Origin of the sequence: Pseudomonas sp. RC10-4-2 (assembly GCF_050433085.1) — a bacterium.
GTDB classification, from domain to species: Bacteria; Pseudomonadota; Gammaproteobacteria; order Pseudomonadales; family Pseudomonadaceae; genus Pseudomonas; species Pseudomonas aeruginosa.
The window spans coordinates 1,061,461-1,172,030 of record NZ_JBNPXX010000001.1; the positions used below are offsets into that span (position 1 = coordinate 1,061,461).

The 110,570-nt window shown below is 66.2% G+C and carries 114 protein-coding genes, 2 tRNA genes and 1 pseudogene (2 of these 117 only partly in view); 68 read left to right on the forward strand and 49 right to left on the reverse strand.

Features of this window, described 5'->3' with window-relative positions:
• The 6 genes and pseudogenes from tssI to FHW81_RS04970 all read left to right on the forward strand — a co-directional run.
• A protein-coding gene (gene tssI, locus FHW81_RS04945) for a type VI secretion system tip protein TssI/VgrG (protein WP_034014603.1) crosses the window boundary here: on the forward strand, positions 1–867 show its end. The gene continues 1,200 nt to the left of window position 1, outside the view; the window shows 867 of its 2,067 coding nt (coding positions 1,201–2,067); the start codon falls outside the window, past its left edge; its stop codon occupies positions 865–867.
• Positions 868–876: 9 nt separating this feature from the next.
• Positions 877–1,692 (forward strand): DUF4123 domain-containing protein, encoded by an 816-nt coding sequence (locus FHW81_RS04950; RefSeq protein ID WP_019371583.1) that lies wholly within the window; start codon positions 877–879, stop codon positions 1,690–1,692.
• Positions 1,689–2,203: pseudogene (locus tag FHW81_RS04955) on the forward strand (DUF3304 domain-containing protein); the annotation flags it as partial. The gene FHW81_RS04950 and the pseudogene FHW81_RS04955, both read left to right, overlap by 4 nt.
• A 185-nt stretch (positions 2,204–2,388) precedes the next feature.
• On the forward strand, positions 2,389–2,544 hold the full coding sequence (locus tag FHW81_RS04960) for a DUF3304 domain-containing protein (protein ID WP_221885892.1): 156 nt from the start codon (positions 2,389–2,391) through the stop codon (positions 2,542–2,544).
• 187 nt (positions 2,545–2,731) lie between these two features.
• Entirely contained in the window at positions 2,732–3,286 is a 555-nt protein-coding gene (locus FHW81_RS04965) for a DUF3304 domain-containing protein (RefSeq protein WP_031628386.1), read from the forward strand.
• 14 nt (positions 3,287–3,300) lie between these two features.
• Positions 3,301–5,949: a T6SS phospholipase effector Tle1-like catalytic domain-containing protein gene (locus tag FHW81_RS04970; protein ID WP_076938885.1), complete on the forward strand. Its 2,649-nt coding sequence runs from the start codon at positions 3,301–3,303 to the stop codon at positions 5,947–5,949.
• A 38-nt stretch (positions 5,950–5,987) separates the two neighbouring features.
• On the opposite strand, the gene FHW81_RS04975 is transcribed toward FHW81_RS04970, so the two are convergent.
• A complete protein-coding gene (locus FHW81_RS04975) occupies positions 5,988–6,401 on the reverse strand; it encodes a hypothetical protein (protein ID WP_003091632.1) in 414 nt (137 codons plus the stop codon).
• 79 nt (positions 6,402–6,480) lie between these two features.
• Between FHW81_RS04975 and FHW81_RS04980 the strand changes: the two genes are divergently transcribed.
• Complete coding sequence (locus tag FHW81_RS04980) at positions 6,481–6,984, forward strand: cysteine hydrolase family protein (protein ID WP_003143462.1); 504 nt, start codon at positions 6,481–6,483, stop codon at positions 6,982–6,984.
• Between the two features lie 3 nt (positions 6,985–6,987).
• On the opposite strand, the gene FHW81_RS04985 is transcribed toward FHW81_RS04980, so the two are convergent.
• On the reverse strand, positions 6,988–7,503 hold the full coding sequence (locus FHW81_RS04985; RefSeq protein ID WP_003091630.1) for an ankyrin repeat domain-containing protein: 516 nt from the start codon (positions 7,501–7,503) through the stop codon (positions 6,988–6,990).
• Positions 7,504–7,993: 490 nt separating this feature from the next.
• On the opposite strand from FHW81_RS04985, the gene FHW81_RS04990 reads away from it, so the two are divergent.
• From FHW81_RS04990 to FHW81_RS05050, 13 genes are all read left to right on the forward strand, one after another.
• Positions 7,994–9,115 (forward strand): beta-ketoacyl-ACP synthase III, encoded by a 1,122-nt coding sequence (locus tag FHW81_RS04990; RefSeq protein ID WP_003104436.1) that lies wholly within the window; start codon positions 7,994–7,996, stop codon positions 9,113–9,115.
• Between the two features lie 2 nt (positions 9,116–9,117).
• A complete protein-coding gene (locus FHW81_RS04995; RefSeq protein WP_004345066.1) occupies positions 9,118–9,729 on the forward strand; it encodes an RNA polymerase sigma factor in 612 nt (203 codons plus the stop codon).
• Positions 9,723–9,962, forward strand: coding sequence for an anti-sigma factor family protein (locus tag FHW81_RS05000; protein WP_003091627.1), 240 nt, complete (start codon positions 9,723–9,725; stop codon positions 9,960–9,962). The genes FHW81_RS04995 and FHW81_RS05000 overlap by 7 nt, the downstream gene beginning before the upstream one ends.
• Before the next feature lie 405 nt (positions 9,963–10,367).
• Positions 10,368–10,682 carry an HvfA family oxazolone/thioamide-modified RiPP metallophore gene (locus FHW81_RS05005; RefSeq protein WP_003091625.1) on the forward strand — a complete coding sequence of 105 codons (315 nt, stop codon included), beginning with the start codon at positions 10,368–10,370 and terminating at the stop codon, positions 10,680–10,682.
• Positions 10,683–10,700: 18 nt separating this feature from the next.
• Complete coding sequence (locus FHW81_RS05010; RefSeq protein ID WP_003114074.1) at positions 10,701–11,555, forward strand: HvfB family MNIO-type RiPP peptide maturase; 855 nt, start codon at positions 10,701–10,703, stop codon at positions 11,553–11,555.
• Positions 11,552–12,286, forward strand: a complete 735-nt coding sequence (locus tag FHW81_RS05015; protein ID WP_023096521.1) for an HvfC family RiPP maturation protein — start codon at positions 11,552–11,554, stop codon at positions 12,284–12,286. Before FHW81_RS05010 ends, FHW81_RS05015 begins: the two co-directional genes overlap by 4 nt.
• Before the next feature lie 2 nt (positions 12,287–12,288).
• Positions 12,289–12,879, forward strand: a complete 591-nt coding sequence (locus tag FHW81_RS05020; protein ID WP_003119673.1) for an HvfX family Cu-binding RiPP maturation protein — start codon at positions 12,289–12,291, stop codon at positions 12,877–12,879.
• 246 nt (positions 12,880–13,125) lie between these two features.
• Positions 13,126–14,442, forward strand: coding sequence for an outer membrane porin OprO (gene oprO, locus FHW81_RS05025; RefSeq protein WP_003104423.1), 1,317 nt, complete (start codon positions 13,126–13,128; stop codon positions 14,440–14,442).
• Positions 14,443–14,900: 458 nt separating this feature from the next.
• On the forward strand, positions 14,901–16,223 hold the full coding sequence (gene oprP / locus FHW81_RS05030) for an outer membrane porin OprP (protein WP_003119678.1): 1,323 nt from the start codon (positions 14,901–14,903) through the stop codon (positions 16,221–16,223).
• A gap of 168 nt (positions 16,224–16,391) precedes the next feature.
• The gene (locus FHW81_RS05035) at positions 16,392–16,691 is read left to right on the forward strand and encodes a hypothetical protein (protein ID WP_003091621.1); all 300 of its coding nucleotides are present in this window, start codon (positions 16,392–16,394) and stop codon (positions 16,689–16,691) included.
• A 125-nt stretch (positions 16,692–16,816) separates the two neighbouring features.
• A complete protein-coding gene (locus FHW81_RS05040; protein WP_003091619.1) occupies positions 16,817–17,629 on the forward strand; it encodes an SDR family oxidoreductase in 813 nt (270 codons plus the stop codon).
• Positions 17,630–17,861: 232 nt separating this feature from the next.
• Positions 17,862–18,284 (forward strand): hypothetical protein, encoded by a 423-nt coding sequence (locus FHW81_RS05045; protein WP_003091617.1) that lies wholly within the window; start codon positions 17,862–17,864, stop codon positions 18,282–18,284.
• Positions 18,281–18,610, forward strand: a complete 330-nt coding sequence (locus FHW81_RS05050; RefSeq protein WP_003111657.1) for a YnfA family protein — start codon at positions 18,281–18,283, stop codon at positions 18,608–18,610. Before FHW81_RS05045 ends, FHW81_RS05050 begins: the two co-directional genes overlap by 4 nt.
• 78 nt (positions 18,611–18,688) lie before the next feature.
• Here the strand turns inward: FHW81_RS05050 and FHW81_RS05055 are convergent, their stop codons facing one another.
• The gene (locus FHW81_RS05055; protein WP_003091615.1) at positions 18,689–18,976 is read right to left on the reverse strand and encodes a hypothetical protein; all 288 of its coding nucleotides are present in this window, start codon (positions 18,974–18,976) and stop codon (positions 18,689–18,691) included.
• 166 nt (positions 18,977–19,142) lie between these two features.
• Between FHW81_RS05055 and FHW81_RS05060 the strand changes: the two genes are divergently transcribed.
• Positions 19,143–19,526 (forward strand): hypothetical protein, encoded by a 384-nt coding sequence (locus FHW81_RS05060; RefSeq protein WP_003091614.1) that lies wholly within the window; start codon positions 19,143–19,145, stop codon positions 19,524–19,526.
• A 68-nt stretch (positions 19,527–19,594) separates the two neighbouring features.
• A complete protein-coding gene (locus FHW81_RS05065) occupies positions 19,595–23,941 on the forward strand; it encodes a DEAD/DEAH box helicase (protein WP_023129597.1) in 4,347 nt (1,448 codons plus the stop codon).
• A gap of 7 nt (positions 23,942–23,948) precedes the next feature.
• On the opposite strand, the gene FHW81_RS05070 is transcribed toward FHW81_RS05065, so the two are convergent.
• Positions 23,949–27,428: a PAS domain-containing hybrid sensor histidine kinase/response regulator gene (locus FHW81_RS05070; RefSeq protein ID WP_411311278.1), complete on the reverse strand. Its 3,480-nt coding sequence runs from the start codon at positions 27,426–27,428 to the stop codon at positions 23,949–23,951.
• Between the two features lie 265 nt (positions 27,429–27,693).
• Between FHW81_RS05070 and FHW81_RS05075 the strand changes: the two genes are divergently transcribed.
• The 4 genes from FHW81_RS05075 to FHW81_RS05090 all read left to right on the forward strand — a co-directional run bounded on the left by FHW81_RS05075 (position 27,694) and on the right by FHW81_RS05090 (position 33,513).
• The gene (locus FHW81_RS05075; RefSeq protein ID WP_003119682.1) at positions 27,694–28,281 is read left to right on the forward strand and encodes a GNAT family N-acetyltransferase; all 588 of its coding nucleotides are present in this window, start codon (positions 27,694–27,696) and stop codon (positions 28,279–28,281) included.
• A 66-nt stretch (positions 28,282–28,347) separates the two neighbouring features.
• Positions 28,348–29,202: an AraC family transcriptional regulator gene (locus tag FHW81_RS05080; protein WP_003115566.1), complete on the forward strand. Its 855-nt coding sequence runs from the start codon at positions 28,348–28,350 to the stop codon at positions 29,200–29,202.
• Positions 29,203–29,298: 96 nt separating this feature from the next.
• Positions 29,299–31,464, forward strand: coding sequence for a TonB-dependent receptor family protein (locus tag FHW81_RS05085; protein WP_003115567.1), 2,166 nt, complete (start codon positions 29,299–29,301; stop codon positions 31,462–31,464).
• 174 nt (positions 31,465–31,638) lie between these two features.
• A complete protein-coding gene (locus tag FHW81_RS05090; protein ID WP_023128709.1) occupies positions 31,639–33,513 on the forward strand; it encodes an MFS transporter in 1,875 nt (624 codons plus the stop codon).
• Between the two features lie 61 nt (positions 33,514–33,574).
• On the opposite strand, the gene FHW81_RS05095 is transcribed toward FHW81_RS05090, so the two are convergent.
• From FHW81_RS05095 to rdgC, 4 genes are all read right to left on the reverse strand, one after another.
• Complete coding sequence (locus FHW81_RS05095; RefSeq protein ID WP_003115568.1) at positions 33,575–33,784, reverse strand: cold-shock protein; 210 nt, start codon at positions 33,782–33,784, stop codon at positions 33,575–33,577.
• Between the two features lie 214 nt (positions 33,785–33,998).
• Complete coding sequence (gene sugE / locus FHW81_RS05100) at positions 33,999–34,313, reverse strand: quaternary ammonium compound efflux SMR transporter SugE (RefSeq protein ID WP_003091603.1); 315 nt, start codon at positions 34,311–34,313, stop codon at positions 33,999–34,001.
• A gap of 139 nt (positions 34,314–34,452) precedes the next feature.
• The gene (locus FHW81_RS05105; protein ID WP_003115569.1) at positions 34,453–35,388 is read right to left on the reverse strand and encodes a bile acid:sodium symporter family protein; all 936 of its coding nucleotides are present in this window, start codon (positions 35,386–35,388) and stop codon (positions 34,453–34,455) included.
• 86 nt (positions 35,389–35,474) lie between these two features.
• Positions 35,475–36,395 (reverse strand): recombination-associated protein RdgC, encoded by a 921-nt coding sequence (gene rdgC / locus FHW81_RS05110; protein ID WP_003091601.1) that lies wholly within the window; start codon positions 36,393–36,395, stop codon positions 35,475–35,477.
• 164 nt (positions 36,396–36,559) lie between these two features.
• Between rdgC and FHW81_RS05115 the strand changes: the two genes are divergently transcribed.
• The 4 genes from FHW81_RS05115 (at position 36,560) to FHW81_RS05130 (ending at position 38,547) form a co-directional block, all read left to right on the forward strand.
• Positions 36,560–36,635, forward strand: a tRNA-Val gene (locus FHW81_RS05115).
• Between the two features lie 16 nt (positions 36,636–36,651).
• Positions 36,652–36,728, forward strand: a tRNA-Asp gene (locus tag FHW81_RS05120).
• Positions 36,729–36,984: 256 nt separating this feature from the next.
• Complete coding sequence (locus FHW81_RS05125; RefSeq protein WP_003091600.1) at positions 36,985–37,746, forward strand: FKBP-type peptidyl-prolyl cis-trans isomerase; 762 nt, start codon at positions 36,985–36,987, stop codon at positions 37,744–37,746.
• A gap of 369 nt (positions 37,747–38,115) precedes the next feature.
• Positions 38,116–38,547 (forward strand): YkvA family protein, encoded by a 432-nt coding sequence (locus FHW81_RS05130; RefSeq protein ID WP_128653853.1) that lies wholly within the window; start codon positions 38,116–38,118, stop codon positions 38,545–38,547.
• Here FHW81_RS05130 and FHW81_RS05135 read toward each other — a convergent pair.
• On the reverse strand, positions 38,535–39,281 hold the full coding sequence (locus FHW81_RS05135; RefSeq protein WP_171893930.1) for a substrate-binding periplasmic protein: 747 nt from the start codon (positions 39,279–39,281) through the stop codon (positions 38,535–38,537). The genes FHW81_RS05130 and FHW81_RS05135 overlap by 13 nt on opposite strands.
• 103 nt (positions 39,282–39,384) lie before the next feature.
• On the opposite strand from FHW81_RS05135, the gene FHW81_RS05140 reads away from it, so the two are divergent.
• Genes FHW81_RS05140 through FHW81_RS05150 form a run of 3 tightly spaced genes read left to right on the forward strand, consistent with a single transcriptional unit; the run spans position 39,385 to position 40,533 of the window.
• A complete protein-coding gene (locus tag FHW81_RS05140) occupies positions 39,385–39,696 on the forward strand; it encodes a helix-turn-helix domain-containing protein (RefSeq protein WP_003114792.1) in 312 nt (103 codons plus the stop codon).
• Between the two features lie 2 nt (positions 39,697–39,698).
• Positions 39,699–40,064, forward strand: a complete 366-nt coding sequence (locus FHW81_RS05145) for a hypothetical protein (protein WP_003114793.1) — start codon at positions 39,699–39,701, stop codon at positions 40,062–40,064.
• Positions 40,054–40,533 carry a sel1 repeat family protein gene (locus FHW81_RS05150; RefSeq protein ID WP_003109166.1) on the forward strand — a complete coding sequence of 160 codons (480 nt, stop codon included), beginning with the start codon at positions 40,054–40,056 and terminating at the stop codon, positions 40,531–40,533. The genes FHW81_RS05145 and FHW81_RS05150 overlap by 11 nt, the downstream gene beginning before the upstream one ends.
• A gap of 13 nt (positions 40,534–40,546) precedes the next feature.
• Here the strand turns inward: FHW81_RS05150 and FHW81_RS05155 are convergent, their stop codons facing one another.
• Positions 40,547–42,295, reverse strand: a complete 1,749-nt coding sequence (locus tag FHW81_RS05155; protein ID WP_216660338.1) for a bifunctional diguanylate cyclase/phosphodiesterase — start codon at positions 42,293–42,295, stop codon at positions 40,547–40,549.
• A gap of 95 nt (positions 42,296–42,390) precedes the next feature.
• Positions 42,391–44,487 carry a carboxy terminal-processing peptidase gene (locus tag FHW81_RS05160; protein WP_003091593.1) on the reverse strand — a complete coding sequence of 699 codons (2,097 nt, stop codon included), beginning with the start codon at positions 44,485–44,487 and terminating at the stop codon, positions 42,391–42,393.
• A gap of 129 nt (positions 44,488–44,616) precedes the next feature.
• On the opposite strand from FHW81_RS05160, the gene FHW81_RS05165 reads away from it, so the two are divergent.
• Positions 44,617–45,579, forward strand: a complete 963-nt coding sequence (locus FHW81_RS05165; RefSeq protein WP_004345021.1) for an NAD(P)H-quinone oxidoreductase — start codon at positions 44,617–44,619, stop codon at positions 45,577–45,579.
• Between the two features lie 60 nt (positions 45,580–45,639).
• On the opposite strand, the gene FHW81_RS05170 is transcribed toward FHW81_RS05165, so the two are convergent.
• Genes FHW81_RS05170 through FHW81_RS05195 form a run of 6 tightly spaced genes read right to left on the reverse strand, consistent with a single transcriptional unit; the run spans position 45,640 to position 50,830 of the window.
• Positions 45,640–46,290, reverse strand: coding sequence for an HAD family hydrolase (locus FHW81_RS05170; protein ID WP_003091591.1), 651 nt, complete (start codon positions 46,288–46,290; stop codon positions 45,640–45,642).
• Entirely contained in the window at positions 46,290–47,285 is a 996-nt protein-coding gene (locus FHW81_RS05175; protein WP_003109170.1) for an ABC transporter ATP-binding protein, read from the reverse strand. Before FHW81_RS05175 ends, FHW81_RS05170 begins: the two co-directional genes overlap by 1 nt.
• Positions 47,286–47,287: 2 nt before the next feature.
• Positions 47,288–48,085, reverse strand: a complete 798-nt coding sequence (locus FHW81_RS05180; protein WP_003091589.1) for an ABC transporter permease — start codon at positions 48,083–48,085, stop codon at positions 47,288–47,290.
• Positions 48,072–48,911 (reverse strand): ABC transporter permease, encoded by an 840-nt coding sequence (locus FHW81_RS05185; protein ID WP_003091588.1) that lies wholly within the window; start codon positions 48,909–48,911, stop codon positions 48,072–48,074. Before FHW81_RS05185 ends, FHW81_RS05180 begins: the two co-directional genes overlap by 14 nt.
• Positions 48,908–49,717, reverse strand: coding sequence for an alkaline phosphatase family protein (locus tag FHW81_RS05190; protein ID WP_003114798.1), 810 nt, complete (start codon positions 49,715–49,717; stop codon positions 48,908–48,910). The genes FHW81_RS05185 and FHW81_RS05190 overlap by 4 nt, the downstream gene beginning before the upstream one ends.
• A gap of 54 nt (positions 49,718–49,771) precedes the next feature.
• Complete coding sequence (locus FHW81_RS05195) at positions 49,772–50,830, reverse strand: ABC transporter substrate-binding protein (RefSeq protein WP_003091586.1); 1,059 nt, start codon at positions 50,828–50,830, stop codon at positions 49,772–49,774.
• 363 nt (positions 50,831–51,193) lie between these two features.
• Between FHW81_RS05195 and FHW81_RS05200 the strand changes: the two genes are divergently transcribed.
• Both FHW81_RS05200 and FHW81_RS05205 read left to right on the forward strand, forming a co-directional pair.
• A complete protein-coding gene (locus FHW81_RS05200) occupies positions 51,194–51,910 on the forward strand; it encodes a UTRA domain-containing protein (protein WP_003091585.1) in 717 nt (238 codons plus the stop codon).
• A gap of 65 nt (positions 51,911–51,975) precedes the next feature.
• Positions 51,976–52,527 carry a GNAT family N-acetyltransferase gene (locus tag FHW81_RS05205; protein ID WP_003114799.1) on the forward strand — a complete coding sequence of 184 codons (552 nt, stop codon included), beginning with the start codon at positions 51,976–51,978 and terminating at the stop codon, positions 52,525–52,527.
• A 42-nt stretch (positions 52,528–52,569) separates the two neighbouring features.
• Here the strand turns inward: FHW81_RS05205 and FHW81_RS05210 are convergent, their stop codons facing one another.
• The 5 genes from FHW81_RS05210 to minC form a co-directional block, all read right to left on the reverse strand.
• Entirely contained in the window at positions 52,570–53,859 is a 1,290-nt protein-coding gene (locus FHW81_RS05210; RefSeq protein ID WP_003119692.1) for a M18 family aminopeptidase, read from the reverse strand.
• A 168-nt stretch (positions 53,860–54,027) separates the two neighbouring features.
• Complete coding sequence (locus FHW81_RS05215; RefSeq protein ID WP_003114801.1) at positions 54,028–54,663, reverse strand: RluA family pseudouridine synthase; 636 nt, start codon at positions 54,661–54,663, stop codon at positions 54,028–54,030.
• A gap of 103 nt (positions 54,664–54,766) precedes the next feature.
• Positions 54,767–55,021 carry a cell division topological specificity factor MinE gene (minE, locus tag FHW81_RS05220; protein ID WP_003091581.1) on the reverse strand — a complete coding sequence of 85 codons (255 nt, stop codon included), beginning with the start codon at positions 55,019–55,021 and terminating at the stop codon, positions 54,767–54,769.
• Complete coding sequence (gene minD, locus FHW81_RS05225) at positions 55,018–55,833, reverse strand: septum site-determining protein MinD (RefSeq protein ID WP_003091579.1); 816 nt, start codon at positions 55,831–55,833, stop codon at positions 55,018–55,020. The genes minE and minD overlap by 4 nt, the downstream gene beginning before the upstream one ends.
• A gap of 61 nt (positions 55,834–55,894) precedes the next feature.
• Positions 55,895–56,686: a septum site-determining protein MinC gene (gene minC / locus FHW81_RS05230; protein WP_003114802.1), complete on the reverse strand. Its 792-nt coding sequence runs from the start codon at positions 56,684–56,686 to the stop codon at positions 55,895–55,897.
• 159 nt (positions 56,687–56,845) lie between these two features.
• On the opposite strand from minC, the gene FHW81_RS05235 reads away from it, so the two are divergent.
• Together FHW81_RS05235 and FHW81_RS05240 are read left to right on the forward strand one after the other, a co-directional pair.
• The gene (locus tag FHW81_RS05235) at positions 56,846–57,784 is read left to right on the forward strand and encodes a lipid A biosynthesis lauroyl acyltransferase (protein ID WP_003114803.1); all 939 of its coding nucleotides are present in this window, start codon (positions 56,846–56,848) and stop codon (positions 57,782–57,784) included.
• A gap of 67 nt (positions 57,785–57,851) precedes the next feature.
• The gene (locus tag FHW81_RS05240) at positions 57,852–59,021 is read left to right on the forward strand and encodes a patatin-like phospholipase family protein (RefSeq protein ID WP_003091575.1); all 1,170 of its coding nucleotides are present in this window, start codon (positions 57,852–57,854) and stop codon (positions 59,019–59,021) included.
• A gap of 63 nt (positions 59,022–59,084) precedes the next feature.
• Here the strand turns inward: FHW81_RS05240 and FHW81_RS05245 are convergent, their stop codons facing one another.
• The 4 genes from FHW81_RS05245 to FHW81_RS05260 all read right to left on the reverse strand — a co-directional run bounded on the left by FHW81_RS05245 (position 59,085) and on the right by FHW81_RS05260 (position 62,615).
• On the reverse strand, positions 59,085–59,942 hold the full coding sequence (locus tag FHW81_RS05245) for a pirin family protein (protein ID WP_023091145.1): 858 nt from the start codon (positions 59,940–59,942) through the stop codon (positions 59,085–59,087).
• Positions 59,943–60,082: 140 nt separating this feature from the next.
• Entirely contained in the window at positions 60,083–60,886 is an 804-nt protein-coding gene (locus tag FHW81_RS05250; protein WP_003114806.1) for an MlaA family lipoprotein, read from the reverse strand.
• 3 nt (positions 60,887–60,889) lie between these two features.
• The gene (locus tag FHW81_RS05255; RefSeq protein ID WP_171893928.1) at positions 60,890–62,251 is read right to left on the reverse strand and encodes an alpha/beta fold hydrolase; all 1,362 of its coding nucleotides are present in this window, start codon (positions 62,249–62,251) and stop codon (positions 60,890–60,892) included.
• Positions 62,252–62,393: 142 nt separating this feature from the next.
• Positions 62,394–62,615 (reverse strand): DUF2061 domain-containing protein, encoded by a 222-nt coding sequence (locus FHW81_RS05260; protein ID WP_003091551.1) that lies wholly within the window; start codon positions 62,613–62,615, stop codon positions 62,394–62,396.
• 293 nt (positions 62,616–62,908) lie between these two features.
• Between FHW81_RS05260 and FHW81_RS05265 the strand changes: the two genes are divergently transcribed.
• The 7 genes from FHW81_RS05265 to FHW81_RS05295 all read left to right on the forward strand — a co-directional run bounded on the left by FHW81_RS05265 (position 62,909) and on the right by FHW81_RS05295 (position 70,125).
• Entirely contained in the window at positions 62,909–63,766 is an 858-nt protein-coding gene (locus tag FHW81_RS05265; protein ID WP_003114808.1) for a glycine betaine ABC transporter substrate-binding protein, read from the forward strand.
• Positions 63,767–63,983: 217 nt separating this feature from the next.
• Positions 63,984–64,295, forward strand: coding sequence for a DUF485 domain-containing protein (locus FHW81_RS05270; protein ID WP_003091547.1), 312 nt, complete (start codon positions 63,984–63,986; stop codon positions 64,293–64,295).
• On the forward strand, positions 64,292–65,947 hold the full coding sequence (locus tag FHW81_RS05275; RefSeq protein WP_003091546.1) for a cation acetate symporter: 1,656 nt from the start codon (positions 64,292–64,294) through the stop codon (positions 65,945–65,947). Before FHW81_RS05270 ends, FHW81_RS05275 begins: the two co-directional genes overlap by 4 nt.
• An 89-nt stretch (positions 65,948–66,036) precedes the next feature.
• Positions 66,037–67,836 carry a CBS domain-containing protein gene (locus tag FHW81_RS05280; RefSeq protein WP_003119696.1) on the forward strand — a complete coding sequence of 600 codons (1,800 nt, stop codon included), beginning with the start codon at positions 66,037–66,039 and terminating at the stop codon, positions 67,834–67,836.
• Positions 67,833–68,459 (forward strand): 3'-5' exonuclease, encoded by a 627-nt coding sequence (locus tag FHW81_RS05285; protein WP_003114810.1) that lies wholly within the window; start codon positions 67,833–67,835, stop codon positions 68,457–68,459. Before FHW81_RS05280 ends, FHW81_RS05285 begins: the two co-directional genes overlap by 4 nt.
• A 108-nt stretch (positions 68,460–68,567) precedes the next feature.
• The gene (locus FHW81_RS05290) at positions 68,568–68,726 is read left to right on the forward strand and encodes a DUF3309 family protein (RefSeq protein ID WP_003109182.1); all 159 of its coding nucleotides are present in this window, start codon (positions 68,568–68,570) and stop codon (positions 68,724–68,726) included.
• 274 nt (positions 68,727–69,000) lie between these two features.
• A complete protein-coding gene (locus FHW81_RS05295; protein WP_003114811.1) occupies positions 69,001–70,125 on the forward strand; it encodes a GNAT family N-acetyltransferase in 1,125 nt (374 codons plus the stop codon).
• Between the two features lie 32 nt (positions 70,126–70,157).
• Here FHW81_RS05295 and FHW81_RS05300 read toward each other — a convergent pair whose 3' ends face one another.
• The 5 genes from FHW81_RS05300 to FHW81_RS05320 form a co-directional block, all read right to left on the reverse strand.
• Complete coding sequence (locus FHW81_RS05300) at positions 70,158–70,424, reverse strand: DUF2790 domain-containing protein (RefSeq protein ID WP_003091540.1); 267 nt, start codon at positions 70,422–70,424, stop codon at positions 70,158–70,160.
• Positions 70,425–70,705: 281 nt separating this feature from the next.
• Positions 70,706–72,538 carry an ABC transporter ATP-binding protein gene (locus tag FHW81_RS05305; RefSeq protein ID WP_003109184.1) on the reverse strand — a complete coding sequence of 611 codons (1,833 nt, stop codon included), beginning with the start codon at positions 72,536–72,538 and terminating at the stop codon, positions 70,706–70,708.
• 62 nt (positions 72,539–72,600) lie between these two features.
• The gene (ppiA, locus tag FHW81_RS05310) at positions 72,601–73,164 is read right to left on the reverse strand and encodes a peptidylprolyl isomerase PpiA (RefSeq protein ID WP_003114812.1); all 564 of its coding nucleotides are present in this window, start codon (positions 73,162–73,164) and stop codon (positions 72,601–72,603) included.
• Complete coding sequence (locus tag FHW81_RS05315) at positions 73,146–73,973, reverse strand: alpha/beta fold hydrolase (RefSeq protein WP_003119699.1); 828 nt, start codon at positions 73,971–73,973, stop codon at positions 73,146–73,148. Before FHW81_RS05315 ends, ppiA begins: the two co-directional genes overlap by 19 nt.
• A gap of 6 nt (positions 73,974–73,979) precedes the next feature.
• Entirely contained in the window at positions 73,980–74,909 is a 930-nt protein-coding gene (locus FHW81_RS05320) for a LysR family transcriptional regulator (protein ID WP_003091534.1), read from the reverse strand.
• 199 nt (positions 74,910–75,108) lie between these two features.
• Here FHW81_RS05320 and FHW81_RS05325 point away from each other — a divergent pair, with 199 nt between their 5' ends.
• Together FHW81_RS05325 and azoR3 are read left to right on the forward strand one after the other, a co-directional pair.
• A complete protein-coding gene (locus FHW81_RS05325) occupies positions 75,109–75,426 on the forward strand; it encodes a hypothetical protein (protein ID WP_003091533.1) in 318 nt (105 codons plus the stop codon).
• 146 nt (positions 75,427–75,572) lie between these two features.
• Positions 75,573–76,214 carry an FMN-dependent NADH-azoreductase AzoR3 gene (azoR3, locus tag FHW81_RS05330; RefSeq protein ID WP_003114814.1) on the forward strand — a complete coding sequence of 214 codons (642 nt, stop codon included), beginning with the start codon at positions 75,573–75,575 and terminating at the stop codon, positions 76,212–76,214.
• A gap of 104 nt (positions 76,215–76,318) precedes the next feature.
• On the opposite strand, the gene FHW81_RS05335 is transcribed toward azoR3, so the two are convergent.
• The 3 genes from FHW81_RS05335 to FHW81_RS05345 all read right to left on the reverse strand — a co-directional run bounded on the left by FHW81_RS05335 (position 76,319) and on the right by FHW81_RS05345 (position 78,392).
• Complete coding sequence (locus FHW81_RS05335) at positions 76,319–77,218, reverse strand: DMT family transporter (protein ID WP_003116401.1); 900 nt, start codon at positions 77,216–77,218, stop codon at positions 76,319–76,321.
• Between the two features lie 9 nt (positions 77,219–77,227).
• Positions 77,228–77,563: a tRNA-binding protein gene (locus FHW81_RS05340; RefSeq protein ID WP_003109191.1), complete on the reverse strand. Its 336-nt coding sequence runs from the start codon at positions 77,561–77,563 to the stop codon at positions 77,228–77,230.
• A 64-nt stretch (positions 77,564–77,627) separates the two neighbouring features.
• Positions 77,628–78,392: a helix-turn-helix domain-containing protein gene (locus FHW81_RS05345; protein ID WP_003114816.1), complete on the reverse strand. Its 765-nt coding sequence runs from the start codon at positions 78,390–78,392 to the stop codon at positions 77,628–77,630.
• Positions 78,393–78,538: 146 nt separating this feature from the next.
• Between FHW81_RS05345 and FHW81_RS05350 the strand changes: the two genes are divergently transcribed.
• Both FHW81_RS05350 and FHW81_RS05355 read left to right on the forward strand, forming a co-directional pair.
• Positions 78,539–79,351 (forward strand): UDP-2,3-diacylglucosamine diphosphatase, encoded by an 813-nt coding sequence (locus FHW81_RS05350; protein WP_003091510.1) that lies wholly within the window; start codon positions 78,539–78,541, stop codon positions 79,349–79,351.
• Complete coding sequence (locus tag FHW81_RS05355) at positions 79,348–80,403, forward strand: glycosyltransferase family 4 protein (protein ID WP_034071541.1); 1,056 nt, start codon at positions 79,348–79,350, stop codon at positions 80,401–80,403. The genes FHW81_RS05350 and FHW81_RS05355 overlap by 4 nt, the downstream gene beginning before the upstream one ends.
• Here the strand turns inward: FHW81_RS05355 and FHW81_RS05360 are convergent.
• Positions 80,393–81,784, reverse strand: coding sequence for a protein CyaB (locus FHW81_RS05360; RefSeq protein ID WP_003124349.1), 1,392 nt, complete (start codon positions 81,782–81,784; stop codon positions 80,393–80,395). The two genes, FHW81_RS05355 and FHW81_RS05360, sit on opposite strands and share 11 nt — an antisense overlap.
• 216 nt (positions 81,785–82,000) lie before the next feature.
• Complete coding sequence (locus FHW81_RS05365) at positions 82,001–82,318, reverse strand: Mpo1-like protein (protein ID WP_003114819.1); 318 nt, start codon at positions 82,316–82,318, stop codon at positions 82,001–82,003.
• A gap of 142 nt (positions 82,319–82,460) precedes the next feature.
• On the opposite strand from FHW81_RS05365, the gene FHW81_RS05370 reads away from it, so the two are divergent.
• Positions 82,461–83,474, forward strand: coding sequence for an AraC family transcriptional regulator (locus FHW81_RS05370; protein WP_003114821.1), 1,014 nt, complete (start codon positions 82,461–82,463; stop codon positions 83,472–83,474).
• A 22-nt stretch (positions 83,475–83,496) separates the two neighbouring features.
• Here the strand turns inward: FHW81_RS05370 and FHW81_RS05375 are convergent, their stop codons facing one another.
• From FHW81_RS05375 to FHW81_RS05395, 5 genes are all read right to left on the reverse strand, one after another.
• Complete coding sequence (locus FHW81_RS05375) at positions 83,497–84,141, reverse strand: ABC-type transport auxiliary lipoprotein family protein (protein WP_003109195.1); 645 nt, start codon at positions 84,139–84,141, stop codon at positions 83,497–83,499.
• Positions 84,138–85,076, reverse strand: a complete 939-nt coding sequence (locus FHW81_RS05380) for an MlaD family protein (RefSeq protein ID WP_060774202.1) — start codon at positions 85,074–85,076, stop codon at positions 84,138–84,140. The genes FHW81_RS05375 and FHW81_RS05380 overlap by 4 nt, the downstream gene beginning before the upstream one ends.
• 1 nt (position 85,077) lies before the next feature.
• Positions 85,078–85,872: an ABC transporter ATP-binding protein gene (locus tag FHW81_RS05385; protein ID WP_003114823.1), complete on the reverse strand. Its 795-nt coding sequence runs from the start codon at positions 85,870–85,872 to the stop codon at positions 85,078–85,080.
• Entirely contained in the window at positions 85,869–87,014 is a 1,146-nt protein-coding gene (locus tag FHW81_RS05390; protein ID WP_023114542.1) for an MlaE family ABC transporter permease, read from the reverse strand. Before FHW81_RS05390 ends, FHW81_RS05385 begins: the two co-directional genes overlap by 4 nt.
• 66 nt (positions 87,015–87,080) lie before the next feature.
• Positions 87,081–88,535 (reverse strand): TrkH family potassium uptake protein, encoded by a 1,455-nt coding sequence (locus FHW81_RS05395; RefSeq protein WP_017149207.1) that lies wholly within the window; start codon positions 88,533–88,535, stop codon positions 87,081–87,083.
• A gap of 157 nt (positions 88,536–88,692) precedes the next feature.
• Here FHW81_RS05395 and FHW81_RS05400 point away from each other — a divergent pair, with 157 nt between their 5' ends.
• Together FHW81_RS05400 and FHW81_RS05405 are read left to right on the forward strand one after the other, a co-directional pair.
• Positions 88,693–89,064, forward strand: a complete 372-nt coding sequence (locus tag FHW81_RS05400) for a YkgJ family cysteine cluster protein (RefSeq protein WP_003114826.1) — start codon at positions 88,693–88,695, stop codon at positions 89,062–89,064.
• 64 nt (positions 89,065–89,128) lie between these two features.
• Complete coding sequence (locus FHW81_RS05405) at positions 89,129–89,689, forward strand: nitroreductase family protein (RefSeq protein ID WP_003114828.1); 561 nt, start codon at positions 89,129–89,131, stop codon at positions 89,687–89,689.
• Here the strand turns inward: FHW81_RS05405 and FHW81_RS05410 are convergent.
• From FHW81_RS05410 to FHW81_RS05440, 7 genes are all read right to left on the reverse strand, one after another.
• Positions 89,670–90,149: a hypothetical protein gene (locus tag FHW81_RS05410; RefSeq protein WP_003114829.1), complete on the reverse strand. Its 480-nt coding sequence runs from the start codon at positions 90,147–90,149 to the stop codon at positions 89,670–89,672. The genes FHW81_RS05405 and FHW81_RS05410 overlap by 20 nt on opposite strands.
• A gap of 39 nt (positions 90,150–90,188) precedes the next feature.
• The gene (locus FHW81_RS05415; protein WP_003114830.1) at positions 90,189–91,526 is read right to left on the reverse strand and encodes a sensor histidine kinase; all 1,338 of its coding nucleotides are present in this window, start codon (positions 91,524–91,526) and stop codon (positions 90,189–90,191) included.
• Between the two features lie 114 nt (positions 91,527–91,640).
• On the reverse strand, positions 91,641–92,081 hold the full coding sequence (locus tag FHW81_RS05420) for a Spy/CpxP family protein refolding chaperone (RefSeq protein ID WP_003114831.1): 441 nt from the start codon (positions 92,079–92,081) through the stop codon (positions 91,641–91,643).
• Positions 92,082–92,209: 128 nt separating this feature from the next.
• Entirely contained in the window at positions 92,210–92,887 is a 678-nt protein-coding gene (locus FHW81_RS05425; RefSeq protein WP_003091491.1) for a response regulator transcription factor, read from the reverse strand.
• 10 nt (positions 92,888–92,897) lie between these two features.
• The gene (locus tag FHW81_RS05430) at positions 92,898–93,260 is read right to left on the reverse strand and encodes a hypothetical protein (protein WP_003114832.1); all 363 of its coding nucleotides are present in this window, start codon (positions 93,258–93,260) and stop codon (positions 92,898–92,900) included.
• Between the two features lie 176 nt (positions 93,261–93,436).
• On the reverse strand, positions 93,437–93,736 hold the full coding sequence (locus FHW81_RS05435) for a YciI family protein (RefSeq protein WP_003091489.1): 300 nt from the start codon (positions 93,734–93,736) through the stop codon (positions 93,437–93,439).
• 1 nt (position 93,737) lies between these two features.
• On the reverse strand, positions 93,738–94,325 hold the full coding sequence (locus FHW81_RS05440) for a septation protein A (RefSeq protein WP_106120626.1): 588 nt from the start codon (positions 94,323–94,325) through the stop codon (positions 93,738–93,740).
• 215 nt (positions 94,326–94,540) lie between these two features.
• On the opposite strand from FHW81_RS05440, the gene FHW81_RS05445 reads away from it, so the two are divergent.
• From FHW81_RS05445 to FHW81_RS05470, 6 genes are all read left to right on the forward strand, one after another.
• Positions 94,541–95,428, forward strand: a complete 888-nt coding sequence (locus tag FHW81_RS05445) for a PHP domain-containing protein (protein WP_003114833.1) — start codon at positions 94,541–94,543, stop codon at positions 95,426–95,428.
• Complete coding sequence (locus FHW81_RS05450) at positions 95,425–96,054, forward strand: L-threonylcarbamoyladenylate synthase (RefSeq protein WP_003091486.1); 630 nt, start codon at positions 95,425–95,427, stop codon at positions 96,052–96,054. The genes FHW81_RS05445 and FHW81_RS05450 overlap by 4 nt, the downstream gene beginning before the upstream one ends.
• A 172-nt stretch (positions 96,055–96,226) precedes the next feature.
• Positions 96,227–96,979: a segregation and condensation protein A gene (locus tag FHW81_RS05455; protein WP_003124353.1), complete on the forward strand. Its 753-nt coding sequence runs from the start codon at positions 96,227–96,229 to the stop codon at positions 96,977–96,979.
• 139 nt (positions 96,980–97,118) lie between these two features.
• Complete coding sequence (scpB, locus tag FHW81_RS05460; protein ID WP_004344948.1) at positions 97,119–98,114, forward strand: SMC-Scp complex subunit ScpB; 996 nt, start codon at positions 97,119–97,121, stop codon at positions 98,112–98,114.
• Between the two features lie 81 nt (positions 98,115–98,195).
• Positions 98,196–98,726 carry a hypothetical protein gene (locus FHW81_RS05465; protein WP_003114836.1) on the forward strand — a complete coding sequence of 177 codons (531 nt, stop codon included), beginning with the start codon at positions 98,196–98,198 and terminating at the stop codon, positions 98,724–98,726.
• Between the two features lie 114 nt (positions 98,727–98,840).
• Positions 98,841–99,023 (forward strand): DUF1289 domain-containing protein, encoded by a 183-nt coding sequence (locus FHW81_RS05470; protein ID WP_003091481.1) that lies wholly within the window; start codon positions 98,841–98,843, stop codon positions 99,021–99,023.
• Positions 99,024–99,029: 6 nt separating this feature from the next.
• Here FHW81_RS05470 and gap read toward each other — a convergent pair whose 3' ends face one another.
• Positions 99,030–100,034, reverse strand: a complete 1,005-nt coding sequence (gene gap, locus FHW81_RS05475; RefSeq protein ID WP_003091480.1) for a type I glyceraldehyde-3-phosphate dehydrogenase — start codon at positions 100,032–100,034, stop codon at positions 99,030–99,032.
• A gap of 129 nt (positions 100,035–100,163) precedes the next feature.
• On the opposite strand from gap, the gene edd reads away from it, so the two are divergent.
• The 10 genes from edd to oprB form a co-directional block, all read left to right on the forward strand.
• Complete coding sequence (edd, locus tag FHW81_RS05480; protein ID WP_003091478.1) at positions 100,164–101,990, forward strand: phosphogluconate dehydratase; 1,827 nt, start codon at positions 100,164–100,166, stop codon at positions 101,988–101,990.
• Positions 101,991–102,092: 102 nt separating this feature from the next.
• Positions 102,093–103,088 (forward strand): glucokinase, encoded by a 996-nt coding sequence (locus FHW81_RS05485; RefSeq protein WP_003114838.1) that lies wholly within the window; start codon positions 102,093–102,095, stop codon positions 103,086–103,088.
• A gap of 34 nt (positions 103,089–103,122) precedes the next feature.
• Positions 103,123–103,851 carry a two-component system response regulator GltR gene (gltR, locus tag FHW81_RS05490; RefSeq protein WP_003091475.1) on the forward strand — a complete coding sequence of 243 codons (729 nt, stop codon included), beginning with the start codon at positions 103,123–103,125 and terminating at the stop codon, positions 103,849–103,851.
• Positions 103,852–103,874: 23 nt separating this feature from the next.
• Positions 103,875–105,296, forward strand: a complete 1,422-nt coding sequence (gtrS, locus tag FHW81_RS05495; protein WP_003158346.1) for a two-component system sensor histidine kinase GtrS — start codon at positions 103,875–103,877, stop codon at positions 105,294–105,296.
• A gap of 57 nt (positions 105,297–105,353) precedes the next feature.
• On the forward strand, positions 105,354–105,707 hold the full coding sequence (locus FHW81_RS05500) for an endonuclease domain-containing protein (RefSeq protein ID WP_305954541.1): 354 nt from the start codon (positions 105,354–105,356) through the stop codon (positions 105,705–105,707).
• 113 nt (positions 105,708–105,820) lie between these two features.
• A complete protein-coding gene (locus tag FHW81_RS05505) occupies positions 105,821–107,083 on the forward strand; it encodes an ABC transporter substrate-binding protein (protein WP_003091472.1) in 1,263 nt (420 codons plus the stop codon).
• Between the two features lie 100 nt (positions 107,084–107,183).
• Positions 107,184–108,116 (forward strand): carbohydrate ABC transporter permease, encoded by a 933-nt coding sequence (locus tag FHW81_RS05510; protein WP_003091471.1) that lies wholly within the window; start codon positions 107,184–107,186, stop codon positions 108,114–108,116.
• Positions 108,109–108,954, forward strand: coding sequence for a carbohydrate ABC transporter permease (locus FHW81_RS05515; protein WP_003091470.1), 846 nt, complete (start codon positions 108,109–108,111; stop codon positions 108,952–108,954). Before FHW81_RS05510 ends, FHW81_RS05515 begins: the two co-directional genes overlap by 8 nt.
• Before the next feature lie 32 nt (positions 108,955–108,986).
• Complete coding sequence (locus tag FHW81_RS05520; protein WP_003114840.1) at positions 108,987–110,147, forward strand: ABC transporter ATP-binding protein; 1,161 nt, start codon at positions 108,987–108,989, stop codon at positions 110,145–110,147.
• 43 nt (positions 110,148–110,190) lie between these two features.
• Positions 110,191–110,570, forward strand: partial view of a carbohydrate porin OprB gene (gene oprB / locus FHW81_RS05525; RefSeq protein ID WP_003116413.1) — the 5' end (the start) only. 985 nt of this gene lie beyond the right edge of the window; 380 of the gene's 1,365 nt are visible here — the first part of the coding sequence; it begins with the start codon at positions 110,191–110,193; its stop codon lies beyond the right edge, outside the window.

Here is a 110,570-nt window from a genome sequence, read left to right on the forward strand (position 1 = left end):
CAGTTCCACTGGGACCGCGAGGGCCAGGGCGACGACAAGAGCAGTTGCTGGCTGCGCGTAGCCAGCGGTTGGGCCGGCAACGGCTATGGCGGCATCGTCATTCCGCGGGTCGGCATGGAAGTGCTGGTGGACTTCCTCGAAGGCGATCCCGACCAGCCGCTGGTCAGCGGCTGCGTCTACCACGCCGCCCACCCGGTGCCCTACGAGTTGCCGGCGAACCAGACCCGCAGCGTCTTCAAGAGTCTCAGCAGCCCTGGCGGCGGTGGCTACAACGAGCTGCGCATCGAGGATCGCAAGGGCCAGGAACAGATCTTCGTCCATGCCCAGCGCGACTGGGACGAGAACATCGAGCATGACCAGAAGATCCGCGTCGGCCACGAACGCCACGACACCGTGGAGGCGAACAGCTACAGCGAGTTCAAGGCCGAGGAGCATCACACCGTGCACGGAGAGCGCAAGGTCGAGCTGAAGGCCGATGACCACCTGACGGTCGGCGACAGCCAGCACGTGAAGCTCGGTCGTGCCTACCTGGCCAGGGCCGGGCGCGAGATCCACCTGAAGGCCGGGCAGAAGATGGTGATCGAGGCTGACAGCGAACTGACGGTGAAGGCCGGCGGCAGCTTCATCCGGCTCGACGCAAGCGGCATCGCCATCAGCGGCCCGCTGGCACGGATCAATGCAGGCGGCGCGCCGGGAAGCGGCTCGGGGATCGCGATCAAGATGCCGCGGGTGCCGGGCATGGCCGACCAGGACAGCTCCGGCGCGCCACCCGAGGCGGTCGCGGCCAACCTGCCGCCGCGGCAACCGGTCTGCGAAGAGTGCCTGCTACAGGCGAAGAAAAGAGGCCAGGCGCTCGCCGAGCGCTGAGGAACCGCGATGACGCCGAACCCCCGCCATTGGGCCCGCGAGCTGTGGCAGCGCTCCCGCGATCGCGGCTTGCAGACCCACATCGATGTATTGGTCGATGCCACCGGGCTGGACGACTATCCCTTGCTCGCCGAGCATGCGCGGCAAAGCGATCCTCCGGCGCTGTTCAAATTGCTGGAGCAAACCCCGGAGGCCGCCCTGGCCGACGAGGGCCCGCTGCTGCTGCGCCTGGAAGACGGCCACGCGGCCTGGCTGGACGAACTGCTCGAACGCATCGACTGCCGCCGCCACCTGATGCTCCTGTTCAGCCCCTGGCCGTTGCCGCGCCTGGGCGAGCACCTGCGCAGCTGCACCCAGGCCGAGTGGAACCAGGGTCGTTCCAGCGGCGTACTGCGTTTCTACGAGCCGGGCCTGTTCATGGCGGTCAGCGACATGCTCGATCCCCGGCAGAGCCGTTATCTGCATGCCCCGGTTTCCAGCTGGCACTGGCTGGACCGCGACGGCCGGCCGAGGGCGCTGGCCGGTCATTACCAGGCCCACGAGACGTCGCCGCTGCAAGCGGCCCTCCGCCTGGAAGCGCACCAGGTCGCTGCCTTGCGCGCCTGGAGCGAGGCCGAAGCCTACCGCCGCGAATACTTCGTGCTGCCCCGCGAGCATGGACTGGGCAGCCAGGAAAGCCTGCTCCAGCATCTGGTCCAGGCGCACCTGGCCGCCGACCGCCAGGGCTTGCAGGACTTCGACCAGCGCGATGCCTTCGTCGCCCAATGGCTACGCGAACAGACCCCCGGCCCCGGCTTTTCCCCGGCGGGAACGAGTCGCGCATGAACGGGCGCGGCATCGGCCTTCCCGCCCTGCTTCCGGGGCCCCTGCTGGCCGCGGGCTGCCAGAGCGGGCGGACATGCTGGCGGCGCCGGTGATGGGTTACAACCATACGTCCGCGGCGATCAATTGGTTTTCGGTGAATGGGGCGGGTGGACCGCGTTTAGACCCTTATCAGGGGGATGGTAGCCAGGTTTGTTGCGGAGTGATTCCAAAGAAGTGGAATCCAAATTTGAAAGCTGTCGTGGAATGGGAGAAAGATGCCAAACCGCACGCCGCTATAAGGCGAGATAAATATGGACGGCTGGATAAAGATGATTACTTGAGACATGCCTCAAGCTACACCCGACATAAGATGATCGTGGATATACCTAGATATAGTGAAAAAATATGCCTGTTGCAGGTGCATTTCCTCCCGTGCGACCAGGTCGTGGTCTCAACAACCTATTACAGCCAGGGGCATCCAGAGTATCCAGATAGAAAGTATTTTCAGAAGAGAGAGCCTTCATGCAAAAGCATCTTGAATGCAAAGGGGTTAAGGACACCTGTTTGGCTGATTGCTTTACTGATAGGTTTTTTGTTTTTACAAGCGTGCCAGGCAGGCCCTGATATGGTGTCTACTCCTATCGGAGGATACAAGCATACTTCGGCGGCTATTAACAGATTCAGTGTAAATGGTGCTGGCGGATTAAACCTTGGTCCATTTCAGGGGGAGCAGGGCAGGTATGTTGTGGTGTCGTTCCTAGAGTTTGGAAGCCGGGCTTGAAGGCAACCGTAGAGTGGGAGGTAGATCCTGAGTCAGGGGCTTATAAAGACTGGCCGGAAAGATATTTTCAGATGGCTGGAGAAAACGTATGAGAGAGCATGGAGTCTTGTATGTTCGTCATAAGGAAACTGTCGATATATCTTCTTGTGATAGTAAGGAGATTTGTTCGCTAAAAATGCACTTTCTTCCATGTGATAAGGTTACTACTTCAGTTGCCTGTTATACGCCGTTTCATCCTGAATATCCGAATAAAGGGTACTTTGATATGAGGGGTATGTCATGCAGAAGTTGATGAACTTGATCTGTGTGGGAAATAAAAATTCCATTGGGCTGGTGGTTTTTCTCAGCACCTTCTTTGGGCTGGTGGCATGCCAGGCTGGGCCTGAAGTGCTGTCTGCACCTATCATGGGTTACAACCATACTCCGGCGGCGATTAACGAATTCACGGTGAATGGTGCTGGCGGACCGAACTTAGGTCCTTATCAGGGAGATGGTAGTCAAGTTTGTTGTGGGGTAATTCCAAAGAGATGGAATCCAAATTTGAAAGTTATTGTGGAATGGGAGAAGGATCCAAATCCCCGTGCCGTTATAAAACGAGATAAATATGGGCGGTTGGATGAGAGTGATTATTTGAGGCATGCCTCAAGTTACACCCGTCACAAGGCGACTGTGAATGTGCCTAGGTATGATGAAAAGGTGTGCTTGCTGCAGGTGCACTTCTTGCCGTGTGACGAGGTGGCTGTTTCTACGACTTGTTATGGGCCAAATCATCCAAAATATCCTGATAAGGCCTATTTCGAGATGAGAAAGTCAACGATATGTCCGGCTAACTGAAGGCAGGTGGGAAGATGCCTAATTTTGGATTTCATATAGCACCCACCCATCCTGTGGCAGGGCGCCTGATTTATGATTCTAAAAAATTATCAGAAAATATATTAAAGCAGCAGAGCGATGAACGGGTTTTTTCAAGGGCGCAAGAGCAAAAAAGGCTTTCTGAAGGTGACGTAGTCGGTGGTGCGCCTTGCTGTAAAGCTATCCATATTACACTTGGTTTTGATGGGACTAATAATAACGATAAGGCTGATGGTTCATCGGTTTCTCCATCTTGCAGTAATGTCGCTAGGCTAATTCATGCAAGTATTGGGAGCGGCGATGATATAAACAGTAGGGGGATTTTTAAGTACTATTGCCCAGGTGTGGGTACGGTGTTTCCGGATATTAAAGAATTTACGCCTTCAAACATGGGATTAATTGGTGCTGAGGGAGGCGAAAATCGAATAAACTGGGGGCTGGTTCAGTTAGTTGATGCTCTTTTCTATACTTTATTAAAAAGTAGGCTTAAACTAAATGAGGTTCAGGACCTAGTAGAAGAAATGTCCACTAACTGGACCGTCAGTACGCTCACTGGTGGTTTATTGGAAAACGGCGAGAAAAAACGCCGAGCTGCCTTGGAGCCAAAACTCAAGGAACTGGAAGAAAAGCTTCGACAGCGTCAGAACTCTGGACAGAAACCGCATATCCTGGCCATGCGCTTGTATGTCTACGGATTCTCCCGTGGGGCGGCAGAAGCACGAGCCTTTGCCAACTGGCTGCAGGAGCTAACCCGGGTCAGCGATGCCGATGGTCGGGTGGAATATCGCTTTGCCGGTCTGCCGATCTCGATCGAGTTCCTCGGCCTTTTCGATACCGTGGCGGCAGTTGGGCTGGCGGATAGTGCGCCGTTCGCTGCCGGGCATATGGATTGGGCCGATGACACCATGCGCCTGCCCGATGAGGCCCTCTCCCAGTGCCTGCCGACCATCCTGCCGGAAGACTGTTCTTTTCTGAAACGTTGCGTGCATCTGGTTTCCTGTCATGAGCAGCGTGCCAGTTTTCCACTCGATTCGATCCGCCGTCGTGACATGGATGCCAACGGACGTCGGACGGGGCCCTCCTGCTACCGGAAGTGGACGGTGGAATATGCTTATCCTGGTGTTCACTCGGATGTTGGTGGCGGTTATGGCGTCGGCAACCAGGGGAAAGCTGTGGGAGGTTCGGAATTTCTACTATCCCAGATAGCGTTGCAGCATATGTATGCGGAGGCTTTCGAGGCAGGTGCTCCTTTGCAAGTTCCAGCACCTGCCGTCCATCCAGACTTTCATGAAGAGTGGCGGGTAATGGTGCCCAAGATTGAAGCGGAGTTCAGCGTCTCCGAAGAACTCGCCACCCGTTTCAACGCCTGGCAGGCCCAGGCCAAGGCCGGCCCCCTGGAAGAGGTGATCCGTCGCGAGACCGCGTTGATCACCGCCTGGCGCATCGACCGCTATGCCGGCGGGCTGCGCAACAAGGCGTTCTTCGCCAATGTCCCGCCGGACATGCCGGAAGCCCAGCAGAAGGCCTGGGAGGCCCTGCACAAGCGGCGTAGCCGGGAGTACGCGGCCGCCCAGCAGGGCAAGCCGCTCCCGCCGATGAGCGCCGCCGAACAGGCGGAGTGGGATCGCAACGTGGCGCTGATCGGCGGCGAGGACAAACTGCGCGACCTGCGGGTGGAGAAGCAGTTCGATCCGCCGCTGGACCAGCGCCAACTACTCGGCGCCGCCGCCGAGTTCGCCCATGACTACAAGGGCGACTGGGGCGTGCTCGACGACGGCATGACGGTGGGCGGAGTGATCGACCTGCTGCTCGGCGGCACCGTATTCCTGATCAACGAGGAAGACGAAGCCGAGGAATACAGCCAGATCCACCGCGACGGCAGCGCGCGCTACCACCAGTTGTTCAGCGCTCCCGACCGGGTGGCGCCGGGCCAGGAAAAGCTGGTGGCGCTGTTCGACGAACAGGTGCACGACTCCCGCGCCTGGTTCATGAACACTTCGGCGATAGGCCCGCGAGAACCCTTCACCGACTACTTCCGCTATCGCCTGGTGCATTTCGACAACGAGTCGAACAAGCGGCTCTCGGTGCTGGCCACCGCCGGGCGGGTGGTGGGCGTCGGGGTGATGCTGGCCAGCGTCGGCCTCAGCGTCAAGCGCCGCGATCCGCGGATGCTGCTCGGGCTGTTCCTGCCATCGCTGGCGCGTCCGCTGCTGAGCGGCAAGGTCGGCCTGCCGGAGATCAGCGCCTTCGACCCGCTGACCGGGATCGCCTTGCCGATGGTCGGCGGGGCGGCGCTGGACAACCTGCGGGCCTTCACCTGCGAGCCTGGCGACAAGGTCGAGCAGATCGGCCAGTTGCCGCCACCGCCGCCGCTGGCGGTCGCGGCGGTGCAATCGCCCGCATTGCAGCAGGTGCTGCTGGCTCAGCAGACCGTGGAGGCGCTCAACGCGCGCGACCTGGGCAGCCTGGCCGGGCTGGTGGCCAAGGCCGAACTCACCCAGGCGCCCGCGGCGGCGACGCCGGCCTGGCTCGCCGAGGCGAAGCAGGCCTTGCAGGACATGGGTACGGAGCAGGCGCAACCGCCGGACCCCGGCTCGGCGCCGGGCTGGCTGCAGCGCGGCAAGGACCTGATGGAATCGCTTTGAACCTCGACCGGCGAACGCGGCCGACCTGTCGCCCCGGATCATTCGGCGCGGATGTCGAACCCGCTGCTGGCCTCGCTGACGATACGGAAGCGCGCGTTGCCGTCCGCGGCGATCCGGGTTCTCAGCTCGCGGTTCAGCAGGCCCTTGCCGCAGAGAGTGTCGTCCTGGGTATCGATGCCGATACCGACCACATGCTCGCCCGCCGGCACCTGGAAGCTGGCTTCCTCGCCGACGCCGATGCGCGCGGCGACCTGGCGGTCGATAAGGAACGCCACGTAGCAGCCGCCGCCCAGGTAGCCATAGTCGCGGTGGACTTCCAGCCGGCCGCCACCGCTCACCGGTTGCTGGTAGCCGAGCAGGCGTTCGGCGGGGATCGCCCGGGTCTTCTCGGCGGGAACCGAGGAACAGCCGGCCAGGAGGAAAAGGATCGCTACGGCGTACATCGGGCGCATGAAGGCTCTCCGTCGAAAGGTTCCCTCAGGCTAGCCCAGTTTCGCTGGAGCGCGGAGCGACGGGGCGGAGTGGGCTAGAATGCCTGGCCTGTTGTTCCGGAGCCGACTACCGATGCGCCAGGCCCTGCTGATCGTCGACGTGCAACCCTGTTTCGCCCCGCCGGACTGGCTGCTGGAAGGCATCGGCCAACTGCTCGGGCGGATGCCCTCGGTGGCCAGCGTCGAGCGCCATGACGAATCCCGTACGCCGTTCCAGCGCCAGCTCGGCTGGCGACCGCCGCTCGACGATGCCTGCCTGGTGGCGGCCGACCGGGTCTTCGTCAAGCATGGCTACCTGCCGACGGCGGAACTCGTCGACCATCTGCGTGCGCTGCGAGCGGAACGGGTGCTGGTATGCGGCATCCAGGCCGACACCTGCGTGCTCGCCGCCGGCTTCGCCCTGTTCGACGCCGGCCTGCAACCGACCCTGATCGGCGACCTGGTGCTCGGCTCCTCGCTGGATCGCTCGGGGGAGCTGGGTGTGCGCCTGTGGAAGCATCATTTCGGCCAGGTCGTCAGCCTGGCCGAGGTGCTGGCGGATTGAGGCTCAGTGGGGCCGGCTGAGCAGCGCGACCGTGGCCTCGGCATTCATCATCCGCGCTGCCGCCAGCGGCGTCAGCCCGGCGGCGTCCTGGGCGTCACGACGGGCGCCGTGGGCCAGCAGGCTGGCGGCGACCTCGGCCTGGTTGAACATGGCCGCCATCATCAGTGCGGTCTTGCCGTCGGCCGAGGCGCCCTCGACGTCGGCGCCGCCGGCGAGGAGCAGTTCGACCATCGCCAGGTCGCCCTTGAACGCAGCGCCGGCCAGCGGTGTCTGCCCGGCCAGGTTGCGCAGGTCCGGGTCGGCCTTGTAGGCCAGCAGCAGGCGTACCGTGTCGGCGTGGCCATGGTAGCTGGCCAGCATCAGCAGGCTGTCGCCCTTGTGGTTGCGCAGGTTTGGCGGCAGGCCCTGTTGCAGCAGTTGCTCGAGGCGCTGGCTGTTGCCCTGGCGGGCCAGGTCGAACAACTGGTGGACGAACTCCTGGGTTTCCATATCCAGTTCTGGACGAGGGCTATCGGTCATGGGGCTGCTTCCTTGTGAATACCGGGTTTGCCGAATGATAGGCGGCCTTGCCGAGGTGGGCTGTTGAGCATTGCCTATTGGGCGGGTTGGCAAATTCAATCGATGGTTGGGGTGGGAAGGTGCCAGCCTGCTGTGACCGGAAGCCGGCCTGGTTGCGTCGTCTTTACAGTTCGATACGGATATCGGTGGCGAAAACGGGGAAAATAAACCGATCGTGCGCCTATCGGCTGTGCCCGGCGCGCACTCTGGAATATCCTTGGCGCCTTCGATACCACTGAGCGGTGCGCGCGCTTGCCGAAGCGAGGCGGTGGCACACTGCGCAATGGCCGACCTTGCCCGGGCCCTGTACGAAAGCGCGTCGCCAACGTCTTTTCGTAGAGCGCCCGGCATCGCCGCGAGCGAACCCGTTTCCGGTGCCGGCCCCAGGCGGGCACCGCTATGCCTAATCGGCCCCGTTCGACGGCGGCCCAGCGAGAGAAGAGGAACAACTGTGCATAAAGCCGTCATCAGCGGAACCGGTCTTTATACTCCGCCCTACAGCATCTCCAACGATGAGCTGGTGGAGAGCTTCAATACCTTCGTGCGCCAGTACAACGACCAGCACGCCGAGGCCATCGCCAAGGGCGAACTGGAGGCGCTGGCCGAGTCCAGCTCGGCGTTCATCGAGAAGGCGTCCGGCATCAAGAGCCGCTTCGTGATGAACAAGGAAGGCATCCTCGACCCGCAGCGCATGGTTCCGTACCTTCCCGAGCGCAGCAACGACGAGTGGTCGATCCTCTGCGAGATGGCCGTGGCCGCCGCCAGGGAGGCGCTGCAGCGTGCCGGCCGCAGCGCCGCCGACATCGACGGGGTGATCGTCGCCTGCTCCAACCTGCAGCGCGCCTACCCGGCGATCGCGGTGGAGGTGCAGGCCGCGCTGGGCATCCAGGGCTACGGCTACGACATGAACGTGGCCTGCTCCTCGGCCACCTTCGGTATCCAGGCCGCCACCACCGCGATCCAGACCGGCCAGGCGCGGGCGATCCTGATGGTCAACCCGGAGATCTGCACCGGCCACCTGAACTTCCGCGACCGCGACAGCCACTTCATCTTCGGCGACGCCTGCACCGCGGTGATCGTCGAGCGCGCCGACCTGGCCGTGTCGAAGCACCAGTTCGACATCGTCAGCACCAGGCTGCTGACCCAGTTCTCCAACAACATCCGCAACAACTTCGGCTTCCTCAACCGCGCCGACGAGAGCGGTATCGGCAAGCGCGACAAGCTGTTCGTCCAGGAAGGCCGCAAGGTGTTCAAGGATGTCTGCCCGATGGTCGCCGAGCTGATCGGCGAGCACCTGGCGGCCAATGAAATCCAGGTCGCCGAGGTCAAGCGCTTCTGGCTGCACCAGGCCAACCTGAACATGAACCTGCTGATCACCCGCAAGCTGCTCGGCCGCGACGCCGAGGCGCACGAGGCGCCGGTGATCCTCGACAGCTACGCGAATACCAGTTCCGCCGGCTCGGTGATCGCCCTGCACAAGCACCAGGACGACCTGCCCAGCGGCGCCATCGGGGTGCTCAGCTCGTTCGGCGCCGGTTACTCGATCGGTAGCGTGATCCTGCGTAAACACTGATCGTGGCGGCGCCTACCGACGCCGAGCTGCTGCCGCGCCTGCTGGCCGGCGAGCAGCGAGCCTTCCGCGAGCTGGTTGGCGCCTACCAGGGCGCCATGCGGGCCGTGGCCTGGGCGATCATCGGCAGATCGCATACCGAGGAAGTGGTGCAGGACGCCTGGCTCGCGGCGGTTCGCGGGCTGGACGGGTTCCAGGGGCGTTCGAGCCTGAAGACCTGGCTGCTGACCATTACCGCCAATACCGCCAAGAGCCGCTTGCGCCAGGTTCGCCGGGAAGTTTTCCTCGACGACCTGCCGGGGCCCCATGGTACGGTGGATGACCAGCGCTTTGCCGCCGACGGTCACTGGAGCCAGCCGCCGCACGCCTGGCACGAGGATTCGCCGGAAGCCCTGCTCGCCGCGGGCGAACTGCGCGATTGCCTGGACAAGACCCTCAACGGTCTGTCCGAGCTGCAGCGCAGCGTGCTGACCCTGCGCGAACGCCAGGGCTTGGAGCTGGAGGAAATCCGTGATCTCCTGGATATCACGCTTTCCAATGTCCGGGTGCTGCTGCATCGCGCCCGCCTGAAGGTCTTCGCCACCCTGGAGCATTTCGAGGAGACCGGCCAATGCTGAGTTGCAAGGAACTGGTCGCCCGGTCCAGCGACTTTCTCGATGGGCAACTGGACTTCCGCGGACAACTGGCGGTGCGCAGCCACCTGCTCATGTGCCGGCATTGCCGGCGCTTCATCCGCCAGATGCGCCTGACCCAGGCGACCGTGCGCCATCTGCCGGAGGGGCAGGGGCCGGAACTCGACCGTCTGGCCGCGCATCTCTCCGAATTGCGCAAGGACGCCGCGCGGCGCTGAGCCGGGGTATCCTCGACACCAAGCCGCCGCCCGCGATTCGTGGGCGGCGGCTTTTTCGTTTCCGCTATCTGGCGTGGGCGAACCGAACCCGGCCTGGCGTGGGCGGCTCTCTCTTCCGCGTGACGAGGTCGAGGAGTGTGGCTGGGCATGGCGGATATCGCTGCGCGATATGCGCCCTACGGAGGGGCGGCAATCCGTTTCGCTGGGCGAGCATCCGAAGTCGAGGAGAACGCCTGGGACCTGGCGAATATCGCCGACCGATATTTCTCCAGCAGGGGCAATCCCTGAGTTCAGGCAAAGGGACGGGAAATTTTTTTCGACTCCGCTGTAACGCCGCCGGGGGTGCTCCGTCCATTGGAGCGAGGACGCCATACCGGCGCCCGCTACCAACTTCAGGAGTTACCCATGAAAAAGATTTCCCTCGCTTCTTCCGTCGTCGGCGCTGCTCTGCTCGGCGTAGCCAGTGTCGGCGCGCATGCCGCGCAGAATCCCTTCGCCGTGCAGGAGCTGAGCAGCGGCTACAGCGTGGCTGCCGCCGAGAAGGCCAAGGAAGGTTCCTGCGGCGAGGCCAAGTGCGGTGCCGACAAGGGCAAGCGCGAAGCCTCCAAGGCAGGTCATGAAGGCAGCTGCGGTGCGGATCGCAAGGCCAAGGAAGGTTCCTGCGGTGGCGAGAAGAAGGCCGGCGAAGGCAACTGCGGCGCCGACAAGAAGAAGTCGTAAGGCCTGAGGAGACGGACCATGCAACGGGAATTCGTCAGCGGCGCCGGGCTAGGCCTGCGTCGCGCGCTGCTGGAGCCGCTCGGCGCCGGCGATGGGGTCCGGGTCGACTTCCTCGAGGTCGCTCCGGAGAACTGGATCGGCATCGGCGGCCGTCTCGGCCGCCAGTTCCGCGAGCTGACCGAGCGCCTGCCGTTCCTCTGCCATGGTCTGTCTCTCAACCTCGGTGGCTACGCCCCGCTGGACATGTCGTTGCTGCGCGCGATCAAGGGTTTCATCGAGCAGCATGACATCCGTGCCTACAGCGAGCACCTGTCGGCCTGCGCCGACGACGGCCAGCTCTACGACCTGATGCCGCTACCGTTCAGCGACGAATCGGTGCGCCGGGTCGCCGAACGGGTCCGGGTCGTACAGGACGTCCTCGAGCGGCCGTTGATCGTCGAGAACGTCTCGGCGTATGCGCGCTTGCCGGGCGAGCTGGAAGAGGTCGATTTCGTCCGCGCGGTACTGGAGGAAGCCGATTGCCAATTGCTGCTGGACGTCAACAACGTCTACGTCAACGCCTGCAACTTCGGTTTCGACGCCCACGCCTACATCGCCGCGATGCCCAGCCGGAGGATCGCCTACCTGCACATGGCCGGGCACGACGAGCAGGGCGCCAGCCTGAAGATCGACACCCATGGCGCGCCGGTCTGCGATCCGGTCTGGGAACTGCTGGCACATGCCTATGCCTGCCATGGCGAACGCCCGACGCTGCTGGAGCGCGATTTCAACCTCCCGCCACTGAGCGAGCTGTATGCCGAAACCGATCGCATCCGCGAGCTGCAGCGGCGCAGCGGTGAAGCGCAACTGCGCAGCCTGGGGTACGGCACATGAACCACACGACCTTGCAACGGCGTTTCGCCGCACGTATCCGCGATCCGCAGCAGGCCTTGCCGCCCGGCATCGCGACGGAGCGCATGGCGATCTACGAGGAACTGTTCTTCAACAACCTGGACGGTTTCATCAGCAGCGGTTTCCCGGTCCTGCGCCAGTTGTTCGACGAGCCGCGCTGGCATCGCCTGGTGCGTGCCTTCATGCGCGAGCATCGCTGCCGCACACCGTACTTCAGGCAATTGGGCGAGGAGTTCATCGGCTGGCTGCAGGACGGCTACCGCGCGGAGGAGGGCGATCCGCCCTTCCTGCTGGAGCTGGCTCACTACGAGTGGGTCGAGCTGGCCCTGTCGCTGGCCGAGGCGCCTGTCGAGACGCTGCCGCAGGCCTGGTCGTGGTCGCCACTGGCCTGGCCGCTGGCCTATCGCTGGCCGGTCCATCGCCTGGGGCCGAGCCATCGGCCGATGGAGCCGCCGGCCGAGCCGACCTGCCTGCTGGTCTGGCGCGATCCGGCGGAGCGGGTGCGCTTCCTGCACCTGTCGCCATTCGCCTATCGCCTCGCGCAGCGCCTGAGCGAGGAGGGCGAGGCGCCGGTGGCGCTGCTGCCGTTGTTGCGCGAGTTGGCCGGAAGCTGCGGCCTGAGCGCCGACGTGGAGTATTTCGAAAATGCCTTCGCCTTGCTGGAGGACTGGCACGCCCAGGGCATCCTCATGGGCGAGGGCGCTCTGGAGTGATGATGAAGACTGTCTTCCTGCGTTTACAGCATGCCCTCGACGTCACCCGTCGAGCGGATTTCCTCGCCCCGCTGGCGCTGCGCCTGTACCTGGCGCCGGTGTTCTGGATGGCCGGCTGCCAGAAGCTGGCGGACATGCCGGCCACCATCGAGTGGTTCGGCAATCCCGACTGGGGACTCGGCCTGCCGTTTCCCGAACTGCTGGCCTGGCTCGCCGCGCTGAGCGAGGCCGGTGGCGCCGTGCTGCTGTTGTGCGGCCTGGCCGTGCGCTGGATCAGCCTGCCGCTGATGGTGACCATGCTGGTAGCGATCTTCGCCGTGCACTGGCCGAACGGCTGGCAGGCGATCGCCGATCCGTCCGCGCCGTTCGCCAACGCCCAGGTGCTGGAGGCTGGCGAGAAGCTGGCGCGAGCCCGGGAAATCCTGCGCGAATACGGCAACTACGACTGGCTGACGTCGAGCGGAAGCTTCGCCATCGTCAACAACGGCATCGAGTTCGCCGCGACCTACCTGGTGATGTTGCTCGCGCTGTTCTTCGGCGGCGCCGGCAAGTGGCTTTCTGCTGACTTCTGGATTGCGCAAAAATTGCGCTGAGATTTCTACCCATATCGAATAACCCGAAAGGCCCGTAGTAGAGGGCTTTTCGCGTTATTCGCATTGGAGATAAAAAGTTCCTCTGTAATGAAACATTTATCTCCATGCAATTTGGCTGCAATCTGCCATCGCCAAGATTCCCCCCAACACAAAGGGGCCGCCTTACGGCCAGCGCGGAACAAGGGGCGCGCTGTAGCCAGGCACTCGCGTGTTGCCAATGCACACACCATTAAGGGGAAATCTTCGATGATCCGTAAGCACTCGCTCGGCTTCGTTGCCAGCGCTCTGGCTCTGGCCGTATCTGCCCAGGCGTTCGCCGGCACCGTGACCACCGACGGCGCCGATATCGTGATCAAGACCAAGGGTGGCCTCGAAGTCGCCACCACCGACAAGGAATTCAGCTTCAAGCTGGGCGGTCGCCTGCAGGCCGACTACAGCCGTTTCGACGGTTTCTATACCAAGAATGGCAACACCGCCGATGCCGCCTACTTCCGCCGCGCCTTCATCGAACTCGGCGGCACCGCGTACAAGGACTGGAAATACCAGATCAACTTCGACCTGTCGCACAACACCGGCAGCTCCGACAACGGCTATTTCGACGAAGCTTCGGTCACCTACACCGGCTTCAACCCGGTCAACCTGAAGTTCGGTCGCTTCGACCCCGACTTCGGCCTGGAAAAGGCCACCAGCTCCAAGTGGGTGACCGCTCCCGAGCGTAACGCCGCCTACGAACTGGCCGACTGGATCAACACCCACCAGGACGGCATGGGCGCCCAGGTCAACTCGACCCTCGCCGACATGGCCTACCTGTCCGCCGGCGTATCCGCCAAGGACGCCGACGACAGCGACGGCGACAGCGTCAAGCAGTTCAACTTCCGCGGCGTGTTCGCGCCGATGCACGAAGCCGGCAATGTTCTCCATGTCGGCGTGAACTATGCCTACCGCGACCTCGACGACACCGCCTTCGACTCGCGCATCCGTCCGCGCCTGGGCATGCGCGGCATCGCCACCAGCGGCGGCAACGACGCCGGCGACAACGGCAACCGCGCGACCTTCGGCGGTGTCTCCAACTCGCCGGCCGGTTCCTACAAGGACGATAGCGTCTGGGGCCTGGAAGGCGCCTGGGCAATGGGCCCGTTCTCGGCCCAGGCCGAATACCTGGCACGCAAGCTGAAGGCCGATGACAACGCCTACAAGGACATCAAGGCCAAGGGTTACTACGCGCAACTGGCCTACACCCTGACCGGCGAGTCCCGCCAGTACAAGCTGGAAGGTGCCAAGTTCGACTCCGTCAAGCCGGAAAACAAGGAAATCGGCGCCTGGGAAGTGTTCTACCGCTACGACAACATCAAGGTGGAAGACGACAACGTGGTCGCCGATACCGCCACTCGCGAAGTCGGCGACACCAAGGCCAAGGCCCACAACCTGGGCGTGAACTGGTACGTCAACGATGCGGTGAAGATCAGCGCGGCCTACGTCAAGGCGAAGACCGACAAGATCACCAACAACAATGGCGACGATGACGGCGACGGCTTCGTGACCCGTTTGCAGTACGTGTTCTAAGAAGCGACAACGATCTGCTCCTGTTTTCGGCCTCGCTCCGGCGAGGTCTTTTTAATCGCTTCCTTACCCGGTTGTGGCGATGTTGGCAGCCTGCAACCGGGTCTTTCTTTCGTTACAGGTCCACCCGCAGGTACTGGCAGGAATATCCGAAAGCCAGACGGTTATCGGCAGAAACTCTTGATTTTCATTGCAGTCATGCAATCTTCGCAAGGTTGCCGCAATATATGAAATAAACTGTTACATCTGTCGCCCGGACCTGATGCCTCTAGGCCTGCGCCCTTATCCGACGGCCTCATCCAGGCGCTATCCGGCTGCCTGTCACAAAAGCTTTCGCGCTTTGCAGTCTCGCTGTCACAACCCATCCAGATGATCCCCCTCCAGCAGCGCCGGCCGGCGACAGAACCGGCCGTTTCCGCGCTGCTCAAGACCATTCGAAATCCGAACAGGGGACTTACCTGATGATTCGCAGACACTCGTGCAAAGGGGTGGGGAGCAGTGTTGCCTGGAGTTTGCTGGGCCTGGCGATTTCCGCGCAGAGCCTGGCCGGGACCGTGACCACCGACGGTGCCGACATCGTGATCAAGACCAAGGGCGGCCTCGAAGTCGCCACCACCGACAAGGAATTCAGCTTCAAGCTCGGCGGCCGCCTGCAGGCCGACTACGGCCGCTTCGACGGCTACTACACGAACAACGGCAATACCGCCGATGCCGCCTACTTCCGCCGCGCCTACCTGGAGTTCGGCGGCACCGCCTACCGGGACTGGAAGTACCAGATCAACTACGACCTGTCGCGCAACGTCGGCAACGACAGCGCCGGCTACTTTGACGAAGCTTCGGTCACCTATACCGGCTTCAACCCGGTCAACCTGAAGTTCGGCCGCTTCTACACCGACTTCGGCCTGGAAAAGGCCACCAGCTCCAAATGGGTCACCGCGCTGGAGCGCAACCTCACCTACGACATCGCCGACTGGGTCAACGACAACGTCGGTACCGGTATCCAGGCCAGCTCGGTGGTGGGCGGCATGGCTTTCCTCTCGGGCAGCGTGTTCAGCGAGAACAACAACGATACCGACGGCGACAGCGTCAAGCGCTACAACCTGCGCGGCGTGTTCGCGCCGCTGCACGAGCCGGGCAACGTGGTGCACCTGGGCCTGCAATACGCCTATCGCGACCTGGAGGACAGCGCGGTGGATACCCGGATCCGCCCGCGCATGGGCATGCGCGGCGTCTCCACCAATGGCGGCAACGATGCCGGCAGCAATGGCAACCGCGGTCTGTTCGGCGGCAGTTCGGCAGTCGAGGGGCTGTGGAAGGACGACTCGGTCTGGGGCCTGGAAGGCGCCTGGGCGCTAGGTGCCTTCTCGGCCCAGGCCGAGTACCTGCGGCGCACGGTCAAGGCCGAGCGCGACCGCGAGGATCTCAAGGCCTCCGGCTATTACGCGCAACTGGCCTACACCCTCACCGGCGAGCCGCGCCTCTACAAGCTGGACGGCGCCAAGTTCGACACCATCAAGCCGGAGAACAAGGAAATCGGCGCCTGGGAGCTGTTCTACCGCTACGACTCGATCAAGGTCGAGGATGACAACATCGTCGTCGACAGCGCCACCCGCGAGGTCGGCGACGCCAAGGGCAAGACCCATACCCTGGGCGTCAACTGGTACGCCAACGAGGCGGTGAAGGTTTCCGCCAACTACGTCAAGGCGAAGACCGACAAGATCAGCAATGCCAACGGCGACGATAGCGGCGATGGCCTGGTGATGCGCCTGCAGTACGTGTTCTGAGGCGGTCGGGCCCCGTCCGGCGGGCGGGGCTCGTTTCCGCAGGATGTTACCCGCGTCATGAAATTGCCTGGTGGATGTCCGGGCGGGCCGCCCAGCTTGACCCAGGGCACAGATCGCATGGCGGCATCTGGCTATGCTGGTCCCTCGGAAACGCTCTGGGAGGGACTGATGATCGGCTGGGGACGTGCCTGTATTGGCGTCGGGGGGCTGCTGTTGCTGGGCCAGTTGCTGGGGGGCGCCCTGCTGCTCGCGGACGACGGCGAAGCGACGCTGGCGGTCGAACACTTCTGGCAATTCGTCTTCCTGATCCCGGCGATCCTGGTGGCACTGGGAATGTTCGTCCTGCAGCATCACGTGGGTTCCTTCGCCCAGTTGTACCGCCGGCGTCTCGATGGCGCCTCCTACCTGCTGGTTTCCTGCGGCATCGCCCTGGTCCTGGGCAAGCTCTGCGTCCTGCTGCTCGCCTGAGCCCCTCGCGCGGCCCGGCATGTCCGGGTTTGCCCGAGGCATTCAGCTTCCTGATTTAGCCGGAGGGCGCTGAAACCCTTGGTTACACTGGCCTTCATCACACGAACAGGAAGGCAGGACCCCCTATGCAAAACCGCATGATGATCACCGGTGCCGGCTCCGGGCTGGGGCGCGAAATCGCCCTGCGCTGGGCGCGTGACGGCTGGCGCCTGGCGCTGGCCGACGTCAACGAGGCCGGCCTGGCGGAAAGCCTGAAACTGGTGCGCGAGGCGGGTGGCGATGGCTTCACCCAGCGTTGCGACGTACGCGACTACAGTCAACTGACCGCGCTGGCGCAGAGCTGCGAGGAGAAGTTCGGCGGCATCGACGTCATCGTCAACAACGCCGGGGTGGCCTCCGGCGGCTTCTTCGGCGAGTTGTCCCTGGAGGACTGGGACTGGCAGATCGCGATCAACCTGATGGGCGTGGTCAAGGGCTGCAAGGCCTTCCTGCCGTTGCTGGAGCGAAGCAAGGGCAAGATCGTCAACATCGCCTCGATGGCGGCGTTGATGCAGGGCCCGGCGATGAGCAACTACAACGTGGCCAAGGCCGGGGTGGTGGCGCTTTCGGAAAGCCTGCTGGTAGAGCTGGCGCTGGTCGAGGTCGGCGTCCATGTGGTCTGTCCTTCGTTCTTCCAGACCAACCTGCTGGACTCTTTCCGCGGCCCGAGCCCCGAGATGAAGCACCAGGTCGGCAAGTTGCTGGAGAGTTCGCCGATCAGCGCCGCCGACATCGCCGACTACATCCACGCCGAAGTGGCCAAGGGCAGTTTCCTGATCCTGCCCCACGAGCAGGCGCGGATGGCCTGGAGGATCAAGCAGCAGAATCCCCAGGCGATCTATGACGAGATGACCGCGATGGCCGGCAAGATGCAGGCCAAGCGTCAGCGCCAGGCCTGAGTGGAAATGGCTGCAGGCCAGCAGGGGCGCGGCTTTGCACCATTGCGGTGCGGCGCAGATAGTGCTTGCCCAAGGCGGTGCGATCGAGTAGCTTGAGTCACCGGCCTGCCTGCCGAAGTACGTTGGACCCCACAAGAAGCCTCGCTCATTTGCGAGGCTTTTTGCTTTTCCGCCCTCGCGCCCTGTGCTAGAAGGCTGCCTCTGCGAGTCCGTTCTGTTCTGGAGTACCCCTGTGGAGTCTGAATCCATCGTCTATGGCTGCATCCGCGACTGGCCGGGCGATTCGATGGAGCGGCGCATGCGTCGTGCCGCCAACCGCCGCGTGCTGGACAGCCTGCCGGGCGGCGAGGCCTGGCCGTTCCTCGGACGCGAGATGTTCAGCCGCTGCGAGCAGTCCGGGGCCGGGCTCTACCAGACCCAGATCATCCACTTCGGTGCCAGCTACCAGGCCATCGAATACGAGTGGAGCCTGTGGGTCGAGCAGTTCGAGGCGTTGCTCAGGCGCCTCTACTGGGCCAGCGCGGTGGTCCACCTGGAGACCGAAGTGAACGGCAGCCATACCTTTCGCTGGGAGTCCGAGCGTGGCTTCCATACCCCCCAGGAGAGCGACCTGCAGGTCCGCTGCGCCTGGGAGCGGGAGGGCGGGCGGCGGTGATCAACTACTTCTGGTTCGTCCTCGCGGCGTTCTGCGAGATCGCCGGCTGCTACGCTTTCTATCTCTGGCTGCGGCTGGGCAAGAGCGCCCTGTGGGTGCTGCCCGGCCTGCTCAGCCTGACCCTGTTCGCCTTGCTGCTGACCCGCGTGGAGGCCAGCTACGCCGGCCGCGCCTATGCCGCCTATGGCGGCATCTACGTCGCCGCGTCGCTGTTCTGGCTGGCTTTTGTCGAGCGCTCGCGGCCGCTATGGAGCGACTGGCTGGGCGTGGCCTTGTGCGTGGTCGGTGCCAGCGTCGTGCTGTTCGGCCCGCGCCTGTCTCAGTGACTCAGGCGGGGTGGGTGGCGCGCCCGTCACGGGCGCCGGACCCCGCCGTCCCGGGCCGCCGCACCCCGAACCGGCGGATCACTGCGAAGTGTTGCGCTGTACGTCACCTTTTTCCTGATCCAGTTCCTTGAGCATCTGCGCGTAGGCATCGCAATCGCTCGGCCGGTTTTGTTCCGAGCGGGCTTCCTGGCGCTGGCGCAACTGCTCGTTGAGTTCCCTGGCCCGTTGCGGGTTCTTCTGGGTGATCGAGGCGACCTTGGTGGCGACTTCCTTGCCCATCTTTTCCGCCTCCGCTTCGGAACAGGCGAAGACCGGCGTGGCGACCAGCAAGGCGCAGGCGCTGGCGAGGGCGAAAAGCGGTTTCATGGCGTACTCCTGTGGGGTGGTCCTGAGCGGTGGAGCCCGGTCGAGCCGACAAAGTTCAGCCGCAACGCCGGACGGCGACCGATTCGAACCCTCGCGGCGGGTTGCGGGTCGCACGCATAGAGAGGGTGCGAAGGACCCTCGTTGCTTATGCCGCAGGAGGTATGCCATGACTCACGATTGGGATCTGGTCGAACGGTTGCTGCTGGAGGTCCGGCAGTCCGCCCATGAGAACTTCGCCCCGCGCGCCCATGCCGAACGCCTGGCCGAGGAACGCTCCCAGGCCGGGCAGCGGGTCGGCGACATGGATGCGTTGAAGCAGAAGGCCGCCGACTACGAGGCGATCCTGCTGGAGGGCGGCTTCATCGAGCCGCGTCCGGAAGAGCAGGGCGGCAATGGCGAGAACTTCGTCCTCACGCCGCGCGGCGAGCGCCTGCTCGGCCTGATCGGCGGCGAGACGCCGAAGGCCGCCGAGGCTCGCCGGCTGCTCGAGGAGAACGGCAGCGAAGCGCTGCACGCCGAGCGCTTCGACCGTTTCGTCGCCGGGCTCTGAAACTGCGCCCGACGGGCGATCGGCGGGGCTTGTGAGTCGCCCGCGGCGCCACCATAGTGCGGAGCATGATGCCTATTTCATCCTCTTCCGCCCGCCGCGCCGAGCCGGCTCCGCGGCCCCTGGCGGAGTTCCATCCCGCCGTCCGCCAGTGGTTCGAACGCCACTTCGCCGCGCCCACGCCGGCCCAGGTCGAGGCCTGGCCGGCGATCCGCGAGGGGCTTTCGACCCTGGTCGCCGCGCCCACCGGTTCGGGCAAGACCCTGACCGCCTTCCTCGCCGCCATCGATGCCCTGGTGGTGGAGGGGCTGGCCGCCGGCGGCGAGTTGGCGGATGCTACCCAGGTGGTCTATGTCTCGCCGCTGAAAGCGCTGTCCAACGACATCCGCATCAACCTGGAGCAACCGCTGGCTGGCATCCGCGAGGAACTGGCGCGTCTCGGCCTGCCCGACGTCGATATCCGTAGCGCGGTGCGCACCGGCGATACGCCGCAGGTCGAACGCGGAGCGATGCGCAAGCGCCCGCCGCACATCCTGGTCACCACGCCCGAATCGCTGTACATCCTGCTCGGCTCGGAGTCGGGCCGGCAGATGCTTGCCGGGGTGCGCAGCGTGATCGTCGACGAGATCCATGCCCTGGCCGGCAGCAAGCGCGGCAGCCACCTGGCGCTGTCGCTGGAGCGCCTGCAGGCGCTGTGTCCGCGACCGCTGCTGCGGATCGGGCTGTCCGCCACGCAGAAACCGATCGAGAAGGTCGCGCGCTTCCTCGTCGGCGCCAGCGGCAATCCGCGCGATCCGGCCTGCCGGATCGTCGACATCGGCTATACGCGCCCCCGCGACCTGGGCATCGAGGTACCGCCGGTGGCGCTGGAAGCGGTGATGTCCAACGACACCTGGGAGCTGGTCTACGACCGCCTGGCGCACCTGGCCGGCGAGCACCGCACCACCCTGGTGTTCGTCAACACCCGGCGCATGGCCGAGCGGGTCACCCGCTTCCTCGCCGAACGCCTCGGCAGCCGCCAGGTGGCGGCCCACCACGGCAGCCTGGCCAAGGAGCTGCGCCTGGATGCCGAGCAGCGCCTCAAGGCCGGGCAATTGAAGGTACTGGTGGCGACCGCCTCGCTGGAGCTGGGCATCGATATCGGCGACGTCGAGTTGGTCTGCCAGTTGTCGTCGCCGCGCTCCATCGCCGCCTTCCTGCAACGGGTCGGGCGTTCCGGGCACAGTGTCGGCGGCACCCCCAAGGGCCGGTTGTTCCCGACCTCCCGCGACGACCTGGTGGAATGCGCGGCGCTGCTCGACAGCGTGCGCCGTGGCGAGCTGGACAGCCTGGTGCTGCCACGCCAGCCGCTGGACGTGCTGGCGCAGCAGATCGTCGCCGAAGTGGCCTGCCAGGAGTGGCGCGAGGACGACCTCTATCGCCTGGTGATCCGCGCCGAACCCTACGCCGGGCTGGAGCGCGAGCGCTTCGACGAAGTCCTGCGGATGCTCGCCGAGGGCTACCACTCACGCCTCGGCGTGCGCGGCGCCTATCTCCATCGCGATGCGCTCAACGGCCTGCTCCGTGGCCGCCGTGGCGCGCGGCTGACCGCGCTGACCTCGGGCGGGACCATTCCCGATACCGGCGACTACAGCGTGCTGCTGGAGCCGCAGGGCCTGCTGGTGGGGACGGTCAACGAAGATTTCGCGGTGGAGAGCCTGGCCGGCGATGTGTTCCAGCTGGGCAACACCTCGTACCGGATCATCCGCATCGAGCCGGGACGGGTACGGGTCGAGGACGCCCAGGGCCAGCCGCCGAACATTCCGTTCTGGCTGGGTGAGGCGCCGGGGCGCAGCGACGAGCTGTCGGCCAGCGTGGCGCGCCTGCACGACACCCTCGACGAGCTGCTCGGCGAAGGCCAGGCATTGCCGGAAGGGCAGCGGCTGGAGCCAGCCATCGCCTGGCTCGGCGCCACCCTCGGGCTGGACGATGGCGCCGCGCGGCAGATCGTCGAGTACCTGGCCCGCGCCCGCCAGGCCCTGGGTGGCCTGCCCGGGAGCCGGCGGCTGGTGATGGAACGCTTCTTCGACGAATCCGGCGGCATGCAACTGATCATCCACAGTCCCCACGGCAGCCGCCTCAACCGCGCCTGGGGCCTGGCGCTGCGCAAGCGTTTCTGCCGCAGCTTCAACTTCGAGCTGCAGGCGGCGGCCACCGAGGACGCGATCATCCTCTCGCTGTCCACCAGCCACAGCTTTCCCCTCGACGAGGTCTGGCGCTACCTGCATTCGGCGAGCGCCGAGCACCTGTTGGTACAGGCCGTGCTCGACGCGCCGCTGTTCGGCGTGCGCTGGCGCTGGAACCTGACCACCTCGCTCGGTTTGCCGCGCTATGCCGGCGGTCGCAAGGTGCCGCCGCAACTGCTGCGGATGAAGAGCGAGGATCTGCTGGCCAGCGTGTTCCCCGACCAGGTGGCGTGCCTGGAGAATATCGTCGGCGAGCGCGAGGTGCCCGATCACCCGCTGGTGGCGCAGACCCTCGACGACTGCCTGCACGAGGCGATGGATTGCGAGGGCTGGCTGGCCCTGCTGCGCGACATGGAGAGCGGCGCGGTGGACTTGCTGGCGCGCGACCTGCCGGCGCCTTCGGCGTTGGCGGCGGAGATACTGACCGCGCGTCCCTACGCCTATCTCGACGATGCGCCGCTGGAGGAGCGGCGTACCCAGGCGGTACAGAATCGCCGCTGGAGCGATCCCGAGTCCGCCGACGACCTCGGCGCCCTGGACCTTGAGGCGATCGAGGCGGTGCGTGGCGAGGCCTGGCCGGAAGCGCGCAACGCCGACGAGATGCATGAGGCGCTGAACAGCCTGGGCTTCCTCACCTCGGGCGAGGCCGAGGCCAATCCGGGCTGGGGGGAATGGCTTGCGCAACTGTCGGAGCAACGCCGCGCCGGACGCCTGGACTGCGCAGGCAGCACTCTCTGGCTGGCGGCGGAGCGCCTGCCGGCGATGCGCCTGGTGCATCCCGCGGCGAAGGTGCCCGACGCTTTCCAGGCGCCTCGCGGCTATCCGCCGCCGGACTCGGCGGAAGCGGCGACCGTGGAGCTGACCCGCGCCCGCCTGGGTGGCTTCGGGCCACGCACGGCCGGGCAGTTGGCGGCCGACCTGGGCATCGGCCTGGCCGACCAGCAGTACGCCTTGGCCGCCCTGGAGCGCGAAGGCTATGTGCTGCGTGGCCGCTTCAGTCCTGGCGCGACGGAAGAGGAGTGGTGCGAACGCCATCTGCTGGCGCGCATCCATCGCTATACGGTGAAGCGCCTGCGCCGGGAAATCGAGCCGGTGGAGCGCGCCGATTTCATGCGTTTCCTGTTCGACTGGCAGCGCCTGGCGCCGGGCACCCGTGGCCGGGGTGCGGAGTCCCTGGCTACGGTGGTCGAGCAGCTGGAAGGCTTCCAGGCCGCGGCGGCCGCCTGGGAAAGCGAACTGCTGGCAGCGCGGGTGGCCGACTACGCCAGCCATTGGCTGGACCAGCTGTGCCGTTCCGGACGCATCGTCTGGGCGCGCCTGGCCGGACGCAGCAAGGCCGCCGGCGGTCCGCTGCGCAGCGCGCCGATCGTGCTCCTGCCGCGCCGCGAGCTGGGGCTCTGGAGCGTCCTGCAGCGCGACGCGCCGGAGCCGGAACTGTCGCCGCGCGCGGCCAGGGTACTGGAGGTGCTGCGCGAGCAGGGTGCATCGTTCTTCGACGAACTGAGCCAGGATGCCCACCTGCTGCGCAGCGAGCTGGAGAACGCCCTCGGCGAGCTGGTCTCGGTCGGCCGGGTCAACGCCGACAGCTTCGCCGGGCTGCGCACCCTGCTGATGCCGGCGGACAAGCGCAGCCGCCAGGAGCGCCGCTCGCGCGGCCTGCCGGGCGGCATGCAGGACGCCGGGCGCTGGGCGCCGCTGCGCCGGGCGAAGGCGGAAGAGGCGGGGCAGCGTTTGCCGGCGGAGGTTCTCGAACATGTCGCCCGGACCTTGCTGCGGCGCTATGGGGTGGTCGCCTGGCGCCTGCTGGAGCGCGAGGCCGACTGGCTGCCGCCGTGGCGCGAGTTGCTGCGCGTCTACCATCGCCTGGAAGCGCGCGGCGAGATTCGCGGCGGGCGCTTCATCGCCGGCCTGGCCGGCGAGCAGTTCGCCTTGGCGGAAGCGGTCGGCCTGTTGCGCGAGGTGCGCAAGCGACCGCCGGATGGGGCGATGCTGGTGGTGTCGGCAGTCGATCCGTTGAACCTGGTCGGCGGCCTGCTACCCGGCGAACGGGTGCCGGCGGTGACCGGCAACCGCCTGCTCTATCGAGACGGAGCGCCGCTGGCGGCGCTGGTAGCCGGCAAGGTGCGGATGCTCGCGGAAGTCGACGGCGAGACCGCGCAGCAGATCCGTGCGCTGCTGATCCGCCGTCACTGAGGCCCGCTCAGCGCAGGCTCAGATGGCGGCTGAGCAGGGCCCGCAACGCGGCCGGCTTGACCGGCTTGGACAGGTAGTCGAGGCCGGCGGCGTGGATCTCCGCCACCAGTTCCGGCCGCGCGTCGGCGCTGATCACCACCCCCGGCACCGGCTCGCCCAGGCGCGTGCGCAGCCAGGCCATCAATTGCGTACCGGTCTCGCCGTCGTCGAGGTGATAGTCGATCAACGCCAGTTGCGGGCGCATCTCGCTGTCCAGCAGCGTGGCGCATTCCTCGCGGCTGCGCGCGGTCCAGATCTGGCAGCCCCAGCGGCTGAGCAGGCTGTTCATGCCGGCGAGGATGCTGTCCTCGTTGTCCACGCAGAGCACCTGGGCGCCGTTCAGCGCCTGCGCCGGTTCGGCCTTGTGGCCGTTGGCCAGGGCCGGCGGCGCCTGCCGCGCCAGCGGTACGCGGACGCTGAAGACGCTGCCCTTGCCCGGCCAGGAACGTACTTCCAGCGGATGGCCGAGGACCTTGCAGAGCCGGTCGGCGATCGCCAGGCCGAGACCGAGGCCTTTCTCCGCGCGGGTCTGGTGGCTGTCCAGGCGCTTGAACTCTTCGAAGATGACTTTCTGCTTGTCCGGTGGGATGCCCGGCCCCTGGTCCCAGACCTCCAGGCGCAGGTAGCCGTCCTCGCGGCGCACGCCGAGCAGCACGTGGCCCTTGGCGTAGCGGAAAGCGTTGGTCAGGAAGTTCTGCAGGATGCGCCGCAGCAGCTTGATGTCGCTGTCCACCCGCAGTTGGCTGCCGCGCAGGCGGAAATGCAGGCCCTGTTCCTGGGCCAGCGCCTTGAACTCGACGCCGAGGGCATCGTAGAGGTTGTTCAGCGGGAACGGGTTGCGTTCGGCGCTGACCCGGCCGCTTTCCAGGCGCGAGATGTCCAGCAGGTCGGTGATCAGGTCCTCGGCGGAACGCAGCGACGAGTCGAGGTGCTGCACCAGGTCGCGGACCTCGCCGGGCAGCGCGTCCTGGTGGGCGAGGGCGGCGGAGAACAGCCGCGCGGCGTTCAGCGGCTGCATCAGGTCGTGGCTGACGGCGGCGAGGAAGCGGGTCTTCGACTGGTTGGCGGCCTCGGCGTTGCTCTTCGCCTCGCTGAGTTCCTGGTTCAACTGCGAGAGTTCCTGGGTACGCTCCTGGACCCGCTGTTCCAGCGACTCGTTGGCGCCCTTGAGGCCCTGTTCGGCCTCGCGGTAGGCAGTGATATCGGTGAAGCTCATGACGAAGCCGCCGCCGGGCATCGGGTTGCCGATCAGCTCGATGACCCGGCCGTTGGGGAACAGCCGCTCGGAGGTGTGCGGAGTGCCCTGGCGCATCCAGTACAGGCGCTTGGCCACGTGCATGTCCGGATCGCCGGGCCCGCACAGGCCGCGATCAGCGTTGTAGCGGATGATGTCGGCGATCGGCCGGCCGACGTAGATCAGCCCGTCCGGGTACTCGAACAGCTCCAGGTAGCGGTGGTTCCAGGCCACCAGGCGCAGCGACTGGTCGACCACGCTGATGCCCTGGGTAATGTTCTCGATCGCGCCCTGCAGCAGGGCGCGGTTGAATTGCAGCACCTCGGAGGCTTCGTCGGCGATCCGCACCACGTCCTCCACCTGCATCTCGCGCCCTTCGATGGCGGCCTTCACCACCGCCCGCGCCGAGGACGCGCCGAGGACCCCGGCGAGCAGGCGCTCGGTGTGCGCGATCCACTCGTTGTTGGCGGTCTGGTTCGGGGTGAAGCCCTTGCCCTGGCGGTAGGCGAAGCGGATGAAGCTTTGCCGCGCGCGTTCCTCGCCGACGAAACGCGCGGCGAGCATCAGCAGGTCTTCCACCTGCACCGCGAGCATGAAGCGCGAGTTCTGCCGCTGGGAGATCTCCTGGCCGATGAAGCGGCTGGCCTGCCAGTGCTCGGACACGCGGGTGCGCGAGAGCACCGAGACCAGGCCGAACAGGGCGAAGTTGCCGACCAGCGAGATCAGCACGCCCTGGGTCAGCGGCTCGATCGGCAGGCCGAAGGGATTGCTTGCCAGCCAGGTCAGGCCGGGGATGCGCTCCAGCGGCCAGCCGAGGCCCTTGGCCACCACCGGCAGGACCAGCGTATAGGCCCACAGCAGCGAGCCGGCGGCGAGGCCGGCGAAGACCCCGCGGCGGTTGGCCTGTTTCCAGTACAGCGCGCCGATCATCGCCGGGCCGAGCTGGGCGATGGCGGCGAAGGCGATCTGGCCGATGGTCGCCAGGCTGGCGCTGGAGCCGAGCAGGCGGTAGGCCACGTAGGCGAGCAGCAGGATCACCGCGATGCTCACCCGGCGTACGGTCAGCAGCCAGTGACGGAAGGCCTCGAAGGGCCGTTCGGTGTCCTTTTCCCGGCGTCGCAGCAGCCACGGCAGGAGCATGTCGTTGGAGACCATGGTCGACAGCGCGACGCTGGCGACGATGACCATTCCGGTGGCGGCCGAGGCGCCGCCAATGAATGCCAGCAGGGCCAGCGCCGGGTGCGCCTCGGCCAGCGGCAGGCTGATGACGAAGGAGTCCGGCATTACCCCGGCGGGCAGGTGCAATTGGCCGGCGAGGGCGATCGGCACCACGAACAACGCGGCCAGCACCAGGTAGATGGGGAACACCCAGCGCGCCAGGTTGAGGTCGCGCGGCTCGATGTTCTCCACCACGGTGACGTGGAATTGCCGCGGCAGGCACATGATCGCGGTCATCGCCACGCCGGTCTGCAGCAGCATCGCCGGCCAGTGCACGGTCTCTTCCCAGTAGTCGGCCAACTGCGGCGCGGCGCGGGCCTGGGAGAAGAGATCGGCGAAGCCGTCGTAGAGGCCGAAGGTGACGAAGATGCCCACGGCGAGGAAGGCGGTGAGCTTGACCAGCGACTCGAAGGCGATGGCCAGGACCATGCCGCGGTGGTGTTCGGTGACATCCAGGCTGCGGGTACCGAAGACGATGGTGAACAGCGCCAGCACCAGCGACACGATCAGCGCCGTGTCCTGGGCGCGGGTACCGGTGGAGTCGGCGCCGGAGCCGATCAGCAGGTTCACCCCGAGGACGATGCCTTTCAGTTGCAGGGCGATATAGGGCAGCACGCCGACCATGCAGATCAGCGCCACCACCACCGCCAGCGCCTGCGACTTGCCGTAGCGGGCGGCGATGAAGTCGGCGATGGAGGTGATGTTCTCCTGCTTGCTGATCATGATCATCTTCTGCAGCACCCAGGGCGCGAACAGCATCAGCAACACCGGTCCGAGGTAGATCGGCAGGAACGACCAGAGCTGGTCGGTGGCCTGGCCGACCGCGCCGAAGAAGGTCCAGCTGGTGCAGTACACTGCCAGGGAGAGGCTGTAGACCCAGGCGCGCAGGCGGGGTGAGAGCGGGGTGCGGCGACGGTCGCCATAGAAGGCGATGGCGAACAGGATGGCCATGTAGACCAGGGCGACCACGGCGATCAGCCCGATGGACAGCGACATGCGAACTCCGATGATGTCCCCGCGTGAAGCTGGCGTGAGGCGGGGGTCTTGCTTTCGCGCCAGTTTCGCACTTGTCGGCCCGCGCGTCAGGCCGCCTGCGACCAAGGTCGCACGCATGCTTGAGCCGGACGCGCGGAGTTGGTAGCGTGCCGGGCTGCGTGAGCGCGGACGGCCCCGGCGGCCGGCTGTCCGTTCATCGTAGCCGGTTTCGGCTGCGGCACTAAACGCGGCCGCTACGCTCTGATGGGAGCGGAGTTTTGCGTCGATGTCGAGGAGGGCGCCCATGTTCAAGCCGCTACCGATCACCCTGCAGCGCGGAGCCTTGCGTCTCGAGCCGCTGGTGGAAGCGGACATTCCCGAGCTGGTGAGCCTCGCCGAAGCCAACCGCGAGGCGCTGCAGTACATGGACGGACCGACGCGGCCGGACTGGTACCGCCAGAGCCTCGCCGAGCAGCGCGAGGGCAGGGCGTTGCCGCTCGCCGTCCGCCTCGGTGTGCAACTGGTCGGGACCACGCGCTTCGCCGAGTTCCTTCCCGCCTTGCCGGCCTGCGAGATCGGCTGGACCTGGCTCGACCAGGCCCAGCACGGCAGCGGCCTGAACCGCATGATCAAGTACCTGATGCTCAAGCATGCCTTCGACAACCTGCGCATGGTCCGCGTGCAGCTCAGCACGGCGGCGAGCAACCTGCGCGCCCAGGGCGCCATCGACAAGCTCGGCGCGCAGCGCGAGGGCGTGCTGCGCAACCACCGGCGGCTGGCCGGCGGGCGGCTAGACGACACCTTCGTCTACAGCATCACCGACCACGAATGGCCGCAGGTCAAGGCGGCGCTGGAAGCCAGCTTCACCGGCTGAAGCCGGTTCCGTCGCTCCTGCGGTATGCTGGGCGGCCCGTCCGGACGGGCGAACGAGGAGACGGCAGTGCCGGACGAGACGAGCGGAGAACACACGCATTTCTGGCGCGCCGCCGAACTGGGCGGCGTCGAACTGCTGCACGCGCGCTATGTGGAGCAGCGCTTCGCGCCGCACGTGCACAGCAGCTTCGCCCTGGTCATCATCGAGCAGGGCGCGCAGCGCTTCCGCCATCGTGGCGGCGAGCACCTGGCCCCGCTGGGCAGCATGGTGCTGATCAACCCCGACGAAGTGCACACCGGCTCCAAGGCCCATGATGCCGGTTGGCTCTATCGCGGCTACTACCCGGAAATGGAACAGATCGACGGGATTCTCGACGAGCTGGAAATCCATCATGGCGGCGTGCCGCGCTTCGCCGACAGCGTGATCCACGACCAGCCCCTGGCACGCGCCTTCGTCCACTTGCACCGCCTGCTGGCCGAGCATGCCGACAGCCTGGAAACCCAGACCCGCTGGCGTGAGACGGTGCTCGCCCTGTTCCGTCGCCACGCCCGCCTGCCAGAAGCGCCGAAGGCCGGGCAGGAGCCGTTGGCGGTGGCCCGTGCCCGCGAACTGCTGGCGGCGCGGTTGCTCGATCCGCCTTCGCTGGAGGAACTGGCGGCGGCGGTCAATCTGTCCCCGTTCCATTTTGCCCGGGTCTTCCGTCGCGCCACCGGCATGCCGCCCCACGCCTGGCTCAGGCAGCGCCGCCTGGAGCAGGCCAGGGCACTGCTCAAGAGCGGCCGGGCGCCGCTGGAGGTGGCCCTGGAGCTGGGCTTCGCCGACCAGAGCCACCTCGGTCGCCAGTTCAAGCAGGCCTACGGCGTGGCACCGGGTGAATACCGCTCGGCCTGCGCGCGCTCGTCCTTGACGATCTACGAATAAGTCAAGCTCACATTTGCAAATCATTTGTATTTACGTTCTTTACGATTTGCCGTAATTTTGCGCCCCACTTTTTCCTGCGTCCCTGGGGGAGCCTCGATGTCGTCCGTGAGTTCGTTGTCGCGCCTGGCCGTCGCCATCGCGCTGGGTGTGTCCATGCAGGCGGCGCAGGCCGAAGAGGAAGCCAAGGAGCTGGGCACGGTCACCGTGGTCGGCGACTGGCTGGGCGAAGCCGACCAGGCGGTGGTGCAGAACCATCCCGGTGCGCGCAGCGTGGTGCGTCGTCGGGAAATGCTCGAGAGCGGTGCGCAGAACGTCCGCGACGTGCTGCGCAAGGTGCCCGGCGTGCAAGTGCAGGACAACAACGGTACCGGCGGCAGCGACATCTCCCTGAACGTCGGGGTGCGTGGCCTGACTTCACGCCTGTCGCCGCGCTCGACGGTGATGATCGACGGCGTGCCGGCGGCGGTGGCGCCCTACGGCCAGCCGCAGCTGTCGATGATGCCGCTGTCCATCGGCAACCTGGAGAGCATCGACGTCGTGCGCGGCGCCGGCTCGGTGCGCTACGGCCCGCAGAACGTCGGCGGGGTGATCAACTTCGTGACCCGGGCGATTCCGGAGAAGTTCTCCGGCGAAATCGGCACCACCATCGAGCATGCCGGCCACGGCGGCTGGAAGAAGCTCAACCAGGCGTTCCTCGGCGGGACCGCCGACAACGGCCTGGGCGTGGCGCTGCTGTATTCCGGGGTGAAGGGCGCCGACTACCGCGACGGCAACAACGACAACGATATCGACGACGTGCTGCTCAAGACCCATTGGCAGCTCACCGACAGCGACCAGTTGGCGGCCAACTTCCACTACTACGACGCCTACGCCGATATGCCGGGCGGCCTGACCCAGGCGCAGTACGACGACGATCCCTTCCAGTCGGTACGCGACTGGGACAATTTCCGTGGTCGGCGCAAGGACTTCTCGCTGAAGTACACCCGCCAGGTCGACGACCTCACCCAGTTCGAGGTGCTCACCTACTACAGCGACAGTTTCCGCGGCAGCAGCATCGCCGCGCGCAACCTCAGGACCATCACCTCGTACCCGCGCGACTACCATGTGTTCGCGGTGGAGCCGCGGGTCTCGCGGATCTTCTTCGCCGGCCCGACCACCCAGGAGGTCGGCATCGGCTACCGCTACCTGAAGGAAGCGATGAACGAGCGCGCCAGCCAGCTGGCCCTGGTCGACAATGTGCCGACCGTGCGTCCCGGCTCGGACGGCCATACCTACCAGGACCGTACCGGCGGTACCGAGGCCAGCGCCTTCTACATCGACGACAAGATCGATGTCGGCAACTGGACCATCACCCCCGGCATCCGCTTCGAGAAGATCGACAGCGACTGGCGCGACCGCCCGGTGCTCGGCCTGAACGGCAAGCCGGTGCAGGAGAAGAAGCGCAGCAAGGACTACAACGAACCGCTGCCGGCGCTGAGCCTGATGTATCACTTGAGCGACGAGTGGAAGCTGTTCGCCAACTACTCCGAATCGTTCGGCAGCCTGCAGTACTTCCAGCTCGGCCAGGGCGGCAGCGGCAACGATACCGCCGCCGGCCTGGAGCCGGAGAAGGCCAAGACCTACGAACTGGGCACGCGCTACGACAACGGCAGCTGGGGCGGCGAGATCACGCTGTTCTACATCGACTTCGACGACGAGCTGCAGTACGTCAGCAACGACGTCGGCTGGACCAACCTCGGCGCCACCAAGCACCAGGGCATCGAGACTTCCGGCCACTATGACTTCGCCGCTCTCGATCCGCGCCTGGACGGCCTGTCGGTCTACGGCAGCCTCACCTATACCCGTGCCACCTACGAAGGCGACATTCCCTCCTTCAAGGGGCGCGACCTGCCGCTCTACTCGCGCCAGGTGGCCACCGCCGGGGTGCGCTACGAGGTCGACCGCTGGACCTACAACCTCGACGCCTTCGCCCAGTCCATGCAGCGCGCGCCAGGGCTGAGCACCGACAGCCAGGGCAACTTCACCCACAACTACATCACCGAGCCCAGCGCCGACGGCCAGTACGGCGACATTCCCGGCTACGTGACCTGGAATGCCCGCGTCGGCTACGACTTCGGCCCGCAGGCGTCGAACCTGAAGCTCGGACTCGGGGTGAAGAACCTGTTCGACAAGCAGTATTTCACCCGCTCCAGCGACAACAATTCGGGAATCTACGTGGGTCAGCCGCGAACGCTGTTCATGCAGGCCAGCGTCGGTTTCTGAATATTCGGATGCGACTTGGCGCATCGTCCGACGACAGGCGTCCTGCGGTAACGCGGACGCCTGTTCTATGATGGGCGCGGAATTTCCATCGGAACGCTGTGGCCTGATCCGCGGTCCATGCAGTCCAATCGATGACGGGCTTCCTTTCGGCGGCCACGCAAGGTAACAAGGACGATGACCCAACATTCGCAATTCGCCCTGCTGGGCAAGCGGCGTTTCCTGCCGTTCTTCATCACCCAGCTGCTCGGCGCCTTCAACGACAACATCTTCAAGCAGTCGCTGATCCTCGCCATCCTCTATCACCTCAGCGTCAGCGGCGACCGCAGCCTGCTGGTCAACCTCTGCGCACTGCTGTTCATCCTGCCGTTCTTCCTGTTCTCGGCACTGGGCGGACAGTTCGGCGAGAAGTACAACAAGGACGCGCTGATGCGCGCGCTGAAGCTGGCCGAGGTAGGCATCATGCTGGTCGGCGCTGCCGGCTTCGTCTTCGGCAGCCTGCCGCTGATGTTCGTCGCGCTGTTCGCCATGGGCACCCACTCGGCGCTATTTGGCCCGGTGAAGTATTCGATCCTGCCCCAGCACCTGCACGAGGACGAACTGGTCGGCGGCAACGCGCTGGTGGAGATGGGCACCTTCCTGGCGATCCTGGCCGGCACCATCGGCGCCGGCGTGCTGATGTCCCATGCGCATTACGCGGCGGCGGTGGCCACCGCGGTGGTGCTGGTGGCCGCCTGCGGCTACCTGGCCAGCCGCGGCATTCCGCGAGCGGCGGCGGCACTGCCGGGGTTGAAGCTCGACTGGAACATCTTCGCCCAGTCCTGGAGCATCCTCCGCCTGGGGCTCGGCCAGCGCCCGGCGGTCTCGCGCTCGCTGGTGGGCAACTCCTGGTTCTGGTTCCTCGGCGCGGTCTACCTGACGCAGATCCCGACCTTCGCCAAGGAATGGCTGCACGGCGACGAAAGCGTGGTGACCCTGATCCTCACCGTGTTCTCGGTGGGCATCGCGCTGGGCTCGATGCTTTGCGAGAAGCTTTCCGGTCGCAAGGTGGAGATCGGCCTGGTGCCGTTCGGCTCGATCGGCCTGACCGTCTTCGGCATCCTCCTCTGGTGGCACGCCGGCGGCATTCCCCCAGGCGAGGTGCCCTACGACTGGCTGGCGGTGCTGCGCCACCATGAGACCTGGGCGGTGCTGGCCGACATCCTGTTCATCGGCATTTTCGGCGGCTTCTATATCGTACCGCTGTACGCCCTGATCCAGGCGCGCACCGACGAGGACAAGCGGGCCCGGGTGATCGCCGCCAACAACATCCTCAACGCCCTGTTCATGGTCGCCGCTGCGCTGGTCTCGATCCTCTTCCTCAGCGTCGCCAAGCTGTCGATCCCGCAGCTGTTCCTCGCCCTGTCGCTGATGAACGTCGCGGTGAACGTGTACATCTTCAAGATCGTCCCGGAATTCACCATGCGCTTCCTGGTCTGGCTGCTCAGCCACACCATGTACCGGGTCCGGCATGTGAATCTGGAGGCGATCCCGGACGAGGGAGCGGCGGTGCTGGTGTGCAACCACGTCTCGTACGTGGACGCGCTGCTGATCGCCGGCTCGATCCGGCGGCCGGTGCGCTTCGTCATGTACTACAGGATCTTCTCACTGCCGGTGCTCAACTTCGTCTTCCGTACCGCCGGCGCGGTGCCCATAGCGGCGCGCCACGAGGACGAAGGGATCTACGAACGCGCCTTCCAGCGCATCGCCGACTACCTGAGGGACGGGGAGCTGGTGTGCATCTTCCCTGAGGGCAAGCTGACCGCCGACGGCGAGATGAATGAGTTCCGCGCCGGGATCGAGCGGATCATCGAGGAAACCCCGGTTCCGGTGATCCCCATGGCGCTGCAGGGCCTGTGGGGCAGCTTCTTCAGCCGCGACCCGAACAAGGGCTTCTTCCGCCGCCTGTGGTCGCGGGTGAGCCTGGTGGCCGGCGAATCGGTGGCGCCGGGGGCGGTGGAGCGCCTCGACCTGCAGGCGCGGGTGACGAGCTTGCGCGGCGAAGCTCGCTGATCGATCCGCAGAAACGAAAAAGCCCCGGCGATGCCGGGGCTTTTTTTTGGCGAACTACAAGTTAGACAACTTGTACTTCGTCGGCTTGCAGGCCTTTCTGGCCGTTGACGACCACGAAGGAAACCTTCTGGCCTTCCTGCAGGCTCTTGAAGCCGGTGCCCTGGATGGAACGGAAGTGAACGAACAGGTCGTTACCGCTTTCCGGGGTGATGAAGCCGAAGCCTTTGGCGTCGTTGAACCATTTTACGGTGCCGTTCTGACGATTCGACATGGTGTAACTCCTGAAACAAAGTTGATTGCGGCGACGGAAATATCCGAGCCGGTAGGTACTGAGTTGCAAAGAGTACGAGGAGCCGAGGCGATGAGCGGACCGAGATCTACCACACCAGGTCACGATTCACTGTGACCCAAGCAAGCACAGTGGTCGCAGAGTACGCGATAAAACTGCGGAAAGCGATACCCCTCGGAGCATATTCGATGGATGTCTAATGGCTCAGCTTGAGGCCGACCAGTCCGCAGACGATCAGCGCGACGCTGGCCAGGCGCAGCAATGCCATGGATTCGCCGAACAGGACGATCCCGGCGATGACCGTGCCGACCGCGCCGACCCCGGTCCAGACGGCATAGGCGGTGCCCAGCGGCAGGTGCTTCATGGCCAGGCCGAGCAGGCCCAGGCTGACCAGCATGGCGAGCGCCGTGAGGACCGTGGGAAGCGGCTTGCTGAAGCCCTCGGTGTATTTCAGACCAACGGCCCAGCCCACTTCGAACAGGCCGGCGAAAAACAGGATGATCCAGGACATGGCGATCTCCAGGGCAACGGGTGGCGGGGCCGTCCCCATTCGATCACCGGCCGGAGGCGGGTGGTGAGGTCGTCCTCACTGCGTGCGGTATTTTGCATGGTTCATCGGTCGGGACAAGGCTTCCCGACCGGGACCCAGTTCAACGCGGCGTATCATCCAGGCGCCGGAACAGGGCGGCCAGCAGCGAACCGGAGAGATTGTGCCAGACGCTGAACAGCGCGCTGGGCACCGCTGCCAGGGGCGAGAAATGGGCGTTGGCCAGCGCCGCGCCGAGCCCCGAGTTCTGCATGCCGACTTCGATGGCCAGGGCCTTGCGCTGCGCCAGCGGCATGCCGGTCAGCTTGCCGGTGAGATAGCCGAGCAACAGGCCGAAGCCGTTGTGCAGCATCACCACGGCCATGATCAGCAGGCCGGACTCGGCGATCCGCGCCTGGCTGGCGGCCACCACCGCGGCGATGATCACCACGATGCTGAATACCGAGACCAGCGGCAGCACCTCCGCCACCTGCCGGGTGCGCTCGCCGAGCAGGCGCTGTGCCAGCAGGCCGAGGGCGATGGGCACCAGCACCACCTGGAGGATCGACAGGAACATTGCCGCGAACGACACCGGCAGCCAGGCCGAAGCCAGCAGCCAGACCAGCGCCGGCGTGACCAGCGGGGCGAGCAGGGTGGTCACCGAGGTGATCGCCACCGACAGGGCGACATCGCCACGGGACAGCCAGGTCATCACGTTGGAAGCGGTGCCGCCGGGGCAGCAGCCGACCAGGATCACGCCCACCGCGATCTCCGCCGGCAACTGCAACAGGCGGCAGAGCAGCCAGGCCAGGCCAGGCATGATGACGAACTGGGCCAGCACGCCGATCAGCACCCGTATGGGGTGCCGGGCGACCTCGCGGAAGTCTTCGCCCTTGAGCGTCAGGCCCATGCCGAACATCACCAGGCCGAGCAGTGGCGCGATGGCTGCGGTGAGCGGGAGGAACCAGGCAGGTCGGAAGAAGGCGAGGATGGCGAACAGCAGGACCCAGAACGGGAAGCTGGCGCTGACGAAGCGGCTCAGGGCGGTCAGGGCACGCATGGGCTTTCCTTGTTATTGGACGGCCGCCAGTCTGCCATGCCGGGCGCGACTCTCCCAGCGGCGGGCGCCGCCGGGAGAGCGGGGCGTCAGACGCCCTGGGGGATTTCTTCGCCGCCGAGGGCCTCGAAGAGCGCCGGAAGGAATTCGGCGAAGGTCAGCATCATCAGGGTGAAGCTGGCATCGAGCTGGCCGAGGGCGTCTTCGCCGCCGTCCTTTTCCGCCTGCTCCTGCAGCAGGTCTTCGAAGCGCAGGCGCTTGACCGCCAGCTTGTCGTCGAGGACGAAGGACAGCTTGTCCGACCAGGCCAGGGACAACTGGGTGACCAGCTTGCCGGCGGTGAGATGCAGCTGGATTTCCTCGCTGGTCAGGTCCTGGCGCTTGCAACGGACCACGCCGCCGTCCTCGTGGGTGTCGCGCAGCTCGCATTCGTCGAGCACGTGGAAGTCGCCGGCGGCTTCCTGGGTCTTGACCCAGTCGGTGAGGGTCGCGGTCGGCGCGACCTTCACGCTCAGCGGGCGTACCGGCAGGGAGCCGAGCGCTTCGCGCAGCGTCGAGAGCAGGTCTTCGGCCTTCTTCGCGCTGGCCGAGTCGACCAGGATCAGGCCGAGGCTCGGCGCGATCGCGGCGAAGGTGCTGGAGCGGCGGATGAAGGCGCGCGGCAGCAGGGTCTGGACGATCTCGTCCTTCAACTGGTCGCGTTCCTTCTTGTAGACCTTGCGCATCTGCTGGGCTTCGATCTCGTCGACCTTTTCCTTCAGTGCGTCACGCACGACGCTGCCCGGCAGGATGCGCTCTTCCTTGCGTGCCGAGATCAGGAAGAAGTCCTGGCTGACGTGTACCAGCGGTGCGTCCGGGCCTTTGCCGAACGGCGCGGTGAAGCCGTAGGTGGTCAGCTCCTGGCTGGCGCAGGGGCGGGCGGGTTTTTCGCCGAGGGCTTTCTCGAGGGAATCGGCATCCAGTTGCAGATCCTGGGTGAGGCGGTAGACGAGCAGATTGCGGAACCACATGGGGTCGTTCTCTCCGGGCACAAAGGACCCATTATTCCGCCGCTGGCGGCTCAGGCCAACCCCGGTCCGTCGCTAACTCCTTGGAACGGCAGAAAATTTTTTTCATCGAGGGGCTTGCCAGGGGCCGAATCGCTCCGTAGAATGCGCCCCACTTCGAGAGTGAAGGGTGATTAGCTCAGCTGGGAGAGCATCTGCCTTACAAGCAGAGGGTCGGCGGTTCGATCCCGTCATCACCCACCAATCTCGCAAGTTACGCGCAGCGGTAGTTCAGTCGGTTAGAATACCGGCCTGTCACGCCGGGGGTCGCGGGTTCGAGTCCCGTCCGCTGCGCCATTTCCTTCCTTCGCTGTATCTCTTGCGCTTCCTTCCCGCTTCATAATTCGACGTTTTTCGACGCTTCCTTTCCGCTGTTCTTCTGTCCTCGTTCCGCGCGTTCGTTCTGCTATCTCCTTCATTTTTCGGAAAGTTCGGCCTTGAACTTATCCGCGCGCACCTGTTCCTATTGCCCATAGCCACTGGTCGCGACAGCCTGCTAAGCTCGCGGCTTCATCGAATATGCCCGAGCGGCGAACAGATTAAAGGACTCAGCATGAAACAACATCGGTTGGCAGCAGCGATCGCACTGGTCGGTCTGGTTCTCTCCGGCTGCGATTCGCAGACCAACGTTGAGTTGAAGACCCCGGCGCAGAAAGCTTCCTATGGTATCGGCCTGAACATGGGCAAGAGCCTGTCCCAGGAAGGCATGGACGACCTGGATTCGAAAGCCGTCGCCAAGGGCATCGAAGACGCCCTCGGCAAGAAGAAGCAGCAGCTCACCGATGAAGAGCTGACCGAAGCCTTCGCCTTCCTGCAGAAACGTGCCGAGGAGCGCATGGCGGCCATCGGCGACGAAAACGCCAAGGCCGGCAAGAAATTCCTCGAGGAAAACGGCAAGCGCGACGGCGTGACCACCACCGCTTCCGGCCTCCAGTACGAAATCGTGAAGAAGGCCGATGGCCCGCAACCGAAGGCCACCGACGTGGTGACCGTCCACTACGAAGGCCGCCTGACCGATGGCACCGTCTTCGACAGCTCCATCGAGCGCGGCAGCCCGATCGACCTGCCGGTCAGCGGCGTGATCCCGGGTTGGGTCGAAGCCCTGCAACTGATGCACGTCGGCGAGAAGATCAAGCTGTACATCCCCAGCGAGCTGGCCTACGGCGCGCAGAGCCCGAGCCCGGCGATCCCGGCCAACTCGGTACTGGTCTTCGACATGGAACTGCTCGGCATCAAGGATCCGTCCAAGCCGGACGCGGAGCCCGAGGCCGGTGCCGCAGCGCAGCCCGAAGCCAAGGCGGACGCGAAGAAGTAATTCTTCCGCCGCGATGCATGAAACGCCCCGTCCATGACGGGGCGTTTTCATTTGCGGATTCGGCTGAACCCAGGCGCTGCCGCGAGGGTCTGAAAACAGGTCGAGGGCACGGCCGGTGTTACCCTTATGCACACATTTGTCGCACGTCGACCCGACCTACGGTATTGACCTCGGGTTGTCCGTTGCGCTAGGTCAAACCCTTGATTTTCAATGCTTTTAGAGCATTGTCTAAAAAGTGTCCGATCTGTCGGAAAGCCTGTAGCGACGGGCTTCTCGCCGACGGAAGGGGGGGCTGTTCACAAGGTTATCCACAGTATGCGTGGATAACCCGGAGAGCCTCGGCGGCAAGCGCTTGAGCGAGGTGGAAGGATGGATGCACCACGAGGATTCAGTCGTTACCTGGGGATCGCGGAACGTTTCCTGGCCCGTGGCCGGGTGCCCGCCTTGTTGATTGCGGTAGCACGCAAGCGCTCGCGCCTGAAGCTGGTGAAGAGCGACCTGCGCCTGCTGCAGGAACTGCTGGTGGCCTGGGTTCGCGGCGAATACCGCGGACTCAGCCGCCAGGCGTTGCTCTCGGTGATCGCGGCGCTGGCCTATTTCCTTTCGCCGGTGGATATCGTCCCCGACTTCATCTTCGGTCTCGGCTTGCTCGACGATCTCGCCGTCCTTGCCTGGGTAGTGCGTCGCTGGCAGTCCGAGCTGGATGCCTTCAAGGTCTGGCGCGACGCCCAGGCCGTCGAGACGCAGCAGGCGCTGCGAGAGCTGCCGGCTCCCAGGGCGGAGCGCGTTCAGGGTTCCTGAGGGGTTCGCAGGCTGTTTTCCAGCAGGCGCTCGATGCTGCCGTCCCTGACCATATCGTCGAGCACCCGGTCCATACTTTCGACGGGGACCGGCAGTTGTCCGCCATAGATGCAGTGCATCCGATAGCTCTGCAGTACCAGCGGACTGACGCTCAGGCCCAGCTCGGGATGCTGGCGCGTCAGGTAGAGCAGCGGGCGGCGCATGTCCACCGCGGCGTCCAGGCGCGAACGCTTGAGCATCTGCACGCGACTGGCCAGGTCGCGGGTATCTTCGCGGCGAATTTCCCCGGCAGCGAAGGCCTGCATGAGATCGTCCGCGTAGACATAGCCTAGACTTGTACCCAGGGTCTTGCCGCGCAGCTCGGCGAAGTCGCGGATCGCCGGACGGTCGTCGCGCTGCAGCAGGACGTCCTGCTCTTCGAAGAGGGCAGGAGACCAATGGTAGCGTTCGGGTTTGCTATCCCATCCGGGGTTGGAGTTGCAGATCACGTGAATATGTCCGCTGGCCATGAAGCCGTCGATCCTTCGGTTCGGCGTTTCCACGAAACGCAGCGACAATCCCAGCCGCTGCGCGACCCGCTCCCCCAACTGGCGGGTGAAGCCGCCTTGCAGCTGGTGATCGACGATGTCCACGTAGGGCATGCCGTCGGCGGGGCTGAAGCCCCAGCGCAGCTCGCCGGCGAAGGCCTGTCCGACTCCCAGCAGGATGCACAAACCAAGACTTCTCCGGCGCACCCGTGGGCTCCTCCACCAGGCAGACTGTGTGACCAGGGCAGCAGTATAGCCAGTCCGCAGCGGCGCGGTGCCTGATAAGATGGCGGCTTGCAAGGAGACCGACATGAATGTCCAAGTGATCACGCGAGACGGCGAGGCGGAATACGCGGTGTTGCCCTGGGCCGAATACCAGGCGTTGCTGGCCGCCGCCGGTCGCCCGGCCGCCAGTGTCGCGGTGGAGACGACCGCGCCGGCGCCGCCTTCCGCGAGTCTGCTGGAGCGCCGCGAGGCGCGCGGCCTGAGCCTGGAACAGGTGGCCCGGGAGGTCGGTATCAGTCCTTCCTACATGGCGATGATCGAACGCGGCGAACGAGAGGCCAGCGAGGCCATCCTGTTCGCCCTGGAGCGTGTGCTGGGCAAAGCGACGGGGGCCTGACCTTGAGTGTGCTGATCAGCCGTAAACACTGGGATAGCCTGCTGCTGGAAATCGAGGATGCGCGTCGCCAGCGTCATCTGCTCACCTACCGGGCGCTGATCGAGCGCCTGCAACTGCCGACTCCGGCGATGACCACCCTCACCGCGGCTCTCGAGCACCTGGCATCGCTGGATGCGCGCTCGGGGCGTCCGTTGCGCAGTTCGCTGGTCATCAGCCAGGGCGCAAGCCGCTTGCCGCGCACCGGTTTCTTCGAGTGCGTGGAGCGCCTCGGGCGTTTTTCCGGTCCGCCGGACGGCCCGGCCGCGGCTGGCTGGCATGCGGCGGAAGTGGTCCGTGTCTTCGAATTCGAGTATCCCGATGAACTCTGAATGGATCTGGCGCCTGCGCGCCCGCCTCGGTTACGGCGTGGCCCGACAGTTGCTGGGCTGGCCCTGGCTGGTCAAGCAGCCGCGAGCCTGGCAGTGGATGCAGGGGCAGTTCTCGCGCATGGCTAACCTCGGACACCGCGACGCCCAGGCGTTCTACGGTCACCTGCTGCTGTTCCGTGGACAGGGCTTCGGCGCGCGCGAGGAGGGCCTGCGCCTGCTGCGCCTTGCTGCCAGCGCGGGCGATGGGAAAGCGGCCTACCAGCTCGGCGTGCAGGCGCTCAAGGGCGACAGCCGGCAAGCGCCCGACGCGCTGGCAGCCAGCCGCCACTGGGCACTAGCGGCAGAGGCGGGCCACCCGCTGGCGGCGCGCAAGCTGGCGGAACTCTACCGCGATGGAGGCCCGGGCCTGGCGCCGGACAGCGAGCGCGCCGAGCACTATGCGCAACGGGCGTCCGCGCTCGGTCTCTAGCTGAACGAACGGTTCAGGCGGCCTCGATCAGGTGCAGGCTGTAGCCTGGCACCGTCTTGGCCTGGCGCTTGGCCTCGGAGGCCAGCGTCGCCAGGTGCGCGGCATCCATTCCCTGGCAGGCTTCGGCCGGTAGATGCACCACGCCGACGGACAATGACAGCAGCGGGTACTCCTCGCGCTGGCCATGGCGGTTGTGCGCAACGAAACAGCCGGCTTCCAGGTGCTCGCGGCTGTAGAAGCGCCGGCATTGGCTCTGGAAGGTTTCCAGCAACCGGTCGATCCGTGTGCGCCAGTCCTCGGGGCCGAGCACCAGCATGAAGTCGTCACCGCCGATATGGCCGACGAAGTCGCTGCCGGGGTCGATCCGTTCGCTCAGGCACTGTGCCAGGCACAGCAGGACCTCGTCGCCGCGGGCGTAGCCGTAGAGATCGTTGAAGGGTTTGAAGCTGTCGATGTCGATGTAGCAGATCACCGCCTCGCGCCTTTGTTGCAGCAGGCGTTCGAGGCATTGCTGGATCGGCACGTTGCCGGGAAGCAAGGTGAGCGGATTGGCGTGCCGCGCCTGCTGGAGCTTTTCCTCGGTGATCAGCCTGAGCACGTCGATCACCCGGCCCATGCCCGCATAGTGCCCGCCGCGGGTGACGATGAAATCTTCCTCGATACGCTGGCGTGCGCGGCTGGTCAGCAGGCGGCTGACCTGCTGCAGGGTCTGGCCGAGTTCCGCGGCGAGAAAATCATCGCTCATCAGGCGGCTGATCGGCTTGCGCAGGAACAGGTCGCAGGCGAAGGGCCGGAGCAAGGCGTCGGTGAGCGCGTGGCGATGGACGATGCCGATGGGACGCCCCTCTTCGTCGAGGATCGCCAGGGAGTTCAGGTTGGCCTGGCGGCGGAAGATTTCCACCACTTCCTGGGTCGAGGTGCGAACGTCGACCGCGCGCTGTTCCAGCAGCAGCGCACGCAGGTCGCCGTGCTCGTCGCTGGAAGACTGGCTGGGGGCGCCAGCGCTGGGCAGCATCTGTTGTACGTCGCTCGCCGGGTGTTCCTGCGGGCGGCCGAACAGATAGCCTTGCACCAGGTCGACCCCCATCTCGCTAAGCACCGCCAGTTCCTCGGGCAGTTCGATGCCTTCGGCGATGACCTGGGCGCGAGAGGCTCGGGCCATCTTCAGGATGGAGCCGACGAACTCGCGTTTCACGGTGTCCAGGTGGATGCCGTCGACGAAGTGGCGGTCGATCTTCACGTAGTCCGGACGCAGTTCCGACCACAGGCGCAGGCTGGAGTAGCCAGCGCCGAGGTCGTCGAGGGCGATGGAGAAGCCCATGGCGCGATAGTGGTGCAGCGCGGTGTCGAGCAGGTCGAAGTCGTCGATGGGGGTCTGTTCGGTCAGTTCGATCACCACCCGGTTCGGCGAGATTCCCAGCTGTTGCAGCAATTGCAGGGTGCGGCCGGGCGGATGGCCGGCTTCGAGGAGGGACTCCGGAGAGACGTTGAGGAACAGCATGGCGTCGCCCTGGATGTCGCGGAAGCGGCTGAAGGCGCGTTGTCGGCAGAGCAGTTCCAGTTCGCTCAGCCGTCCGCATTGGCGGGCCACGGCGAACAGCGCCAGGGGCGAGTGCAGCGGGCTGTTGGACGGACCGCGGGTTAGCGCTTCGTAGCCGACCAGACGCCGTTCGGAAAGCGAGAGGATGGGCTGGAACAGGCAGTGCAGGTCGCCGTGGGCCAGGATGCTGTCCAGGGCGCTCAACTGCTCGGTGACGGTCATGGAACGCTCTCGTCGCAATGAAAAAGGGCCGGTTGTGCAACCGGCCCCGTATTTCACGACAGTCCCATGACTGTTTTATGACGCTCCCGCTGAACTCAGTGCTTGGCCACCGCCGAGTTGAGGTTCAGGTAGTCCAGCAGGATGTGCCCGGACTCGGTGAGGTAGGCGTCGTCCTGCGGCTTGGTCTTGTCGTCCTCTTCCGGCAGGGCGTTCTCGTCCTCGCGCTTGAGTTCCTTCAGCGGCTCCTGGCCCTTGGACTTGCGCAGGGCGTTCTCCATGGCCAACTGGCGGTTCTCGATGCTGGTCTGCTGGGCGCGGCGCTTGGCCTCGTTCAGGCTGACGGTCTTCTCCTTCATCAGCTCCTGGGCCAGCGCCAGGCGCTCGCGGGCGTAGACGAAGTCGGCGTTGTTCTCGGTGCGCGCGTCGTGCTGGGCCTTGAGTTGCGCGAGGAACGGCTTGAACGGGTTGGCCTCGTCCTTCACCACCGGACGGATGGTGTCCCAGGGCATCGAGTCGGGCAGGGCGCTTTCGCCGATTTCCTTGTCGTCGACGATGGACGGGTAGCTGATGTCCGGGATCACGCCCTGGTGCTGGGTGCTCTGACCGGAGACTCGGTAGAACTTCGCCAGGGTCAGCTTCAGTTCGCCGTGGTTGAGCGGCTGGATGGTCTGCACGGTGCCCTTGCCGAAGGTCTGTCCACCGAGGATCAGCGCGCGGTGGTAGTCCTGCATGGCGCCGGCGAAGATCTCCGAGGCGGAGGCCGAGAGACGGTTGACCAGTACCGCCAGCGGGCCGGTATAGAAGGCCTTGCCTTCGTCGTCGTTGAGCACGTCGACGCGGCCGTCGCTGTTGCGCACCAGTACGGTCGGGCCCTGGTCGATGAACAGGCCGGTCAGCTCGGTGGCCTCCTGCAGGGAGCCGCCGCCGTTGTTGCGCAGGTCGAGGACGATGCCGTCGACCTTGTCCTTCTGCAATTCGGCGACCAGCTTCTTCACGTCGCGGGTGGTGCTCTTGTAGTTCGGGTCGCCGGCGCGGTAGGCCTTGAAGTCCAGGTAGAAGGCCGGCAGGTCGATCACGCCGAGCTTGTAGCTGCGGCCTTCGTGGTCGACCTTGATGATGGATTTCTTCGCCGCCTGGTCCTCCAGCTTCACCGCCTCGCGGGTGATGGCGACGATCTTGCTGGTCTGGTCGTTCGGCGCGTTGCTCGCCGGAATCACTTCCAGGCGTACCTGGGAACCTTTCGGCCCACGGATCAGCTTGACCACTTCATCCAGGCGCCAGCCGACCACGTCGACCATTTCGCCCTTGCCCTGGGCGACGCCGATGATCTTGTCGGAGGTGGCGATCTGCTTGCTCTTCGCCGCCGGGCCGGCCGGCACCAGGCGTACGACCTTGACGTAGTCGTTGTCGCTCTGCAGCACCGCGCCGATGCCTTCCAGCGAGAGGCTCATGTTGATGTCGAAGTTTTCCGCGTTGTCCGGCGACAGGTACTGGGTGTGCGGATCGTAGGACTGGGCGAAGGCGTTGATGTAGGCCTGGAAGATGTCTTCGCTGCGGGTCTGCTTCAGGCGCGACAGCTGGTTCTTGTAGCGCTTGGTGAGCTGTTCCTGGATCGCCTTGTCGTCCTTGCCGGTGATCTTCAGGCGCAGGACCTCGTCCTTCACCTTCTTGCGCCAGAGGTCGTCGAGCTCTGCGGTGTCCTTCGCCCAGGGGGCTTTTTCGCGGTCGATCAGCAGGCTCTCGTCGACGCTGAAGTCGATCTTGTCGACGCCCTTGTCGAGCATCGCCAGGGCATAGTCGAGCCGACCTTTCAGGCGGTCGAGGTGGCGCTTGTAGATGACGAAGCCGGGATCGAGGTCGCCGCTCTTGAGGAAGTCGTCGAACCTGTTGCGCCAGCGATCGAACTCGGCGATGTCGCCGGCGGTGAAGTACATCCGCGCCGGATCGAGCATCTTCAGGTAGCTGTCGTAGATCTTGGCCGAGCGTTCATCGTTCAGCGGCGGCTTGTTGTAGTGGTGCCGCTTGAGCAGTTCCACGACGTTGAGGCTGGCGATGACCTGCTCGCGGTCCGGCTGCAGGCTGTCCCAGGAATTCTGGGCGCTGCCGACGGAGACGGCGGTCGAGGCGAACAGCGGCAGCGAACTGGCGCCGAGGAGGAGCAACAGGGCGGTACGGGGCAGAAAACGCTTCATGCTGATTCGACTGATCGCGGAGTAATGACGCATATTAGGCCTTATTAGCCGGCGCCGGGTTCCCTTGGCGCAATGCAAAAAGCCCGACTCTGGGTGATCGGGCCGTGACAACCCCACTATGGAGGCAGCGTGAACGCATTGCAAGGTATCGAAGGTCGTGTCGAGTGGTCGGAAATCGCCGCCCCGTCCTGCGGTCAGGGCGAAATCCGCATCCGCGTGGCGGCCGCCGGACTCAACCGCGCCGACCTGTTGCAGAAGGCTGGGCTCTACCCGCCGCCACCCGGCGCCAGCCCGGCGCTGGGGCTCGAGTGTGCGGGTGTGGTCAGCGAGGTGGGCGCGGGCAGCACCTGGCAGGTCGGCGACCGGGTCTGCGCGCTGCTCGCCGGCGGCGGCATGGCCGAGGAAGTGGTGGTGGACGCGCGCCACGTACTGCCGGTCCCGGCAGGGCTGAGCCTGGCGGAGGCGGCGGGGATTCCGGAGGTCTACGCCACGGCCTGGCTGAACCTGTTCCAGTTGGCGGCGTTGCAGCCCGGCGAGAAAGTGCTGCTGCACGCCGGCGCCAGCGGCGTCGGTTCGGCCGGCATCCAATTGTGCAAGGCGTTCGGCAACCCCTGCTGGGTCAGCGTCGGTTCCGCCGAACGCCTGGCCTACTGCGAATCCCTGGGCGCCGCCGGCGGCGTGCTGCGCAAGCAGAGCCTGGAATCGCTGCGCGATTTCGCCCCGTTCGACGTGATCCTCGATCCGGTCGGCGCCCGCTATGCCGGGTTGAACCTGGAGTTGCTGCGGCGCGACGGGCGCTGGGTGATCATCGGCCTGATGGGCGGCCGCGAGGCGCAACTGGACCTGGCTCAACTGCTAGGCAAACGCATCCAGTTGACCGGCTCGACCCTGCGTACCCGTGATGCCGAGTTCAAGGCGCAGTTGATCGCCGAACTGGGGTTGAAGGTCTGGCCATTGTTCTCCGCCGGGAAACTCCGCGCGCAGCTGGAGCGAACCTTCCCGATCGTCGACGCCGAGGCGGCGTTCGAGGCGTTGGCGAGCAACCAGGTGCAGGGCAAGGTCGTGCTGGTGGTGGACCCGTCGCTGGCCTGAAGGGCCGCTTCGGCGACGCGATGGAAAGCGCGATCCGCTCGCGCTTTCGCAGCGAGCCTGTCAGCGCCAGGCGTTGACCGGCCAGCCCATTTCCTTGGCGTAGGCGAGCAGGGTCGGGTCCGGATTGACCGTATTCGGATGGCCGACCAGCTTCAGCAGCGGCAGGTCGTTGCGCGAATCCGAGTAGAACCAGGCGTCGGCCAGTTGGCGATCGTCTCCTTCCAGCAGGTCGAGCAGACGCAATACCTTGCCTTCGCGATAGGTGAGGGTGCCGAGGGTGCGGCCGGTGTAGTGTCCGTCGAGCACTTCGAGATCGATGGCGAGGACTTCGTCGACGCCGATCCGCGCCGCGATCGGCTTGACCAGGTGCACCCCGGATGCGGAGACGATCAGCACCCGGTCGTTGGCGCTGCGGTGGCGCGCCAGGCAGGCGCAGGCGTCGCTGTAGATCAGCGGCTCGATGACCTCCTCGACGTAGGCTTCCACTTCCCGCTCGACTTCCTCGACGCTGCGACCGATCAGCGGTTGCAGGGTGTAGTCCATGTACAGGTCCATGGACAGCTTGCCCTCGGCGTACTGCTCCATCAGTTCGGCGTCGCGGCGGACGAAGGATTCGTCGACCCAGCCGAGACTCGCCATGCGCTGGCTCCACAGGCTGGAGCAGTCGCCGTGGATCATGGTCTCGTCCAGGTCGAAGATCACCAGGCTCATCAAGCTACCTCTCGAATACTGTTGCGATCGATGACCAGCGTCAGCTGACTGCCGGCCGGATACAGGCGGTCTGCGCTGCGGTTGAGGACGTCGACGGTGAGTTCCACCCCGGCGGCCTCGACGCGGTAACGGATCACGTTGCCGAGCAGACTGTGCGAGCGTACCAGCGCCGGCACGCCTTCGCTCGGTTCGTTGCCCAGGCGCAGGGATTCCGGGCGGATCGCCACCTGTTGCGCGCAGGGCTGGCCGAGCAGGCGGCTGGCCTGTTCGGCGTCGAGCAGGTTGTAGTTGCCGATGAAGCCGGCGGCGAAGGCGTTTTCCGGCGCGGTGTAGAGGGTCTCCGCGTCGCCGCTCTGGACGATGCGTCCGGCGTTCATCAGGACGATGCGGTCGGACAGGGTCAGCGCTTCCTCCTGGTCATGGGTGACGAACACCGTGGTCAGCCCCAGCTCCTGCTGGATGCGGCGGATCTGTTCGCGCAGGTGCTTGCGGATGCGCGCGTCGAGGGCCGACAGCGGCTCGTCGAGCAGCAGCAGGCGCGGGCGCGTCACCAGCGAGCGGGCCAGCGCCACGCGCTGGCACTGGCCGCCGGAGAGTTGGTGCGGGTAGCGTGCGGCGTACTCGCCCAGTTCCACCAGTTCGATGGCTTCGGCGACCCGCTGCTTCAGTTCCGCCGCAGGCACCTTCTGCATGCGCAGGCCGAAGGCGACGTTCTGTTGCACGGTCATGTTGGGGAACAGCGCGTAGCTCTGGAACACCATGGCGATCCCGCGCTTCTGCGGCGGCAAAGGCACCACATCCTCGCCGTCGATGAGGATGCGCCCGCTGTCGACCTCGGTCAGCCCGGCGATGCAGCGCAGCAGGGTGGACTTGCCGCAGCCGCTGGGGCCGAGCAGGGTGACGAACTCGCCGCGGGCGGCGGCGAAGTCGATATCGCGGAAGATGCTGGTGGCACCGTAGCTCTTGTCGAGCTGTTCGACGCTGACGAACGACATGATCAGGCCTTGTCCTTGTTCAGTCGATTGGCCGCCCAGGTCAGGACCAGGACGAACACGAAGTAGGAGACCACCACTGCGCTGGTGTAGTGGCCGCTGCTGTTGCGCATGTTGTTGAGGAACACCTGCAGGGTCTCGTAGCGGGTACCGACCAGCAGGTTGGCGAAGACGAATTCGCCGATGAGGAAGGAGAACGACAGCAGCAGGGCCACCATCACCCCCTTGCGCAGGTTCGGCAGCACGACCAGCAGCGCCGCCTTCCAGGTGCTGGCGCCGAGCAGGTGGGCGGCGTCCATCAGGTCGCGCAGGTTGATCGCCTGCAGGTTGTTGGTGATCGCCCGGTACATGAACGGCAGGGCGATGGTGAAGTAGCAGCCGACCAGCACCCAGGGCGTGCCGATCATTTCCAGCGGCCCGCTGGCATAGAGTTGCAGCAGGCCCACCGAGGAGACGATCGGCGGCACCGCGAAGGGCAGCAGGATGAGCACGTTCATCACGCCGTCCAGGCGCGGGAAGTGGTAGTGGATGACGAACATCAGCGGCAGGATCAGCAACACGCTGAACGCCAGGGCGCCGAAGCAGACCAGCAGCGAGCGGGCGAAGGCCAGCAGGAAGCGCTGGTCGCTCCACAGCGTCAGGTACCACTTCAGGGTCAGGCCGTCCGGCAGCAGGGTCGCCGACCACTGGGTGGCCAGCGAGTAGAGCAGGGTCGCCGCCAGCGGCAGGACCAGGATCAGGAACAGCGCGCAGACCACCAGGCGATGGTAGAGCGCGGCAGGACGTCGATCAGCGCGCGACATGGTAGCTCCTGCGCAGCAGCCATTGGTGGACCAGGGTGATCAGGGTCATCAGGCCGACCAGCACCATGGCCAGGGCGCTGGCCATGTTCGGGTCGGGGAACACGTCGCCGGCGACCAGCGCGCCGATGCGGATCGGGATCACGTTGAAGTTGCCGGTGGTCAGCGAGTACACCGTGGCGTAGGCGCCGAGGGCGTTGGCCAGGAGGATGACGAAGGTACCCAGCAGCGCCGGGGTCAGCACCGGGATGCCGATGTGTCGCCAGTACTGCCAGCCGTTGGCGCCGAGCAGCGCGGCGGACTCGCGCCAGTCCTCGCGCAGGGCGTCGAAGGCCGGGTAGAGCAGCATCACCCCGAGGGGGATCTGGAAATAGGTGTAGAGGATTATCAGGCCGGTCTTCGAGTAGAGATTGAAGTCGTCGATCCAGCCGGCCTGCTTGAGCAACAGGGTCAGCGCGCCGTTGAAGCCGAGCAGGATGATGAAGGCGAACGCCAGCGGTACCCCGGCGAAGTTGCTGGTCATGTTGGAGAAGGCCATGACGAAGTCGCGCAGGCGGCTGTCGACGTGGCGCAGCGAATGGCTGCCGAGCACCGCGATGAGCAGGCCGAGCAGGCTCGACCAGCCGGCGATCTCCAGGCTGTGGCGGATCGCCTGGCGGTAGAAGGGCGAGCCGAACAGCTCGAGGTAGTTGGCCAGGCTCCAGGCGTCGCTGGCCTTCAGGCTGTTCAGCGCGACCCAGGCCAGCGGCGCTATCTGGAAAATCACGAAGAACGCCGCGAAGGGCAGCAGGAACAGCAGCGCCAGCCATTTGCCGGAGAGTCGTTTCATGGGGCGAGCAGCTCCCGGCAGACGGGTTTGTCGTGGGCGGCGCCGAGGATTTCGCAGAGCGTGCCGCAGAGGTCGGTCTGCAGCGGTTGCGCCAGGTCGTCGCGGCTGAAGGCGTCGCCGAAGACGAACAGCGGCACCTCGCGCTCCTCCTCGAGGATGCCGCCGTGGCTGCGGTCCTCGTTCATTCCGTGATCGGCGGTGATCGCCACCTGGTAGCCGGCCGCCAGCCACTGGTGCAGGTATTCCGACAGCAGTGCGTCGGCGCGCCGCGCGGCGTTGCGGTAGGCGGGGCTGGCGAGGCCGTGCCTGTGCCCGGCGTCGTCGATGTTCATCGAGTGGACCAGCATGAAGTTCGGTGCGTGCCGGCGGCGCAGGCTTTCCGCGTCGGCGAACAGGTGCGAGTCCGGATAGTGGTCGCTCCAGTAGAAGTGTCCGCGCTGGATCGGCAGTGCGCTGTCGTCGGTGTGGCGGTCGCGGGCCGGGTCGAACGGCGCGCGGTTGTACAGTTCGCTGACCCAGTGGTAGGCCGCTGCCGCGGTACTCAGGCCGGCCGCGCGGGCGTAGTGGAACAGGCTCTGTTCCTGGCTCAGGCGGACCACGTCGTTGTGCAGGATGCCGCTATCGATCGGCGGCACTCCGGTGAGGATGCATTCGTAGAGCGGCCGGGACAGCGAAGGCAACTCGCATTCCAGGCGGTACGACTGGCCGCGGCCGGCGCCGCAGAGGGCCTGGAGATGCCCCATGCAGTCGCGGGCGACGCTATGGTTGAGGCCGTCCAACAGGACGAGGATGACGTCGTGGCGCATTCGGGGTATCCGTCGATGCGGGGCGGCCGCCGGGGAGGGCGGCCGCGCTCCGCGTCACTGCATGTTGATGATCACCGCTTCCTGCCACTGCCGCGGCAGGCGCTTGGAGGTTTCCTCCCAGGCCTTGGCGTCCTTGATCGGCTGGGCCTTGGCGTACTGCTCGTTGGGTAGCAGTTGGGCCTTCACGTCGTCCGGCAGGGTCAGGCTCTCGGCGCGGATCGGTCGCGCGTTGCCCTTGGCCAGGTTGATCTGTCCGGCGTCGCTGAAGATGTACTCGCGGGCGAGCTTGGCGGCGTTCGGGTGCTTGGCGTACTTGTTGATGATGGTGGTGTAGCCGGAGATCACCGAGCCGTCCGAGGGGATCAGCACCTCGAAGCGCTCCGGGTCGATCTGCTGGCGGTAGCTGAGGCCGTTGAAGTCCCAGACGATGCCGACTTCGACCTCGCCCTTTTCCAGGGTGGCGATCACCGGGTTGGTCAGCGACAGGCGGCCCTGCTTGGCGATCTTGCCGAAGAACTCCAGGCCCGGCTTGATGTTCTTCTCGTCGCCGCCGTTGGCGATGGCCGCGGCGAGCACCCCATTGACCGCCTGGGCGGCAGCGCTGACGTCGCCGATGGTGACCTTGTACTTGCCCTGCAGCAGGTCGGCCCAGCTGTGCGGTACGTCCTTCACCAGTTGTTTGTTGACGATGAAGGCGATGGTCCCGGTGTAGGCGAGTGCCCAGTGGCCGTCCTGGTCCTTGGCCCAGGCCGGGATCTGTTCCCAGGTGCTCGGCTTGTACGGCTGGCTGACGCCCTGCTGCACGGCGATGGGGCCGAAGGCGGCGCCGACGTCGCCGATGTCGGCGCTGGCGTTGTCCTTCTCGGCCTTGAACTTGGCCAGCTCCTGGGCCGAACTCATGTCGGTATCCATGTGCTTGAGCCCATACTTGCTCTCAAGGTCCTTCCAGGTGTCCTTCCAGTTCGCCCAGCTGTCGGGCATGCCGACGCTGTTGACCTGGCCTTCCTTGCGCGCGGCCTGTTCCAGCGCCTGCAGGTCCGCTTCGGCGGCCAACGCCAGGCCGCTGCCGAGGGCGATGGCGGTTCCCAGCAATGAAGCAAGCATGCGTTTCATTCGGTGCTCCTTCGTTCGAGAGGTTCGGTCGGGCAGCCTCGGGAGTTCTCGACGCTCCTTCGGGCGGGACTGCCGCGGGTGTGGTCTAGATCAGCAAGACCCAGGCCAATCTAGAGCCGCTGGATGACGGTTTCATGTCAGCTAGCCGCGCCTGGCATCGCCGCGGCTTGCATCCGCAGAAGCGTAGACCATGCTTAAGCCCTCGATTCCATGGGCGCCGGGCGCCTCCGGGAAGACCGTTGTCTTGTACCTGTCACGTCCCGGTCATCTGGGTTTCCTAGCATCGGACGAGCCGGAGGCACAGGGCGGGCCGGCGGAAATGCCCCTTGTTGGGGCTGGACTAGACCAATAAGGAAGCTGTCGATGCGTGACGAAGCGCTACCCACCGTAACGGCGATCTGCCGGGCGCTCAGCGAGCAGATCGGCCATGGTCTGCTGCCGGCGGGTGGCAAGCTGCCGGCCGAGCGCAAGCTCAGCGAGCTGTTCGCGACGACCCGGATCACCCTGCGCGAGGCGCTGATCCAACTGGAGTCGCAGGGCCTGATCTACCGTGAGGAGCGCCGCGGCTGGTTCGTCTCCCCCGAGCGGCTGGCCTACAACCCGCTGGTCCGCAGTCACTTCCATGCGATGGTCAGCGAACAGGGCCGGGTGCCGGCGACCGAGGTTCTGTCGGCCCGGCAGATGCCGGCGAGCGCGGCGGTCTGCGAGCTGCTGGAGCTGCCGGCGCTGTCCAGCGTCTACCAGATCCGCCGGGCGCGGCGGGTGGACGGGCGGCTGGTGCTGTATGTCGAGCACTACCTGAACGCGCAGTACTTCCCCGGAATCCTCGGCCACGACCTGACCCGCTCGCTGACCGAACTCTATGCCAGCGAGTACGGCATCCACTATGGGCGGGTGCGTTTCGACATGGTGCCCACCGCACTGCATGCCGAGGCTGCGGCGCCGCTGAAGGTGGCGGTGGGCAGCCCGGCCCTGCGCATCAGCCGGATCAACCGCGACCAGCGTGGTCGGCTGATCGACTGCGACCTGGAGTTCTGGCGCCACGACGCCATCCATATCAGCGTCGAGGTACCGCAGTAACGCCACGCGTCGACGACCTGCGGCACCTTCTGCGAGGATGGGGCTCCGGGAAAAGGAGCCCTCGCATGTTCATACTGCCGATTTCGTCCGACCTGCACCTGGAGCTGCTCGACCAGCCGCGCGCGGAGGAACTGTTCCGCCTGGTACGTGCCAACAGCGAGCACCTGGCGCCCTGGATGCCGTGGGTGCCGCTGACGCAGAGCGTGGACGATACCCGCCGTTTCATTGGCGAAGGCCAGCGGTTGTGGGCGGAGCGCAGGAGCTGCCGCTGCGGGATCGTAGAATCCGGATGCCTGGTCGGCGTCATCGACCTGCACGACTTCACCGAGGACAGTCGCAGCGCCAGCATCGGCTACTGGCTGGCGGCGTCCGCGCAAGGGCGCGGGCTGCTGGCCAGGGCGTTGGGGAAGACGATCGAGCTGGGTTTCCTTGGCTACGACCGGCAGCGCCTGGTGATCCGCTGTTCCACCGAGAACCTGCGCAGCCAGCGCGCCGCCGAGCGCCAGGGCTTCCGGCGCGACGGAGTGATCCGGGCCAACGAGATCATCGCCGGGCGTGCCCATGACCATGCGATCTACACGCTGTTGCGCAGCGAATGGCACGCTGCGCACGCCTGAGTGGCCCCGGGCGAATGCCCGGGGCGTGAGCGCGCCTGGCGCTCAGGGCAGCTCGCTGCTGGCGTAGAAGGCGCCGAGCACCTTGACCAGGTGCGCCAGGTCATGGCTACCGGCCAGCTCGCGAATCGAGTGCATGGCGAAGGTCGGCAGGCCTATGTCGACGGTGCGCACGCCGACCTGGCTGGCGGTGATCGGGCCGATGGTCGAGCCGCATCCCATGTCGCTGCGGGTCACGAAGCTCTGCACCGGCACTTCGCTGTCCTGGCAGAGGTGGCGGAAGAAGCCGGCGGTTTCGCTGTTGGTGGCATAGCGCTGGTTGCTGTTGATCTTGATCACCGGACCGCCGTTCAGCGCCGGGCCATGGTTGGCGTCGTGCTTGTCGGCGTAGTTCGGGTGTACGCCATGGGCGTTGTCGGCCGAGACCAGCAGCGAGCGCTGGATCGCCCGGCTGAAGGCGTCGCCTTCCGGCAGCAGGCGGCGCAGTACCTGTTCGAGGAACGGACCGTCGGCGCCGCAATGCGAACAGGAACCGACTTCCTCGTGGTCGGTGCAGACCAGGATGCAGTTCTCGTCGCCTTCGGCGTTGAGCAGGGCTTCCAGGCCGGCGTGGCAGGACAGCAGGTTGTCCAGGCGCGCCCCGGCGATGAACTCGTCGTTGAGACCTACCACCGCGGCGGACTGGGTGTCGTAGAACGACAGCTCGTAGTCCAGTACCACGTCGGCGGTGATGCCGTGCTCGCGCAGCAGCTGTTCGTCGAGCAGCAGGCGGAAGTCGGCGGCCTCGCCCGGCGCCAGTTGGGCGATGATCGGCGGCAGTTCGTTCTGCGCGTTGATCGGCCAACCCTCGTTGGCGGCGCGGTTGAGATGGATGGCCAGGTTGGGGATTACCGCGATGGCCTTGCGGAAGTCGACCAGGCGGCTTTCCAGCTTGCCATTGGCGCGGAAGGTGACGCGCCCGGCCAGTGACAGGTCGCGGTCGAACCAGGGGGCGAAGAGGGCGCCGCCATAGACTTCGACGCCGAGCTGGAGGAAGCCGTTGCGAGCGATCTCCGGGTTCGGCTTGACCCGCAGGCAGGGGCTGTCGGTGTGCGCGCCGACCAGGCGGAAGCCGCTTTCCAGGGGCGAGCGACGGCCCAGGCGGATGGCGATCAGCGACGAGTCGTTACGGGTCACGTAGTAGCGGCCGCCGGTTTCGGTGTGCCAGGCGTCGCGCTCGTCGAGGCGGCGGTAGCCGGCGGCTTCCAGGCGGCGGGCGAGGCTGGCGGTGGCATGGAAAGGCGTGGGCGAGGCCTTGAGGAAATCGATCAGGCCCTGGTTGAGTTCTGCGCGCATAGTGGCTCCGGACGGCAATCCATGCAGTCTATCGTATTGTCCGACGGGGTTCAGGTCGTTGGCGGCGGGGCCGGCCAGAAAAAGCGGAAGCTGGTCGTTGTATGGCAAGACGGGGTACCGGAAGTCGGCGGGCGGCGTCCCGGCGGGCCGGGACGCGGCGGGGAAGGCTCAGAACGGCGCCGGCGACTCGAAGCGCAGGCGTTCGCCGCTCTGCGGATGGGTCAGGCACAGCAGGCTGGCGTGCAGGCACAGGCGTTCGTGGGCGGCGAGGGCTTCGGGGTTGGCGTAGAGGCGGTCGCCGAGCAGCGGATGGCCGATGGAGAGCATGTGCACGCGCAACTGGTGCGAACGGCCGGTGATCGGCGTCAGCTCGACCCTGCTCCAGCGTTCATGACGCTCGATCACACGCCAGAAGGTCAGGGCGTGGCGGCCGTGCTCGAAGTCCACCACGTGACGCGGCTTGGTCGGCGGGTCGTAGCGCAGCGGCAGTTCGATGCGCCCGCTGTCCAGTTCCGGCAGGCCCCAGCAAAGGGCGGTATAGGCTTTCTCGGTCTCGCGGTCGTGGAACTGGCGGGACAGCTCGCGGTGGCTGTCGGCGTCGCGGGCGAGCACCATCAGGCCGGAAGTTTCCCAGTCCAGGCGGTGGACGATGCGGGCCTCGGGATAGCCGTTTTCCTGCAGGCGGGTGACCAGGCAGTCCTTGTTGTCATCGGCGCGACCGGGCACCGACAGCAGCAGGGTGGGCTTGTCGACCACCAGCAGGGCGTCATCCTGGTGAACGATTCGGATCTGGGACAGCGGCATAGCGAACGGGCTCATCGCCGGGAGGCGGCAGGGAGCCTGGCGGGCAGGCTCGGTGAAACGACTGCGGCGGCCAATGGCCGCCGCAGTATGGACCCTGGGCGAATCAACGATCCGGCAGGGTGATGTTGAGTTCCAGGATCGAGCAGTTGCCCTGGTTCTCCAGTTCCACCTGGATCTGCTCCTGGTCGATCGGTACGTACTTGCGGATCACTTCCAGCAGGTCTTTCTGCAACTGGGGCAGATAATCCGGCTGTGCGCGCTGGCCACGTTCGTGGGCAACGATGATCTGCAGTCGTTCTTTCGCGATGGAAGCGCTGTTCTGCGATTTCCGACTGCGAAAGAAGTCTAAAAGGCTCATTCACGTCCTCCGAACAGTCTTTGCAGGAATCCTTTCTTCTGCACATCGAGGAATCGATGCGGTATTTCCTTGCCGAGCAGGCGGTCGACCGCATCGCTGTACGCCTGGCCGGCGTCGCTCTGCTCGTCGAGGATCACCGGCACGCCCTGGTTCGACGCCTTGAGCACGGCCTGGGATTCCGGGATCACCCCGAGCAGGCGGATGGCGAGGATCTCCTCGACGTCGTCGACGCCGAGCATCTCGCCCTTGGTGACGCGCTCCGGGTTGTAGCGGGTCAGCAGCAGGTGTTCCTTGATCGGCTCCTCGCCTTTCTCGGCGCGCTGCGACTTGCTTGCCAGCAGGCCGAGCATGCGGTCGGAGTCGCGTACCGAGGAAACCTCGGGGTTGGTCACGACGATCGCTTCGTCGGCGAAGTACATGGCCAGGTGGGCGCCTTTCTCGATGCCCGCCGGGGAGTCGCAGATGATGTATTCGAAATCCTTGCGCAGTTCGGCCATGACTTTCTCGACGCCTTCCTTGGTCAGGGCGTCCTTGTCGCGGGTCTGGCTGGCGGCCAGGACATGCAGGTTTTCGAGGCGCTTGTCCTTGATCAGGGCCTGGGTGAGGGTGGCCTCGCCGTTGACGACGTTGACGAAGTCGTACACCACGCGGCGTTCGCAGCCCATGATAAGGTCGAGGTTACGCAGGCCGACGTCGAAGTCGACGATGACGGTCTTGAAACCGCGCAAGGCCAGGCCGGTGCCGATAGCTGCGCTGGTGGTGGTTTTACCGACGCCACCCTTACCGGAAGTGACTACGAGAATTTTGGCCAAGGTGATTCACCCCAATGAAAAACGTAAGAATTCTGGTCCCTGAAAGTGGCGGCAGTATCCGTTAAAGGCGGGTGATGTTCAACACGTCACCCGACAGGCTGACGTGCACTGCCTTGCCCCACTGCGGGCTGCGTCGCAGGTCCTCCGCGACCTTGTAGTTACCGGCGATGGAGACCAGTTCGGCGGCCAGCTGCTGGCAGAAGATTCGCGCCGTGGCGTCGCCTTTCACGCCGGCCAGTGCGCGTCCGCGCATCGGGCCGTACACATGGATGTTTCCGTCGGCGAGAAGTTCCGCGCCGGGACTGACCGCGGCCAGCACGATCAGGTCGCCGCCGGCGGCGTAGATCTGCATGCCGCCGCGCACCGGGGTCTTCACCACCTTGGTCGGGCGGCTGACGGGCTCGGCGGGCTTCTCTTCCGCCTTGGCCGGCTCGGGCCTGGCTTCACCGGCGCTCGGGCTGGGCTCTTCGGCAGGCTTGCGCGGGGCGCTGTCCTTGATGTCCAGCGGTCGTTCGCGGGCGCCCGAGGGCGGCAGCACCGGCAGGTCCAGGGCCTGGGCGGCGGCAATGTCCTCCTCGCGCCCGGCGCGGATCGCCAGGGTGCGCAGGCCGTGGCGGCGACAGACCTCGAGGAGCGCCGGCAGGTCGAGGCGACCTTCGCCTTCGGGCAGCTTGTCGAGGGCCATGACCAGGGGGGTGTCGCGGAAGAAGTTGGGCGCTTGCGCCACTTTGTCGGCGAGTTGCCGTTCGAGCCTCGCCAGGTCGTTGTGCGCCAGTTCGAGGATGGTCACCGCGAGCATGCTGCCCTTGAGCTGGAATACGGGGTCTTGATCGAGGAGGTCGGCTTGGCTCATGGGGCTTGTCGGTCGTTGAATTGCAGGGACTTATAACGAGAACGCCGGATGCCCGCAAGCGTGGCAGATAGCCGGGGCGGCATCGATCGGCAACGCGGCGTCCCGCCGGGACGGCGGGCAGGGTAGAATGGCGGGCTTTGATCGTCGTCGGAACCGTCCATGGATCGCCCCCGTTTCTCCAGCGCTTTCCTCCATCCCCGCTACTGGCCGCTCTGGTTCGGCCTGGGGCTGCTCTGGCTGGTGGTGCAGTTGCCGTATCCCGTCCTGCTGATGCTCGGCCGTGGCCTGGGGGCGCTGATGTACCGCTTGGTCGGCTCGCGCCGCGAGATTGCCGCGCGCAACCTCGAACTGTGCTTTCCGGAAAAGTCGCCCGCCGAACGCGAGCGTCTGCTGAAGGAGAACTTCGCCTCCAGCGGCATCGCCTTCTTCGAGATGGCCATGAGCTGGTGGTGGCCGAAGGCGCGCCTGGCCCGTCTTGCCCATATAGAAGGCCTGGAGCATCTGCGCGAGGCCCAGGCGCAGGGCGAGGGGGTGATCCTCATGGCCCTGCATTTCACCACCCTGGAGATCGGCGCGGCGCTGCTCGGCCAGGTGCACACCATCGACGGCATGTACCGTGAGCACGACAATCCGGTGTTCGACTATGTCCAGCGCCGTGGCCGCGAGCGGCACAACCTCGATGCCACCGCCATCGAGCGCGAGGACGTGCGCTCGATGCTCAAGGTGCTGCGTGGCGGCCGCGCCATCTGGTACGCACCGGACCAGGACTACGGCGCCAAGCAGAGCCTGTTCGTGCCGCTGTTCGGCATCCCGGCGGCCACCGTCACCGCCACCACCAAGTTCGCCCGCCTGGGCCGGGCGCGGGTGTTGCCGTTCACCCAGAGCCGCCTGGCCGATGGCAGCGGTTATCGCCTGACCATCCACCCGCCGCTGGAGGACTTCCCCGGCGAGAGCGAGGAAGCCGATTGCCTGCGGATCAACCAGTGGGTCGAGCGCTGCGTGCGCCAGCAGCCCGAGCAGTACCTGTGGGCGCACCGGCGTTTCAAGACCCGCCCGCCAGGCGAAGCCAAGCTCTATCCGAAACGGCGCAAGCGCTGAGGACGGGCATTCCGGACGCGCGCGGGGTCTGGCTATACTCGCCGCAGTTCATGACGGAAGCCCCGCTGTGTCCGATCCCCTTGCCCCACGTCCGCCGCTCACCGGCCTGATCCTTTCCGGGGGCGGCGCCCGCGCGGCCTACCAGGTCGGTGTCCTGGCCGCCATCGCCGACCTGCTGCCGGACAGCGCCGGCAATCCTTTCCCGGTCATCGTCGGTACCTCCGCCGGCGCCATCAACGCCGTTGGCCTGGCTTGCGGCGCCCTGCAATTCCGCCAGGCGATCCAGCGCCTGACCGCGGTCTGGCAGGGATTCCGCACCGAACATGTCTATCGCAGCGACTGGCCGGGCGTGACCCGCCAGGCCTCGCGCTTCCTCGGCCATAGCCTGCTCGGCCTGGGGCGGCGGGTGCCGGTGGCGTTGCTGGACAACCGGCCGTTGCATGAGCTGCTGGCACGTGAGCTGGATTTTTCCGGGATTCATGCGGCGGTGCGCCAGCGCCAGTTGCGCGCGGTGGCGGTGACCGCGTTCGGCTACGAGTCGGGGCAGGCGGTGACCTTCTACCAGGGGCGCGCGACCATCGATCCCTGGGTACGCCATCGGCGCCTGGGCATTCCCACCCGCCTGGAGCTTCGGCACCTGCTGGCCAGCGCGGCGATCCCGCTGCTGTTCCCGCCGGTGCGGATCAACCGCGAATACTTCGGCGACGGCGCGGTGCGTTCCCAGGCGCCCATCAGCCCGGCGTTGCACCTGGGCGCCACGCGGGTGCTGGTGATCGGCGTCAGCGGCAACCCGGCCACCGGTGGCGACAGTGCCATGACCGGCCTGCCGCCGTCCGACCGACCGCCGAGCCTGGCGCAGATCGGCGCCCACCTGTTGAACAGCACCTTCATCGACAGCCTGGAAGGCGACATCGAGCAGTTGCAGCGGATGAACCAGATCGGCCAGTTGGTGGCGCCGGAGGTGCGCCGCCAGGCGGGTGGGCTGGAGCCGGTGGAGGTATTGCTGGTGTCGCCGAGCCGGCCGCTGGACGAGATCGCCGCGCGGCACTACCGGGAGCTGTCGCGGGTGCTGCGGCTTTTCCTGCGCGGTCCCGGAGCGACCCGCGCCAGCGGGGCGGGGGTATTGAGCTACCTGTTGTTCGAGCGCGGCTATTGCAGCGAACTGATCGAACTGGGCTACCACGATGCGATGGGCAAGCGGGCGGAACTGGAGCGCTTCCTGCGGATCGAGCGGTAAACCTTATTCAGGACGGGACAGGCGGAAGGAAAAAACCGCCCCGAAGGGCGGCTCGCGCATGGCTCAGACGGCCAGGACACCGTCGCGATAGTCGCGTAGCGCCTGCTCGATTTCCTCGCGGCTGTTCATCACGAACGGACCGTACTGGACGATCGGCTCGCGCAACGGCTTGCCGGCGAGAACCAGTACCCGGGCGCCGGCTTCGCTGCGCAGGCTCAGTTCCCCTTCTTCGGACAGCCGAGCCAGGCGATTGGTGGCGATTTCCACCGGGCGTTCGCCTCCCACCGTCAGGCTGCCTTCGTAGACGTACAGCAGCACGCGATGGCCGTCCGGCAGGCGCGGGGCGATGCGGCCGCCGGCAGGCAGTTGCAGGTCGTAGTAGTGCGGCTCGGTGTCCGGCCTTTCCACGGCGCCGATCTGCTGCGCCTGGCCGTCGTCGAAGCGACCGGCGATCACCGTGACCTTCACGCCTCCGGCGGTTTCCAGGCGCGGCACGTCTTCCGGCTCGATATCGCGATAGCCGGCCGGGGCCAGCTTGTTCTTCGCCGGCAGGTTGACCCACAGCTGGAAGCCACGCATCGCGCCTTCCACCTGTTCCGGCATCTCGCTGTGGATGATGCCGTGGGCGGCGGTCATCCACTGTACGCCGCCGGGCTTGAGCAGGCCGCGATTGCCGAGGTGGTCTTCGTGGCGCATACGCCCTTCGAGCATGTAGGTCACGGTCTCGAAGCCGCGGTGCGGGTGCGAAGGGAAACCGGCGACATAGTCATCCGGGTTCTGGGTATCGAACTGGTCGAGCATCAGGAACGGGTCGAAGCGTTCCGGGGACGGGCCGCCGATCACGCGGGTCAGGCGGACGCCGGCGCCATCGGAGGCGGGGTGGCCGGTATGCAGTTCGAGGACATCACGGTAGCGGGTCATGGGAACCTCCTGGTTCGTGTATGGCTCGATGATAGTCCTCTGTGCTCGATATATGGATGCGAGTTTTGTGTGATTCCTATCGAGTTATTGGATTGTTTTGAGAAAAAGAAACCGCCGCACCAGGGCGGCGGTTCTTCGTCTCACTCGGCGATCTGCAGCTTGCGCGCCTCGGTATAGATGTAGCGAAGTTTCTCGTACTCGAACGGCGAATTCATCTGGCCGTAGCGGAAGCTGGTGTTGTAGCGCTTGTCCACCACGCGCAGGGCGGTGATCTCCGGGTGGTCGCCGCTGGCCTGGGGAACGTTGAGGTAGTTCACCTGGTATTCGCCGACGTAGTCCACCACCAGTCCGCCGGTGTCGCGCAGGTTGGACGGGCCGAGGATCGGCAGCACCAGGTAGGGGCCGCTGCCCACGCCGTAGAAGCCGAGGGTCTGGCCGAAATCCTCGCTGCGCTTGTGCAGGCCCATCCTGGTCGCAGGGTCCCACAGGCCGAGCACACCGAAGGTGGTGTTGAACAGCAGCCGCGCGGTGGTTTCCATCGCCGCCTTGCCCTTCAATTGGGCGAGGTTGTTCAGCAGATTGGGCACGTCGCCGAGGTTGTCGAAGAAATTGCTCACGCCGCTGCGGACGAAGTGTGGGGTGACGTATTCGTAGCCTCGTACCACGGGCAGGAACACCCACTCGTCGAAGCGATAGTTGAAGTGGTAGACCCGGCGGTTCCAGGATTCCCAGGGATCGTACATGTTCAGTGCGTCGAGGGTGGCGCGCTCGAATTCGCGTTGATCCAGGCCGGGATTGAACTTGAGTTGGTCCAGTGGACGGCTGAAACCGTCGCCGTCGAGCTGGCGTGGCGGCAGTTCGGCCGGCGCGGCGGCCTCGTCGGCCTGGGCGCTGGCGGCAGCGCTCAGCAGAAGGGCGAACATCCAGTGTGCGGTTCGGCTCATCGATCAGTGTCCTGCCTGCTGGGTGAGGGCCGCGCTGGCGACCTGGGTCTGTCCGGCAGCGGGCGTGGCGAAGAAGTCCAGCATGTCCTGCGCGTTGACCTTGTAGTTGAGGTTGCCGCAGTGACCGCCATAGGGATAGACGGTCAGGCGTTCGCCGAAGGTTCGGCGGAGGAAGCCGAGGTCGCCCGGGCCGAGGATGACGTCGTCGGCGTTGTGCATCACGGCGATCTTCGGGCTGTCGTGCAGATAGTCCTGCAGCTTGTAGAGGCTGACCTGGTTGACCAGTTGGGTCAGGCTGCCGCCGTCGTAACGGGCTCGCCACATCGGGATCAGTTGCTCGGTCATGTAGCACTCGAAGTCGCACTGTAGCGCGCGCTTGAAGAAGGGCTCCAGGCTGGTGCCTTCGTTGATCGGGTAGTTCGGCGGGGTGATCAGGCCGCGACGGTTGACCAGGTCCGAGGTGAAGGCGATGTCGGCGGCGGAGAAGCGGAACGAGGTGCCGATCAGCATGGCCATTTCTTCGTTGCTCAGGCGTTGCTTTGACTGCTGGAAGTCGTAGAGCATGGCGTCGTTGATGTCGACGTAGCCTTTCTGCCGGAAGTAGCGGGTCAACTTGCTCAGCACCACCTCGTAGAAGGTGCGCGAGTCAGTGATGCCCTTGACCTGGGTTTCCACCAGTTTGTCGAGGTTGCTCACCGAGGTGTAGAGGTTCACCGGTGGGTTGAGCAGCAGCACTTTCTTGAAGTTGAAGCTCCGGCGGCTTTCGTCGAGGTGGCTGACGAACGCGGCGTTCAGTGCCCCCAGGCTATAGCCGGTGAGGTAATAGTCGGTCACCGGCAGGTCGCGCTGCTGCGCGCGCACCGCCTGCATCACCCGGTACAGGTCATCGGCGTCGTCGCTGGAAAAGCCCGGTGTGGCGAAGCGCGAGGCGCTGGCCATGAAGTCCCAACTGGTCGGCGAGGACAACTGCACCACGTGGTAGCCGGCCTGGTAGAAGAGCTTCTTCAGGTATTCCGGGAAGCTGCTGGCGTAGTGGGCGCCAGTCCCGGCAATGATGAAGATCAGCGGCGCCGCATGATCCTGGCGGGCCAGGCGGTAGCGCAGCTTCTTCACCGGCCAGAAGTTGTCCGGCAGGGCGAACTCGCGCTCCGGGCGCAATTTCAGGCTGTAGTCCTTCTGGTCGATGTCCTCGCTGTGCGGAAGCTCGGGACGCAGTTCCGGCGGCGTGGTGGCGATGGTCGCCTCGAACGGGTTGGTCAGTGGATAGCCGTAGCTCGCGGCGTCCACGTCCCGGGCCTGCGCCAGATTGGCACAACCGAGGGCGAGGCCGCCGAGCAGGGCAGCGAAACGGAGGAAGTGGGGCATCGGGGGAATCCCTTCGAGGGAAAAGTACTGAGTGAATATACTGCCGCTATGACAACTGCAAGCCTCAGTAGTGCAGTGGGTTATTGCAGCCAGCGTTCCAATCGGTCTTTCCCGCCTCTTGCCGTGCCTCGCGAATATCCCTTCAGGCGTGGCGGTGCAGCCAGCCATGGGCGCTAGCCGGGCGCGGCGCGCCGTCTTTCTCGAAGCGTTTCCAGATCTTCTCGTGGAAGTAGAAACCGACCGAGTTGCACAGCGGCTCGACCGCCGCCACCAGCCCGCCGACCGCTATGCTGCCGGTCAGCGCATAGGCCACGCTGAAGGCGATGATGAAGTGCATGACGGTGAAGGTCAGGGTCTTGAGCATGGCTGCTCTCCTTTGATCGAGAATCATTCCTCTTTGGCGAAAGCCTATCCAGGCGCTCGGCCAAGCGGAAATCGGCCTGTCCAATCGAGTGCATAGAGCGCTTCGATCGCACTGTCTCGGAGCACATCCGCAGCGTGCCGCAGCGCAGTTCGAGGCATGTCGTTATCGGGTGCGATGGGTGTCGTTCTCAGAGCAGTCCGCCGTCCGGGCGCGCCGATGATGGACGGCGGCACCGCAGAGTGCCGCGACCGCCGGGGAGCGTCCCCGTCGGCATAGAACAAGGGGTACGTCTGATGCGAATGATGCGACGACTGTTGTGCTGGAGTGCGGGCCTGGCAATGTCGGCGGCTGTGGGGATGGCGGCCGCGGCGGACAAGCCGGTGATCACCATCGGTTACGTGGACGGCTGGTCGGACAGCGTGGCGACCACCCATGTGGCCGCCGAGGTGATCCGCGAGAAGCTCGGCTACGAGGTGAAGCTGATGCCGGTGGCGGCGGGGATCATGTGGCAGGGCGTGGCGCGCGGCAAGCTCGATGCCATGCTCTCGGCCTGGCTGCCGGGCACCCACGGCGCCTACTACGAGAAGATGAAGGATAAGGTGGTCAACCTTGCCATCAACTACCCGGACGCACGCATCGGCCTGATCGTCCCCGAATACGTGAGCGCCAACAGCATCGCCGACCTCCAGGCGCAGAAGGACGCATTCGGCGGCCGCGTGGTGGGTATCGATGCCGGCGCCGGGGTGATGATCAAGACCGACGAGGCGATCAAGCAATATGGCCTCGACTACAAGCTGGTGGCCAGTTCCGGCAGCGGCATGATCGCCGAGCTGACCCGTGCCGAGAACGAGAAGAAGCCGGTGGTGGTGACCGGCTGGATTCCGCACTGGATGTTCGCCAAGTGGAAGCTGAAGTTCCTCGACGATCCGAAGAAGGTCTATGGCGATACCGAGCATGTCGACACCGTCGCCAACCCGGCGCTGGAGGCCAAGGCCAAGCCGGTCTGGGAGTTCCTGAAGAAGTTCGGCTGGAAGGATGGCAACGAGGTCGGCCAGGTGATGCTGGCGATCCAGGAGGGCGCCAAACCCGAGGATGCGGCGAAGCAGTGGGTGGCGGCCAACCCGGGACGGGTCAAGGACTGGGTGCAGTAGCACGGCTGGTTCGATCGGGGAACGCCGTGCCCGGGCAACCGGGCACGGCGTTTTTCCTTGCCGAAGGCTGGCTCCGGAATCTGCCGGAAGGCCCGGAAATACCGGTCTAGAGCGGCTGGCGAAACGCTACGACTAAAGTCGTCTGGAGCGCTTGCACCAGCGTCCTACAGTGGATATCGACGACATTCCGCGTCACCCCGCTGTGAGGATAAAAACAATGAACGACAGCATCTACCAGCGGATTGATACCAATCCGCGCTTCAAGGAGTTGGTGGCCAAGCGAGAGCGTTTCGCCTGGATACTTTCTTCGATCATGCTTGGCCTCTACGTGATATTCATCCTGCTGATCGCTTTCCAGCCGCAGCTGCTGGGCGCGCGTATCAGTCCCGATTCGTCCGTGACCTGGGGCATCCCGATGGGTGTCGGACTGATCCTTGCCGCGTTCATCCTGACCGGCCTGTACGTGCGTCGCGCCAACGGCGAGTTCGACAGCCTGAACCAGGAAATCCTCAAGGAGGCGCAGCAATGATCGCTCGTCTCCTTGCCGCGCTCGGCCTTGCGGCCTTCGCTCCGGCCCTCTGGGCCGACGCGCTGACCGGCGACGTGCAGCGCCAGCCGCTGAACGTCTCGGCCATCGTCATGTTCGTCGCCTTCGTCGGCGCGACCCTCTGCATCACCTACTGGGCATCCAAGCGCAACCGCTCGGCGGCCGACTACTATGCCGCAGGCGGCCGCATCACCGGCTTCCAGAATGGCCTGGCGATCGCCGGCGACTACATGTCGGCGGCATCCTTCCTGGGTATTTCGGCGCTGGTCTTCACTTCCGGCTACGATGGCCTGATCTACTCGATCGGCTTCCTGGTCGGCTGGCCGATCATCCTCTTCCTCATCGCCGAGCGCCTGCGCAACCTGGGCAAGTACACCTTCGCCGACGTCGCCTCCTACCGCCTCAAGCAGAAGCAGATCCGCACCCTGTCGGCCTGCGGCTCGCTGGTGGTGGTGGCGTTCTACCTGATCGCGCAGATGGTCGGCGCCGGCAAGCTGATCGAGCTGCTGTTCGGCCTCAACTACCATGTCGCGGTGGTCCTGGTGGGCATCCTGATGGTGCTCTACGTGCTGTTCGGCGGCATGCTGGCGACCACCTGGGTGCAGATCATCAAGGCCGTGCTGTTGCTCTCCGGCGCCTCGTTCATGGCGATCATGGTGCTCAAGCACGTCAACTTCGACGTCAGCACGCTGTTCTCCGAAGCCATCAAGGTGCATCCGAAGGGCGAGGCGATCATGAGTCCGGGCGGCCTGGTCAAGGATCCGATCTCGGCATTCTCCCTGGGCTTCGCGCTGATGTTCGGCACCGCCGGGCTGCCGCACATCCTGATGCGCTTCTTCACCGTCAGCGACGCCAAGGAAGCGCGCAAGAGCGTGTTCTACGCCACCGGTTTCATCGGCTACTTCTACATCCTGACCTTCATCATCGGTTTCGGCGCGATCCTGCTGGTCAGCACCAACCCGGACTTCAAGGACGCCACCGGCGCCCTGATCGGCGGCAACAACATGGCGGCGGTGCACCTGGCCGACGCGGTGGGCGGCAGCCTGTTCCTCGGCTTCATCTCGGCGGTGGCCTTCGCCACCATCCTCGCGGTGGTCGCCGGGCTGACCCTGGCCGGGGCCTCGGCCGTCTCCCATGACCTGTACGCCAGCGTGTTCAAGGGCGGCAAGGCCAACGAGAAGGACGAGCTGCGGGTCTCGAAGATGACCACCGTGGCCCTGGGCGTGGTCGCCATCGTGCTCGGCATCCTCTTCGAGAAGCAGAACATCGCCTTCATGGTCGGCCTGGCCTTCTCCATCGCCGCCAGCTGCAACTTCCCGGTGCTGCTGCTCTCCATGTACTGGAAGAAGCTGACCACCCGCGGCGCCATGATCGGCGGCTGGATGGGCCTGATCACCGCGGTGGGCCTGATGGTCCTCGGCCCGACCATCTGGGTGCAGATCCTCGGCCACGAGAAAGCCATCTACCCGTACGAGTACCCGGCGCTGTTCTCGATGATCGTCGCCTTCGTCGGTATCTGGTTCTTCTCCATCACCGACAAGTCGGCGGCGGCCGACGAGGAGCGGGCGCGCTTCTTCCCGCAGTTCATCCGTTCCCAGACCGGCCTGGGTGCCTCTGGCGCGGTGGCCCACTAAGCGCTACGTGAAGACGTAGCCCGAGGCGGCGGCCGGATTTCCGGTCCGCCGCCTTTCGTTTCAGCGTCCCGGTTACAGCGAGATGAGCCATGCCTGACAGTTTCAACTTCGCCTCGCCGCCCTTCGACCAGTTGCGTCCCCATCAGCGCGAGACCCTCAAGCAGGCCCTCAGCGTAGGCTACTACGCGCCGGGGGAAACCTTGCTGGAGGCCGGTTCGGCGGTCCCCGGGCTGTTCGTCCTGCTCAAGGGCGTGGTCGAGGAGCGCGGCGACGACGGGCGAGTGTTCGCCCAGTACGCCGCGGACGACCTGTTCGACGTCCGCGGGCTGTTTTCCGGCAGCAGCAAGCATCGCTACCTGGCGATCGAGGAAAGCATCGTCTACGAACTGCCGGCCAGTTGCTTCCACCAGTTGTGCGGGGAGAACCCGGGTTTCGCCCGGTTCTTCCAGGCCGACCTGGCGGCCAAGCGCCAGTTGGCCCAGCGCGACGGGCAGAACCTTGCCGAGTTCATCCTTACCCGCATCGCCCGCGAGCACTTGCTGCCGGCGCTGGAGGTGGAGGCCTCGCTGTCCCTCGGCGACGCCGCGCGCCTGCAATTGAGCCACGGCGCCGATGCCCTGCTGGTGCGGCTGGAGAGGGACGGGCCCGAGCTCGGCATCGTCACCCGCACCGACCTCATGAGCGCGCACTTCCGCGACGGGCGCAGCGAGCTGGAGGCTATCGGGCCGTTGGCCCATGGTCCGCTGGCCAGCGTCGAACTGGGCGATTTCCTGTTCGACGCGATGATCCTCATGACGCGCCAGCGTATCGAGCGGGTCGCGGTCACGGAGGACGGTCAGGTGATCGGCCTGTTGCACCTGACCCAGGTGCTCAGCCTGTTCTCCACCCATTCCCACGTCCTGGCGCTGCGCATCGCCCGCGCCGACGACCTCGGCGACCTGCGCCGCTGCGCGGAAACCCTGGACACCCTGATCGCTACCCTGGCCGGCAACGGTATCCGCCTGCGCTTCATCATGCAGCTGGTCAGCGCGCTCAACGAGCAATTGCTCGAACGGCTTTTCGAATTGTTGCTGCCGCCAACCCTGCGCGGGCGCTGCTGCTTGCTGGTGATGGGCAGCGAAGGACGCGGCGAGCAGTTGCTGAAGACCGACCAGGACAATGCCCTGGTCCTGGCCGACGATCTGCCGCAGGAACAGGCCCTGGCGATGATGCAGCGCTTCAGCGCGGCCTTGCTGGAGTTCGGTTATCCGCCCTGTCCCGGAGGGGTAATGGCCAGTCGGCCGGAATGGTGCAAGCCGCTGGTGGCCTGGCAGGCGGAGCTGCGCGGGACGCTGCTGGAGGGCAAGCCGGAGCAGCTGTTGCGCCTGTCGATCCTGGCCGATGCCTGGCCGGTGGCCGGCAACCTGCAGCTGTTCGAGCCGTTGCGTCGGCAACTGCGCGGTTTCGCCGACGGCGGCGAGCGCTGGCTGGCGGATATCGCGGCGGCGGCCCTGCAATTCGATACGCCGCTGACCTTCCTCGGCCAGCTGAAAACCCAGGACGCCCGCCTCGATCTCAAGCGCGGCGGGATCTTCCCCATCGTCCACGGCATCCGCACCCTGGCCCTGCGCGAAGGCCTGGAGACCCGCGGGACCCTGGCACGGATCGAGGCGCTGAAGCGACACAAGGTCCTCGAAGCACGCCTGGCGGACGACCTGAGCGAGTCTTTCGAGCTGTTCCTGCAACTGCGCCTGACCCGCCAGTTGGCCGGCCAACGCGACGGTCGCCAGCAGGGCCTGGACGTCAGCGGCATGAGCCGCCACGATCGCGACATGCTGCGCTACGGCCTGCATGTGGTGAAGAAGTTCAAGCAGAGCGTGGCCCGTCAATTCCACCTGGAGACCCGATGAACACCATGGTCAAGTTGCCCGACAGCCGCTGGCCGGGCTGGCGCCGCCGGCTGTACTGGTGGATGCACGAGGCGGTCGAGGCGGAAGAAGTGATCTCCCTCGATCTCGAGACCACCAGCCTCGACCCGCGTCGTGCCGACATCCTCAGCATCGGCGCGGTGCTGGTGCGGCGCGGCAAACTGGTCATGGGCGAGCGCCTGGAACTCTACGTCGAGCCGCCGCCGAGCCTGGATGCGGAGTCGATCCGCATCCACAAGCTGCGCCGCGCCGACCTGGAGGGACAGTTGCAGCTGGAGCAGGCCCTGCGCCAGGTGCTGGCGTTCATCGGCGACCGACCGCTGCTGGGCTACTATCTGTCGTTCGATGTCGCCGTGCTGAACCGGCACCTGCGCCAGCTCCTCGACCGACAGTTGCACAACCCCTCCATCGAGATTTCGTCGCTGTACCACCGGAAGGTCAGCCGGCATTTTCCCGACGCACACATCGACCTGCGCTTCGACACCCTGGCGCGGGCCCTGGATGTGCCGGTCAGCGGTCGCCACACCGCCCTCGGCGACGCCCAGGCGGTGGCGCTGATGTTCATGCGTCTGCTCAAGGGGCCGGCGCCCAAGGTTATCCACTGAGGCTGGAGGTCGCGGATTTATTGAATCTTCGTTGCTCGGCGGGGGTCGAGAACTACAAGGGCGGAATCTCCCGCCCTTTGCCCCATGAGCCGAACAGGAGCGACGCCCATGAGTCTCGGTACGATTCTTCTGATCATCCTGATCCTGCTGCTGATCGGCGGCCTGCCGGTCTTTCCTCATTCGCGCAACTGGGGCTACGGGCCCTCGGGGATCATCGGCGCATTGCTGGTGGTGCTGTTGGTCCTGTTGCTGCTGGGCATGATCTAGGGCCCGATCGGGAATGCCGTCGCGGTTGTCCGCCGTCGCGGCGGGTATCGGCGGATAACGCCTCCGGCGTTATTCGCCCTACGCGGAGGGTTCCCAGCTTTCGCTCCGCCGTTGCGGCGGGGTATCGGCGGATAACGCCGTTGGCGTTATGCGCTCTACGTAGGATGGATCGAAGCCTTCGCTTGGAGAAGGGCGGTTTCATCGCGGGTCCGCCGGGCGCTTTTTTCCATCGACCGGCTTCACTTGCCTTGCGTCTCGCGCCAGACTGGCGCGCATGCCGATCCAGACGCTTGCCACCCTTGCCGATATCGACGCCGCCGAGTGGGACGCCTTGCTGCCTCCCGCCCAGCCATTCCTGCGTCATGCTTTCCTGTCCGCGCTGGAAGACAGCCACAGCGTGACGCCCGCTACCGGCTGGCGCCCGGCTCATCGCGTGCTGCGCGATCCGCAAGGGCGGCTGTGCGCGGCGCTGCCGGCCTATGTGAAGGCGCACTCGTACGGCGAATACGTGTTCGACTGGAGCTGGGCCGACGCCTGCCAGCGGGCCGGTATCCGCTACTACCCGAAGCTGCTGGTAGGGGTGCCCTTCACCCCGGTCGCCGGTGCGCGCCTGCTGGGCGAGGACGAAGGGTTGCAGGGGCTGCTCGCGTCCCTTGGCGAGGAGGCCGAGGCGAGCGGTCTGTCGAGCATCCATGTGAATTTCACCGACGCCCGGGCGGACACCTTGCTTGCCGCGCGTGACGGTTGGCTCGAACGCCTGGGTTGCCAGTACCACTGGCACAACCGCGGCTATCGGGACTTCCAGGACTTCCTCGAGGCCCTCAGTTCGCGCAAGCGCAAGCAACTGCGCAAGGAGCGCGAACAGGTCGGCGGACAGGGCATCGAGTTCGAATGGCGGGAAGGCGGCCAGTTGTCCGAACTGGAGTGGGATTTCGTCTATCTCTGCTACGCCAACACCTACCTGGTGCGCGACCGCGATCCCTACCTGAGCCGCGAGTTCTTCGGCCTGCTGGCCGAGCGCATGCCGGAGGCGATCCGTGTGGTCTTCGCCCACCAGCGTGGCAAGCCGGTGGCGATGGCGTTCAGCCTGGTCGCTGGAGATACCCTGTACGGGCGCTACTGGGGATGCCTGGCCGAGTTCGACCGGCTGCACTTCGAGACCTGCTTCTACCAGGGCCTGGAATTCGCCATCGGCGCCGGCCTGGCGCGCTTCGACGCCGGCGCCCAGGGCGAACACAAGCTGATCCGCGGTTTCGAGCCGGTGCTGACGCGCTCCTGGCACTACCTGGCGCATCCCGGTCTGCGCGATGCCGTGGCGCAGTTCCTCGAACAGGAGCGGGCGGGTGTGCGCGCCTACGCCGAGGAGGCCCACGGCCTGTTGCCCTACCGCCAGGCCTGAAGGGGGCCGGAACGATAGGGCGTGGCGTCCGCTCAGCCGTTGCTGGTGCTGCCGCCCCATTCGAGGAAGCGGATCTTGTGCAGCTCGCCGCTATGGTCCTCGTAGACCACGGTCACCGGCACTACGCCGGTCCTGGTCGAATTGTCGGTACGGTGCAGGACATTCTTCACGTCCAGTTGCATGCCGTAGTGGTATTCCTCGACCGGCAGGCCGCGGCCCGGGTCCTTGTCCACGTCCTGGGCGAAGGCCATGGGGGCGAGGCTGGTGATGACGGCGGACACGACAGAGGCAAGTTTCATTCTGTGATTCTCCGTAGCGATGGGGCGAAATCCCCGGTACCGAGCACTGGCATCCTTGGTCGTCCGTGGCCGACGCCAGGTGGACGGGGACGATGCGGCAGGCGTCGGGATCGAGCCGGGGCACGGGTTCGATAAGAACACCGTTGCGCTGGCGGAAAAAATCGAAGCGCGTGCTAGTCGAGATCGACGGCGGTGATGATTGCCGCGAAAAGGCCCGTTGCAGAGCCTTTGACAAGGTCACCCAGGCCGGGCGGCGCGAGCCGCCGCCCGGTGCCGAGGCTTCAGTCGACGCCGACGAAGCCGCCGGTCTGGTGTTGCCAGAGGCGCGCATAGAGGCCGCCATGGGCGAGCAACTCGGCATGCGTGCCGCTTTCGGCGATGTGGCCCTTGTCCAGCACCACCAGGCGGTCCATGCGCGCAATGGTCGACAGGCGGTGGGCGATGGCGATCACCGTCTTGCCCTGCATCAGGGTCTCCAGGCTTTCCTGGATCGCCGATTCGACTTCCGAGTCCAGCGCCGAGGTCGCTTCGTCGAGGATCAGGATCGGCGCGTCCTTGAGCAGCACCCGGGCGATGGCGATGCGCTGGCGCTGGCCGCCGGAGAGCTTCACTCCGCGTTCGCCGACATGGGCGTCGAAGCCGCGGCGGCCCTCGGCGTCGCTGAGCAGCGGGATGAACTCGTCGGCGCGAGCCTTGCGCACCGCTTCCATGAGTTCCGCGTCGCTGGCGCCGGGGCGGCCGTAGAGCAGGTTGTCGCGGATCGAGCGGTGCAACAGCGAGGTGTCCTGGGTGACCATGCCGATCTGCGCGCGCAGGCTTTCCTGGGTCACCCCGGCGATGTCCTGGCCATCGACCAGGATGCGTCCGCTCTCCAGGTCGTACAGGCGCAGCAGCAGGTTGACCAGGGTCGACTTGCCGGCGCCGGAAGGTCCGACCAGGCCGATCTTCTCGCCGGGCCGGACCTTCAGGTCGAGACCCTGGATCACGCCGCTGCCCTTGCCGTAGTGGAAGGCGATGTGCTCGAACTCCACCTCGCCGCGCTCTACCCGCAGCGGCTGGGCGTCCTCGCGGTCGACCACCTTGCGCGGCAGGGCGATGGTCTGCATGCCATCCTGGACCTGGCCGATGTTCTCGAAGATGCCGCCGACCACCCACATGATCCAGCCGGACATGTTGTTGATGCGGATCACCAGCCCGGTGGCCAGGGCGATGGCGCCCACCGAGATCAGCTCCTGGCTCCACAGCCACAGGGCCAGGCCGGTGGTGCCGGTGATCAGCACGCCGTTCATCACCGTGATGGTCACGTCCATGGAGGTCACTACGCGCCCGGCGCGTTGCGACTTGAGGGTCTGGTCGCCGATCGCTTCGCGGGCGTAGTCCTCTTCCTGGCGGGTGTGGGCGAACAGCTTCAGCGTGGTGATGTTGGTGTAGCCGTCGACGATCCGCCCCATCAGCTTCGAGCGCGAATCCGAGGCCTCCACCGAGCGGCGCTTGACCTGGGGAACGAAGTAGGCGAGGGCGCCGACGTAGGCGAACACCCACAGCACCAGAGGGATCATCAGGCGCCAGTCGGCCTCGGCGAACAGCACCAGGGCGCTGACGGTATAGATCAGCACGTGCCAGAGGGCGTCCACCACCTGCACCGCCGAATCGCGCAACGAGTTGCCGGTCTGCATGATGCGCTGGGCGATGCGCCCGGCGAAATCGTTCTGGAAGAAGCCGAGGCTCTGCTTGAGCACGTAGCGGTGGTTCTGCCAGCGGATCAGGTTGGTCATGCTCGGGTTGATGCTCTGGTGCACCAGCATGTCGTGCAGGGCGTTGAACAGCGGGCGCAGGACCAGCGCCACCACCGCCATCCAGATCAGTTCGTTGGCGTGCACGCGGAAGAACTCCGCGCTGGGCGTGCTCTGGGCGAGATCGACGATGCGGCCGAGGTAGCTGAACAGCGCCACCTCGATCAGCGCGACGATCAGGCCGACCACCAGCAGGGCCAGGAACACCGGCCAGACCTGGCGCAGGAAGTAGACATAGAAACGCAGCACTTCGCTGGGCGGCATGCGTTCGGAAGCACTGCGGAACGGGTCGATCAGACGTTCGAAACGACGATAAAGCATGATGGCTCTCTTCTGGAGCGGGCCCGTCCTGGGCCCGCCGGATCAAGCCCCTGCGGCTGGACTCAGAGGCGTTTGGCGGACAGGATCACCACGTCGTCGCTCGGCACGTCGGCGAAGCCGTTGCGGCGGGTGGTGGGAACCTTGGCGATCTGGTCGACCACGCCCATGCCACGCACCACCTTGCCGAACACGGCATAGCCGAAGTCGCGGGCACCATGGTTGAGGAAGTCGTTGTCGGTCAGGTTGATGAAGAACTGGCTGGTGGCCGAATCGACCACTCCGGTACGGGCCATGGCGAGGGTGCCGCGCTCGTTGAGCAGGCCGTTGTCGGCCTCGTTCTTGATCGGTGCACGGGTCTTCTTCTCCTGCATGCCGGCGCTGAAGCCGCCGGTCTGCACCATGAAGCCCGGGATCACGCGGTGGAACAGGGTGCCGTCGTAGTAGCCGCTGTCGACGTACTCGAGGAAGTTCTTCACGCTGATCGGCGCCTTGGCCGGATCGAGTTCTACCTCGATCTCGCCGAGGCTGGTGGCGATCAGGACGTGCGGCTTGGCGGCAGGCGTGGCGGCCAGCAGGGAACCGGCGAAGAGCAGGGTGCAGGCGGCGATCAGGAGACGTTTGAGCATGGTTGTTCCTTGGTTTTATCGATATCGGCGAGGAAGCCGAGCAGGGTGGTGTTGAAAATCTCGGGTTGGTCCATCGGCGTGGCGTGGCGGGAGTCCTCCACCACCACCAGGCGGGCGTCGGCGATCCGCTCGCAATAGGCCTGCTTCAGCGATACCGGCGTGTAGTCGCGATCCGCGCTGATCACCAGGGTCGGACAGGCGATCTCGGCCAATCGTTCCTGCACGCCCCAGCCGATGATCGCGTCGAGGCTGGCCAGGTAGGCGCGCTTGTCGTTCTCCGCCCAGCGCGCCTCGATCTTCTCTCGCAACCCGGCCTGTTCCGCCTTGGGAAACAACAGCCGGCCGAGGGCGCGGCCGATGGTCCGCAGGCTGAGCAGGCGCGAGAGGAGCTTGCGCTTGGCCACCTCCAGATGTTCGCGAGGCTTGCGCGGGATGACTTCCGGAGTGCTGTTGACGATGGTCAGGCTGCGCAGCAGGTCGGGTCGGTCGCAGGCCAACTGGAAGCCGATCATCCCGCCCATGCTGATGCCGACCAGGTGTACCGGACCGCAGCCGAGCCGGTCGAGCAGCGCCGCGCAGTCCTCGGCGAAGCCGGCCATGCTGTAGCCGCCGCGCGGCTTGCCGGAGCGGCCGTGGCCGCGCAGGTCCGGGACCAGCAGGCGGTAGTGGCCCAGCAGGGCCGGCAACTGGTATTCCCAGTCGCGGGCGCTCGAACCGAGACCGTGCAGCAGCAGGACCGGCGCGCGCTCGGTGGGACCGGGGTGGTCGTCGTAGACGAGGGTGCAGTCGCGGTGCTGGAAGTCAGGCATCTGCGTTCACTCGGCGGCCGGTTCGGGCGCCGCGAAGGGCGCGTTGAGCGGTACGTTGGCGAACGACTTGAGCATTTCCATGAGGATCTGGCTGGCCGGGCCGAGCGGCTTTTCCTTGTTGGTGTAGAGGTAGAAGCGGCTCTGCCGCACGCCGCCCTGGCTCAGCGGCAGCGGCTTGAGCTGGCCACTCTGCAGTTCGCGCTCGATGATGTGTCGCGGCAGCCAGGCGAAGCCCAGGCCGTTGCCGACGAAGGTCGCCGCGGTAGCCAGGCTGCCCACCGTCCAGCGCTGTTCGGCGCCCAGCCAGCCGTGGTCGCGCGGCTGTAGCCGGCCGCTGTCGCGGATCACCACCTGCATCTGGGTTTCCAGGTCCTGGTGGGTCAGTTCGCGTTGCAGGCGGTGCAGCGGATGGTCGGGGTGGGCCACGGCGACGAACTCGACCACGCTGAGGTCGGCGCCGAGGTGGCCGGGAATGATCAGGCCGCTGATCGCCAGGTCGGCGGCGCCCTGGATCAGCGCTTCCTCGACGCCGGAGAGCACTTCCTCGCGCAGCAGCACGCGACAGCCGCGGCTCTGCGGCATGAAGGCGGACAGCGAGCGGACGATCCGCGCGGTGGGGTAGGCGGCGTCCACCACCAGGCGCACCTCGGGTTCCCAGCCCTGTTCCATGTGGTGCGCCAGTTCCTCCAGTTGCCCGGCCTGCTTGACCAGTTGCCGCGAACGGCGCAGCAATACTTCGCCGGCCTCGGTCAGCACCGCCTTGCGTCCGTCGATGCGCAGCAGCGGCACGCCGAGCTGTTCCTGCATGCGCGCCACGGTATAGCTGATCGACGATTGCGAGCGGTGCAGGGCTTCCGCGGCCTGGGCGAAGCCGCCGTGGTCGACCACCGCCTGCAGGGTCCGCCATTGGTCCAGGGTTACGCGTGGCGCTTTCATTTCCGCCTCCTCGAATGCAGGGATGCCTCGCCGGCGTTTCCGCGGCCGGCAGGCGATGACGAGTGCGCCGGAGGGGCGACTTCGCTTATCGTGTCGTCGGCGTCCTGTACGGGGTAGCTGTCCATTCTCTTGACGTACGGGATGCCGTGGTTTTCAGGGTGTTGCCATTTTTCCATCTGTCGCTACCGGGAGTCCGGCCATGAAAAGGCTTTGCTGTTTCGCACTATCGCTGCTGCCCCTGTCCGCTTTCGCCTATCCGATCGAGGTCGACCCGCAACTCAACGGCACCGAGGTCTCCTACAGCACCCAGGACATCGGGCGCGACATGGGCGCGATCCTTCTCACCAACCTGGGAGGCCAGGCGGCAGAGTGCACGGCGGTGTTCCGCAACGGCCCGGAGACCCCGAAAGTGCGCAAGGGCGTGATCCAGCCCGGGCAGAACAGCAACTTCACCGCGCAGTTCGGCCGCGACATCATCAAGTTGCGGATCAAGCTGACCTGCAAGATCGCGAAATAGAGCGTTCTCTCACCGAAAGACTAGGGGGTGCCTGTTTATAAATCAACCTGGTCGATATTTAACAGCGGTTTTTTCAACTTTTTAATCGATTAATCATTCTCTACCCTCACCTCCATCGTTGTAGCGCAGTGGGTGGAGGTCGAGTCATGTCCCGTGTCCTGGTTATCGAGAGCAGTGCCCGCCAACGGGGCTCGGTTTCCCGCCTGCTGACGGCGGAATTCATCTCCCACTGGAAAATCGCGCATCCCGCTGATCGCTTCCAGGTCCGCGACCTGGCGCGCGAGCCGCTGCCGCACCTCGATGAATTATTGCTGGGAGCCTGGACCACCCCCTGTGATGGCCATAGCGCTGCGGAAAGGCGCGCCCTCGAGCGTTCCAATCGCCTGACCGAGGAGTTGCGGATGGCGGACGTGCTGGTGCTGGCGGCACCGATGTACAACTTCGCCATTCCCAGCAGCCTGAAGAGCTGGTTCGACCATGTGCTGCGCGCCGGCCTGACCTTCCGTTACGCCGAGCAGGGGCCGGAAGGCCTGCTACAGGGCAAGCGCGCCTTCGTTCTCACCGCCCGCGGCGGGATCTACGCCGGCGGTGGTCTCGATCACCAGGAACCCTATCTGCGCCAGGTGCTGGGCTTCGTCGGCATCCACGACGTCACCTTCATCCACGCGGAGGGCATGAACATGGGCCCGGAATTCCGTGAGAAAGGCCTGGCGCGAGCCCGTGAGCGGATGCGGCAGGCGCTGGAAACCGACACCTCCCTTTGCGTCCCTCTGCCAACGCTCCGGTGATTGGACGCAGCACCCGGTCGAACCCCTTCCCCCCGCGTGTTCGACCGGGTTTTTTTATTCCCTGCGGACTTTCGATGGTTGCCGGTGTGACGGTCGGGGCGGATTCAGGCGCGCTCGGGATCGCCTCGTTCGTCGCCGACTGCGGTTTTCCTGCCCCGTGCACCGAGGCGCGCCGACAGCACGATGGCGAGGATGATCAGGGCACCGCCGAGGAACATCCGCGGCCCCGGCGTCTCATGGAACAGCAGCCAGGCGAAGGCGATCCCGTAGACCGGCTCCAGGGCGAATACCAGTGCCGCGGTGCGGGCCTTGACCACCGCCAGGCTGGCCACGAACAGGCTGTGCGCCAGGCCGGTGCAGAAGACGCCCAGCAGGGCCAGCCAGAGCCAGTCGAGAGCGGGTAGCGCCGGTAGTTCGCCGACCGCGAATGGCAGCAGGCACAGGGCGACTACCAGGTTCTGCCAGAGCGCCGCCTGCACCGGGCCGACCTGCCCGCTGTTGCTACGGTTGGCCAGCGACAGCAGGGCGAACAGCAGGCCGGAAAGGATCGCCCAGAGCAGGCCGAGGGTGGCGCCGCTGGCGAGGTCGAAGTTCGGCGTGACCAGCACCAGGCCAAGGCTGACCAGGACCACCAGCAGTCCTTCCGCGAGATGAATGCGCTCGCGGAAGAGCAGCCCTTCGAGGATTACCGTGAAGGCCGGGAAGCTGGCGAAGCCGAGGGTGGCGATGGCCACGCCGGCGGTCTTCACGGCGATGAAGAAACTCACCCAGTGGCCGGCCAGGAGCAGGCCGCAGAGCGCCAGGCGCAGCCATTGCGCGGGTCCCAGGGCGCGCCAGGCCTGGCCCGCGAGGCGGGCGAAGAGGCCGAGGGCGAGCACCGCGAACAGCGCACGACCGAACACGATCACCCCGGGGGAGGCGCTGGCCAGCTTGCCGAACACCCCGGTCAGGCCGAAGAGGAGGGCGCCGCCGTGCAGGGCGGCGAGGGCGGAACGTCGATTCATGGGGATCCTTCAGGCCAGGCGCGCACCGTTGGGCAGGGGCTTGTCGAAGCCGGCCAGGACCACCTTGTCCTCGCTATCGTAGACCCCGGTGACCAGGACCTCCGAGCGCACCCCGGCGATCTGCTTCGGAGCGAAGTTGCAGACGCAGAGGACCTGGCGTCCGACCAGTTGCTCGGCCTGGTAGTGTGCGGTCAGTTGCGCGCTGGAGGTGCGCAGGCCGAGCGGTCCGAGGTCGACCTCGAGGACATAGGCGGGTTTGCGTGCCTTGGGGTTGGGAGCGGCGCTGAGGATGGTGCCGACGCGCAGTTCGACGCGTTCGAAATCCTGCCATTCGATGATGTCCATGCTGACTCCTGTTCTGTCGATGGGCAGAGAGTAAGGAGTCGTGACGGATTTGTCTGTCGTGCGGCTAGCCGGTTTTGTCGCGGGACTCGCGACGCAGTTGTCGCGGGGTGACGCCGAACTCACGGACCAGCGCTGCGGTGAAGGCGCTCTGCGAGGCGTAGCCGACCCGGGCGGCGATCTCGCCCACCGCCAGGCTGCTCTCCAGCAACAGTTCGTGGGCCTGGTGCAGGCGTCGGCTGCGCGCGTAGTCCATGGGCGTCTGTCCGGTCTCGGCGAGGAACAGGCTGTGGAAGCGCGCCACCGAAAGACCGGCCAGCCGCGCCAGGTCGGCTACCTGTAGCGGATGGGCGGCATGGCGGTCGAGGTAGGCGTCGAGGCTGGCCAGTGGCAGGCGGGGCTGCTGGCGCGGCGGCTGGCGCTCGCTGGCCAGGCTGGCGAGGAGCAGGCCGGCGCCCTGGTGGGCGATCACCGGGTCGTTGATCGGGCCGCTGGCCAGCCAGTTCACCAGTTGGCCCTGGGCGGGCGTCAGCGACAGCGCCTGCGGTCGCTCGAACAGCCGCCTACCGGCTTCGGCGTGTTCGCCCAGGCCCAGCAGCAGGCTGCCGTCGCAGGGCAGGTCGAGGACCAGGCAGCGGCTGCCGGAGGGACTCGAGCAGGCATGCCGGGCTTGCGCCGGAACCACCGCGAAGGTCTGCCGCAACACGCGGCTGCCGCGCCCCTCGACCTCGAAGTCGAGGCAGCCGCTGAGGCCCAGGACCAATTGGGCATGGTCATGGCTGTGGACGATCTGGTCGTGGCTGTAGTGGCGCAGGGAAAGGATCGAACCCATGGCGAAGCTCCCGGAGGCAGGCGCCCAGTCTACCCGCTGGCGCCGGCGACAGACAGTCGCGCCCTGTCACGCAACGGTCGCCGGCCTGTCACAGTCGTTTCACCGGCGCCGTCCAAGATCGGAAAAACACCGTCGGAGACCCGCCGATGAGCACCGCGCAACGCTTCACCTCGAACCGCAAGCAGCGGGTCCGGACCCTGTGGATCTCGGATGTCCACCTGGGGACGCGGGATTGCCAGGCCGAACACCTGGCGGCGTTCCTCAAGCGCTACCACGCCGATCGCATCTACCTGGTGGGCGACATCATCGACGGCTGGAAGCTGCGCGGCGGCATCTACTGGCCGCAGGCGCACACCAACGTGATCCGCCGCCTGCTCACCCTGAGCAAGCGCGGCACCGAGGTGATCTACGTCACCGGCAACCATGACGAATTCCTGCGCCGCTATTCGAGCCTGATCCTCGGCAACATCCGCCTGGTCGACGAGGCGGTGCACAGTACCGCCGACGGCCGCAAGCTGCTGGTGATACACGGCGACCAGTTCGACGTGATCACCCGCTACCACCGCTGGCTGGCGTTCCTCGGCGATTCCGCCTACGAGTTCACCCTGCTCCTCAACCGTTGGCTGAACCACTGGCGGCGGCGCTGGGGCTACGGCTACTGGTCGCTGTCGGCGTACCTCAAGCACAAGGTCAAGACCGCGGTGAACTTCATCAGCGACTTCGAGGAAGCCATCGCCCACGAGTGCCACAAGCGCGGGCTCGACGGGGTGGTCTGCGGGCACATCCACCATGCCGAGATCCGCCGCATCGAGGGCGTCGATTACCTCAACTGCGGCGACTGGGTGGAGTCCTGCACGGCGCTGATCGAACACTGGGACGGCAGCATCCAGCTCTACCGCCTGGCCGAGGAGCAGGCGCGGCTGGCGGCGCAGGCCGCGGCGGTCGAGCCGGCGGCATGAGGCTATTGATCGTCAGCGACGCCTGGTTACCGCAAGTCAACGGAGTCGTCACCAGCCTGCTGGCCCTGCAGCGCGAGCTGGAACTGCTGGGCCACCAGGTACGGGTGCTGTCGCCCGCCGACTTCCGCTGCCTGCCCTGTCCCAGCTATCCGGAAATCCCCCTGGCCTGGAACCTCTGGCGCCTCGGCGGGCTGATCGAGGCCTTCGCCCCGGATGCCGTGCACCTGGCCACCGAGGGGCCGCTCGGCTGGGCCGCGCGGCGCTGGCTGGGCAAGCGCGGCCTGGACTTCACCTCGGCGATCCATACGCGCTTTCCCGAATACCTGCGTGACCGCTGTCCGTGGCTGCCGTTGTCCTGGGGCTATGCCTTCCTGCGCACCTTCCATCGGCCGAGCCGGGCGGTGCTGGTGAGCACCCCGCGCCTGCGCGACGAGTTCTGCGCCTGGCGCTTCCAGCACCTGCGGCTGTGGCGCAAGGGCGTCGATACCGAACTGTTCCATCCCGCCGAGACACCTCCGGCGAAAGAGCGGCCGCCGGTGTTCCTGTATGTCGGGCGGCTGGCGACGGAAAAGAACCTGGAGGCGTTCCTCGATCTCAAACTGCCGGGCGAAAAATGGCTGGTGGGCGACGGCCCGCAGCGGGCGGCGCTGGAGCAGCGCTATCCACAGGCGCGTTTTCTCGGCTACCGCCATGGCCGCGCGCTGGCCGACGCCTACCGGGCGGCCTCGGTGCTGGTGTTCCCCTCGCTGACCGATACCTATGGCCTGGTGATGCTCGAAGCTTTGGCCTGTGGCGTGCCGGTGGCGGCCTTCGCCGTGCCGGGGCCGCTGGATGTATTGCAGCAGGGCGTGACCGGGGTCATGCACGAGGATCTTGGCGAAGCCTGCCGCCAGGCGCTGGCGCTGGATCGCCAGGCCTGCGGGCGCTGGGCGCGGGAGCAGTCCTGGCGGGTTTCGGCGGAGGAGTTCCTGGCGCTGCAGGCGAGCGGCCCACGGACTGCGCCGGAATGGCGCGACGAACTGCCGGCGGCGTTCGACGAACTTAGAGGATGACCTTGTCGCGCAGGCGTTCGGCGGCCTGTTGCAGGGCCTGGATGACCCGTTCCTTGTCGTAGTTCTGGATGTTGTTGGTGTCCAGGTACATGGAGAAGCCGGGCAATTCGTGCTCGACGTAGCTGGGCGCGGCGCCGAGGTCGCGGCGCGAGTCCACCACCTGGTAGATCTGCACCGGGCGGCTGAAGCCCTTGACCGCGATCTGGCCCTTGTCGCGGCACATGATCACGTCCTTGATCAGCGAGTAGGTCTCGTGGGAAATGAGGATTTCGCCGGCTTCCGAGGCGCTTTCCAGGCGGCTGGCGAGGTTCACTTCGCGGCCGATGATGGTGTAGTCCATGCGCGTGTCGGCGCCGAAGTTGCCCACCGTGCAATAGCCGGTGTTGATGCCCATGCGGATTTCCAGCGGCTTGGTGATGCCCTGGGCCCGCCACTGCTGGCGTAGCACCTTCATGTGCTTGCGCATGGCGATGCCCATCGATACCGCCGCCACCGCGTCCTTCTTCGCGCCCTGGGTGCTGGGGTCGCCGAAGAACACCATGACGCAGTCGCCGACGAACTTGTCGATGGTGCCGCCGTACTTGAGGGCGATCTTCGACATTTCGTTGAGGTAGTTGTTGAGCAGGTCGGTCAGGGCCTCGGCTTCCAGTTCCTCGGATAGCTCGGTGAAGCCGCGGATGTCGGAGAAGAACACGGTGAGCTTCTTGCGCTGGGTTTCCAGGCGCACGCTCTTCTTGCCGCTGAAGATCATTTCCCAGACCTGCGGCGACAGGTACTTGGCCAGGTTGCGCGCGAGCCGCGCGGCCTTTTCCTGCTCGCGGGCGATCTCCTGGCGCACCTGGGCCAGGCGCAGGCCCTGCTGGTGGCCGAAGAAGGCGGTGATGCAGATGTACAGTCCGCAGAACAGGATGCTGACCGCGGCCACCTCGACCGGGGTATTGCCCAGCAGCGGCGGGGCGACGAGCACGGCGACCAGCAGGGCGCTGCTGGCCGATACCAGCAAGGCCATGCCGAGCAGGCGCAGGCCGCCGATGACCAGCGCGGTGAAGCTCAGCACCAGCAGGAACATCAGGCTGGGCACCACGGAGAAGCCGAGCAGCGCCATGCCCAGGCCACAGTGCACGGCGTCGACCGCGAGCAGGGCGCGGGTCACCTTGCGCGGGTCGTGCTGGCGGAAGCGCTGGCCGAGGTGGTACGCCAGGTGCGGGTAGAGCAGCGCATAGGGCACCATCCAGAGGATGCCGTAGCTGAAATACTGGGTGTAGGTTCCCGCCGCGATGCTGGCGCCACAGGCGATATAGGCCAGCACGCGCGAATAGTATTCACGCATGGACGCGACGGACCGGCTCGTCGGCGAGCGGTCGGGGAGGGTAGGCTTCATGCGCTGGAGAGGATCCCTGTGTATTTTCGTCCCGGCTCGGCCTCGTGAGCTTTCCGCCTGGGGAATGGCGGGTGGCCAGGTTGCTGGCGGAATCTTAACCAAGCGTTTGCGCGGCGGCCAGTGACAGCTGATCGATAGTTCAGGAAAGCGCGCCGATCCGGGACCGACGGTCGTCACGGGGGAGCGACCGGCCCGGGGGCCAGCCGCGCGGATGGGTCAGAAGCGGATGCGGCCGGTGAAAGCGTCCTTGAGCATCACCCAGTCGCCCATGAACGACCACAGCGGGTACTTGAAGGTGGCCGGGCGGTTCTTCTCGAAGACGAAGTGGCCGACCCAGGCGAAGCCGTAGCCCACCAGCGGCAGCGCCAGCAGCCATAGCCACTGCTGGCTGGCCACGGCGTGGAAGAGCACCGCCAGCACCAGCAGGCTGCCGACGTAGTGCAGGCGGCGGCACACCGCGTTGCTGTGTTCCTGCAGGTAGTAGGGGTAGAACTCGGCGAAACTGTGGAAACGCTCGTCATCAGGGCTGCTCATGGAATGCCTCCTCTCGTTGTGTCCGCGCAGTGTAGTGCGGGCCGCACGATGTCGCGGATGACATACAGGGCCAGTTTAGTATCCTTGGGCCGCCAGGCCGGACGACGGTCGGCGTGCCTCCCGCCAGAACAAGAAGAGACCGATGCCGGAACGTACAACCTTGTCCAGCTGGGTCCAGGGCATCGTCCTCGCCCTGGAGCTGGAAGGCCTCGACGGACGCCAGCTGTTCGCCGAGCTGGGCCTCGACTACCAGGCCTTGCAGGACCCCGACGCGCGCTTCCCGCAGGACGCCATGAGCCGTCTGTGGCAGCGTGCGGTGGCGCTCAGCGGCAACCCGGCGATCGCCCTGAACATCGCCCGGGTCCGGCGCCCGGCTTTCCACGTCGTCGGCTATGCGCTGATGTCGAGCCGCAACCTGGCGGAAGGCTTCGCGCGCCTGGAGCGCTACCAGCGGATCATCGCGGAAGCGTCCGACCTGACTTTCCGCCGCACGCCGCAGGGCTATCGAATCGGCGTCACGGTGCATGGCGATCGCCTGCCGGCGCCACCGCAGAGTGCCGAATGCTCGCTGGCCTACCTGGTGGACATGGTCCGCTGGATCACCGGCCGGTCGCTGGACCCGCTGGCGGTGGAGCTGCCCGGCGCGCCCCGCGAGCCGCTGGCACCCTATGTCGAGCTGTTCCGCGCGCCGCTGCGCTTTCACGCCGAGGAGTTCGCGCTGGTGTTTTCCCGCGTCGACCTCGAGACGCCGCTACCCTCGGCCAACGAGGCGCTGGCCCAGTTGCACGATCGCTTCGCCGGCGAATACCTGGCGCGTTTCAGTACCAGCCGCATTACCCATCTGACCCGGCAGACCTTGTGCCGGCTGCTGCCGCAGGGAGAACCCAAGCGCGAACGGGTGGCCCAGGCGCTGCACCTGTCGCAGCGCACCTTGCAACGGCGCCTCCAGGAAGAAGGCACCAGCTACCAGCAACTGCTCGACGACACGCGCCGGGATATGGCCGAACAGTATCTCCAGCAGCCCGGCCTGACCTTGCTGGAAGTCGCCTACCTGCTGGGTTTCGCCGATCCGAGCAATTTCTTCCGGGCATTCCGCCGCTGGTTCGGCTGCACGCCCAACGAATACCGGGCGCGCCGCCAGGAGCGCCCGGGCTAGTCGCCAGGCCAGGCGGGATGCTTCAGGGCTGCACGGCGGGTTGCGCCGAGGCCTGGCGCAGGGTCCAGTCGAGAACCTGGGCCGACAGCGTATCGCCGGCCTTGCCGAAGGCGCTGACCACCGCCGCGACCTTCTTGCCATCCACCGGCTGGCTGACCTCGAAACGCCGGCTGGCGACCACGCGCTTGTCGTCGGTACGCACCAGGCGCGCGTCGTAGCGGATCAGCGCGCTGGCCTGGCCGTTCGGGTACTCGGTCTGGAAGGCGCGAAGGTCGCCGCCCAGTTCGAAATCGGCCTGCAGGTTGCTGTCGTCGCTGCTCAGGCCGCGGACCCGGCCGTCGGCCTGGAACGCCTGCATCAGACGATCGCGCAGCAGCGACGGCGCCGGATCGCTCCAGCGCGCGCCCTGGTACACGCTGATTTCGTCGCCGTGCGGGCGCACCGCGATGCGCGGGCTCTCCAGCACCAGGCTGGTACGCGGCCGGGCGATCCGCAGCGACCAGTCGACCGGCCGCGCGGCGGCGCTGGCCGGAGGGTTGTGCACCGGTAGCAGGTAGACCTGGAGGACCTGCGCCTCCGGCAGGATCGAGCAGGCGCCGAGGGTGGCGAGCGCGGCCAGGCCGGCGGCCAGGGACAGGCGACGCAGCGGGCGAAGGGCGAGCCTCATGGGGTGAACTCCTTGGTTTTTTCCCGGCCCAGCAGGTAGTTCGCCGGGTTCTCTTCCAGGCGCCGGCTGATTCCGCGCAGTGCCGCCAGGGTATCGCGCAGTTCGCTGGCCGCCGGGCCCAGCTCGGCGAGTCCCTGGATGCCGCCGTCCAGCGAGTGGCGATTCTCGCTGATCAACTGGTCGAGGGTGGCGCTGGTGCGCTCCAGCGAAGCCATGGTCTTGTTGGCGTTTTCCAGCATCCCCTTGCCTTGCTCGTTGAGCAGGCCGTTGGCGCTGCGCATCAACTCGCTGGCCTGGGCCAGGGCGGCGTTGGCCTGCCTGCTCGCCTGGGCCAACTGCTGCATCACCGCGCTGACGTTCTCGCGCTCGGCGGAGAGCGCGCCGGTGGCCTGGTCGAGATGGTCGAGGGTGCGGCTGATGCGCGCTGTGTTTTCCTCGGAGAGCAGGTTGCTGAAGCGCGCGATGAGCTGGTTGATGTTGCCCATCAGGTCTTCGCCGTTGCTCAGTAACTGGGTCAGCGGCGAGGGCGTGGCGACGATCACCGGGATCTTCCCGTCCTTGCCCTCCAGCATCGGGCTGGCGGGCGTGCCGCTGCTGAGCTGGATGATCGAGGTGCCGGTGATCCCGGTGAGCGCCAGCTTGGCGGTGGTGTCCTGCTTGATCGGCGCGCTGGCCACCACGCGGATGCGTGCCCAGACCTTGCGCGGGTCCTTCGGATCGAGGCGGAGGAAGGCCACGTCGCCGACCTTGATCCCGCTGTACTGCACCGAGCTGCCCTGGGAAAGGCCACTGACCGCTTCGTTGAAGACGATGTCGTAGTAGTTGAACTTGCCCTCCGAGCCGGACTTGGCCAGCCACAGGCCGAAGAGCAGGGCGGCGCCGATCACGATCACGCTGAACAGGCCGATCAACACATGGTGGGCTCGGGTTTCCATCTCAGTGATTCTCCGGCACGGCGGCGGCTTGGTGGGCGGCGCGCCCGCGCGGCCCGTGGAAGTATTCGCGGACCCAGGCGTCGTCGGTGGCGGCGACCCGTTCCAGGGTATCGACTACCAGGACCTTCTTCTGCGACAGCACGGCGACCCGGTCGCAGATGGTGTACAGGGTGTCCAGGTCATGGGTGACCAGGAACACGGTCAGGCCGAGGGCGTCGCGCAGGGTACGGATCAGGTTGTCGAAGGCCGCCGCGCCGATCGGGTCGAGGCCGGCGGTGGGCTCGTCGAGGAACAGGATGTCCGGGTCCAGCGCCAGGGCGCGGGCCAGGGCGGCGCGCTTGATCATGCCGCCGGAAAGCGAGGCCGGATACTTGTCGCCGGCGTTGGCCGGTAGCCCGGCCAGGGCCAGCTTGACCTGGGCCAGGTGCTCGGCGTCGGCGCGCGGCAGGCCGGCGTTTTCGATCAGCGGCAGGGCGACGTTCTCCACCACGGTAAGCGAGGAAAACAGCGCGCCCTGCTGGAACAGCACGCCGAAGCGCCGTTCGACCAGGGAGCGGCGCTCCTCTGGCAGTTGCAGCAGGTCTTCGCCGAACACCCGCACGCTGCCGGAGGTCGGCCGGCGCAGGCCGACGATGCTGCGCAGCAGCACCGACTTGCCGGTGCCGGAGCCGCCGACCACGCCGAGGATCTCGCCGCGACGGACGTCGAGGTCGAGGTGCTCGTGGACCGCCTGGGCGCCGAAACGGTTGCACAGGTCGCGGACCTGGATGATCGCCTGCGGGTTGTCCTGGTTCACCAGCCCATCTCCATGAAGAACAGCGCGGCGAGGGCGTCGAGCAGGATCACCACGAAGATCGAGTGGACCACGCTGGTGGTGGTGTGCTCGCCCACCGACTGGGCGCTGCCGCTGACCTTGAAGCCTTCCAGGCAGCCGATCACGGCGATCAGGAAGGCGAACAGCGGGGCCTTGCTGATACCGACCAGGAAATGCTGTACGCCGATTCCGTCCTCCATGATCGACAGGAACATCGCCGGCGGGATGTCCAGGGTCCAGGCGCAGACGGTCATGCCGCCGACGATGCCGCAGAGCATGCCGACGAAGGTCAGCATCGGTAGCGATACCAGCAGCGCCAGCACCCGCGGCAGCACCAGCAGCTCGATGGGGTTGAGGCCGAGGGCGCGGATCGCGTCGATCTCCTCGTTGGCCTTCATCGAGCCGATCTGCGCGGTGAAGGCGCTGGCGGTGCGGCCGGCCATGAGGATCGCGGTGAGCAGCACGGCGAACTCGCGGAGGAAGGAGAACACCACCAGGTTGACCGTGTAGATGGTCGCGCCGAAGTTGGCCAGCACCGTGGCGCCGAGGAAGGCGATCACCGCGCCGACCAGGAAGGTCAGCAGGGCGATGATCGGCACCGCGTCCAGGCCGCTCTTCTCGATGTTCGCCACCAGCGGCGTGACCCGCCAACTGGCCGGGCGGACCAGGCTGCGGCACAGGGTCTCCAGGGTCAGGCCGATGAAGCCGAGGAGTGCCTTGAGGTGCAGCCAGAAGGTCTCCATGGCACAACCGATGCGAGCCAGCAGTTCGATGGCGGTGGTTGGCGGCTTGGGTTTCTCCGGCTCGCAGAAGTCGTGCAGGGCGTGGCCGACGGTCTTCAGCAGGGCCCAGCGCTCGCGCGGCAGGCCGGGCTCCAGCTCGGCGAGGTCGGCCAGGCGCTCGGCGCCGAGCAATTCGGCGAGCAGGGCGGCGCCGGCGGTATCCAGGGCGCCCAGTTGGCTCAGGTCGAAGCTGGCGTTGCCCGCCACTTCGCTGCGCAGGCGCGTCACCTCGCGCTCCAGAGCCGTGTAGTGGGCGAGCGTCCAATCACCTATGGCTCTGACGCGGGCGGGCTGGGTGGAGCTATCCAGGCTCACGTGGCCGGGTTGCGGCTGTGTCGTCATGGTGCAGAAGCTTACACCGGCTTTTCAGTCCCTGAGTAGAGCCATTGCAGACAGGCCCGTGAGCGCTCAGTGGCGCCAGAACGCCGGGGTCAGCAGGACCAGCACGGTGATGATCTCCAGGCGACCGAGCAGCATGCCGGCGGCCAGCAGCCACTTGGCGGCGTCCGGCAGGCTGGCGAAGTTGCCCGAGGGGCCGATGATGGGCCCCATCCCCGGGCCTACGCCGGCCACGGTACTGGCGGCGCCGGTGAGCGCGGTCATCCAGTCCAGGCCGATCAGCGACAGGCCGAGGGCGAGCAGGCAGACGACGATCGCGAAGAAGAACGAGAAGGTCAGGATCGAGCGGACGATTTCCTCGTCCAGGCGATGGCCGTTGTAGTTCTGCTTGAGCACTGCGCGCGGATGGATCAACTGGTAGAGGTTGGCCTTGAGCAGGGTATAGGCGACCTGGAAGCGGAAGATCTTGATACCGCCGGCGGTAGAACCGGAGCAACCGCCGATGAAGCCGAGGTAGAAGAACAGCATGATCGAGAAGTGCCCCCACATGCTGTAGTCGCCGAGGGCGAAGCCGGTGGTGGTGACCACCGAGGTGACGTTCACTGCGACGATGCGGAAAGCATCCATCCAGGGCAGCTTGGAGGTTACCGCGTACCAGGTGCCCATCAGCAGCCAGGTCACCAGCAGCAGGCCGAGCAGGCCGCGGACCTGCTGGTCCTTGATCAGCGCCTTGCGGTGTCCGCGCAGGGTGGCGACGTAGAGCGCGAACGGCAGGCTGCCGAGGATCATCACCACTACCGCGGTCCAGTGCACCGCTGGCTGCTTCCACTTGGCCAGGGATTGGTCGGAGGTGGAGAAACCGCCGGTGGAAATCGCCGACATGGCGTGGTTGACCGCGTCGAACGGGCTCATGCCCGCGCCCCAGAAGGCCAGGGTGCCGAGCAGGGTGATGCCGACATAGGTGGCGACGATGTACTTGGCGACCATGTGCGAGCGTGGCAGGACCTTTTCCGAGCGGTCCGAGGATTCGGTCTGGAACAGGCGCATGCCGCCGATCCGCAGCATCGGCAGGATCGCCACGGCCATGGCGATGAAGCCGATGCCGCCCAGCCAGTGCAGCAGAGAGCGCCAGATGAGGATGCCCGGGGACATGTCGTCCAGCCCGCTGAGCACGGTGGAGCCGGTGGCGGTGATTCCCGACATGCTTTCGAAGAAGGCATCGGTGTAGCTGATGTGCTGCTGCAGGACGAACGGCAGGGCGGCGAAGATGCATACCAGCACCCAGCTCGATACGGTGAGCATGTACATGTCCCGCGGGCGCAGGTGGACATGCTCGGGACGTCCCGGCAGGACCAGGCCGAGGCCGGTGACGAAGGTGGCGACGCTGGACCAGATGAATGCCTGGATGCCTTCGGTACGGTCGAAGGCGAGCATGGTCAGGATCGGGACCAGCATGCTGGCGGCCAGAGTGATCAGGAAGATGCCGATGATGAAACCGAGGATACGTAGGGTCGGCAAGGCCATGGATCGTGGGGCTCTGGGCTGTGGCGGACCGGCCATTCTACCAGCCGTCCGCGGAGAGTAAATCTGCCGCTGCACCCCTCTTCACAGCTGCCGCGAAATCGCTAGAATCTCGCTTCGCCCGCCGGCGCTCGCCGGTTTCTCTGGTGTTCTGCCAACCATGTCCACTGACAATCCGTGTCTTACCTGCGGCGCCTGCTGTGCGCATTTTCGTGTGTCTTTCTATTGGGGCGAGTGCCGTTCCGCAGGTGGCGTCGTACCCGACGAACTGACCGTCCGCATCAGCCCGCAGATGGTTGCCATGAGCGGTACCGAGAACAAGCCGGCACGCTGCGTCGGGCTGCTCGGTGAGGTCGGTTGCGGCGTTCGCTGCACCGTCTACGAGCAGCGCTCGAGTACCTGCCGCGAGTTCGAGGCGGCCTGGGCCAACGGCCAGCCCAACCCGGCCTGCGATGCCGCGCGCGCCGCCTACGGCCTGCCGCCGCTGACCCCGCCGCTGCAGCCGCACCTGGCGCCGGGACGGGTCGCCTGAGAGCGGGCGTGAGCCTGGCGATTGCGTCTACAATGGCGATTTCGTTTCTGACAGGAGTTCGCCCATGGAGGCTCTCGACGCCTTGCTCACTCGCGTTTCCCACGCCCGCCTGAGCGATCCCGCGCCCTCGCCGGAGCAGCTCGACCGGCTGTTCCGGGTCGCCTTGCGTGCCCCGGACCACGGGCAACTGCGGCCCTGGCGCTTCATCCTGGTAGAGGGCGAAGGCCGCCGGGCCCTGGGCGACCTCTACGCCCGCGCCCTGGCGAGCCGCCAGCCGGACGCCGCCGAGGAAGCGCTGGCCAAGGCCCGCAACATGCCGCTGCGCGCACCGCTGCTGGTCGTGGCGGTCGCTTGCCTGCAGGACCACCCGAAGGTGCCGCACGCTGAGCAACTGCTGGCTGCCGGCTGCGCCGCCCACGGCCTGGTGCTGGGCGCCTATGCCCAGGGACTGGGGGCGATGTGGCGGACCGGCGAGATGGCCACCGATCCGGTGGTGCACGCCGGCCTGGGGCTCGGCGAGCAGGAGCGGATCATCGGCTTCGTCTACCTGGGTACGCCGATGGGCGAGTTGCGCACGCCGGCGGAACTCGACCCGACGGCCTTCGTCAGCGCCTGGCCGGGCTGAGCGGCAACAGCAGGCGTACGCACCAATACGCGCCCTGGGCGTGCCAGAGCAGTCGTCCGCCCTGCCAGCCGGCCAGTCGTCGGGCGGCTTCCACGGCCGCCGGCAGCCAGCGCCGGCCTTCTTCCGCCTGGCCGAGGATGTCCAGGCGCAGCCGGCCGTGGCGTGCGTCCAGCGCCGGATTCAGTGTGATGCGCTGCCACGGGCGGGCCTGCGCGGCGCCGCCGAGCAGGCCGTAGAGCGCCTCGTGCAAGGCCGGGCGCCAGCTTTCCAGCGGCCAGGTGCCGCGTTCCGGCAGGTTCAGGTCGAGGCGCGCCCAGCGATGCCGCAGTTGCTGGGCGACCTGTCCCAGCTCGACCGCCAGGACCAGCGATTGCGGTTCGTCGCCGGGAGGTTCCGGCGGCGGCGCGATGGCCTGGGCGAGCGGGCGTTCATCGAGGAACAACGAAGCGGGAAGAGTCATGCCGGATGCTCCTGGGGAATTGTTCATCTGGGCGCGGCGTCATTCGGTCGCCTTGCGCCGTAGCGGCAGGCTGAGGGTGGCGATGAAGCCGCCGTCGGGATGGTTGCCCAGGCGCAGGTGCCCGCCGTGGCGCTCGATGGCGCGGCGGGCGATGGCCAGGCCCAGGCCGTGTCCCGGGCTGCTCTGGTTGGGTGCGCGGAAGAACGGCTCGCCCAACTGCTCCTGCAGTTCGGCGGCGATGCCTGGCCCATGGTCGCGGACGCTCAGGCGCAGGTAGTCGCCGGCGCTGCTGGCACGCACCTCCAGGGGTTGGCCGACGGGGTTGAAGCGCACGGCGTTGCGCAGCAGGTTGTCCACCGCGCGTTCGAACATGTCCGGCCAGCCGTCGATGCTCAGGTCAGGCGCCACCTCCAGGCGGATATCCTGTTCCGGAGCCAGCAGCAGGGCGTCTTCGCGCAGCCGCTGGAGCAGCGGTAGCAGGGCGATCCGTTGGCTCGCGCCGGGTTCGGCGTCGAGCCGGGCGAGGGCGAGGATCTCGCCGATCAGCGCTTCCAGGCGGTCGCATTCCTGTTCCAGGCGCGGCCACATCTGCGCCCGCGCTTCCGGTTCGGCGCGTTCGGCCAGGGCCAGGGCGATGCGCAGGCGAGCCAGCGGCGAGCGCAGTTCGTGGGATACGTCGCGGAGCAACTGACGCTGGCTGCCGATCAGGCTTTGCAGGCGTTCGCCCATGCGGTTGAAATCGCGCGCCAGGGTGCCCAGTTCATCGCCGCGCCGCGCCAGGCGGGCCAGGCTGTCCTTCTGGTAGGCGGTCTGGCCGAGGTCGTGCACGGCGCGCCGCAGACGGTTCAGCGGACGGGTGATGGACAGCGTCAGCAGCAGGCTGAACAGGGTCAGCACCACCAGTGCGATGCCCAGCGCGCTGAGCGGCCAGAGCAGGCTGCCGCGGTGCCAGGCCTCCAGCTCCGGGTGCGGGATGCGGTAGATGAACAGATAGGTATGGTTGCTCTGCGGGCTGACGTATTCCTGGCTCAGCTGGCGCCAGGGGAAGCGCGGCAGGTTGCGGTCGCTGGTGCGCGGCGGGCGGTGGTGGGGGCGCGGCAGGTAGGTGCCGTCGACCAGGCGCTGGCCGCTTTCATCGAGCACCTGGATGGAAATCCCGTAGTCGCGACGGCGTTGCTCCAGCAAGCCCTGGGCCGCGTAGCTGCCCTGTTCTTCGTAGAGGGCGGTCCACTGCTCGGCGAGATCCTTCAGGCCAGGATGGCGGGCGATGATCCAGGTGTCCTGGTTCAGCGCACGACCCAGCAGGATGGACAGCCCGGCGACCAGCAGCAGGGCCAGCCAGAAGGCGGCGAGGATTCGCCAGAAGAGTGAACGCATGGTTTTCCTGTTGAATCGCATGTCGGGCCGGCCGCGAGGGTAAACCCCTAGGATATGCGATTCCGGCTGGTCGGAAGACCGCTACCGGAGGACCCGGTAGCGGTGGCTCGGACGTCAGTTGGACTTCTTGTCGGCCTTCCATTGCTGGAATTCGGCCCACTCTGCCTTGCGCTGCTCGCGCTTCTTCTGCAGTTCGTCGAACTTCTTCTGCTGCTCGGGGGTGAGCAGGGCGCGGATGTCCTTCTGGGTCTTCTCGTGGCTGGCCTTGAGTTCGTCCTTCAGGGCCTTCTGCTCGGCCGCCGGCAGCTTGGCCAGGTAGCGCTGGGTGATCTCGTGGCGGGCCTTCATTTGTTCGCCCATCAGTTTGCCCATCTGCTGGCGCTGTTCGCGGGTCAGGTCCAGTTCCTTCATCGGGCCGCCATGCCGGGGACCGTGCTGGCCCATCATGTGGCCGCCTTCCATCGGCGGGGGTGGCAGGTCGTTGGCGGCGGGCGCGGCCATGGCGAAGGTCGGCAGGGCGGCGGCGATGAACAGGGCGGTTAGCGTCTTGCGCATGGTGTTTCTCCTTTCTGGGTCCGGCCATTTACCGGATGAGCCCAGTCTAGGGAGGTCAAGGTCAAGCGCGGTCAGCCCTGGGTAAAGCTTGGGTAAAGACCTTGTGTCGGCGGGCTGACGAAACCCGCTCAGTGGCTGTAGTAGTAGCCGCGGCCGCGCAGGGCGAGGATGCGCGGGCTGCCGTCGGGGTGGCTGCCGAGCTTCTTGCGCAGGTTGCTGACGTGCATGTCCAGGCTGCGGTCGTAGAGGGTCAGCTTGCGGCCCAGCGCCAGTTGCGCCAGGGCCTGCTTGTCCAGCGGCTCGCCGGGCTGGCGCAGGAGCGCTTCGAGGATGCGGCTTTCGGAAAGGGTCAGGCTGATCTCCTGGCCGTCGATCTGCGCCACGCCGCGCGTCAGGTTCAGCGACAGGTCGCCCAGTTGCATCTGCGCGCTGGGCTGCGCCGGGTGGGTTCGCCGCAGCACGGCGCGCAGCCGTGCGGTGAGTTCGCGCGGGTCGCAGGGCTTGGCCAGGTAGTCGTCGGCGCCCAGTTCCAGACCGAGGATGCGGTCCAGCGGCTCGCCGCGGGCGGACAGCATCAGCACCGGCAGGTCGGGATGGTCGCCGCGCAGTTGCTTGAGCAGTTCCAGGCCGCTACCGTCCGGCAGCATCACGTCGAGCACCACGGCATCCGGTGTCTGCTCGGCGAGGGCGCGACGGGCCTGGGCGCCGTCGTGGCTGGCACGCACGGAGAAACCTTCCTGGACCAGCCAGGTACCGAGCAGCTCGCAGAGCTCCCGGTCATCGTCGATCAACAGCAGTTCGCTCATCGAGTGTCGCTCAATTGATCCATTCGCGTCGCTGTCGCCGGCGGCCGCGGCTCAGGGCACCGAGGACGAACGCGAGCAGGGCCGTGGCGGCGCCGGCGACATACCAGGTCTGCTCTTCCGTGAGCAGCGGCGGTTGCCGCTGCGCCTGGGCCGCCTGCAGCTGCTCGCGCAACTGGCGGTTCTCCTGGCGCATACGACTGACCAGTTCGTCGCGCTGGCGTTCCGTTTCCACCAGGCGGCGCTCCAGTTCGGCGGTAGCCTGCGTAATGGAAGGTTGCGCGGCTGGAATCGGTGCTGGCGCGGGTTCCTCGGCCAGGGCCAGGGAAGCTCCCAGGCTCAGCAGCAGGCAATGGGCAGCGGATGGACGCATCATGACTCCTTGTACCGATGAAGCGACGGATTGCACTGTCTTCCGGTTCGCCCTTCCGGCTTGGCGAAAGCGCCGGGCCGGCCTGGTTGCGCTGCGGCGGGCACCGGAAAGCGGCGTCCGGTGCGAAAAACGTTTGCCGGGAGGGCGACCGGGCCGGCCGCCGGTACCCGGCGACTGCCTCAGGGCAGGACTTTCTTGAACGGCTTGACCACCACCTCGGCGTACACCCCGGCGGCCCGGTAGGGATCGGCCTCGGCCCAGCTCTGCGCCGCGGCCAGCGAATCGAATTCGGCGACGATCAGGCTGCCGGTGAAGCCGGCGGCGCCCGGGTCGTTGCTGTCGATCGCCGGGTGCGGGCCGGCGAGTACCAGGCGGCCTTCTTCCTTCAGCTGTTCGAGACGGGCCAGGTGGGCCGGGCGGCTGGCCAGGCGGCGTTCCTGGGAAGCGGGGATGTCACGGGCGATGATCGCGTAGAGCATGTCAGTCCTTGGGCTTTTCGCCGGTATCGGCGTCGTGCAGGTGGCGAGCCAGGAACAGGCCCTGGCCGATCAGGAACAGCAAGGTCATGCCGAGGCTGCCGAACACCTTGAAGTCCACCCAGAAGTTCGGATAGGTGAAGACCACGTACAGGTTGGCGAAGCCGCACACCAGGAAGAACACCACCCAGGCGATGTTCAGGCGCACCCAGAGGCCCTGCGGCAACTGGATGGCTTGGCCCATGATGCGCTGGATCATCGGCTTGTCGCCGATGAAATGACTGCCGGCGAAGGCCAGGGCGAACAGCCAGTTGACCAGCGGCGCCTTCCACTTGAGGAAGGTGTCCTCGTGGAAGGCCAGGGTCAGGCCGCCGAGGACCAGGCAGGCGCCGAGGGTGAACCACTGGCTCTTTTCCAGGTGGCGGTGCTTGAGCCAGAGGGCGCCGTAGACGATCACCGAGGCGAGGATCAGGGTCGCGGTCGCGCCGTAGATGCCACTCAGATTGAACCCGGCGAACTCGACGTTCTGAGGGTCTATCTTGTAGACGATGAAGAACAGGATCAGTGGGATGAAATCGATGAATTGCTTCATGGTGGCAGTCAGGACACGGTTGAAACGGCATAATAGCAACCTCTGGATGTTCTGAAACAGTCATCCTGTCTTTCCGAATGCGTCAGGCCTGTGCCGCAGGCGCATTCGCCAGGTGGAGCAGGCTCCCCGGACCCATGAACGGTACGTCTCGATACCGCGAGGCAGCGAATCGGCGTTGCTTCATCACCATTCTTCACTGGAATCAGGATTCAGCCATGCGTGTCGATCTGCATTGCCACAGTACCGCCTCCGATGGCGTGCTCGCGCCCGCCGCCCTGGTGCAGCGGGCCCACGAGAAAGGCGTCGGGCTGCTGGCGCTGACCGACCACGACACCCTGGAAGGCCTGCCGGAAGCCCACCAGGCGGCCGCTCGACTCGGTATCGAACTGGTCAACGGTGTCGAGCTGTCCTGCACCTGGGGCGGTGCCACCATTCATGTGCTGGGCTACGGTTTCGACCTCGACGCCGCTCCCCTGCGCCAGGCGACCGAAGCCCTGCACCGGGGCCGCTGGGCGCGCGCCGAGGAAATCGACCGGCGGCTTGCGGCCAAGGGTATGCCCGGTGCGCTGGAGGGCGCGCGGGCGATCCAGCAGGCCCTGGGCGACAGCGGCAACGCGCCGGCGCGGCCGCATTTCGCCGAGTTCCTGGTCCAGGGCGGCTGGGTCAAGGATCGCGCCGACGCGTTCCGCAAGTGGCTGGGGGCCGGCAAGCTGGGAGACGTCAAGCAGCACTGGCCGACCCTGGAGGAAGTGGTCGGCTGCCTGCGCGAGGCGCGCGCCTGGATCAGCCTGGCGCACCCGTATCATTATGATTTCACCCGGACCAAGCGCCGGCGCCTGGTCGCCGACTTTCTCCAGGCCGGCGGACACGCCATCGAGGTGGTCAATGGCGTGCAGCCGGCCGAACAGGTCGGTACCCTGTCGATCCTGGCCCGCGAGTTCGGCCTGATGGTCACCGCCGGCAGCGATTTCCACGCGCCGGGCGACTGGTCCGAACTGGGCATGTACCGTGCGGTTCCAGAGGACCTTCCGGCCATGTGGCCGCGTTTCGCCAGGCATTTTCGCGATACTGAACGTCATTCCGAAGCCAAGGGGGCCGAATGAGCCAGTTCTTCCAGATCCATCCGGAAAATCCCCAGCCGCGGCTGGTCAAGCAGGCGGTGGAAATCGTCCGCCAGGGTGGGGTGATCGTCTATCCCACCGACTCGTCCTATGCCCTGGGCTGCCGCATCGGCGAAAAGACCGCGGTGGATCGCATCCGCCGCATCCGCCAACTGGACGACAAGCACAACTTCACCCTGGTCTGCCGCGACCTTTCCGAGCTGGGCGTCTATGCCAAGGTCGACACCGGCCTGTTCCGCCTGCTCAAGGCGCACACCCCCGGTCCCTACACCTTCATCCTCAGCGCCACCCGCGAGGTGCCGCGCATGCTCCTGCACCCCAAGCGCCGCACCATCGGCCTGCGCGTGCCGAACTGTCCGATCGCCCGGGCGCTGCTGGAGGAACTGGGCGAACCGCTGATGAGCGTGAGCCTGATCATGCCCGGCAGCGGCGAGCCACTGAACGATCCCTATGAAATGCGCCAGGTACTGGAACACCAGGTCGACCTGATCGTGGACGGGGGCTATGGCGGCGGCGAGGCCTCCACCGTGATCAGCCTGACCGACACCGATCCCGAAGTGATCCGCGTGGGTTGCGGCGATCCGGCGCCGTTCATGCAGCCGGCCTGAGCGCCGCCCGAATCCGCCCACCACGAGCCTAGCGATGCAGGACGATAACCCGGCCAACGCCGACACCCCTCCAGCCGAACCCGCCGCCGAGCGGGTGCCGCTGCAACTGGCGCTGGTCTACGGCGAGGCGGTCACCGAGCTGCCGCAGGACCTCTATATCCCGCCGGACGCGCTGGAGGTCTTCCTCGAGGCCTTCGAGGGCCCGCTCGACCTGCTGCTGTACCTGATCCGCAAGCAGAACATCGACATCCTGGATATCCCGGTGGCGGAAATCACCCGCCAGTACATGGGCTATGTCGAGCTGATGAAGGCGGTGCGCCTGGAGCTGGCCGCCGAGTACCTGGTGATGGCGGCGATGCTGGCGGAGATCAAGTCGCGCATGTTGCTGCCGCGCTCGGCGGAAGCCGAGGAGGAAGAGGAAGATCCACGGGCCGAGCTGATCCGCCGCCTGCAGGAGTACGAACGGTTCAAGAAGGCCGCCGAAGACCTCGACGAACTGCCCCGGGTCGGCCGCGACGTGCTGGTGCCGGCGGTGGCTGCTCCCGAGGCGCGGGCGCGCAAGCTGCTGCCGGAGCTGGCGCTGCAGGAGCTGATGCTGGTGATGGGCGAGATGCTGCGCCGCGCCGACCTGTTCGAGAGCCACCAGGTGACCCGCGAGGTACTGTCCACCCGCGAACGCATGAGCGAAGTGCTGGAGCGCCTGAAAGGCGGCGCCTTCGTGCCCTTCATCCAGTTGTTCACCCTGGAGGAGGGCAAGCTCGGCGTGGTGGTCACCTTCATGGCGATCCTCGAACTGGTCAAGGAGCAGATGGTGGAACTGGTGCAGAACGAGGCTTTCGGCGCCATCCATGTGCGCCTGCGGATAGCCCGCGAAGCGGAGGAAGGCGAAACCCTGGAGGAAGCCCTGGAAGACGATTTCGAGTGAGCGCGCCGCTGGCCGTTCGTCCTCCTGCGGACGGTCGCCTTTTCCGAGCTTCCGGCTTCGCTCCCTGCCGTGGCCTGTTAAGCTGCATGCCCGATTCCGCTATCTTTCCCTCTTCCTGGCTCCGGTATCCGTTGCGACGATGAACCTGTCCGATCCCCACGAACTCGCCACCCTGCTCGAAGGCATCCTCCTCGCGGCCGGCAAGCCGCTGTCGCTGGAACGCCTGGCCGAGCTGTTCGACGAGGCAGAGCGGCCGGAGCCGGGGCAGTTCCGCGACGCCCTGGCGATCCTGGCACTGTCCTGCGCGGGGCGCTCCTTCGAGCTGAAGGAAGTCGCGTCCGGGTATCGCCTGCAGATTCGCGAGCGTTTCTCGCCGTGGGTCGGCCGCCTCTGGGAGGAGCGTCCGCAGCGCTATTCGCGCGCGCTGCTGGAAACCCTGGTGCTGATCGCCTACCGCCAGCCGATCACCCGTGGCGAGATCGAGGAGATCCGCGGCGTGGCGGTGAACACCCAGATCGTCAAGACGCTGATGGAGCGGGAGTGGATCCGCATCGTTGGCTACCGCGAGGTGCCGGGGCGCCCGGCGATGCTGGCGACTACCAAGGCGTTCCTCGATTATTTCAACCTGAAGAGCCTCGACGAGCTGCCGCCGCTGTCGGCGCTGCGCGAGATGGAGCCCGAGCCGGAACCGCCGGTCGAAGTGGCGCCCGCGGCGCAGCCGCCGCGCGACGATCTCGACGAGGATGCGATTCCTGCCTCGATCCAGGCCCTGGCCGATCGCGCCATCGCCGAGGCCGGGGAAAGCCTCGAGGAGATCGAGGGGGAGGCCGGCGAGCCGGAGAAGCCGCGCGAGGAAACCAGCTTCCGCAGCCTGCTGCTGGAACTGGACGAGATGGAGCAGGGCCTGAAGACCGACTTCGACGACCTGCTCGACCCTCCGGAGCCCTCGGAGCAGGGCGACGAGTCCGCCGAGCCAGCGGCTGGGCCGATTCCCGTGGTCGCGGAGCAAGCCGTCGAGCCTGCCGTCGCGGAGGCTGTCGCGGGCGCCGATCCCGATGACGAGGAGCGCGCTCTGGCGGAGGCCATGCGCGAGGAGCGCGAGGCACTGGACGCCGACGACTGGCCGCGCCGCTGACCGTCGTTCCACCCTGTAGAATTCATCCGGCCGCGCCGGCGAGGCCGGCCCGCTCCGTTTCATCGACCCTGGAACCCGCCCATGAAAGAGACCCTGAACGAACTGATCACCCTCATCAGCACCGGCTGCATGGGCGCCGAGGAGATCCGGCGGATCGCCGACGAGGCGGCCCAGGCCTATGCCGATCCGGCAGGGTTCCTCGCCGCCAACCCGGATATCAACTACGACGACAGCTTCCCGATCCCGCTCGGCGAGTGGGTGGTGGTCGGTAGCCTGCCGGATATCGTGCTGTTCCAGGCCGACACCTATGCCGAGCTGTTCGCCCGGATCGTCGCCTCCTTCGGCAAGGACGTGGCGTTCAACATCAAGCCGAAGCAGTTGCTCAAGACCGAGCCGCTGGTCGCCCTCAACCGTATCCAGGTGCAACTGAGCAGCATGTATCCGGAAAAGGGCGGCTACGTGCTGGTGGATTTCAGCGAGCCGCTGGACGACGAGTTGCAGGCGGTGCTGGTCTATACCCAGGACCTGCCGCGGGTCATGGCGCTCTGCGTCGAGGCCGGCATCTATGCCGCGCCTGCCTACGAAAGCCTGCGCGACGCCGAGGCCGAGTGACCGCGGGCCGCTCGATCGGCCCGATAGTCATTCCCTCCTGGACGCCGGCCCGCCGCCTGTCGTGAAGTGACGGGCGAGGACCGGTTGCGGTCCGCGCCGAAAAAGGGGGAACGCTTGAAAAGTCCTTGCATCAATATCTGTGAGTTCGATGCCGACGTGTGCCGTGGCTGCGGGCGTACGCGCCAGGAAATCCGTGCCTGGAAGCGCGCGGACAAGGCCGAGCAGCGACTGATCCTCGCCGAGGCTGACCTGCGCCTGCTGGCGTTGCAGGCGCGCGGTCGGCGCAAGTTCCGCTGAGGCGCGTCAGTCGCGGGCGGCGGCCAGCGCCAGGGCGCTGTCCAGCATGCGGTTGGAGAAGCCCCACTCGTTGTCGTACCAGGCCATCGCCTTGACCAGCCGGCCGCTGACCTTGGTGTGGTTGGCGTCGAAGATCGACGAGCGCGGGTCGTGATTGAAATCCACCGACACCAGCGGCTGGGTGTTGTAGCCGAGCACCGGAGAGCCCTCGCTGGCTTCGCGCAGCAGGCGGTTGACCTCGTCTACGCTGGTATCCCGGGCCACCTGCACGGTGAGATCGACCAGCGACACGTTGATCACCGGCACCCGCACCGCCAGCCCGGTAAGCTTGCCGGCGAGTTCCGGCAGGACCAGGCCGACCGCCTCGGCGGCGCCGGTCTTGGTGGGGATCATCGACTGGGTCGCCGAACGTGCGCGGTACAGGTCCGGGTGGTACACGTCGGAGAGGTTCTGGTCGTTGGTGTAGGCATGGATGGTGGTCATCAGGCCGTGCTCGATGCCCAGCTCGCGATGCAGCACCTGGGCCACCGGTGCCAGGCAGTTGGTGGTGCAGGAGGCGTTCGAGACGATCCGATGGGAGGCGCGCAGCACCTCGTGGTTGACGCCGTAGACCACGGTGGCGTCGACGTCCTTGCCGGGCGCCGAGATCAGCACCTTGCCGGCGCCGGCCTGCAGGTGGGCAGCGGCTTTGTCGCGGCTGGTGAAGAGCCCCGTGCACTCGAGCACGATGTCCACGCCGAGGCTCTTCCAGGGCAGTTCCGCCGGGTTGCGGATGGCGCTGACGGCGATGCGGTCGCCCATCACCCGCAGGCTTTCGGCATCGTGCTCGACCTCGCCGGGAAAGCGTCCATGGACGCTGTCGTACTGGAACAGGTGGGCGTTGACCGCGGCGTCGCCGAGGTCATTGATCGCCACTACCTGCAACTGTTCGCGGTAGTGGCCGGTATACAGGGCGCGAAGAACGTTTCGGCCGATGCGACCGAAGCCGTTGATGGCCAGGCGGATAGTCATAATGAGGTCGTCTCTTTTCTATTGTTGTGGTAAAAACCATTACATTTCGTCCAGAAAGAAAAGTAAACATCCTTCAACCGATGATTATGTTGTAAAAACAACAATTGATAGTCTGTAGGAGAATCTGCCATGCACCCTCGTGTGCTCGAAGTCACCCGCCGCATCCAGGCCCGTAGCGCGGCCACTCGCCAGCGCTACCTCGAGATGGTCCGGGCTGCGGCCAGCAAGGGGCCGCACCGAGGCACCCTGCCGTGCGGCAACCTCGCCCACGGGGTCGCGGCCTGTGGCGAAAGCGACAAGCAGACCCTGCGGCTGATGAACCAGGCCAACGTGGCCATCGTTTCCGCCTACAACGACATGCTCTCGGCGCACCAGCCGTTCGAGCGCTTTCCGGGGCTGATCAAGCAGGCGCTGCACGAGATCGGTTCGGTCGGCCAGTTCGCCGGCGGCGTGCCGGCCATGTGCGACGGGGTGACCCAGGGCGAGCCGGGCATGGAACTGTCGCTGGCCAGCCGCGACGTGATCGCCATGTCCACCGCCATCGCGCTGTCTCACAACATGTTCGATGCAGCGCTGTGCCTGGGTGTTTGCGACAAGATCGTGCCGGGCCTGCTGATCGGCTCGCTGCGCTTCGGCCACCTGCCCACCGTGTTCGTCCCGGCCGGGCCGATGCCGACCGGCATCTCCAACAAGGAAAAGGCCGCGGTGCGCCAACTGTTCGCCGAGGGCAAGGCCACTCGCGAAGAGCTGCTGGCCTCGGAAATGGCCTCCTACCATGCACCCGGCACCTGCACCTTCTATGGCACCGCCAATACCAACCAGTTGCTGGTGGAGGTGATGGGCCTGCACTTGCCCGGTGCCTCCTTCGTCAACCCGAACACCCCCCTGCGCGACGAACTCACCCGCGAAGCGGCACGCCAGGCCAGCCGGCTGACCCCCGAGAACGGCAACTACGTGCCGATGGCGGAGATCGTCGACGAGAAGGCCATCGTCAACTCGGTGGTGGCGCTGCTCGCCACCGGCGGCTCGACCAACCACACCCTGCACCTGCTGGCGATCGCCCAGGCGGCGGGCATCCAGTTGACCTGGCAGGACATGTCCGAGCTGTCCCATGTGGTGCCGACCCTGGCGCGCATCTATCCGAACGGCCAGGCCGACATCAACCACTTCCAGGCGGCCGGCGGCATGTCCTTCCTGATCCGCCAACTGCTCGACGGCGGGCTGCTTCACGAGGACGTACAGACCGTCGCCGGCCCCGGCCTGCGCCGCTACACCCGCGAGCCGTTCCTCGAGGATGGCCGGCTGGTCTGGCGCGAAGGGCCGGAACGGAGTCTCGACGAAGCCATCCTGCGTCCGCTGGACAAGCCGTTCTCCGCCGAAGGCGGCTTGCGCCTGATGGAGGGCAACCTCGGTCGCGGCGTGATGAAGGTCTCGGCGGTGGCGCCGGAACACCAGGTGGTCGAGGCGCCGGTACGGATCTTCCACGACCAGGCCAGCCTGGCCGCGGCCTTCAAGGCCGGCGAGCTGGAGCGCGACCTGGTCGCCGTGGTGCGTTTCCAGGGCCCGCGGGCGAACGGCATGCCGGAGCTGCACAAGCTCACGCCGTTCCTCGGGGTCCTGCAGGATCGTGGCTTCAAGGTGGCGCTGGTCACCGACGGGCGCATGTCCGGGGCGTCGGGCAAGGTGCCCGCGGCCATCCATGTGAGTCCGGAAGCCATCGCCGGCGGTCCGCTGGCGCGCCTGCGCGACGGCGACCGGGTGCGGGTGGATGGGGTGAACGGCGAGTTGCGGGTGCTGGTCGACGACGCCGAATGGCAGGCGCGCAGCCTGGAGCCGGCGCCGCAGGACGGCAATCTCGGTTGCGGCCGCGAGCTGTTCGCCTTCATGCGCAACGCCATGAGCAGCGCGGAAGAGGGCGCCTGCAGCTTTACCGAGAGCCTCAACGGCTGGCGCTGATTCTGATAGGTCGATATCCGCCGGCGCTTGGCTGGCGGCTGTCTCTCCGGCAACATCTGCCGACCGTCCCGCCCTGGCGCGGGGCATTGCGGTTCAACGACGATGAATAACGACAACAAGAGAAGCGCCGGCGGCCTCGGCCTGGTCGGCGATATCGGCGGCACCAATGCGCGTTTCGCGCTCTGGCGCGGGCAGCGCCTGGAATCCATCGAGGTGCTCGCCTGCGCCGACTACCCGCGGCCTGAACTGGCCGTGCGCGACTACCTGGCGCGGATCGGCGAATCGGTGGCGAACATCGACTCGGTCTGCCTGGCCTGCGCCGGTCCGGTCGGGGCGGCCGATTTCCGTTTCACCAACAACCACTGGGTGATCAATCGTGCCGCGTTCCGCGAGGAGCTGGGGCTGGATCACCTGCTGCTGGTCAACGACTTCAGCACCATGGCCTGGGCCGCCTCGCGGCTAGGTGCGGACGAGCTGGTGCAGGTCCGCGCCGGCAGCGCCCAGGCGGATCGCGCCCGGCTGATCATCGGTCCCGGCACCGGCCTTGGCGTCGGCAGCCTGCTGCCGCTGGGCGGGGGACGTTGGGAAGTGCTGCCCTGCGAGGGCGGGCACGTCGACCTGCCGGTCACTTCGCCGCGCGACTTCGCGCTCTGGCAGGGCCTGCAGGCGCGCTACGGACATGTCTCCGCCGAGCGCGCACTGTCCGGCAACGGCCTGCTCGCCCTCTATGAAATCAGCTGTGCCCTGGACGGGGTCGCCGTACGCGCGAGCAGTGCGGCGGAAGTCGGTGCCCTGGCCATGGCCGGCGACGCCCAGGCGGACGCCGTGCTGGAGCACTTCTTCCTGTGGCTGGCGCGGGTCGCCGGCAACGCGGTGCTCACCGTCGGCGCGCTCGGTGGCGTCTACATTACCGGCGGCATCGTCCCGCGTTTCCTCGAGCGTTTCATCGCCAGCGGCTTCGCCGAGGCCTTCGCCAGCCGTGGCAAGACTAGCGGCGCTTACCTGCAGGACGTACCGGTGTGGGTCATGACCGCCGAACATCCGGGCCTGCTCGGCGCCGGGGTCGCCCTGCAGCAGGCCCTGGACGCCGAGGGCTGAGTCGGCGTCGAGCAACCGCATAAGGAGGAGTCTCGTGAGCGCGAACGGACGATCGATCCTGCTGGTGGACGATGACCAGGAAATCCGCGAATTGCTGGAGACCTACCTGAGCCGCGCCGGCTTCCAGGTCCGCAGCGTCTCGCGGGGCGCCGACTTCCGCCAGGCGCTGTGCGAGGAGGAGGCGAGCCTGGCGATCCTCGACGTGATGCTGCCGGACGAGGACGGCTTCAGCCTCTGTCGCTGGATTCGCTCCCACCAGCGCCTGGCCTGCATGCCGATCATCATGCTCACCGCCAGTTCCGACGAGGCCGACCGGGTGATCGGCCTGGAACTGGGCGCCGACGACTACCTGGGCAAGCCGTTCAGCCCGCGCGAGCTGCTGGCGCGGATCAAGGCCCTGCTGCGCCGCGCGCAGTTCACCCAGGTGCGCGGTGGCGACGTACTGGCCTTCGAGGACTGGCGACTGGACACGGTCAGCCACCGGCTGTTCCACGAGGACGGCGAGGAGTTCTTCCTCAGCGGCGCGGATTTCGCCCTGCTCAAGCTGTTCCTCGACCATCCGCAGCAGATCCTCGACCGCGACACCATCGCCAACGCCACCCGCGGCCGCGAGGTGCTGCCGCTGGAGCGCATCGTCGACATGGCGGTCAGCCGCCTGCGCCAGCGCCTGCGCGACACCGGCAAGGCGCCGCGGCTGATCCAGACCGTGCGCGGCAGTGGCTACCTGCTGGCGGCGCAGGTGCGGCCGCACCTGCAGCCATGAGCGAACGGCGGCGCTGGTCGCCGGTGCCGCGCTCGCTGCTCGGGCGCATGCTGCTCCTGACCCTGCTCGCGGTGCTGGTCGCGCAAGGGCTTTCCAGCCTGTTCTGGCTGTCGCACCTGCGCTCCAGCCAGCGCGAGGGCCTGCTCACCAGCTCGCGCAGCCTGGCCTACTCGATGGCGGCCAGCGTCAGCTACTTCCGTTCCCTGCCGCTCGGCTACCGTCCGCTGGTGCTCGACCAGTTGCGCAGCATGGGCGGTACGCGCTTCTTCGTCTCGCTGAACGACCGGCCGCTGGAGATGCGTGCCCTGCCGGACACGCCGAACAAGCAGGCGGTGCTGGAGATCGTCCAGGACGTGTTGCACCAACGCCTGGGCAAGGAGGTCGAGCTGCAGGTCGAATTCGTCAGTCCCGACGAGCTGCGCCTGTTTAACGGCGCGCTGAAGCTCGACGAGCTGCCGCGTTCCTGGGCGCACTACGCGCTGACCCTGGAGCCGGTGAACCCGCCGGTGCTGGTGACCCAGATCCGCATCGGCGACAGCGAGTGGCTGTACATCGCCAGCCTGATGCCGGCGCCGTACGTCAGCCTGGAACCCGAGGGACTGCAACCGCAGCAGGTGCTCTCGATCGTTTTCACCAGCCTGTTGCTGCTGCTTTTCACCGGTTTGCTGATGCATTGGCAGAGCCGTCCGCTCAAGCGCCTGGCGCGCGCCGCCCGCGACCTGGCCCTGGGCAGTCCGTCGGCAGCGCTGGAGGAGCGCGGCGCCAGCGAACTGGTGGAGGTGGCGCGCGCCTTCAACACCATGCATGAGCGCATCGACCGCTACCTGAACGAGCGCGGGCAGTTGTTCAGCGCCATCTCCCACGACCTGCGCACGCCGATCACCCGCCTGCGCCTGCGGGTAGAACTCCTCGAGGACGAGCGCTTGCAGGAGAAGTTCGGGCGCGACCTGGACGAGCTGGAACTGCTGGTGAAGGGCGCGCTGCAGTGCGTGAAGGACACCGATATCCACGAGAACGTCGAGCCGGTCGACCTCAACCTGTTGCTCCAGCACATCGCCGAGCCCTACCTGGCCGATGGCCGGGTGGAGGTCGTCGGTCGCGCCGCGGAGCCTTATCCGGGCAAGCCCCTGGCGCTCAAGCGCTGTATCGGCAACCTGCTGGACAATGCGCTGAAATACGGCGAACGCGCCCGCCTGAGCCTGGAGGACGGGCCGGAAGCGGTGGCGCTGCACGTCGACGACGACGGCCCCGGCGTGCCCGAGCAGCGCCTGGAACAGATCTTCGAGCCGCGCTTCCGTCTGTCTCCGCGAGGGCAGGGCTACGGGCTGGGCCTGGGCATTGCGCGCAACATCGCGCACACCCATGGCGGCGAAGTCAGTTTGCAGAACCGTCGCGAGGGCGGCCTGCGGGTCAGCCTGCGCTTGCCGCGCCTGGGGCTGGAGTGATGGGCTGGCCTGCCGGGCCCTTGAACGAGGCGGGCAGGCACGAGGTTCTCCCGTGTTCTGCGGCAGCCGCAGACAGAGGCGGAGCGGGCGCTATGGCAGTGTTTGCGCGGGCATCGATTGCTCGGGCTGAAGTTTCGTCGGCAGAAGGTTCTCGGGCCGTACATCGTCGATTTCGTCTGCCATGAGCGGATGCTGGTGATCGAACTGGATGGCGGGCAGCATGTGGGTTCGCCGGCCGATGCCTGGCTGGAGAGCCGGGGTCCAGGGTACTGCGGTTCTGGAACGACAAGGTGCTGGCGCGCAGGGAGGTGCTGCTGGAGGTCATTCTCGTGTTGTAGGAGGTTTCTGTCGCGAAACCGCCTTGCCGAGTTCGAGTCCAGATTTTCCTGCTCTGCCTCAATCCCAATGTAACCACTCCGTGACAAACCCGGATCGCTTCGTTACCCGCGACGCGGAACGCTTGAATAGACTCGAAGCATTGCAAGCGCAGACTTGCTCCGAATAACAAGAAGAAGGTTTTCCTCATGAATGCGATCCGTCGCCTCTCTGCCGTCATCTGTCTTTCCTCCCTCTGCCTCTCCCCACTGCTGGCCCAGGCCGGCGAAGTCGAAGTGCTGCACTGGTGGACCTCCGCCGGCGAGAAGCGCGCCGCCGAAACCCTGAAGAAGCTGGTCGAAGCCAAGGGCCACACCTGGAAGGACTTCGCCGTGGCCGGCGGTGGCGGCGAGGCTGCGATGACCGTGCTGAAGACCCGCGCGGTGTCCGGCAATCCGCCGGCCGCGGCGCAGATCAAGGGGCCGGATATCCAGGAGTGGGGCGAACTGGGCCTGCTCGCCGACCTCAACGCGGTGGCCGCCGAAGGCAAGTGGGACAGCCTGCTGCCGAAGCAGGTGGCGCAGATCATGAAGTACGACGGCGACTACGTAGCAGTGCCGATCAACGTACACCGGGTGAACTGGCTCTACATCAACCCGGAAGTGTTCAAGAAGGCCGGCGCCACCCCGCCGACCACCCTCGACGAACTGTTCGTCGCCGCCGACAAGCTCAAGGCCGCCGGTTTCACGCCGCTGGCCCATGGCAGCCAACCGTGGCAGGACGGCACCGTGTTCGAGAACCTGGTGCTGAGCAAGATGGGTCCGGAAGGCTATCGCAAGGCCTTCGTCGAACAGGACAAGGCGACCCTCACCGGAGCGCAGATGGTCGAGGTGTTCGCCGCGCTGAAGAAGCTCCGCGGCTATGTCGATGCCGACGCCGCCGGTCGCGAATGGAGCGCCGCCACGGCGATGGTGATCAACGGCAAGGCCGGGATGCAGATCATGGGCGACTGGGCGAAGAGCGAGTTCACCGCCGCCGGCAAGGTGCCGGGCAAGGACTACCAGTGCCTGCCGTTCCCCGGCACGCAGAAAGCCTTCGACTACAACATCGACTCGCTGGTGATGTTCAAGCTGAGCAACGCGGAGAACCGCAAGGCCCAGGAAGACCTGGCGCGCAGCGTGCTCGACCCGTCCTTCCAGAAGGACTTCAACCTCAACAAGGGCTCCATCCCGGTTCGCCTGGACGCCGACATGGCGCCGTTCGACAGTTGCGCCCAGCAGTCGATGAAGGACTTCAAGCAGGCTTCCCAGGACGGCAACCTGGTGCCGAGCATGGCCCACAGCATGGCCGCTTCCAGCTACGTGCAGGGGGCGATCTTCGACGTGGTGACCAACTTCTTCAACGACCCCGCCGCGGATCCGCAGAAGGCCGCCCAGCAACTGGCGGCCGCCATCGAGGCGGCGGCGCAGTAAGTCCCTGGCGCGGAGCCCGGCCTGGGCTCCGCTCGATCCTCCCGACTGGCTCCGTGCCGCCGAGCGGCACGGGTGGGTTCCTTCGCACGCGAGAAAACGCATGGCGACCAATTCCCCTGTCTATCCCACGGCTCCGGTAGCGCCTCGTCGCGTCTCGCCACTCGATCGCCTGCAAGGCTGGCTGCCGAAGCTGGTGCTGGCGCCAAGCGTGGTCGTGGTGCTGTTCTGCATGTATGGCTACATCGGCTGGACGCTGCTGCTGTCCTTCACCAACTCGCGCTTCATGCCCAGCTACAAGTGGGCCGGGCTGAGCCAGTACCAGCGCCTGTGGGACAACGACCGCTGGTGGGTGGCGAGCAAGAACCTGCTGCTCTTCGGCGGCTCGTTCATCGCCATCTGCCTGGTGCTCGGAGTGTTCCTCGCAGTGCTGCTGGACCAGCGCATCCGCCGCGAAGGCTTCATCCGCACCCTCTACCTGTATCCCATGGCGTTGTCGATGATCGTCACCGGCACCGCCTGGAAGTGGCTGCTCAATCCGGGCCTGGGCCTGGACAAGCTGCTCCGCGACTGGGGCTGGGAAGGTTTCCGCTTCGACTGGCTGGTGGACCCGGAGCGGGTCGTCTACTGCCTGGTGATCGCCGCCGTGTGGCAGGCCTCCGGCTTCGTCATGGCGCTGTTCCTCGCCGGCCTGCGCGGGGTCGACCCGGCCATCGTGCGCGCCGCCCAGGTCGACGGTGCGAGCCTGCCGACCATCTACCTGCGCATCGTCCTGCCGAGCCTGCGCCCGGTGTTCTTCAGCGCGCTGATGATCCTCGCCCATATCGCGATCAAGAGCTTCGACCTGGTGGCGGCGATGACCGCCGGCGGCCCGGGTTATTCCTCCGACCTGCCGGCGATGTTCATGTATGCGCATACCTTCACCCGTGGCCAGATGGGGCTCGGCGCGGCGAGCGCGATGCTGATGCTCGGCGCTGTACTGGCGATCGTGGTGCCTTACCTGTATTCCGAACTGCGAGGCAAGCGCCATGCGTGACGCGTCCCTGAACCCGAGCTTCAGCGTCAGCCGCCTGGCCGTGCACCTGACCCTCTGGGGCGCCTGCGCGCTTTACCTGGTGCCGCTGCTGGTGATGCTGCTGACCAGCTTCAAGACGCCGGACGACATCCGCACCGGCAACCTGCTGTCGCTGCCCGACACCTTCACCGTCATCGGCTGGCTCAAGGCCTGGGACAGCGTCGGCGCGTTCTTCTGGAACTCGGTGCTGATCACCGTGCCCGGCGTGCTGATCTCCACCTTCATCGGCGCGTTGAACGGCTACGTGCTGTCGATGTGGCGCTTCCGCGGTTCCCAGCTGTTCTTCGGCGCGCTGTTGTTCGGCTGCTTCCTGCCGTTCCAGGTGATCCTCCTGCCGATGTCCTTCACCCTCGGCAAGCTCGGCCTGGCCAATACCACCAGTGGCCTGGTGCTGGTCCACGTGATCTACGGCCTGGCCTTCACCACGCTGTTCTTCCGCAACTATTTCGTGGCGATCCCGGATGCCCTGGTCAAGGCCGCGCGCCTGGACGGCGCCGGCTTCTTCACCATCTTCCTGCGCATCCTGCTGCCGATGTCCACGCCCATCGTGATGGTCTGCCTGATCTGGCAGTTCACCCAGATCTGGAACGACTTCCTGTTCGGCGTGGTGTTCGCCAGCGGCGATTCGCAACCGATCACCGTGGCCCTGAACAACCTGGTGAACATCACCACCGGGGTCAAGGAATACAACGTCGACATGGCCGCGGCGATGATCGCCGCGCTGCCCACGCTGGTGGTCTACGTACTGGCCGGCAAGTACTTCGTGCGCGGCCTCACCGCCGGCGCCGTGAAAGGCTGAGACGGGTCGCTGACCCCGGAGACGAACGAAACATGGCAACCCTCGAACTGCGCAACCTGCACAAGAGCTACGGCAGCGGCCTGGCGGATACCCTCAGGGACATCCGGCTGAAGATCGACTCCGGCGAATTCCTGATCCTCGTCGGGCCCTCGGGTTGCGGCAAGTCGACCCTGATGAACTGCATCGCCGGGCTGGAGAGCATCACCGGCGGTGCGATCCTGGTGGACGGCCAGGACATCAGCGGCATGAGCCCCAAGGACCGCGACATCGCCATGGTCTTCCAGTCCTACGCCCTGTACCCGACCATGAGCGTGCGCGAGAACATCGCCTTCGGCCTGAAGATCCGCAAGATGCCCCAGGCCGCCATCGACGAGGAGGTGGCGCGGGTGGCCAGGCTGTTGCAGATCGAGCACCTGCTCGAACGCAAGCCCTCGCAGCTCTCCGGCGGCCAGCAGCAGCGGGTGGCCATGGGCCGGGCGCTGGCGCGGCGGCCCAAGGTCTACCTGTTCGACGAGCCGCTGTCCAACCTCGATGCCAAGCTGCGGGTGGAAATGCGCACCGAGCTGAAGCTGATGCACCAGCGGCTGAAGACCACGACCGTGTATGTCACCCACGACCAGATCGAGGCCATGACCCTCGGCGACAAGGTGGCGGTGATGAAGGACGGCGTCATCCAGCAGTTCGGCACGCCGCAGCAGATCTACAACGACCCGGCCAACCTGTTCGTCGCCAGCTTCATCGGTTCGCCGCCGATGAATTTCATTCCGTTGCGCCTGCAGCGCCGGGACGGACGCTGGACCGGCCTGCTCGATAGCGGCCAGGACCGTATCGAACTGCCGTTGAGCCTGGAGCCCGGCCTGGAGGAGGGGCGCGAGCTGATCCTCGGCGTACGACCGGAGCAGATCGCCCTGGGCGATGGCAGCGCTGCCCATGACCTGCGTACCGAGGTCGAGGTGCTCGAACCGACCGGGCCGGACACCCTGGTCTTCGTCACCGTCAACCAGGTCAAGGTCTGTTGCCGCCTGGCGCCGGACGTCGCGCCGGCCGCGGGCAGCGGCATGAGCCTGCGCTTCGATCCCGCGCGGGTCCTGCTGTTCGACGCGCAGAGCGGCGAGCGCGTGGCCGTGCGCACGGCGGGCGTGGCGGCGGAGAAGGTCACCGCCTTGAACGGCAATCGCCAGAAGAACTCCTGAATCCTTTCGTACTGCCTAGACCACAACCACGAGGACGCTGGAAATGTACAAGAACAAGAAAACCAGACCGGCCGCCAGGACCGTTGGCTGCCTGTTTGCCCTTGGAGCGCTGGGCTTGGGGAGCGCGGCGCACGCCGCCGAGGCGTTCTCCCCGAACTCGAAATGGATGCTCGGCGACTGGGGCGGCAAGCGCACCGAGCTGCTGGAGAAGGGCTACGACTTCAAGCTGGAGTACGTCGGCGAGGCGGCGGCCAACCTCGACGGCGGCTATGACGACGACAAGACAGGACGCTACACCGACCAGTTCGCCCTGGGCGTGCACATGGACCTGGAGAAGATCCTCGGCTGGAAGGCTACCGAGTTCCAGTTCACCGTCACCGAGCGCAACGGCAAGAACCTTTCCAACGACCGCATCGGCGACCC

Coding starts and splice junctions, on each gene's coding strand:
- FHW81_RS05360 (WP_003124349.1), bottom strand. CDS start 81,784: ATGAAGCCTACCCTCCCCGACCGCTCGCCGACGAGCCGGTCCGTCGCG.
- FHW81_RS05005 (WP_003091625.1), top strand. CDS start 10,368: ATGAAAAAGATTTCCCTCGCTTCTTCCGTCGTCGGCGCTGCTCTGCTC.
- FHW81_RS04950 (WP_019371583.1), top strand. CDS start 877: ATGACGCCGAACCCCCGCCATTGGGCCCGCGAGCTGTGGCAGCGCTCC.
- FHW81_RS05515 (WP_003091470.1), top strand. CDS start 108,109: ATGCGTGACGCGTCCCTGAACCCGAGCTTCAGCGTCAGCCGCCTGGCC.
- FHW81_RS05520 (WP_003114840.1), top strand. CDS start 108,987: ATGGCAACCCTCGAACTGCGCAACCTGCACAAGAGCTACGGCAGCGGC.
- FHW81_RS05485 (WP_003114838.1), top strand. CDS start 102,093: ATGAATAACGACAACAAGAGAAGCGCCGGCGGCCTCGGCCTGGTCGGC.
- FHW81_RS05185 (WP_003091588.1), bottom strand. CDS start 48,911: ATGAAACGACTCTCCGGCAAATGGCTGGCGCTGCTGTTCCTGCTGCCC.
- FHW81_RS05180 (WP_003091589.1), bottom strand. CDS start 48,085: ATGTCGCGCGCTGATCGACGTCCTGCCGCGCTCTACCATCGCCTGGTG.
- FHW81_RS05395 (WP_017149207.1), bottom strand. CDS start 88,535: ATGGCCTTGCCGACCCTACGTATCCTCGGTTTCATCATCGGCATCTTC.
- FHW81_RS05195 (WP_003091586.1), bottom strand. CDS start 50,830: ATGAAACGCATGCTTGCTTCATTGCTGGGAACCGCCATCGCCCTCGGC.
- FHW81_RS05350 (WP_003091510.1), top strand. CDS start 78,539: ATGAGCACCGCGCAACGCTTCACCTCGAACCGCAAGCAGCGGGTCCGG.
- FHW81_RS05325 (WP_003091533.1), top strand. CDS start 75,109: ATGAAAAGGCTTTGCTGTTTCGCACTATCGCTGCTGCCCCTGTCCGCT.
- FHW81_RS05055 (WP_003091615.1), bottom strand. CDS start 18,976: ATGAAACCGCTTTTCGCCCTCGCCAGCGCCTGCGCCTTGCTGGTCGCC.
- FHW81_RS05335 (WP_003116401.1), bottom strand. CDS start 77,218: ATGAATCGACGTTCCGCCCTCGCCGCCCTGCACGGCGGCGCCCTCCTC.
- FHW81_RS05150 (WP_003109166.1), top strand. CDS start 40,054: ATGAACTCTGAATGGATCTGGCGCCTGCGCGCCCGCCTCGGTTACGGC.
- FHW81_RS05345 (WP_003114816.1), bottom strand. CDS start 78,392: ATGGGTTCGATCCTTTCCCTGCGCCACTACAGCCACGACCAGATCGTC.
- FHW81_RS05125 (WP_003091600.1), top strand. CDS start 36,985: ATGAAACAACATCGGTTGGCAGCAGCGATCGCACTGGTCGGTCTGGTT.
- FHW81_RS05010 (WP_003114074.1), top strand. CDS start 10,701: ATGCAACGGGAATTCGTCAGCGGCGCCGGGCTAGGCCTGCGTCGCGCG.
- FHW81_RS05375 (WP_003109195.1), bottom strand. CDS start 84,141: ATGAGGCTCGCCCTTCGCCCGCTGCGTCGCCTGTCCCTGGCCGCCGGC.
- FHW81_RS05200 (WP_003091585.1), top strand. CDS start 51,194: ATGCGTGACGAAGCGCTACCCACCGTAACGGCGATCTGCCGGGCGCTC.
- FHW81_RS05290 (WP_003109182.1), top strand. CDS start 68,568: ATGAGTCTCGGTACGATTCTTCTGATCATCCTGATCCTGCTGCTGATC.
- FHW81_RS05270 (WP_003091547.1), top strand. CDS start 63,984: ATGAACGACAGCATCTACCAGCGGATTGATACCAATCCGCGCTTCAAG.
- FHW81_RS05265 (WP_003114808.1), top strand. CDS start 62,909: ATGCGAATGATGCGACGACTGTTGTGCTGGAGTGCGGGCCTGGCAATG.
- FHW81_RS05400 (WP_003114826.1), top strand. CDS start 88,693: ATGTCCACTGACAATCCGTGTCTTACCTGCGGCGCCTGCTGTGCGCAT.
- FHW81_RS05415 (WP_003114830.1), bottom strand. CDS start 91,526: ATGCGTTCACTCTTCTGGCGAATCCTCGCCGCCTTCTGGCTGGCCCTG.
- FHW81_RS05410 (WP_003114829.1), bottom strand. CDS start 90,149: ATGACTCTTCCCGCTTCGTTGTTCCTCGATGAACGCCCGCTCGCCCAG.
- FHW81_RS05215 (WP_003114801.1), bottom strand. CDS start 54,663: ATGCCGCTGTCCCAGATCCGAATCGTTCACCAGGATGACGCCCTGCTG.
- rdgC (WP_003091601.1), bottom strand. CDS start 36,395: ATGTGGTTCCGCAATCTGCTCGTCTACCGCCTCACCCAGGATCTGCAA.
- edd (WP_003091478.1), top strand. CDS start 100,164: ATGCACCCTCGTGTGCTCGAAGTCACCCGCCGCATCCAGGCCCGTAGC.
- FHW81_RS05450 (WP_003091486.1), top strand. CDS start 95,425: ATGAGCCAGTTCTTCCAGATCCATCCGGAAAATCCCCAGCCGCGGCTG.
- FHW81_RS05040 (WP_003091619.1), top strand. CDS start 16,817: ATGCAAAACCGCATGATGATCACCGGTGCCGGCTCCGGGCTGGGGCGC.
- FHW81_RS05285 (WP_003114810.1), top strand. CDS start 67,833: ATGAACACCATGGTCAAGTTGCCCGACAGCCGCTGGCCGGGCTGGCGC.
- FHW81_RS05015 (WP_023096521.1), top strand. CDS start 11,552: ATGAACCACACGACCTTGCAACGGCGTTTCGCCGCACGTATCCGCGAT.
- FHW81_RS05020 (WP_003119673.1), top strand. CDS start 12,289: ATGAAGACTGTCTTCCTGCGTTTACAGCATGCCCTCGACGTCACCCGT.
- FHW81_RS05170 (WP_003091591.1), bottom strand. CDS start 46,290: ATGAGCCTGGTGATCTTCGACCTGGACGAGACCATGATCCACGGCGAC.
- FHW81_RS05175 (WP_003109170.1), bottom strand. CDS start 47,285: ATGTCGTTCGTCAGCGTCGAACAGCTCGACAAGAGCTACGGTGCCACC.
- minC (WP_003114802.1), bottom strand. CDS start 56,686: ATGAGCCAAGCCGACCTCCTCGATCAAGACCCCGTATTCCAGCTCAAG.
- FHW81_RS05070 (WP_411311278.1), bottom strand. CDS start 27,428: ATGTCGCTGTCCATCGGGCTGATCGCCGTGGTCGCCCTGGTCTACATG.
- FHW81_RS04965 (WP_031628386.1), top strand. CDS start 2,732: ATGCAGAAGTTGATGAACTTGATCTGTGTGGGAAATAAAAATTCCATT.
- FHW81_RS05065 (WP_023129597.1), top strand. CDS start 19,595: ATGCCTATTTCATCCTCTTCCGCCCGCCGCGCCGAGCCGGCTCCGCGG.
- FHW81_RS05160 (WP_003091593.1), bottom strand. CDS start 44,487: ATGAAGCGTTTTCTGCCCCGTACCGCCCTGTTGCTCCTCCTCGGCGCC.
- FHW81_RS05430 (WP_003114832.1), bottom strand. CDS start 93,260: ATGATGCGTCCATCCGCTGCCCATTGCCTGCTGCTGAGCCTGGGAGCT.
- FHW81_RS05275 (WP_003091546.1), top strand. CDS start 64,292: ATGATCGCTCGTCTCCTTGCCGCGCTCGGCCTTGCGGCCTTCGCTCCG.
- FHW81_RS05210 (WP_003119692.1), bottom strand. CDS start 53,859: ATGCGCGCAGAACTCAACCAGGGCCTGATCGATTTCCTCAAGGCCTCG.
- FHW81_RS05340 (WP_003109191.1), bottom strand. CDS start 77,563: ATGGACATCATCGAATGGCAGGATTTCGAACGCGTCGAACTGCGCGTC.
- FHW81_RS05405 (WP_003114828.1), top strand. CDS start 89,129: ATGGAGGCTCTCGACGCCTTGCTCACTCGCGTTTCCCACGCCCGCCTG.
- FHW81_RS05095 (WP_003115568.1), bottom strand. CDS start 33,784: ATGTCGAATCGTCAGAACGGCACCGTAAAATGGTTCAACGACGCCAAA.
- FHW81_RS04980 (WP_003143462.1), top strand. CDS start 6,481: ATGCCTGGCCTGTTGTTCCGGAGCCGACTACCGATGCGCCAGGCCCTG.
- ppiA (WP_003114812.1), bottom strand. CDS start 73,164: ATGCTCAAACGTCTCCTGATCGCCGCCTGCACCCTGCTCTTCGCCGGT.
- FHW81_RS05295 (WP_003114811.1), top strand. CDS start 69,001: ATGCCGATCCAGACGCTTGCCACCCTTGCCGATATCGACGCCGCCGAG.
- FHW81_RS05440 (WP_106120626.1), bottom strand. CDS start 94,325: ATGAAGCAATTCATCGATTTCATCCCACTGATCCTGTTCTTCATCGTC.
- FHW81_RS05300 (WP_003091540.1), bottom strand. CDS start 70,424: ATGAAACTTGCCTCTGTCGTGTCCGCCGTCATCACCAGCCTCGCCCCC.
- FHW81_RS05140 (WP_003114792.1), top strand. CDS start 39,385: ATGAATGTCCAAGTGATCACGCGAGACGGCGAGGCGGAATACGCGGTG.
- FHW81_RS05250 (WP_003114806.1), bottom strand. CDS start 60,886: ATGAGCCGAACCGCACACTGGATGTTCGCCCTTCTGCTGAGCGCTGCC.
- FHW81_RS05315 (WP_003119699.1), bottom strand. CDS start 73,973: ATGCCTGACTTCCAGCACCGCGACTGCACCCTCGTCTACGACGACCAC.
- FHW81_RS05420 (WP_003114831.1), bottom strand. CDS start 92,081: ATGCGCAAGACGCTAACCGCCCTGTTCATCGCCGCCGCCCTGCCGACC.
- FHW81_RS05090 (WP_023128709.1), top strand. CDS start 31,639: ATGACCCAACATTCGCAATTCGCCCTGCTGGGCAAGCGGCGTTTCCTG.
- oprP (WP_003119678.1), top strand. CDS start 14,901: ATGATTCGCAGACACTCGTGCAAAGGGGTGGGGAGCAGTGTTGCCTGG.
- oprO (WP_003104423.1), top strand. CDS start 13,126: ATGATCCGTAAGCACTCGCTCGGCTTCGTTGCCAGCGCTCTGGCTCTG.
- FHW81_RS05320 (WP_003091534.1), bottom strand. CDS start 74,909: ATGAAAGCGCCACGCGTAACCCTGGACCAATGGCGGACCCTGCAGGCG.
- FHW81_RS05355 (WP_034071541.1), top strand. CDS start 79,348: ATGAGGCTATTGATCGTCAGCGACGCCTGGTTACCGCAAGTCAACGGA.
- minE (WP_003091581.1), bottom strand. CDS start 55,021: ATGAGCCTTTTAGACTTCTTTCGCAGTCGGAAATCGCAGAACAGCGCT.
- scpB (WP_004344948.1), top strand. CDS start 97,119: ATGAACCTGTCCGATCCCCACGAACTCGCCACCCTGCTCGAAGGCATC.
- FHW81_RS05390 (WP_023114542.1), bottom strand. CDS start 87,014: ATGACGACACAGCCGCAACCCGGCCACGTGAGCCTGGATAGCTCCACC.
- gap (WP_003091480.1), bottom strand. CDS start 100,034: ATGACTATCCGCCTGGCCATCAACGGCTTCGGTCGCATCGGCCGAAAC.
- azoR3 (WP_003114814.1), top strand. CDS start 75,573: ATGTCCCGTGTCCTGGTTATCGAGAGCAGTGCCCGCCAACGGGGCTCG.
- FHW81_RS05035 (WP_003091621.1), top strand. CDS start 16,392: ATGATCGGCTGGGGACGTGCCTGTATTGGCGTCGGGGGGCTGCTGTTG.
- FHW81_RS05380 (WP_060774202.1), bottom strand. CDS start 85,076: ATGGAAACCCGAGCCCACCATGTGTTGATCGGCCTGTTCAGCGTGATC.
- FHW81_RS05510 (WP_003091471.1), top strand. CDS start 107,184: ATGGCGACCAATTCCCCTGTCTATCCCACGGCTCCGGTAGCGCCTCGT.
- FHW81_RS05505 (WP_003091472.1), top strand. CDS start 105,821: ATGAATGCGATCCGTCGCCTCTCTGCCGTCATCTGTCTTTCCTCCCTC.
- FHW81_RS05280 (WP_003119696.1), top strand. CDS start 66,037: ATGCCTGACAGTTTCAACTTCGCCTCGCCGCCCTTCGACCAGTTGCGT.
- FHW81_RS05130 (WP_128653853.1), top strand. CDS start 38,116: ATGGATGCACCACGAGGATTCAGTCGTTACCTGGGGATCGCGGAACGT.
- FHW81_RS05465 (WP_003114836.1), top strand. CDS start 98,196: ATGAAAGAGACCCTGAACGAACTGATCACCCTCATCAGCACCGGCTGC.
- FHW81_RS05255 (WP_171893928.1), bottom strand. CDS start 62,251: ATGCCCCACTTCCTCCGTTTCGCTGCCCTGCTCGGCGGCCTCGCCCTC.
- FHW81_RS05235 (WP_003114803.1), top strand. CDS start 56,846: ATGGATCGCCCCCGTTTCTCCAGCGCTTTCCTCCATCCCCGCTACTGG.
- FHW81_RS05365 (WP_003114819.1), bottom strand. CDS start 82,318: ATGAGCAGCCCTGATGACGAGCGTTTCCACAGTTTCGCCGAGTTCTAC.
- FHW81_RS05205 (WP_003114799.1), top strand. CDS start 51,976: ATGTTCATACTGCCGATTTCGTCCGACCTGCACCTGGAGCTGCTCGAC.
- FHW81_RS04985 (WP_003091630.1), bottom strand. CDS start 7,503: ATGACCGATAGCCCTCGTCCAGAACTGGATATGGAAACCCAGGAGTTC.
- FHW81_RS05000 (WP_003091627.1), top strand. CDS start 9,723: ATGCTGAGTTGCAAGGAACTGGTCGCCCGGTCCAGCGACTTTCTCGAT.
- FHW81_RS05075 (WP_003119682.1), top strand. CDS start 27,694: ATGTCGAGGAGGGCGCCCATGTTCAAGCCGCTACCGATCACCCTGCAG.
- FHW81_RS05060 (WP_003091614.1), top strand. CDS start 19,143: ATGACTCACGATTGGGATCTGGTCGAACGGTTGCTGCTGGAGGTCCGG.
- FHW81_RS04975 (WP_003091632.1), bottom strand. CDS start 6,401: ATGCGCCCGATGTACGCCGTAGCGATCCTTTTCCTCCTGGCCGGCTGT.
- FHW81_RS05245 (WP_023091145.1), bottom strand. CDS start 59,942: ATGACCCGCTACCGTGATGTCCTCGAACTGCATACCGGCCACCCCGCC.
- sugE (WP_003091603.1), bottom strand. CDS start 34,313: ATGTCCTGGATCATCCTGTTTTTCGCCGGCCTGTTCGAAGTGGGCTGG.
- FHW81_RS05425 (WP_003091491.1), bottom strand. CDS start 92,887: ATGAGCGAACTGCTGTTGATCGACGATGACCGGGAGCTCTGCGAGCTG.
- FHW81_RS05260 (WP_003091551.1), bottom strand. CDS start 62,615: ATGCTCAAGACCCTGACCTTCACCGTCATGCACTTCATCATCGCCTTC.
- FHW81_RS05085 (WP_003115567.1), top strand. CDS start 29,299: ATGTCGTCCGTGAGTTCGTTGTCGCGCCTGGCCGTCGCCATCGCGCTG.
- FHW81_RS05305 (WP_003109184.1), bottom strand. CDS start 72,538: ATGCTTTATCGTCGTTTCGAACGTCTGATCGACCCGTTCCGCAGTGCT.
- FHW81_RS05190 (WP_003114798.1), bottom strand. CDS start 49,717: ATGCGCCACGACGTCATCCTCGTCCTGTTGGACGGCCTCAACCATAGC.
- FHW81_RS04970 (WP_076938885.1), top strand. CDS start 3,301: ATGCCTAATTTTGGATTTCATATAGCACCCACCCATCCTGTGGCAGGG.
- FHW81_RS05370 (WP_003114821.1), top strand. CDS start 82,461: ATGCCGGAACGTACAACCTTGTCCAGCTGGGTCCAGGGCATCGTCCTC.
- FHW81_RS05105 (WP_003115569.1), bottom strand. CDS start 35,388: ATGCGTGCCCTGACCGCCCTGAGCCGCTTCGTCAGCGCCAGCTTCCCG.
- FHW81_RS05445 (WP_003114833.1), top strand. CDS start 94,541: ATGCGTGTCGATCTGCATTGCCACAGTACCGCCTCCGATGGCGTGCTC.
- FHW81_RS05155 (WP_216660338.1), bottom strand. CDS start 42,295: ATGACCGTCACCGAGCAGTTGAGCGCCCTGGACAGCATCCTGGCCCAC.
- FHW81_RS05435 (WP_003091489.1), bottom strand. CDS start 93,736: ATGCTCTACGCGATCATCGCCCGTGACATCCCCGCTTCCCAGGAACGC.